The organism is Pseudomonas sp. GW823-FHT06B06 (assembly GCF_058795195.1).
In genome coordinates, this window is the sequence record NZ_JBXAHO010000009.1 from 112,815 (window position 1) to 203,614 (window position 90,800).

The 90,800-nt window shown below is 57.8% G+C and carries 78 protein-coding genes, 2 tRNA genes and 1 pseudogene (1 of these 81 only partly in view); 34 read left to right on the top strand and 47 right to left on the bottom strand.

Going from position 1 to position 90,800, the window contains the following annotated elements; genetic code table 11:
- Positions 1 to 269, bottom strand: the beginning of a protein-coding gene (locus AC1Q8Q_RS10635; RefSeq protein ID WP_492615045.1) for a hypothetical protein. The gene continues 946 nt to the left of window position 1, outside the view; the window shows 269 of its 1,215 coding nt (coding positions 1-269); its start codon is at positions 267 to 269; its stop codon lies beyond the left edge, outside the window.
- A gap of 223 nt (positions 270 to 492) precedes the next feature.
- Between AC1Q8Q_RS10635 and AC1Q8Q_RS10640 the strand changes: the two genes are divergently transcribed.
- The 3 genes from AC1Q8Q_RS10640 (at position 493) to AC1Q8Q_RS10650 (ending at position 4,288) form a co-directional block, all read left to right on the top strand.
- Positions 493 to 2,580: an AAA family ATPase gene (locus AC1Q8Q_RS10640; RefSeq protein WP_492615046.1), complete on the top strand. Its 2,088-nt coding sequence runs from the start codon at positions 493 to 495 to the stop codon at positions 2,578 to 2,580.
- 93 nt (positions 2,581 to 2,673) lie between these two features.
- Entirely contained in the window at positions 2,674 to 3,687 is a 1,014-nt protein-coding gene (locus AC1Q8Q_RS10645) for a helix-turn-helix transcriptional regulator (RefSeq protein WP_032896237.1), read from the top strand.
- Between the two features lie 64 nt (positions 3,688 to 3,751).
- Positions 3,752 to 4,288 carry a GIY-YIG nuclease family protein gene (locus tag AC1Q8Q_RS10650; RefSeq protein ID WP_108526303.1) on the top strand — a complete coding sequence of 179 codons (537 nt, stop codon included), beginning with the start codon at positions 3,752 to 3,754 and terminating at the stop codon, positions 4,286 to 4,288.
- Between the two features lie 28 nt (positions 4,289 to 4,316).
- On the opposite strand, the gene AC1Q8Q_RS10655 is transcribed toward AC1Q8Q_RS10650, so the two are convergent.
- From AC1Q8Q_RS10655 to AC1Q8Q_RS10665, 3 genes are all read right to left on the bottom strand, one after another.
- Positions 4,317 to 5,069, bottom strand: a complete 753-nt coding sequence (locus AC1Q8Q_RS10655) for an SIR2 family NAD-dependent protein deacylase (protein ID WP_492615047.1) — start codon at positions 5,067 to 5,069, stop codon at positions 4,317 to 4,319.
- Positions 5,070 to 5,304: 235 nt separating this feature from the next.
- The gene (locus tag AC1Q8Q_RS10660) at positions 5,305 to 5,562 is read right to left on the bottom strand and encodes a hypothetical protein (RefSeq protein WP_492615048.1); all 258 of its coding nucleotides are present in this window, start codon (positions 5,560 to 5,562) and stop codon (positions 5,305 to 5,307) included.
- Entirely contained in the window at positions 5,552 to 6,169 is a 618-nt protein-coding gene (locus AC1Q8Q_RS10665; RefSeq protein ID WP_146094581.1) for a tetratricopeptide repeat protein, read from the bottom strand. Before AC1Q8Q_RS10665 ends, AC1Q8Q_RS10660 begins: the two co-directional genes overlap by 11 nt.
- A gap of 144 nt (positions 6,170 to 6,313) precedes the next feature.
- On the opposite strand from AC1Q8Q_RS10665, the gene AC1Q8Q_RS10670 reads away from it, so the two are divergent.
- From AC1Q8Q_RS10670 to AC1Q8Q_RS10695, 6 genes are all read left to right on the top strand, one after another.
- Complete coding sequence (locus tag AC1Q8Q_RS10670) at positions 6,314 to 6,478, top strand: hypothetical protein (RefSeq protein ID WP_167399531.1); 165 nt, start codon at positions 6,314 to 6,316, stop codon at positions 6,476 to 6,478.
- A gap of 466 nt (positions 6,479 to 6,944) precedes the next feature.
- Positions 6,945 to 9,560, top strand: coding sequence for a PD-(D/E)XK nuclease family protein (locus AC1Q8Q_RS10675; protein ID WP_492615066.1), 2,616 nt, complete (start codon positions 6,945 to 6,947; stop codon positions 9,558 to 9,560).
- 2 nt (positions 9,561 to 9,562) lie between these two features.
- Positions 9,563 to 12,748, top strand: a complete 3,186-nt coding sequence (locus tag AC1Q8Q_RS10680) for a UvrD-helicase domain-containing protein (protein ID WP_150761541.1) — start codon at positions 9,563 to 9,565, stop codon at positions 12,746 to 12,748.
- Between the two features lie 84 nt (positions 12,749 to 12,832).
- Positions 12,833 to 13,132: a hypothetical protein gene (locus tag AC1Q8Q_RS10685; RefSeq protein WP_150761540.1), complete on the top strand. Its 300-nt coding sequence runs from the start codon at positions 12,833 to 12,835 to the stop codon at positions 13,130 to 13,132.
- An 86-nt stretch (positions 13,133 to 13,218) separates the two neighbouring features.
- Positions 13,219 to 13,839, top strand: coding sequence for a hypothetical protein (locus AC1Q8Q_RS10690; RefSeq protein WP_492615049.1), 621 nt, complete (start codon positions 13,219 to 13,221; stop codon positions 13,837 to 13,839).
- 235 nt (positions 13,840 to 14,074) lie between these two features.
- Positions 14,075 to 14,377: a hypothetical protein gene (locus AC1Q8Q_RS10695; protein ID WP_492615050.1), complete on the top strand. Its 303-nt coding sequence runs from the start codon at positions 14,075 to 14,077 to the stop codon at positions 14,375 to 14,377.
- 44 nt (positions 14,378 to 14,421) lie between these two features.
- On the opposite strand, the gene AC1Q8Q_RS10700 is transcribed toward AC1Q8Q_RS10695, so the two are convergent.
- From AC1Q8Q_RS10700 to thrS, 15 genes and pseudogenes are all read right to left on the bottom strand, one after another.
- Positions 14,422 to 16,527 carry a DEAD/DEAH box helicase gene (locus AC1Q8Q_RS10700; RefSeq protein ID WP_492615051.1) on the bottom strand — a complete coding sequence of 702 codons (2,106 nt, stop codon included), beginning with the start codon at positions 16,525 to 16,527 and terminating at the stop codon, positions 14,422 to 14,424.
- A gap of 24 nt (positions 16,528 to 16,551) precedes the next feature.
- The gene (gene brxD / locus AC1Q8Q_RS10705) at positions 16,552 to 17,871 is read right to left on the bottom strand and encodes a BREX system ATP-binding protein BrxD (RefSeq protein WP_492615052.1); all 1,320 of its coding nucleotides are present in this window, start codon (positions 17,869 to 17,871) and stop codon (positions 16,552 to 16,554) included.
- Between the two features lie 15 nt (positions 17,872 to 17,886).
- Positions 17,887 to 20,679 carry a BREX-2 system phosphatase PglZ gene (gene pglZ, locus AC1Q8Q_RS10710; RefSeq protein WP_492615053.1) on the bottom strand — a complete coding sequence of 931 codons (2,793 nt, stop codon included), beginning with the start codon at positions 20,677 to 20,679 and terminating at the stop codon, positions 17,887 to 17,889.
- A 4-nt stretch (positions 20,680 to 20,683) separates the two neighbouring features.
- Positions 20,684 to 24,358, bottom strand: coding sequence for a DUF6079 family protein (locus tag AC1Q8Q_RS10715; protein ID WP_492615054.1), 3,675 nt, complete (start codon positions 24,356 to 24,358; stop codon positions 20,684 to 20,686).
- A 3-nt stretch (positions 24,359 to 24,361) separates the two neighbouring features.
- Positions 24,362 to 28,059: pseudogene (gene pglX, locus AC1Q8Q_RS10720) on the bottom strand (BREX-2 system adenine-specific DNA-methyltransferase PglX).
- A 62-nt stretch (positions 28,060 to 28,121) separates the two neighbouring features.
- The gene (gene pglW, locus AC1Q8Q_RS10725; RefSeq protein WP_492615055.1) at positions 28,122 to 32,303 is read right to left on the bottom strand and encodes a BREX system serine/threonine kinase PglW; all 4,182 of its coding nucleotides are present in this window, start codon (positions 32,301 to 32,303) and stop codon (positions 28,122 to 28,124) included.
- Positions 32,304 to 32,596: 293 nt separating this feature from the next.
- A tRNA-Pro gene (locus AC1Q8Q_RS10730) sits at positions 32,597 to 32,673 on the bottom strand.
- Between the two features lie 89 nt (positions 32,674 to 32,762).
- Complete coding sequence (locus AC1Q8Q_RS10735; protein ID WP_003179985.1) at positions 32,763 to 33,119, bottom strand: MerR family transcriptional regulator; 357 nt, start codon at positions 33,117 to 33,119, stop codon at positions 32,763 to 32,765.
- Positions 33,100 to 33,402 (bottom strand): integration host factor subunit alpha, encoded by a 303-nt coding sequence (gene ihfA / locus AC1Q8Q_RS10740; RefSeq protein ID WP_002553164.1) that lies wholly within the window; start codon positions 33,400 to 33,402, stop codon positions 33,100 to 33,102. Before ihfA ends, AC1Q8Q_RS10735 begins: the two co-directional genes overlap by 20 nt.
- Before the next feature lie 3 nt (positions 33,403 to 33,405).
- Positions 33,406 to 35,787, bottom strand: coding sequence for a phenylalanine--tRNA ligase subunit beta (gene pheT / locus AC1Q8Q_RS10745; protein ID WP_033042613.1), 2,382 nt, complete (start codon positions 35,785 to 35,787; stop codon positions 33,406 to 33,408).
- Positions 35,788 to 35,813: 26 nt separating this feature from the next.
- Positions 35,814 to 36,830, bottom strand: a complete 1,017-nt coding sequence (gene pheS, locus AC1Q8Q_RS10750; protein ID WP_020799067.1) for a phenylalanine--tRNA ligase subunit alpha — start codon at positions 36,828 to 36,830, stop codon at positions 35,814 to 35,816.
- A gap of 109 nt (positions 36,831 to 36,939) precedes the next feature.
- Entirely contained in the window at positions 36,940 to 37,296 is a 357-nt protein-coding gene (gene rplT, locus AC1Q8Q_RS10755) for a 50S ribosomal protein L20 (RefSeq protein WP_007905879.1), read from the bottom strand.
- Between the two features lie 28 nt (positions 37,297 to 37,324).
- On the bottom strand, positions 37,325 to 37,519 hold the full coding sequence (gene rpmI, locus AC1Q8Q_RS10760; RefSeq protein ID WP_002553160.1) for a 50S ribosomal protein L35: 195 nt from the start codon (positions 37,517 to 37,519) through the stop codon (positions 37,325 to 37,327).
- A 60-nt stretch (positions 37,520 to 37,579) separates the two neighbouring features.
- Positions 37,580 to 38,131, bottom strand: a complete 552-nt coding sequence (gene infC, locus AC1Q8Q_RS10765) for a translation initiation factor IF-3 (RefSeq protein WP_172435703.1) — start codon at positions 38,129 to 38,131, stop codon at positions 37,580 to 37,582.
- Positions 38,131 to 40,053 (bottom strand): threonine--tRNA ligase, encoded by a 1,923-nt coding sequence (gene thrS / locus AC1Q8Q_RS10770; protein WP_008066670.1) that lies wholly within the window; start codon positions 40,051 to 40,053, stop codon positions 38,131 to 38,133. Before thrS ends, infC begins: the two co-directional genes overlap by 1 nt.
- Before the next feature lie 374 nt (positions 40,054 to 40,427).
- On the opposite strand from thrS, the gene AC1Q8Q_RS10775 reads away from it, so the two are divergent.
- Together AC1Q8Q_RS10775 and AC1Q8Q_RS10780 are read left to right on the top strand one after the other, a co-directional pair.
- Positions 40,428 to 40,730 carry a hypothetical protein gene (locus AC1Q8Q_RS10775; RefSeq protein WP_020799069.1) on the top strand — a complete coding sequence of 101 codons (303 nt, stop codon included), beginning with the start codon at positions 40,428 to 40,430 and terminating at the stop codon, positions 40,728 to 40,730.
- 292 nt (positions 40,731 to 41,022) lie between these two features.
- Positions 41,023 to 41,235, top strand: coding sequence for a cold-shock protein (locus AC1Q8Q_RS10780; RefSeq protein WP_003179963.1), 213 nt, complete (start codon positions 41,023 to 41,025; stop codon positions 41,233 to 41,235).
- 70 nt (positions 41,236 to 41,305) lie between these two features.
- Here AC1Q8Q_RS10780 and AC1Q8Q_RS10785 read toward each other — a convergent pair whose 3' ends face one another.
- Both AC1Q8Q_RS10785 and AC1Q8Q_RS10790 read right to left on the bottom strand, forming a co-directional pair.
- Positions 41,306 to 41,623 (bottom strand): I78 family peptidase inhibitor, encoded by a 318-nt coding sequence (locus AC1Q8Q_RS10785; RefSeq protein ID WP_020799070.1) that lies wholly within the window; start codon positions 41,621 to 41,623, stop codon positions 41,306 to 41,308.
- 165 nt (positions 41,624 to 41,788) lie between these two features.
- On the bottom strand, positions 41,789 to 42,094 hold the full coding sequence (locus AC1Q8Q_RS10790) for a hypothetical protein (RefSeq protein ID WP_020799071.1): 306 nt from the start codon (positions 42,092 to 42,094) through the stop codon (positions 41,789 to 41,791).
- A 133-nt stretch (positions 42,095 to 42,227) separates the two neighbouring features.
- Here AC1Q8Q_RS10790 and AC1Q8Q_RS10795 point away from each other — a divergent pair, with 133 nt between their 5' ends.
- On the top strand, positions 42,228 to 42,422 hold the full coding sequence (locus tag AC1Q8Q_RS10795) for a hypothetical protein (protein ID WP_020799072.1): 195 nt from the start codon (positions 42,228 to 42,230) through the stop codon (positions 42,420 to 42,422).
- A 136-nt stretch (positions 42,423 to 42,558) separates the two neighbouring features.
- Here the strand turns inward: AC1Q8Q_RS10795 and AC1Q8Q_RS10800 are convergent, their stop codons facing one another.
- The 8 genes from AC1Q8Q_RS10800 to AC1Q8Q_RS10835 all read right to left on the bottom strand — a co-directional run bounded on the left by AC1Q8Q_RS10800 (position 42,559) and on the right by AC1Q8Q_RS10835 (position 50,056).
- Positions 42,559 to 43,527: a nucleoside hydrolase gene (locus AC1Q8Q_RS10800; protein WP_225441898.1), complete on the bottom strand. Its 969-nt coding sequence runs from the start codon at positions 43,525 to 43,527 to the stop codon at positions 42,559 to 42,561.
- Positions 43,527 to 43,931, bottom strand: coding sequence for a D-ribose pyranase (rbsD, locus tag AC1Q8Q_RS10805; RefSeq protein WP_492615056.1), 405 nt, complete (start codon positions 43,929 to 43,931; stop codon positions 43,527 to 43,529). The genes AC1Q8Q_RS10800 and rbsD overlap by 1 nt, the downstream gene beginning before the upstream one ends.
- Entirely contained in the window at positions 43,928 to 44,845 is a 918-nt protein-coding gene (gene rbsK, locus AC1Q8Q_RS10810) for a ribokinase (protein WP_492615057.1), read from the bottom strand. Before rbsK ends, rbsD begins: the two co-directional genes overlap by 4 nt.
- A 58-nt stretch (positions 44,846 to 44,903) precedes the next feature.
- The gene (locus AC1Q8Q_RS10815; RefSeq protein WP_033040065.1) at positions 44,904 to 45,923 is read right to left on the bottom strand and encodes a LacI family DNA-binding transcriptional regulator; all 1,020 of its coding nucleotides are present in this window, start codon (positions 45,921 to 45,923) and stop codon (positions 44,904 to 44,906) included.
- A 3-nt stretch (positions 45,924 to 45,926) separates the two neighbouring features.
- Positions 45,927 to 46,904, bottom strand: coding sequence for an ABC transporter permease (locus tag AC1Q8Q_RS10820; RefSeq protein WP_020799077.1), 978 nt, complete (start codon positions 46,902 to 46,904; stop codon positions 45,927 to 45,929).
- Positions 46,901 to 48,454, bottom strand: coding sequence for a sugar ABC transporter ATP-binding protein (locus AC1Q8Q_RS10825; protein ID WP_020799078.1), 1,554 nt, complete (start codon positions 48,452 to 48,454; stop codon positions 46,901 to 46,903). Before AC1Q8Q_RS10825 ends, AC1Q8Q_RS10820 begins: the two co-directional genes overlap by 4 nt.
- Positions 48,455 to 48,507: 53 nt before the next feature.
- Positions 48,508 to 49,464, bottom strand: coding sequence for a sugar ABC transporter substrate-binding protein (locus AC1Q8Q_RS10830; RefSeq protein WP_020799079.1), 957 nt, complete (start codon positions 49,462 to 49,464; stop codon positions 48,508 to 48,510).
- A gap of 160 nt (positions 49,465 to 49,624) precedes the next feature.
- Complete coding sequence (locus AC1Q8Q_RS10835; RefSeq protein ID WP_492615067.1) at positions 49,625 to 50,056, bottom strand: hypothetical protein; 432 nt, start codon at positions 50,054 to 50,056, stop codon at positions 49,625 to 49,627.
- A gap of 326 nt (positions 50,057 to 50,382) precedes the next feature.
- Here AC1Q8Q_RS10835 and AC1Q8Q_RS10840 point away from each other — a divergent pair, with 326 nt between their 5' ends.
- The 3 genes from AC1Q8Q_RS10840 (at position 50,383) to AC1Q8Q_RS10850 (ending at position 52,591) form a co-directional block, all read left to right on the top strand.
- A complete protein-coding gene (locus AC1Q8Q_RS10840; protein WP_492615058.1) occupies positions 50,383 to 51,471 on the top strand; it encodes an asparaginase in 1,089 nt (362 codons plus the stop codon).
- Positions 51,472 to 51,606: 135 nt separating this feature from the next.
- The gene (locus AC1Q8Q_RS10845) at positions 51,607 to 51,897 is read left to right on the top strand and encodes a DUF1654 domain-containing protein (protein WP_033041211.1); all 291 of its coding nucleotides are present in this window, start codon (positions 51,607 to 51,609) and stop codon (positions 51,895 to 51,897) included.
- A gap of 4 nt (positions 51,898 to 51,901) precedes the next feature.
- A complete protein-coding gene (locus tag AC1Q8Q_RS10850) occupies positions 51,902 to 52,591 on the top strand; it encodes an endonuclease (protein WP_492615059.1) in 690 nt (229 codons plus the stop codon).
- A gap of 71 nt (positions 52,592 to 52,662) precedes the next feature.
- On the opposite strand, the gene AC1Q8Q_RS10855 is transcribed toward AC1Q8Q_RS10850, so the two are convergent.
- Complete coding sequence (locus tag AC1Q8Q_RS10855; protein ID WP_492615068.1) at positions 52,663 to 53,028, bottom strand: SPOR domain-containing protein; 366 nt, start codon at positions 53,026 to 53,028, stop codon at positions 52,663 to 52,665.
- Between the two features lie 251 nt (positions 53,029 to 53,279).
- Between AC1Q8Q_RS10855 and csrA the strand changes: the two genes are divergently transcribed.
- Entirely contained in the window at positions 53,280 to 53,471 is a 192-nt protein-coding gene (gene csrA, locus AC1Q8Q_RS10860) for a carbon storage regulator CsrA (RefSeq protein WP_008057174.1), read from the top strand.
- Positions 53,472 to 53,566: 95 nt separating this feature from the next.
- On the opposite strand, the gene AC1Q8Q_RS10865 is transcribed toward csrA, so the two are convergent.
- Complete coding sequence (locus AC1Q8Q_RS10865; protein ID WP_168757682.1) at positions 53,567 to 54,022, bottom strand: DUF2214 family protein; 456 nt, start codon at positions 54,020 to 54,022, stop codon at positions 53,567 to 53,569.
- 181 nt (positions 54,023 to 54,203) lie between these two features.
- On the opposite strand from AC1Q8Q_RS10865, the gene AC1Q8Q_RS10870 reads away from it, so the two are divergent.
- Positions 54,204 to 54,956, top strand: coding sequence for a carbonic anhydrase (locus AC1Q8Q_RS10870; protein WP_168757681.1), 753 nt, complete (start codon positions 54,204 to 54,206; stop codon positions 54,954 to 54,956).
- A gap of 63 nt (positions 54,957 to 55,019) precedes the next feature.
- On the opposite strand, the gene AC1Q8Q_RS10875 is transcribed toward AC1Q8Q_RS10870, so the two are convergent.
- Positions 55,020 to 55,214: a hypothetical protein gene (locus AC1Q8Q_RS10875; RefSeq protein ID WP_020799087.1), complete on the bottom strand. Its 195-nt coding sequence runs from the start codon at positions 55,212 to 55,214 to the stop codon at positions 55,020 to 55,022.
- 597 nt (positions 55,215 to 55,811) lie between these two features.
- Here AC1Q8Q_RS10875 and AC1Q8Q_RS10880 point away from each other — a divergent pair.
- Positions 55,812 to 56,768, top strand: a complete 957-nt coding sequence (locus tag AC1Q8Q_RS10880) for a tyrosine-type recombinase/integrase (protein WP_492615060.1) — start codon at positions 55,812 to 55,814, stop codon at positions 56,766 to 56,768.
- A gap of 419 nt (positions 56,769 to 57,187) precedes the next feature.
- A complete protein-coding gene (locus AC1Q8Q_RS10885; protein WP_492615061.1) occupies positions 57,188 to 58,039 on the top strand; it encodes a hypothetical protein in 852 nt (283 codons plus the stop codon).
- A gap of 668 nt (positions 58,040 to 58,707) precedes the next feature.
- On the opposite strand, the gene AC1Q8Q_RS10890 is transcribed toward AC1Q8Q_RS10885, so the two are convergent.
- Complete coding sequence (locus AC1Q8Q_RS10890; RefSeq protein ID WP_492615062.1) at positions 58,708 to 59,010, bottom strand: hypothetical protein; 303 nt, start codon at positions 59,008 to 59,010, stop codon at positions 58,708 to 58,710.
- A 521-nt stretch (positions 59,011 to 59,531) separates the two neighbouring features.
- On the opposite strand from AC1Q8Q_RS10890, the gene AC1Q8Q_RS10895 reads away from it, so the two are divergent.
- Positions 59,532 to 60,143, top strand: a complete 612-nt coding sequence (locus AC1Q8Q_RS10895) for a recombinase family protein (protein WP_492615063.1) — start codon at positions 59,532 to 59,534, stop codon at positions 60,141 to 60,143.
- Between the two features lie 54 nt (positions 60,144 to 60,197).
- On the top strand, positions 60,198 to 61,016 hold the full coding sequence (locus tag AC1Q8Q_RS10900) for an HNH endonuclease (RefSeq protein WP_492615064.1): 819 nt from the start codon (positions 60,198 to 60,200) through the stop codon (positions 61,014 to 61,016).
- A gap of 403 nt (positions 61,017 to 61,419) precedes the next feature.
- Here the strand turns inward: AC1Q8Q_RS10900 and AC1Q8Q_RS10905 are convergent, their stop codons facing one another.
- Positions 61,420 to 62,307, bottom strand: a complete 888-nt coding sequence (locus AC1Q8Q_RS10905) for a TIR domain-containing protein (protein ID WP_492615065.1) — start codon at positions 62,305 to 62,307, stop codon at positions 61,420 to 61,422.
- A gap of 282 nt (positions 62,308 to 62,589) precedes the next feature.
- Positions 62,590 to 62,666, bottom strand: a tRNA-Val gene (locus AC1Q8Q_RS10910).
- 183 nt (positions 62,667 to 62,849) lie between these two features.
- Between AC1Q8Q_RS10910 and AC1Q8Q_RS10915 the strand changes: the two genes are divergently transcribed.
- Positions 62,850 to 64,133 carry an NAD(P)/FAD-dependent oxidoreductase gene (locus AC1Q8Q_RS10915; RefSeq protein WP_020800380.1) on the top strand — a complete coding sequence of 428 codons (1,284 nt, stop codon included), beginning with the start codon at positions 62,850 to 62,852 and terminating at the stop codon, positions 64,131 to 64,133.
- Between the two features lie 60 nt (positions 64,134 to 64,193).
- On the opposite strand, the gene AC1Q8Q_RS10920 is transcribed toward AC1Q8Q_RS10915, so the two are convergent.
- On the bottom strand, positions 64,194 to 64,628 hold the full coding sequence (locus tag AC1Q8Q_RS10920; RefSeq protein ID WP_020800379.1) for a DoxX family protein: 435 nt from the start codon (positions 64,626 to 64,628) through the stop codon (positions 64,194 to 64,196).
- 104 nt (positions 64,629 to 64,732) lie between these two features.
- Positions 64,733 to 66,154 (bottom strand): MltF family protein, encoded by a 1,422-nt coding sequence (locus AC1Q8Q_RS10925; protein ID WP_020800378.1) that lies wholly within the window; start codon positions 66,152 to 66,154, stop codon positions 64,733 to 64,735.
- A gap of 236 nt (positions 66,155 to 66,390) precedes the next feature.
- On the opposite strand from AC1Q8Q_RS10925, the gene AC1Q8Q_RS10930 reads away from it, so the two are divergent.
- Positions 66,391 to 67,197, top strand: a complete 807-nt coding sequence (locus AC1Q8Q_RS10930; RefSeq protein WP_020800377.1) for a TatD family hydrolase — start codon at positions 66,391 to 66,393, stop codon at positions 67,195 to 67,197.
- A 38-nt stretch (positions 67,198 to 67,235) separates the two neighbouring features.
- Here the strand turns inward: AC1Q8Q_RS10930 and AC1Q8Q_RS10935 are convergent, their stop codons facing one another.
- On the bottom strand, positions 67,236 to 68,465 hold the full coding sequence (locus AC1Q8Q_RS10935; RefSeq protein WP_033041303.1) for an acyl-CoA dehydrogenase: 1,230 nt from the start codon (positions 68,463 to 68,465) through the stop codon (positions 67,236 to 67,238).
- Positions 68,466 to 68,628: 163 nt separating this feature from the next.
- Here AC1Q8Q_RS10935 and AC1Q8Q_RS10940 point away from each other — a divergent pair, with 163 nt between their 5' ends.
- The 3 genes from AC1Q8Q_RS10940 (at position 68,629) to AC1Q8Q_RS10950 (ending at position 71,208) form a co-directional block, all read left to right on the top strand.
- Positions 68,629 to 69,558 (top strand): LysR family transcriptional regulator, encoded by a 930-nt coding sequence (locus tag AC1Q8Q_RS10940; RefSeq protein WP_020800375.1) that lies wholly within the window; start codon positions 68,629 to 68,631, stop codon positions 69,556 to 69,558.
- 205 nt (positions 69,559 to 69,763) lie between these two features.
- Positions 69,764 to 70,165 (top strand): MerR family transcriptional regulator, encoded by a 402-nt coding sequence (locus AC1Q8Q_RS10945; protein ID WP_020800374.1) that lies wholly within the window; start codon positions 69,764 to 69,766, stop codon positions 70,163 to 70,165.
- Between the two features lie 143 nt (positions 70,166 to 70,308).
- The gene (locus tag AC1Q8Q_RS10950) at positions 70,309 to 71,208 is read left to right on the top strand and encodes a hydroxymethylglutaryl-CoA lyase (RefSeq protein ID WP_033041305.1); all 900 of its coding nucleotides are present in this window, start codon (positions 70,309 to 70,311) and stop codon (positions 71,206 to 71,208) included.
- Between the two features lie 679 nt (positions 71,209 to 71,887).
- On the opposite strand, the gene AC1Q8Q_RS10955 is transcribed toward AC1Q8Q_RS10950, so the two are convergent.
- Positions 71,888 to 73,585 carry an AMP-binding protein gene (locus AC1Q8Q_RS10955; protein ID WP_168757680.1) on the bottom strand — a complete coding sequence of 566 codons (1,698 nt, stop codon included), beginning with the start codon at positions 73,583 to 73,585 and terminating at the stop codon, positions 71,888 to 71,890.
- 309 nt (positions 73,586 to 73,894) lie between these two features.
- Here AC1Q8Q_RS10955 and AC1Q8Q_RS10960 point away from each other — a divergent pair, with 309 nt between their 5' ends.
- The 4 genes from AC1Q8Q_RS10960 (at position 73,895) to AC1Q8Q_RS10975 (ending at position 79,565) form a co-directional block, all read left to right on the top strand.
- The gene (locus AC1Q8Q_RS10960; protein WP_020800371.1) at positions 73,895 to 75,058 is read left to right on the top strand and encodes an isovaleryl-CoA dehydrogenase; all 1,164 of its coding nucleotides are present in this window, start codon (positions 73,895 to 73,897) and stop codon (positions 75,056 to 75,058) included.
- Between the two features lie 12 nt (positions 75,059 to 75,070).
- Positions 75,071 to 76,678 carry a carboxyl transferase domain-containing protein gene (locus AC1Q8Q_RS10965; protein WP_020800370.1) on the top strand — a complete coding sequence of 536 codons (1,608 nt, stop codon included), beginning with the start codon at positions 75,071 to 75,073 and terminating at the stop codon, positions 76,676 to 76,678.
- 116 nt (positions 76,679 to 76,794) lie between these two features.
- The gene (locus tag AC1Q8Q_RS10970) at positions 76,795 to 77,610 is read left to right on the top strand and encodes a gamma-carboxygeranoyl-CoA hydratase (protein ID WP_151141511.1); all 816 of its coding nucleotides are present in this window, start codon (positions 76,795 to 76,797) and stop codon (positions 77,608 to 77,610) included.
- Positions 77,610 to 79,565, top strand: a complete 1,956-nt coding sequence (locus AC1Q8Q_RS10975; RefSeq protein ID WP_033039781.1) for an acetyl/propionyl/methylcrotonyl-CoA carboxylase subunit alpha — start codon at positions 77,610 to 77,612, stop codon at positions 79,563 to 79,565. The genes AC1Q8Q_RS10970 and AC1Q8Q_RS10975 overlap by 1 nt, the downstream gene beginning before the upstream one ends.
- Before the next feature lie 39 nt (positions 79,566 to 79,604).
- On the opposite strand, the gene AC1Q8Q_RS10980 is transcribed toward AC1Q8Q_RS10975, so the two are convergent.
- On the bottom strand, positions 79,605 to 80,243 hold the full coding sequence (locus AC1Q8Q_RS10980) for a LexA family protein (RefSeq protein ID WP_033039783.1): 639 nt from the start codon (positions 80,241 to 80,243) through the stop codon (positions 79,605 to 79,607).
- 129 nt (positions 80,244 to 80,372) lie between these two features.
- Here AC1Q8Q_RS10980 and AC1Q8Q_RS10985 point away from each other — a divergent pair, with 129 nt between their 5' ends.
- On the top strand, positions 80,373 to 80,714 hold the full coding sequence (locus tag AC1Q8Q_RS10985; RefSeq protein ID WP_042955801.1) for a DUF6124 family protein: 342 nt from the start codon (positions 80,373 to 80,375) through the stop codon (positions 80,712 to 80,714).
- A 408-nt stretch (positions 80,715 to 81,122) separates the two neighbouring features.
- Here the strand turns inward: AC1Q8Q_RS10985 and AC1Q8Q_RS10990 are convergent, their stop codons facing one another.
- The 5 genes from AC1Q8Q_RS10990 to AC1Q8Q_RS11010 form a co-directional block, all read right to left on the bottom strand.
- Entirely contained in the window at positions 81,123 to 82,733 is a 1,611-nt protein-coding gene (locus AC1Q8Q_RS10990; protein WP_020800366.1) for a gamma-glutamyltransferase family protein, read from the bottom strand.
- A 31-nt stretch (positions 82,734 to 82,764) separates the two neighbouring features.
- Entirely contained in the window at positions 82,765 to 83,544 is a 780-nt protein-coding gene (locus AC1Q8Q_RS10995; protein ID WP_042955799.1) for an amino acid ABC transporter ATP-binding protein, read from the bottom strand.
- A 1-nt stretch (position 83,545) separates the two neighbouring features.
- Positions 83,546 to 84,313 carry an amino acid ABC transporter permease gene (locus tag AC1Q8Q_RS11000; protein WP_020800364.1) on the bottom strand — a complete coding sequence of 256 codons (768 nt, stop codon included), beginning with the start codon at positions 84,311 to 84,313 and terminating at the stop codon, positions 83,546 to 83,548.
- Positions 84,314 to 84,324: 11 nt separating this feature from the next.
- Entirely contained in the window at positions 84,325 to 85,131 is an 807-nt protein-coding gene (locus tag AC1Q8Q_RS11005; RefSeq protein WP_008057220.1) for an ABC transporter substrate-binding protein, read from the bottom strand.
- Positions 85,132 to 85,262: 131 nt separating this feature from the next.
- Positions 85,263 to 85,931, bottom strand: a complete 669-nt coding sequence (locus AC1Q8Q_RS11010) for a GntR family transcriptional regulator (protein WP_168757678.1) — start codon at positions 85,929 to 85,931, stop codon at positions 85,263 to 85,265.
- A gap of 294 nt (positions 85,932 to 86,225) precedes the next feature.
- Between AC1Q8Q_RS11010 and AC1Q8Q_RS11015 the strand changes: the two genes are divergently transcribed.
- Positions 86,226 to 87,374: a M14 family metallopeptidase gene (locus AC1Q8Q_RS11015; protein ID WP_492615069.1), complete on the top strand. Its 1,149-nt coding sequence runs from the start codon at positions 86,226 to 86,228 to the stop codon at positions 87,372 to 87,374.
- A gap of 143 nt (positions 87,375 to 87,517) precedes the next feature.
- On the opposite strand, the gene AC1Q8Q_RS11020 is transcribed toward AC1Q8Q_RS11015, so the two are convergent.
- Together AC1Q8Q_RS11020 and AC1Q8Q_RS11025 are read right to left on the bottom strand one after the other, a co-directional pair.
- Positions 87,518 to 88,063 (bottom strand): cytochrome b, encoded by a 546-nt coding sequence (locus AC1Q8Q_RS11020; protein ID WP_168757677.1) that lies wholly within the window; start codon positions 88,061 to 88,063, stop codon positions 87,518 to 87,520.
- A complete protein-coding gene (locus tag AC1Q8Q_RS11025) occupies positions 88,060 to 89,136 on the bottom strand; it encodes a catalase family peroxidase (protein ID WP_033045740.1) in 1,077 nt (358 codons plus the stop codon). Before AC1Q8Q_RS11025 ends, AC1Q8Q_RS11020 begins: the two co-directional genes overlap by 4 nt.
- A 158-nt stretch (positions 89,137 to 89,294) precedes the next feature.
- Between AC1Q8Q_RS11025 and AC1Q8Q_RS11030 the strand changes: the two genes are divergently transcribed.
- Both AC1Q8Q_RS11030 and AC1Q8Q_RS11035 read left to right on the top strand, forming a co-directional pair.
- The gene (locus AC1Q8Q_RS11030; protein ID WP_168757676.1) at positions 89,295 to 89,801 is read left to right on the top strand and encodes a sigma-70 family RNA polymerase sigma factor; all 507 of its coding nucleotides are present in this window, start codon (positions 89,295 to 89,297) and stop codon (positions 89,799 to 89,801) included.
- On the top strand, positions 89,798 to 90,550 hold the full coding sequence (locus tag AC1Q8Q_RS11035) for an anti-sigma factor family protein (RefSeq protein WP_020800358.1): 753 nt from the start codon (positions 89,798 to 89,800) through the stop codon (positions 90,548 to 90,550). Before AC1Q8Q_RS11030 ends, AC1Q8Q_RS11035 begins: the two co-directional genes overlap by 4 nt.
- The last annotated feature ends 250 nt before the right edge of the window (positions 90,551 to 90,800 follow it).

A 90,800-nucleotide genomic window follows, 5' to 3' on the forward strand; every position in this document is an offset into this window, starting at 1 on the left:
ACAGAGTCATGAAGTCGCAGGTAAGCCGACAGTTGCTCGGCGCGTGCGTACCGCTGCTGGACATCTTCAAGGGGACGAGATTTCGTGCCTGTATGGGCATATCGGCAGGCCAGCAACGCGACCATGAAATGGCTCATGCGGCTGGTGACCGTTGTCAGGTTACCCACCGCCTTTCGCCCCACCGAGCTCCAGATGGACTCGATGGCCAAGGGATCTCGTGATCCTTTAGGACGTAGCCTGTTATCCAGCAGAGATAGAACGGTAAGCATGAAAACTCGATCCTTGAGAAGGCTGACGCCGGACTGAACAAGGTGTTCAAACCAGCAATATCACCAGGCACCGACAAGATGTGTCGTCTGCAGTGATCTGGCATCCAGTGGGTCGCCGAGAGCGGCAGGCAATATGACATCACTCAATACGCACGACAACCACGACACATCCTGACCACTGCTCGTCCTACCCTGCCGCCTCCACAGCATCAGGAGATCTAGCATGGGAACCCGATTAAACCCTTTCGCACACGGCAGCCGCCGCGCCGTTGACACCTGTGCGCTATCGCTGAAGTGGAGTTTCCAACTGCTGCTGGATCTGGGGGGACATCGCACCTTTATCAGCCGACACGGCCTCAATGATGAGGATCTGGCGCATGAACTGGGTCTGGCCAAATGGATAGACGGCGACAATTACAGTCCCGCACTTGCCTTGGCGACACTGCGCAAAGGCGCTCGTAGCTTCAACACCGATCCCCTGTATGCGCCCTACCCGGACAGCCTGGCGACCAATCTTGAGGCATTGGGAGAATTGTTGGGTTTGGCCGACGCAGAGCTCCAGGTGCTCGGTTTTTGCGTGCTGATGCACACCGATCCGACACTCAGTGATGCTACAGATCAGCTGGGGATGCTGGGACTCAACCGTGCAATAAAAGTGCTGTCAGTACTATTGGGCCTGCCGCTGCCGGAGGTCGAGGCCTGCCTAGCGCATAACAGCCCACTGATGCGCACCGGACTGCTGGAAATAAGCAACAACCACCGTTCCGTCATGGCGTTGAGTTCGATGTTGTCAGTTAGCAACCCGGATCTGCCTGGCCTCCTGCGCTTCAGCAAAGGCACGCCACTGGAGCTGTTCGCCTATGCGTTCCGTTTGAGTCCACCGGGCAGCTTGAGCTGGGAGCATTACAGTCATGTCAGACAGCCGCTGATGATCGCCGAACGCTACCTGAGCAAATCCTTGGCCCAAGGGCGTCAAGGTGTGAACATTCTGCTGTATGGCCCGCCTGGTACTGGAAAGACTCAACTCAGTCGTCTGATCGCTCACAGCCTGGGCAGCGCTCTTTATGAAGTCGCCTGCACTGACAGCCAAGGTGACCCGGTGTCCGCCAAGCAACGTCTGTGCTCCCTGCGCGCGGCCAACAGTGTGCTGCATTCTCAACGCGCCTTGCTCGTACTTGACGAGATCGAAGACATCTTCCAGACCGCCAGCGCAGACGCCAATAGTCGCTCGCAGAAAGGCTGGATCAATCGCATGCTGGAAGAAAATACGCTGCCGTGTTTCTGGCTGAGCAACAGCATAGAGGCTATCGACGCCGCCCATATACGACGCTTCGATATGGTGATCGAGGTGCCCAACCCGCCACTGGCACAACGCAAGCGGATGCTGCGCGAGTGTGGCGGTGGCAAATTGAGCGATCAGTTGATCGAACACCTCAGTGCACACGAGCGAATGACGCCTGCCGTGCTGGAGCGGGCAGTGCGCGTAGGACGCAGCGTGTCGCAGCGCGCCAGCAAGGCGCTGGATAACACTATTCGCTGCATTGTCGACGGCACGCTGAAAGCTCAAGGCTTCGAAAAACTTCAGCACACCGACGGTGCTTTGCCAGCGCTTTATTCTCCGGAGTGGATCAACGCCGACCTCCCACTGGACGGACTGGTTGACGGTTTGCGCTCTCATCCACAGGCACGGTTGTGTTTCTACGGGCCACCCGGCACTGGCAAAACCGCATTTGGCCACTGGCTGGCGCAGGAGCTGGGCAAGCCGCTGATGGTCAAGCGAGTCTCCGACCTCGTATCCCCTTACGTGGGAATGACTGAGCAGAACCTGGCGGGCGCCTTCGAGCTCGCGCAACGAGAAGACGCCGTACTCCTGCTAGATGAGGTCGACAGTTTTTTGCAGGACCGGCGCAAGGCGCGGCAAAGCTGGGAGGTCACTGCAGTCAATGAAATGCTCACGCAAATGGAAAGCTACCGAGGGCTGTTCATTGCCTCCACAAACCTGATCCTCGATCTGGATCAAGCCTCTCTGCGGCGCTTCGACCTTAAGGTGCATTTCGGCTACCTGGCAACCGCTCAGGCTCAGACATTGTTTGCCGCACATCTGAAGGCTCTGGCGCTCAAGGACCCACAAAACAGTGCTGCGACTCGCTTGCGCGGCGAGACATACCTGACTCCCGGTGACTTCGCGGCGGTCGCGCGCCGGGGGCGCTTCAAGCCATTCGCCAGCGCGGATGAATTGGCAGGCGCACTGCTTGCCGAGTGTCGATTGAAGTCCACTGGGCAGCAGCGCCCTATCGGTTTCATACATTAAACGGACTAAAGGTTGCCGGATTGTCGCCGATAGGCAGACAACCGGCTTATTCGCCAGCCAAAGGCCAGCTTCAACACTACAAGGATGATTCTCTTGCCTTCAGCCAAGACCCATAGCGCTTTGAGTCGTCAATGGGAGCTGTTGCAACAGCTGCCCAAACGCTCACCCGGTATCACAGTGAGTGAATTGCTGACTCGCCTGACGGCAACTGGCTACTCCATCAGCCGCCGTAGCATCGAGCGCGACCTGCGTGACCTGTCCCTGGTGTTTCCATTGCAGTGCAACGATGGTGGTACGCCCTTCGGTTGGTACTGGAAACCGGGCGTGAGCGTCGAGTTGCAGGGCATTACTCTGACTGAAGCCGTAAGTCTTGCGTTGGTCGAAGATGCAATCCGTCCACTGCTCCCGGGCAGCATGTTGAGCGTGCTGGAACCGCGCTTCGAGCATGCCCGGCAAAAACTCAAAGGCCTCGAAGACGGCAACCCCGCCGCGCGCTGGCCCGACAAAGTTGCGAGCGTTCGGCCGGATTTCAATCTCCGAGCTCCGGAAATCCAGGCAGAAACGTTGGAGGCACTGCAGCATGCCCTGATTAGCGAACAGCAAGTTCATTGTCAGTACTACTCGGCACATACCGACAAACTCAGTGTACTGACTCTCAACCCCCTGGCGATTGTCCAGCGGGGACTGATCACCTATCTGATCGCCACTGCCGCGCCGTATACCGATGTCCGTCAGTTCGCGGTGCATCGCTTTCGTGCGGTAACGGTGCTCGACACGCCATGCCAGGGGCTGGAGTCATTCGAGCTGCAAACCTACCTTGCCACCGACGCCCTGCAGTTCGGCAAACCCGAGAAAATCCGCTTCAAGGCTTGGGTGAGTGAACACCAGGCGCGTTTGATTCGAGAGACGCCACTGAGTAAAGACATGGCGCTCGAAGCATTGTCGGACGGTTATCAGGTGCAGGCCACCGTCAACAATACGTGGCAATTGCACTGGTGGATTCTGTCGTTGGGCGATTCTTTGGTCGTGCAGGAACCGGCAGCACTGCGCCAACAGGTAGGCGATACATTGCGCCGCGCCGCTGCGGCGTATGAGCCAGAAATTTAGCTTGTTTTAAGCAACCGACGCGACCGGCCTATTTTTGGTCGAATGCTCAACAAGGTAGAAACACATGCTTACACCTTCCATCCTGACTGACATCGCCAGCAATCTGCGTGATCTGGCCCGCTACGTCGAACGCACAACTATCGATAGCCTCCATGACGTATGCATTCCTTTCAGTGAGATCCGCAGCGGCTATCCCGCTCAAACGCTGGGAGCTCTGAAGACCTGGTCCTCTTCCAAAGCGCGCTACATCTATCAGTTTTCAGTTGAAGACGATGCATACAAAGAGCTCCACGGCGCATTTAAGGAAGCCAAGGAGACTCGGAAAAACGATCGGGCGTATTGCCGTCTCAATCCCGCGTCAGCACTGTTGTATGTTGGGAGCTCCTCCGACCTGGATTCGCGGATCAAACAACACCTGGGCTTCGGCAATAAAGGTACCTACGCCATGCAGCTCTGCCACTGGCTGCCAGAACACGAGGGAATGTTGCGCATTCAAGCCTGGCGATTCAGCAAAGAGATCGACGGTGCCGTCGTCCAGGCGATAGAAGATGGCTTGTGGGCCTCGAACAGACCCATGTTCGGCAGACAGGGCGCTCGTTAAGCAATTCGCTGACCGTCGAAGGCGTCCGCTATTTGTTTGCCTGAGCAAGCAACCGCGGCAGTATTTCTGCCGCTTTGCCGACGAGACTGAACTCCCTTTCTCCATGGACCGATTCTCGCTGCAGGTTGACATGCACAACTACAGCGCCATGTTCCCTGGCGATCCGGGGAATTTCCGCCGCTGGCTGCACCAGCCCCGAAGTCCCCACCGAAATCAGCAGATCGCAATCTTTGACGGCCGCCAGCGCATCACGCCATACCTGCTCCGGTAGCGACTCACCGAACCAGACCACGCCCGGCCGGACCTTGCCGTTGCAATGTCGGCAGCGTGGCGGATCGATTCTGCGTCCGTCTTCAGGTTCATTCAGCTGATCTGTGGTGCCCTCATACGGCCGGGCACACGCAAAGCAGCGCGGTGAGTGGAGGCTGCCGTGCAAATGAACCACTCCATGACAACCCGCACGCTCGTGTAAATCGTCGACATTCTGAGTTATGACCGTAAGCCTGGCGACTAGCCGAGCGAGTTCGGCAATAGCCAAATGGGCGGGGTTCGGTTTGGCGGTACGTACCTTTGAGCGTCGCCATTCATACCATCCCCACACCAGCGCCGAGTCGTTGCGAAATGCATCGGCAGTGGCCAACGCAGCTGGATCGAAACGCTCCCACAAACCGGTCAAGGCGTCGCGAAATGTCGGAATGCCGCTCTCGGCAGAAACGCCTGCGCCAGTAAATACGACCACATGAAAAGCATCACGTAAACGTTGCCCATGGAACTCGATCATGACTCCCCCTATCTACGTAACTGGGCAAACCATTCAGCCAACGTACGATCAATCAAATTGGCCGGTTGCCGGGTCAACGCTTCGTTTCCACATTTCTCACATCGATCGCACCAATCCCCCGGTCCAAGGGCATCGCTAAGTGGCACGACCGTTTTCTTCCAGCCACATTTGCCACAGACAGATGTGAAGGGTCTTGGTCTTATGGGCATGTCATTACTCCTCTGTCATGCTCGCTTTACGCCACAGGCAGCAAGGCTTGCAGAATTTCCACCTTGCGCTGTAGCTGTTCCACATGAGCCTTTTCCGCTCTCAGCGCCGATCTGAGCTCGCGATTTTCCTCGGCATGCCAATTCGAGCGCGTTTGACGCTCCTGCGTAGTGACATGCCAATAGCTGAGTAAACGCCAGGTTTTGCCGCATCGCGTGTACAGCGCAAGCAGCACTGAAAGGATCAGCCCCAGCATCGCCATCGATACCCAACTCTCAAAACCCATAGCATTTTTCTCCTGACGCAAACGCAGCTCCGGCAGCCAACCGGTACCAGTGCGTAGCCTTGGCAAAGTCTGGCGCCTGCCCATCCATTCCTTTTTCATGCAAACGCCCTAACGCCTGCGCCGCACACGTGACGCCGCGTTCATAGGCCTGCTCGTAGTAACTGGCCGCAAGGTCCTGGTTAACGCACATGCCTCGGCCGTACCAGGCTTGCTCGCCAAGATTGAATGCCGCCTCACCCGATCCCAACACATACGCGAGTTTGAACAACCGCCGAGCGAGGACGCTATCGAAAGGGACGCGACGACCGTTGATCCATAGCCAGCCAAGATCATTGAGCGCATCCGGGTCTGAGGCGAGCGCGTCATCGCGTAGCGAACGATAAAGAATGCGCAGCAACGCGGGATCGACCATGGTGACCAGGGGGCTCGCGGCCTTGATCGTGAGGTAGGCAAGATTGCCGTCGACAGGCGCTTTCAACACTCTCAAGGACGGCATGCCAATGTCTGCATCCGCAACGCATGGCGACCGCGACTCGACAAACCGCATGCTCTCGGCATCGGGTAACAGGGCATCCAGAAACTGGAATACTTTTTCATCAGGGCTCATTCGGACAGCCTTCCGGTTGATCATTCGATAGGGCTCATTATCGAAATGACAACGACATTTTGTGTCGTACACGCATCTCGACACATCCTGTCGCGGCTGATCACAACAATGAAGGCTCATCAATACAACCCAGAGCCAGCACTTATGAAAACCTACAGCGTCTTCATGCAACGCTCCATCGCCACTGCCGGCCCGCAAGCCAATTTCACCATCACCGTACAAGCAGTGAGCTCGGCCATGGCCAAGGTCACTGCCGAAGCCCAGTATCCCGGTTACAAGTGTTTCAACGCTCCCACTCAGGTTCGCTGACGTTTCTCCACCTGTGGATCCCTCCCCTCAACAAGTGATAGCTTATCGCCACACTGCGCGAGAATGCACTGAACTGAGTATCCCCGAATGCTCAAGCCTGAGCCTAATCCGTCGATACAGCCTCGATAACCAAGGCCAAGCGGACATCCTCTGCCCCAAGGAAACTCCTGGAATGGATTACCAGTCGCTCAAGACTCGCCACCACAACGAACGCAACGCCCACCACCCCAACCTCGCCTTACGTGTTCATCGAGCCCTGAGTTGGCTCAATCCTGGATAAGTCGCAAATATGGCGAGAACAGCGCCGTCGCTGACAAACGTGTCGACCACGACGCAATCCGTCGCACCTCGTTCGTACGGTAGCCGCCAGCCGCTAAATGTGTTTCGTCTTTAGGACGTTACAACAACTCACCGATAGCGGTGTGTTGAACCCTCAACGTTCACAAGGAGCGTCAACGTGTCTGAAATGCTCATCACGTTCGGTATGCAACTCGATGGTCAACGGGCAACCCGGGCGAGCAATCAGCTGGGCGCTTTGACGGTCGGGCCACAGGGATTTCTGGATATTCTGGAAACCCAACTGGGCCTGACAGCACGCCAGCCTTGCACGGCGCAGCGTACAGCGGAGTATCGGGATTGCCTGGCACACTGCAACAACGCACAGCGTTTCTACAACGCCAGTTTTTCCGCTGATGAGCTGGGTGTGTCCGCTGCATTGCTGGCTTGGCGAGATGACTTGTATCTGTACGGTTGGGATTGGCGCGTGGAGGCAGATGCCAGCCAACGCCTGAAGGACCTTACCGAGGTAGAGATGAAAGCCCGCGAGGTAGTCGCGCCATCGATTGGGCAACGCCTGCACAATGTTGCCGCGGCTCTGGCTGTGCGGCGACCACCGATCAAGAATGTGCTGCTGGCTGACGATTGGGAGGTGTACCCACTTGGTTGGCAAGCGGTGCTGCATCAACTCCCACACGAGCGCCTTGAGGTGCCCGAGGGCACGGCGCAAGGCTTCCTAGGCCAGTTGCAGACGCAACTGCGCAAGAGCATTGCCGGTGAGCGCGTGACACCGATGCCGTGGCAAGAGGACGGCACGGTAAAGGTAGTTCAGGCACAGACTCGAGTGTTGGCGGCGAGCTGGTTGAGCCGCTCGCTGGATGAAAGCGTGCAGACCTTGCTGGTGGCCGGTGCCGAAGGCGGCTGCCTTGATGGTCATTTAGTCGGTGCAAACCAAGCTCGCCATGGCCTGAATGGCAGCAGCGATTTGCGGCCGGCCCTGCAGGTATTGCCTTTGGCAATGGAGTTGCTTTGGGCGCCACTGAATTACCCAGCGCTATTACAGTTTCTGACCCATCCGATATGCCCGATTCGGCTGTTTGCCCGTCGACAGTTGGCGACCAAGGTATCGAGTATGCCGGGTATTGTCGGAGCCGAATGGGAAGCAGTCCTGGAGCGCATCGCAGAACACTACGGTGCCGAAGCGCCTCGTGTTCGGACATCCATTGGCGACTGGCTCGAAGCTCCCACGTTCAGTGTTGATGAAGGCGCGCCGCTGAGCGAAGTGCTGGTGCGTGTCCAACGCTTGCTGGCGTTCTTTCAACCGCGCCTGGGCCACGAAGAACCCGCACACAGCCTAGCTGCTCGGGCGGGTTATGCGCAGTGCGAAGCTGCTTTGGAAACACTAGAGACGCTTCAACTTCAAGGCGTCGAGCGGTTGCGTCCGCGGCAGTTGCAGCAGGTGATCGAACAGGCCACTGCGAGTGGCACGGATAATCCGTTACTGGCCGCCCAGGTCGGCGCTCATTCGACCGTTTCCCGCCCGGGGGCCGCCATTGAGAGCTCGGACACGGTGGTGTGGTGGAATCTGGCCATGCCGGCACTGCCTGCCATTTCGCCGTGGTCCAAGGCGGAACTGCTGCAACTCGCAAATGCAGGAGTGGCGCTGCCCGACGGTGGAACGCTGCTGGCTCAAGCGGCCCAAGACTGGCTACGGCCTTTGCTGGTCGCGAACCGCAATCTAACGCTGGTGCTGGCGCCGCCACACGAGGAAAGTCACCCACTTTGGCAGATGATCGAAACGGTTGCTCAGCACCCAAAAGTACATGCGCTGGAGGACCTTTTGTTTGCGCCCGGCCTCCTATTTCAGCCACAACCGTCGACCCCCCTACCAGTGCGCAAACGCTGGTGGAAGCTGCCGGCAGAAATGCCACTGGCTCTGCCAGAAAAAGCCTCTTTCTCGAGCCTCAACCTGCTGCTGTTCAACCCTTACCAATGGCTGCTGCAATACGGAGCCAAGATTCAGGCATCCAAGAGTCTCAGTCTGAACGACAGTTTTCTTCTGAACGGTTCGCTTGCTCACCGTTTAGCTGAACACTTTTTCAGCCGAGCCGACGCGCTGACCATGGACGCGGCAGCCTTCGCCGCGTGGTTCTCGACTCATTTCCCGCGCGTGGTGCGTGAAGAAGGGGCAGTGCTGTTGATGGAGGGGCGCGGTGCTGATCTGTCGACCCTGCGCCACCGAGTGTTGCGTGCAATGACCCAGCTGCGAGCACACTTTGCCAATGCCAATGTCCGCGTTGTAACCGCAGAGCAGGCGTTGGACGGGCAATTCGCTGGAGGCGCTCTGGCGGGTTCTGCCGACCTGGTACTGACTACAGAAGACGGGCATCGAGCCATCGTCGATATGAAGTGGGCCGGCGGCAAAAAATATCCCGAACAACTCAAAGCGAACCGCCATTTGCAACTGGCGATTTATGCCGAGTTGCTGCGTCAGGAGACCAATTCGTTGCCGTCCGTGGCGTATTTCATTCTGGAGTCCGCCCGCCTGCTGACACCGGATGACCGCGTATTTGCCGATTCGGAACGGGTGCCTGCCAATCCGCCAAGCACCACGCCCGAACTCTGGCAGAGCTTTACCGAGGCCTGGAAATGGCGTCAGGCGCAAATCACTGCGGGCGTCTTTGAAGTGGCACTGGAAAGCATTGAAGAGGACGAGGCTTCAACACCGCCCGAGAAAGCGATGCCAATGGAATACCTCAAGGAAGCCTACAACGACTACCTGGCCCTGGCCGGATGGGAGCAATGACAATGCCTAAGAACGCGCACATCACTTTTATCAGCGCAGGCGCCGGCAGCGGAAAAACTCACCGGCTCACAGAGATTCTGCACCAGGAATTGCTCAGTCAGCAGGTCCAACCTGCAGGCGTTATTGCCACCACCTTCACACGAAAAGCGGCGGCCGAACTTCGCGAGCGAGTACGCAGCCATTTGCTCAAAAAAGGTGAGATTGGCTTGGCGACCTCTATGGGGCAAGCCCGGATAGGCACTGTCAACAGCGTTTGCGGCCAATTGCTTGAGCGCTTCGCATTTGAAGCAGGCATGCCACCACAACAACGAGTCCTGGAAGAGAATCAGGCAAAAGTGCTGCTCAATCAGGCAGTAGATCGGGTCCTGCATGGTGAAAGCATGGACACCTTCCTTGCCATCGCACGCCGTCTGGGCTTAGAAGTCACTCATCAACAGGGCGACTATGCGAGCAATAACTGGCTCGATGAACTGCGCCGACTGTTAGATCAGCTACGCACCAACGACATCGACCTCGATCTGGCGCGTGGCTTTGCTGTCCGCAATGCCGAGGACATGCTTGAGCATTTTCCCACTGCGACCAAAACCGACTTGAGTGGTGAGCTCCTACGCATCATTCCTGATGTGCTTGGACAACTGATCGCTGCTAACAGCAAGATAAAGCTTACGGCGGACTATGTATCCCTGCTCATGGATTTCCACCGTGAGTTGCTGCAAGGCAACGCGCGCTGGAGTGCCTGGGCAAAGTTGGCCAAATCGGCCCCGGAAGCCAAGCTCAAGCCATTGGTTGCAAGCCTGACCGAAACGGTAGAGCGCTACGCAGAACACACGGACTTGCATCGCGATATCACGGTGTATCTGGAACAGGTGTTCACCTTGGCCATCGACGCATTGCACGTGTACGGCCAGAGCAAACTTGAGCTCGGCGTGCTGGACTTTGCCGACCAGGAACACGCATTGCTGAAACTGCTAGACAACCCCGCCGTGATTCAGGTGCTGGAGCAAGAACTTGATCTGGTCATGGTTGACGAGTTCCAGGACACCAGCCCGATGCAGTTGGCAGTCTTCCTGAAGCTTTCGCGCTTTGCCAAACGGGTTTACTGGGTAGGCGATATCAAGCAGGCCATTTATGGCTTCCGTGGCAGCGACTGTGCATTGATGCAGGCCATCCTCAACGCGTTACCCGAAATGGGCGGTGAGAAACAGGTGTTGCGCAACTCGTGGCGCTCACGACCGGAGCTGGTCGAGCTGGCGAACGAAGTGTTTGGCCCGGCGTTCTCCAGCAGCTTGCCGCCCGACGAAGTTCAGCTGATACCTACTCGAGCGGACCAACTGCCCGGGCCCGCCTTCGCCAATTGGTTACTCGATGGCAGCAATGCCGAGCAGCAGGTGAGTGCGTTGGCCGAAGGCATTGGCCAACTGGTGAAAAACCGGCATCAGGTATTCGATAAAACCAGCAAGGAAATCCGTGACGTCCAGCTGGGCGATATCACCGTACTTTGCTACTCCCACAGCAACGTCGCCAAAGTGGCCGCCGCCCTCGCTGCAGCGGGAATGCCCTGCTCCACTGCGCAGCCCGGCTTGCTGGCTACCGCAGAAGCAACCCTGGCGCTGGCGTGCTTGCGTCGCTTGAATGATCCCTTCGATACCCTGGCTACCGCGCAGATTGTTTCGCTGGCTGAGGCAGAAGAGCCGGAGAGCTGGGTTGCGGAGCGCCTGCGTTATTTGCATGCGGGTCATCCAAAAGCGCTGTGGCGCGAGCAAGACGTCGACGATTATCGGGCACACCCCTTGGTTGCGGCAGTGGCGCGGCTGCGCGCGGACCTTCCATTGCTGACGCCTGTGGAAGCGTTGCAGCGCTTAATCGCTGAGTGTGACTTACCCTCGCGCGTCACGAGTTGGTCGACCTCGCCAGCACAGGCTCAAAAGCGCATGGCCAACCTCGACGCAATAATCGACTTGGCGCAGCAATATGAGGACCTATGCCGAAATGGGCTGGGGGCTGCATCTATCTCCGGGCTGGTGCTCTGGTTGGGCGAAACAGCCAGCGCCAATAATGATGCATTGGCCACACCGGCGTTGGACGCCGTTCAGGTGATGACCCACCACGCCAGCAAAGGCCTGGAATGGCCAGTGGTCATCCTGATGGATTTGGCGCGCGATATTGGCGACCGTCTATGGTCCGTTTCTTCGCACTCCAATAGCGCGTTCGATCCGCACAAACCATTGCACGACCGCTTCATCCGCTACTGGCCTTGGCCTCTGGGCAAACAGCAGAAGGTCCCGCTGGCCGAGAAGTTCGAGCAGACCAGCCTGGCCCAAACGTGCCGAGAGGAAGCTGTTGAAGAAGCAAAACGCCTGCTCTACGTGAGCATGACCCGCGCCCGCGATCTGCTGGTGATTGCACGTTCCGGCAGAAAAACAACCGGGCAGTGGCTCGACTGCGTCCAGGCTCCGTGGCTGATGACAACCCCAGGCGAGCAGGTTCTACGTTTACCTAACGGAAAAACGCTGCCGGCCGACTGTCAAACACTTACCGCCGGCCATACGCCAGAACCTATCCCAGTTGCCGTGCAAAATCTGCATTGGTTTGCCCCACTGGTAGTTGCCGAGCCCCGTATGCAACTGAGCTTTCAACCGTCCAGTAGCGTCATCCGATCGGTGACAGGCGCCGGCGAAAAATGCCAAATCGGCACCCGCATTGCCTTGCAGGGCAGCCCGGAAATGAGTGCATTGGGGACCGCGATTCACGCCAGTCTGTGCCTCTCGTTCACCGATCCAAGCCGTCCCGTCGTCCTGGACGAAGTGCAGCGCCTGCTGCTGAGCCATGAAGTACATGAGCATGTGAGCGCCAGCCAGGTCATCAATCAGCTATTTGCCTTGCATGCCTGGATCGAGTCCCGGTGGCCGCAGGCTAGAACCATGGCCGAGTACCCGGTGCAACAGTTACTCACCTCGGGGCAGGTACTGAATGGACGGATTGACCTGTTGTTGGATACGAAAGATGGCTGGGTACTGATTGACCACAAATCCAATCCATCTCCCGAGGTGCATTGGGAGCGGCTGGCTCAAGAACATGCAGGCCAACTTGACGCGTATGCCCAAGCGATTGAGGCGGCATCTGGCAGGCCAGTGATAGAGGCCTGGATCTTCCTGCCTACGGCGGCCGGTGCGGTTCGCGTTTTTTAACAATGGGCGTGTTTCACCCGCGCATTGACGATCAATTCCGGCGGTCAGGATTCCTTCTGACCGCCTGACTCTAAGGAAAAAATCATGACGTTGTATGAATCAATTCTGCTGGAAACACGTAATGGTGCACTGAACGACCCTTTCGAGGTTCAGGAGCTGACCTCGGAGCGACGCCGGGTAATGTGCCCCGAGGGTAAGGAGCTGGTGGAAAAATATCGGATTGGTTTCGAGTTCTTCAAGAGGTCGGCGATTGGAACCAACATCGCCAATAATGCCCATGATGCACAGACTGGCGCGAACGGATTCCATGTTGGCCAAGGGGCCAAGGTCCAGTACGTGCGGGTAAAGCCCGGCGTATACACCGTAATGGGGATCGACGCGTAACGACTTAGCAGGCTTTTGGTTATCGGAATCACCGCCACTTTCCACGCCCCCGCCATACTCCCGGACAGCCCAAACGAGCCCGACCCATGACGATCAAACAAGCAAACGAAATAGACTCTGCTTACGAAAAAAAATACGACGAGTTCATCCAGCAGCACGATTTCCTGAAAACGGTATTCGGCCGTACTCCACTGGGAGACGACCTGGACACGCTGAAGGATAAAGTCAGTGATGCGCGATGGCTGAACGTCAAAGCCGGATGGTTATCGGACACCACCGATAAATTCGATCGCCTCGATTACTTCGTTGCCCGACTCAAGCAGGATTACCGCGGGAAGTTCATAAAAAGCCTGGCCGATGTACCCGATGACTTGAGAGAGGAATTCCCCGACGACGAAGCCGAGTTCCAAGCGTTCATGGCCGAGGAGCGCGAAACCTGTTACGCCGCCTACGATGAAATGACTCGCCTGCGATCGGATGCAGAGGAAGAGCTGGTGGCTAACGATTACTTCGACACGATCGGCTCGCAACCGAGCGACTACGAGCTCAGCCCCTACGAAGAAAAGTGCTTGCCGCCGCTGGTAGAAAATCTTGAAAGACTTTGGAGCAAGCATAAGGTAGCGGGGTTTGGCTTGATGTGTATGGCTAGCCATTTGGGTGATACGGATTATGATCTTAGTTTGACGCGGGCATTGATGTTCGATTGAAGCGGTGCCTCTGGAGGCATGAGCCAAAGCACTCGAGCTCGCAAACTGGTCAGGAGGAACGATTGTCGATCTAATACACCTTTACTTCGCCTGAATTGCAGCAGAATGACATTCGATGACTCAGATCATGCTGACCTAATTTCGTATCTCCCAAATTTTGCCGTTGGCGCGACGAAACCGGCTATAGCTTGGCTTAAGGTACAATTCTCCGCCAAATTCATACCTAAGACACCTCATGAAACTCCTCAACACCTACGACGACCGTGACGAAGCCAATGAGGCTGCTGAAAAGCTGACCGGCGATAAGCGCCTTGCCAGTGAGCGTGATGCTACCGTGGTCATTTACAACCTGTTCGGTGACCCAAGCTGGGGCAATTTCCATCGACTGGGCATGTACAACCTGGGCGAACTGAAAACACTTCTAGATCGTCGCGCCAGTTGGCAGCCGATCGATCAGACACGGCACGCCGAGATCATTGCCACACTGCAGAGCGTTGCCAAGAACTACGGCTTAGTAGTGCCTCAGCACTGGCTATAAGGTCAGTGCCCATAGTAAGTCTGCTTTCGACGCTAAGGATAGCTTCAGTCCTTCACGACTAACACCGTCATTGGCATGACACGAAACAGTTCAACGTCTCTATCAACAGAGTATCTCTGGCTGAGTTCACGATCAATTTCCTTCTGAGATAGGCACTCAGAAAACTTCAGCTCCCGCACAAAATCCTCATCCAACAACACAGCTAAGTGCTCGACGTTGCCAGCAAGAATCATTCGAATCTCATTGATCAGGGTCTCGGTTGAATACACATGCCTGAAATTCAAGCTTTCATTGTCTACAATAATTTTGTCGGCCTGATCATCAAGCACATCCTTTATCGCTGAGTTCAACAGCTTGCCCGCGAAGTTCCACCAGGTCGCATTGCCATCGGCATCAAAGATCAGGGTCGTTTTGCCTGACTCAATCCATCCGTACTGATCCCTGAGATCGACAAGCAGCCCCTGTGCCCTGGACGACAGCCCATCTGGGATTACCTCGGAGACCAAAACCTCGGCAATCGCACGACAAAGCTCATACTTCAATGGCTGCGCATCACTGACCCATTGCGATTTTCCACGCGCGTCTGAAGGCTCGACGAAAGCCTTTTTGCGCGGCCAGTCGATATAGATCGTTTGCCAACTACGTCCACCCAACGTCAATAGGGCTGGTCCGTTGTCGCGGACTGCAAAGGTAAGCTGATGCACCTCGCCAAGTTCCTGCTTACCCCAGAAAACTTTGACCATGGGCGGAGTAGTAAATACCGAGAAAATCTCCATGAAGTTCTTCTCGCCAAACGCTCTCTCCCCAGCCTTACCGATGCCGATCAGGCCCTCATCAGAGTGTAATATCGCGGCTCCAAGCATGTAGCTGATCACGCCGGCACGATCCTCTGGCGCTACGTCAGCAAAGCCTGGCATGCGCCCTAACCACTGATCTACATCGGCAGCGATGATGCCTTTTTCCTGAAGCGCCAAAGCCATCGTTTGCTGCGCATAAATGTGCATTGGCCTTGCAGGTGGTTCGATAGGTTCGACATACCCGTTGCGCCAAAGCTGCAACAACGCCAACGCCCGCAGAAATGCATCTTGCTTGGTAGCCAGAAACAGGCAATTTCGAGAACTTCCCCCGCGACGGCCGGTTCGGCCAATTCGCTGCAGGAACGAAGCGACGGTGTACGGCGCATCAATCTGGATAACCCGATCAAGGTCTCCCACATCAATGCCCAACTCCAGCGTAGACGTAGAAACAATCACACAGTCGTTGCCTTGGGAAAACGCCTCTTCGGCCGCCCTCCTTTCTTCCAGACTCAATGAGCTATGGGATATGTAGGTCGCCACCCCGAGGCCACGCAGCTCTACCGCGAGTTCCTCGACCTTTGAGCGACTGTCTACGAAAACGAGACGCTTCTCTCCTTTATGCAATCTCGAAATCACAACGGCCGCATTCTTCAGCGCCCCCACCCAGTCAACCTGCACATCGGGAATCACGTTGTTTTCAGCAGGAGGGTTGATCACGCTACGCCGCGCACTACAGCCACCAGCGAGCCAGTCACAGAGCTCTTCGGGATTGCCAACAGTAGCGGAGAGCCCCAATCGCTGAAGCTCCCGCCCCGCCAGCACACTGATTCGCTCAAGGACGGACAGCAAGTGCCAACCGCGATCATCCCCAGCGAAAGCATGCACTTCATCAATGATCACCGTTCGCACATTGGCAAACAACTGCTGATGATCAACCTTGCTGGAAACCAGCATGACTTCTAGCGACTCTGGGGTTGTCAGCAGAATGTCAGGGGGCGATGCAACAATCTTGGCTTTTCGCGCAGCGCTAATATCGCCATGCCACAGGGCGACGCTGCGACCAAGGAGATGCCCGTAGTAACTCAGCCGTTGCTCTAGGTTATTGAGCAGCGCCTTGATCGGGCAGACATAGAGCACCGATAGCCCTTCCCAGCTTTCACTGAGCATGCGTGAAAAGACTGGGAAGCTTGCCGCTTCGGTTTTGCCGCCTGCCGTCGGAGCCAGCAAGATCGCATGCTCGCCATCCAGAACGGGCTGGATGGTTGACTCCTGCAGCGGCCGCAAACCGTTCCAGCCGAGAGAGTTGACGATATGGTGTTGCAAAGCAGGATGGAGCTTGTCGAACTCACTCATGCGGCAAAGCTCCGCTCAAACAGCTCAAAGATCGAGCTCTATATCATCAACTGAGGTTGCCGCACTGTTAGCCCGCTCGACCGCTGTCAGCTCGGTATCCGAGATGGTCAGTGCGTAATGCTGCCTCGGATTAAAGTCCTCGAACTGATCAATGCGATCTAGGACCTCACCCACCAGCTTCTTCAGGAAAATCCGCGGCGCGATTCCGACCTTGCCTCCCAGCTTGCCAGTCACTGCTCTTGCCAGTTCAGCAATGTAGTCATCATCAGCAAGCCGGAGAATGCGCTCTGCCATAGCGCTGTTCTCGGCATACAGGTTGCGCACCTTACCGCCGACCTCTTCCAAGGATTCACGGCTGAAGCCACGAAGGCGAATTTGTACTGCCCGAGGATTATCGAAGCGAGCATCAGTGGTGAAGTCCACAGCCAGACGCTGAGCCAGGGGCGACAAGCGCTGGACCCCCATAGGTCCTTCGAAAAAAGCAGGCGTTCCAGTGATCACCAAATACAAACCAGGGAAGCGGCCCGAATCTACCTCGTCCATCAACTGGCGTAAGGCGTTCAGACTTTTGTCACGCACGTCTCCACGCATACGCTGCAGCGTTTCAACTTCATCAAGCACCAACAACAGCCCTGGGTGCCCGGAGTCATTCAGGATGGTCAGCACACCCTGCAAGAAACTCAATGCACCGAAATGGTCGATATCGCCCTTGATCATCGCGTAGCGTTTGACTGCAGCGGCAATGTTCGGCTGCCCCGCCATCCAGGCCAATAGGCCGTTGGCGATCTCCTCCTCACCCTCAAGAAGAGCCCGGCGATAGGCCCGCAGGGTCAGGGCAAAAGCCGGAGCAGAACGTACTACTTCGCCTAGGCGCTTCTCCATCAGCACATCAGTCGCATTGATCAGGGCTTCGGAATCATTCGGATCAATGTCGTGCTGGGCCAATACATCCTCTTCCAAGGTATAAAACCAAGACTCGACGATATTCTGGAAAGCACCGGAGGGCATGTCGGGTGTAGTCAGGCGCTCCATAAGCCGGCGATAGACGGTCTCAAGCCGGTGCAATGGCGTCTCCGTTTCGGAGATTTGTACTTCGGCACAGGCAAAGCCTAATCGGTGCGCCTTTTCACGCAGCCACCGTGAGGCAAAGGTTTTACCGCTACCGTACTCCCCACGTATGGCCTTGAAAATGGCCCCACCCCGGCTGACCTTTTCCAACTCCTCGTCAAAAGCGCGCTCAAAGGACTGCAAGCCAACAGCCAAAGCATCCAGTCCGTACTGCGGCACAGTCCCCCGGCGCAGTGCGTCTAGAATATCCTGACGTCGTTGCTTGCTGATCGACATGTCTACACCCTGTAGTTATTGAATTTCAAATTGCTTCTTAAGGTCCGCTACATTCAGCCGGATCGTCTGCGAATCACGCTCAACTGAAAGAATCGGATAGCCATCCACATTGAGCAGCTTCTGTGCTCCTGCAAGGAAACCACGAATCCTCAGTTTTGGAATCAGCAACTCAGAACACATCACAGCTTCCATGACCTGCCAGTGATGTTTTTCCAGCAACTTAAGCAGCCCCTGCATATGTTCGTCACTAATCGCCGTTCGACCTGCCCGCTCTCGCACATGACGGTAGACAGACGAACTGAGTAACAGACCAATCCAATCGCCACTAGCAGCCTGCGAGGCGCTCTTGCTCGCTGATAGCATCGGAGCTCCAAAGCCGAACATATCGTCGATCACTTCATCAGCCGCCTGCTTCTTTCCAGCAGCTTTCTTGACAGGCACATTGACAGAAACGAGCGATAATTCCACAGATGCACTCAGAGTCTCGGCGTTAGACGCCATAGGTGAGTACCACCAATCAGGAAGTCGACGAGGGACCTCGCGCCAACCGTCAGGGACCTGACGGGTAGCAGCATTGATGTACACCCCCAGCGGTATCACCACTTCCTGCAGAGAACCGCCACCGTGATAACCATGATTCTTGGCTCGGGTATAGCGCAAGCGCTCAGACCAAGGCAGGATCACCTGCTTGCCAGCAGTAACCACTCGCTCGCCTGATACCAGAATTTCCAGCTCGGATGGAGCAATGCCAGGAACTACCGGGTGGTAGCGCTCACCGTTATCGTCTGCAGACTGCTGGTAAACCGAGTCATGGTCCAACACATGCCCATGATCGCTGGTAACAATCACTACGCGGCCAGCCTCCCGAGCAGCCTCCATCACATGGCGAAACAAGGCCACTGTTTCAAACGACCAGTCCACCTTGACTTGCGAGCTGCTGGACAGCTGATCATCAATTGCGTTGATCACCACCGCCAAGATCCGGTGCTCTGTACCCGCTATCACCCCCCTGACGCTGCTGTGCAAGCTGCCGGATCCAGACTGCGACAAATCCTGTTTGTGATAGACCTGCGGCGGAAATTTGGTAGATGCCAGTTTTTTCAGCTGCGAATGACCACTGAAAGCCTTCTTCTCATCATTGGCGTTACCTTCGCAAAGCGCACCGGACAACAGCGAAGAACGGCTGACCTGGGTAACTGTTGGAAGTGCTGCTACCAGACAGGCATCGCCCTGGGTCTCAATCGGTTGCAACTCCAGCCAGTTATTACGGACCAAGTCTTCACTCAGTTGGCGGTAAACCGCCTCACTCATCCCGTCCAGCACTAGAAGCAACACTTGCCCTTTTTCTGCCAGCGGCGCGACCAGGTTATCCAAGGCGCGCTCAACAGGGATAAGTCGAGCCGGCAAATGATCACCACGAGCAATGGTTCCCAACTGCTGACCAAAGGCCTGATTTTGCCGCTCCCGATACCGCCCAACTTGCCCGGAAAGTTTCTGGTACACGGAGTTCAAAGCATCATGAGCGTCACCCGCCCAGATCTCGGCTCGCGCCCAGTCGCAAAAACCTCCTTGATCAATGTAATCGGTGATCAAGCTGACGGCAGTTCCCTCAGCAGCTGGCGTACGTTTTAGCCAGCGGAGCAACCGCATGGCCATGTTCGCCCGCGCAACAGTCTCGCTATATCGGTCCAATCCCGAGAGGCAATGCATCTCCATCTGCTGCAAAGCAGACTCTGCATCCATGCAGTCACCCCCATCGAGGGCTTGATCCAGAGCGACAGCAAAAGCGTTAAAGCGTGTCTGCAGCCCACAAGGCAGCAACGCCGAATGCTCAGCAGCTGCCTGCATATCCAAGCTCGCAAGGATCTGCTCCGTTTTTGACAAGTAGCGTGCATAGCTGGGGAAACCAAGCGCACCGATCCAATGCTTCACCAGAGCAACAGCCACTTCACCCAGTGGCTGCAACATGCGGAACTCGATCTTCTTCCCGCCCAAATAACGCTCACGGAATATTCCGCGACTGATGTGCAGTTGGCTCACATCCAATACATGCAACCGTTCAATATCCGAAGAAAACAATACGGAACAGGCCAGGGCCACAGGAAGGAGATCACTGCCCTGATCATTCAACAGCAGCGTAGACACCACCTCATGGGTTTCCGGTAAACCACGGGCCAACCAATCGCCAAGGTTGTCCCGAATATCGCCTGGCAATGCCGTAAGCAACGCGCTCGCATCTACCTTGGTGCTCCAGCTCAGCACCGACTGCAGATCTAGCGTCGCTTCTTGATAGTTCAGATGGGCCATAGCGATAGCGCGCCACGCTGTCTCCTCATCAAGAACTTCACCAAAGCTGATTTTCCCTTGGTAACGCTCGACACCATTAAGCATTGCTTCAGCTACCCACCGGCCATGCTTGCGCGTCAGACGTGGATCTATATCCCTGACACGAATTAATTGCTGCAAGGTCTTCCAAGGACTTATCCGCTGGGGCTCGTTCCTCCAGAGCCTGGCCAGTACATCCATTGCAAGCTTTGTCTCAGCAAAGCCAGACAGAAGCACTAGACGCTCAGAAGGATCTTTTCGATCCTGGTGGTGCTTGACCAGCGCCTCGCGCATCGCCAGTTCAGACACGCAGTACACAGCCCGGACCCTACGCCCTTCAACGACTTGCTCAACAACCTGCGTCGTCAACGGATTGGTCCACACCAATGCAATGCAGTCGGCCTCCGCATCACGCTGAAAAACCGCCTGCAGCTGAGTCAGCACTGGCATTGGCAATGCCGCGTTCGCCTGCATGATCGACATCACCTCAGTCCTCAGCCCCGTCCATGCGCACAATGCTGTAACTCACATCAAGCACATAGCCGTCCTTCAATTTGCTATCAATCTCGGCGAACAAACTGCGCGCTTGCTTGCTGTTTAAACCGCTCTGCTGAACCTGTTCCAGAACCTTTCTACCGCCAACAGTCTTGCTAGTGTCCACAGGCGGGGTTCCCGGTTCTGGATTAGCCGGCGGAACGTTGCGTGTCAGCTGTGCGGTAGCATCAGCCTGTGCCTGACGTAGCGCCTGCGCCAACGCTGTAACCAGCTCATCAGCGGCCAACGTAGCACTGACACGCTGCTTAATCTGTAGCGCCTCGGTACCGCCTGACTTCCACACGGTCTCCAGCAGTTGCCAGTTATTGTCCTGGATCGCCTGGGTCACGCTGGCCGCACTGACGATACTTTTCGCCAGCGCCATAGCGTTAGTCGGCGGCTGGATACTGGCCAGCGCAGCAATCAACTGTGCACCTTGCTTAGCTTGTAGTGCCTTCAGCAGGCTGACGGCATACTCAGCGTTACGCAGACGATTGCATTGCGAACTCTGGTTAACCCGGTTCAGTGCACCTCTGACCTCAGTAACCAGCTCCTCACAATGTCCAAGCTCGCGTTTGACCTCGTCCAGCACATCCTTTTCCAGTGCATTCTGATGGTTGGCTGTGCGCAGCTTGTTGGGCGTCAGGCCAAAGATGGCCGACGCGTTATCCACGCCCTGCTTCCAGATGCTCGGCTCCGCCAGGTCCTGCTTGATCAGCACTAGATTATCCGGCATATCCTTGAGCGTCGGCTCATAGTCCTGGCCGTGCATCGTGAAGGCATATTGGCCGTGCTCGGCAAACACCATGATGAGCAGGTTCTGCACGATATCCGGCAGGCCTTTCGGCGTCGGCTGATCAATGGCGTAGCGCAGACGCTTCGCCGTCACTGGATCACCCGCATACTCATCCTTGGCCAGCTCACGTGTCATTTGCTTCGGCCAGTCATCCTTGAAGATGAAGTGCCGCTCGTGCATTTCACCAAGCTTCAGCGGCTGGGCAATCGAGCGCATAATTGAGCGTAGCGGCGTGTCTATATCAATCCGGCCATTGCTAGCGTGTACAGCCCGGCGCAGCTGCTCCATCACCTTGCCCAGATCAACCAGCCTGACTTCACCATCAAACTCGGGATGATCCGGATACTGGAAGGTTAAAGCCTGGGTAAGCAAATGCTCAAAGGCCGCTCGCAAGTTGCTGCCGACCGGTAGCTGCGGAGTAAATCCCGGCTCCAGTGAATAAACCTGGCTCTCCAATGTTACCGAGTCATCCAGCGTGCCTGGGATGGGCTGCGCAGCTCCAAAAGCGCCCATCAGATAATCGCGAATGCGCTGGCGCAGCTGGCTGCGCTGGTTATCGAGAAGAGTACGGGCCTGTGCCCGCTCCAAAGGGCTCAGGTGCTTACTAAAGGAGACAAAACGGTCCTCGCTTTTGAGTACGTGTTCAAGCGTCACCAAAGTGCCCAAATCGCGCTGCGCCGACTGGCTGAGAAAGTACGGCAACCAACACAAGGTCTGTGTGGCATTGCCGGTTGCCTCGTACTCCTGGATACGTGCCCTGTCACTCGCAGGTGAATGGTTACCCTGGTCGAACGGAAAATCGACCAGCACCTTCCAGTCATCACCACGAGCTTCGAAGGTGGTGAAGTCGGAAATCTCCCGAATGTTCTGGAACATCACCTCGACTGTACGACGAGTGCCGCGCCACGAGAACGGATGCTCGATAAACAGTTGGTTGTCGTCCTGTACGCCAAAGGCCTCAAACAGCAGATCCTTGATCAGTTTGCGCCGTGCACCATCGTTGTCGTGGATCTTAGCCTGCTCAAGAATGCTCTCGGTATCTACGCCAGAAAGCTGAATAGCAATGACTGGATTCGAGTCATCGCTGATCTTGATTTCACCGACCCGTCCCGCCCATTTACGGCACTTCTGCAATACAGCCTGCGCTTCACGGCCAGGAATCGGTGACTTGATGGTGCCATGGTTTAACGCCGCCAACTTGTTGGCCGTGAGCTGCTTGAAGCACTCAACTTCCGGTACCAGCGCCGACAGCAGCAGGGTCTTGATCAGGCGCATGTCGTTGGTAAAGGCTCGACGACCTGAGTCATTGACTGACAGCTCCTGCAACTGATCGAGCTTCAGGTTGTGCTCTTCCTCCAACAACGGCACCAGCTTGCGCTCCAGCAGATGGCGAGCATTGTCGAAATGCATGCGCATTACTTCCGAAAATGGCTCAGCCTCAGACGCAATCACGTCGTACAAATCACCGACGGGGATGCAGCCCCCCAGCTCCAGACTTTCGCGCTGATCAACTAACAGCATTAGCATGACCTTGAGCGCCGTGCGCTCGCGCTGCAACGCTGACGACAGCGCAACCAGAGCCTGCACCAAGGCCGGGCTGAACGGATAGAGCGAGCGGAACATATCGCGGTCGCCCTGGTTGGTCAGCAGAATTTCCTGCACTTCACTGCGCAGCCCCGCATCCATAGCTGCAAAGGCACTGTCGATCTCCGCCTTGGCTGCGGCGTTGATTGGCTTGAGCAAGCGACGCTCAGCGATGACCGGCAGGTTGCGATCTTCCAGGGTGATGGTGTGGAAGCGGCCATCCCAGTATTTGAGCGAGTCACTCAGCGCCTGCTGCTCGGCACCGTTGTACTGATCCCCCACAAACTCGCGCAGATCACGTTGACGGGCAATAAAGCTGGCCACGGGCAACGCACGCTGCTCACTGGCTTCGACCAGCTTCACTACCTTCTGAATGTTGTTGGCGATAAAGCGCTGGTCAGACAGGTGACTGGCCAACCAGAGAATTAGCTCATCGAGGAACAGGATGATCGCATCATAACCCAGTGCCTTGGCATGCTCGGTCATGATGCGCAGGCCCTCATCGAAGTCGACATAACCGCCGTATTCGCTGTTGGCCATATCCGCCATGGAGCTATAAAAGGTGCCGATCAAGTCGCCTACCAGCCGGGACTTGTCGTCCGCGCCTGCCTGATCATTGAGCACCGCATCAAAGCTGGCCGCATCCCAACCAGTCGACAGATCGCCCCAGCCATCATTCTCGGCCGCGGCCGCCCCCTTGTTCAACGTGGCAAAGAAGGCCTCATGCCCCATATTACCGCGCAGTTGCCGGGCATCACGGAACAAGCGATCACTCATGTAGAAACCGGGCACCGGCGCCTCCGGGTGCAGGTGTTTGATATGGCGAGCATAGCCCCCCAGCACACCGGCCTCGATGCTGGCAGCGCCGATCATGTGATACGGCACCAGCAGGATATTGGTTTGCTGCAGCCACTCATCGTGCTTGGCTACGGCAGGCGCCAGCTCGTTGATCGCCCGGGCTTGGGGATGCCCCTGTAGAAGCAGGTGCAGCACGGCCATAAAGTGCGACTTACCGCTACCAAAGCTGCCATGTAGGTAGGCACCCTTCTGCCGGTTCTGGTTACCTACCACAGTGCTTTTAATAAAGCTCAGGGCATCGTCGAACGACCGCTGCAGCTGCGGCGTAACCACATACTGCTCTAGCGTTTGACTGATAGCAGCCTCAGCCAAACCGCTAGACAGGTTAAGGACGAAATCACCCCGCTGAACCTTTTCTGGGATTTCAATCAGCTCTTTAATCAATGTCATGCTTTAAACCCCAGAATCAATTCTGCTCGCCACTGTTTTCGTGCGAACACCGCGTTTGCTTGCAACAGCAGCCGGCCGCCAGCTCAATAGGTCAGCCCGAACAATCTCCAGATTACGCAGTTCCTCAAGGAGGAAGCCTTCGTAGTAATCGCCCATGCGCTCGCCAAACTCCGGATCTACCTCGTTGTGCCACTGCTTCAACCAGGGAATCAGCTCATCAAACGCTACCAGCATCGGCATCAGGCGTTCAGTTTCCCACCCCTCGCCGTCTTTGCGATCCAGATACCAGGCAGCAATGGCCTGAGCCCGCTGCAGATGGTTCAAACCAGCCCAGCCGATAACTAGCGTGCTATCGCCGCCTTTTTCACAGCCAGGCAACGAGAAGAAGCGCTCTTTAGGCACATCCAGCTTGCCGCGCAGACTCCAGTAGGACGGTTTGCGGAAGTCCACCGGTTTGTATAGCGGCGGCACTGGAATATCGCCCACCTGCGCCTCCTTCTCCAGCTCGGCCCGGGCTTTGGCCAGTTTCCACGCAGCCTTCCTCTCAGGATCCTGGGCGTCTTCAGTCGACAGCGACCGCACCACGCCATGACGGGCGTCGATGGCATCTTCCTGCCGCTGCTTGTCCCAGGTTTCCTGCCAGGCGCGTAACTTGGGCACGACGTCGGCCTTCAGGCGGGCGGCGGCCATCTGCGGCACGTTATCGGCATTTACCAGTTCGCACACGAGCGCCTGCAGATCGACCAATTCGCTGCCGCAATATATCTCGGCCACCCGTAGCGCATCGATATCACGGCGTAAGCGGTCGGCCAGTTGAGCGCAAGTCTGCAGCTCGGGGGACTGGCAAGCTTGTTCGCAGCGAGTCAGTAACCACTCGCGGGAGGCGACGTGCAGGCGGGCTTCCCAGTTGTCGCGGTTCCAGCGGCGCTTGTATTCCGACTGCTCCACCAGCGCAACCCACCGGTTCTGCTCGATGACCTGCAAGCGACGTTCGAGCAGCGCACGGTACTCCGCCGGCCAGTGGGCAGGAATCTCGGTGATCGGCGTGCTACCGTGGCGATCAAACCAAGTCGATTCCACCTCGCCAGCAGCAATACGGCGGGCCAAATGGATCTCGAAGGCGCGCTCACCCGGCCTGACTGCAGGGACTTTGCCTGGGTAGCAGATGGTTGCATCAGTCAGGCCGTACAAGGAATAGACGTACCAATCCAGCTCTTCCTGCAACGCGACCATAGTTGCAGAAATATGATTCTCTTTAGACCGAGTCGCATCCAGCAGGCTTTTTAGATCTTCGGAGGCATGATTTAAGCAAGCAGCGGGAGAGATATCAGACAGTTGCGCTCCCAATCTATCCAGCGAGCCTGCAAACAACGCGAGAGTGTCATCCGGGCTATCGACAACAGGAAACCCTTTCAGTCCGGTTCCGGTGTATTCATAGAACTGCTCCCACTCTTCACTAGCCAGCCCCCCACCGATACCGCCCCCCCTTTATTATGGAAGACCTGCTTCATCCAGAAGCAGGCCGCAGAACTGTTCAACAACCCCAATAGTGAAAAATGATCGGCCTCTGTTACCCCTAGAGGGAGCTTAATAACTGGAGCTGACTGCTTGAAAACCTTTGCACCACGATCCAGAACGAAGTGGTTGTGGGTTGATACAAAAGCAAACCCTATTGATAACGGCTGTTTGTTTCTTTCTACTGGTATCTGATGATATTCAGCATAGTGGCGCCCTGCATCTTTGTAGTTCAGCTTACCGAAGGTGTTTCTTGCCCATAATTGGCCCCTAAGTGGCCAAAGATACTTTTCCTGTTCCGGGTCAACCTCCAGAGCAACTTCAGCGCTGTAGGGATAAAGCACTGTTGTCGCTGATCGCAAAGCCCAATCCCTGACCAAATCACCCTCTACTAGTGGGCGCATACGCTGTGGAAATCGGCAAGCGTTCAACTTGCAAGTAGGTACGCCGAAAGCCTCATCCTCTCCAAGAATCGCGCCAAAACCGATGGCCGTCACCTTCGTAGACAAAGGGACATGTTCCCCTTCAATCAGAGCTTTCAAGTCAGTAGCGCCACCACCGCCAACACTCCAGGGGTGGCTGGAAAAGGATTGACGTAGCTGGTCAACGACACTGATGTAGTCGTTCTCGCTTCCGACCTTTGGGAGTAAGTCAACAACTGAAGACCACACCTTGCCAAACGCAGCATTCTCGGGAATTCCGGGCTCACCGCGAATGCCCAAGACTGCACGGACAATATCGGTTTTAGGAACCTGATTGCGGGCGAATAGGATTACGGTAGGCGTACCATGTCCCGGAATATAGGCTCCAGAGGTGTCGATGACGTGAGTCAGGTCCTTGCGGGGCAGATAATCTTCAATCAGTTTTTTTCCGAACTCTCGTTTCATGAAGCTGTTTGCGGTAATCATCCCCATAAAGCCAGCAGGCTGATTACCCTCAGGCGACAGGGTTAGATCAAAGAAACGCTCGGTAAAAGGAGCCCCAAGTGAGTATTTACGGTGGCACGTGGGATATTTGTCCCGGTATGCCTGATTAAGCGCCTTATCTTTGACTGTTATGTAAGGCGGGTTGCCCACCACTACGTGATAGCGCTGCCCAAGAATCCTTTCGAGCTTTTCAGGATCCTCAACTTCGTATACGTGCTTTTTTTCTTCATCCAGCAAGCCACCCTGGATACCCTGACCTTGCCACTCAAAACGCCGACCGTGCAACAGCGAGTCACCACATGCCAGATTGAACTGAAACTTAGGGGCATCCTTGATCTTGGTGCTGCCTGCTGCCTTCATAGCGGCGATCAGCAGGCGGAATCGGCAGATGGCAATGGCATAAGGGTTGATATCGGTGCCATGCACTACATCCAGCGCACGCTGCGACAGCTCACGGGCGTTGGTGCCTGGCTCACGCTTCAGCCACTGGTTGAACACCCGCTCGAAGGTCGTCAGCAGAAAGTGGCCCGAACCACAAGTCGGGTCGATCAGTCGGAGCTTCGGCAGACCGAAGGTTTGAATTGCCGGCTCCAGGGTGTAATCGAGAATAAAGCTCTCAACGAACTCAGGGGTTTGCAGCAGCGCGTAACGCTTGCGCACTGACTCGGACAGGTCCTGGTACAGATCTCCAAGAAAACGGGTATCCCATTCCGAGTCGGTAAAGTCGTGCAGGATCTCGCCGCTGTCTGCATCGATTTTCTGGAAGAAGTCGATCAGTCGCTTGGCACCATCGGCGGAAACCGGGATATGCGACAGAGGGTTGTGGCGATGATCCAAAAGCTCAGCGATAACCGGGTACTTTTCCAGCTCTGCAAACAGATCGAGCAGATAGTGGCGCTCCTCAAAGGTGGGGCGCTCGTTGAAGTAAGCCACCATGCGCTCTTTGGCCTGCTGACGAGCATTTCTACCCTGAGCATCACTCACTGGCCCAGCCAGCACCGGCTCACTCAGTAGGCCGTTATCCTCCAGGAAACGCACAAATACACAGGTCAACACCCAGGCCACAGCGGCCTGGGTTATTTGCGCTTCCCGCCAAGATACGAAGTGTTCGGCGGTGCGCTCAGCCTCAACAGCAGCGCGATACTCGCGCTGCAGATGCTCACGCAGGTCTGCGTTGGCATCGCTGTAGACAAGAATGTCTTTCTCGATATGCGGCAGTAGGGCCTGGAGGCTTTTCAGTAGATCGGCACGATTAATCACAGGTGAATCCTTGTGCAGGAGGACCAACTTCGCAGCGACGCGGCCCCTCCTGTAAATTTAACTTAGGCAGTGCTTTTAACTGCCTCTGGTAGCTGCTGGTCGTTTTCCAACCAGCTACTGGGAATATGGGCAAACTCTTTGCTACCTGCTCCGGTAGGCACCAACGCGCCATCGATCATGGCCGCTGAACGCTGAGCATCAATCGCTATCAGCAGGACCAATCCAGGTGCGGCAACACCGGTGCGGCCACTCACGCTCATCAGTTGTCGGCGTAGATCGTTTAGCCAAGTAGTAATCAACTCATAACGTGCCAACAGCCCAGGCTCTGTCAGGAGCACTGGCTGGCTGGCTTGCAGAATTTCCTCAGCCATACCGGGCAACGCTCGCTGCACAAGCCGCTGCAGGTTTTGCCAGTCGCGTGAGCTTTGCTCGGCATCGTCCGCTTTGAGCACCACCTGCCAGTCCGGTGATTTGGGCATACTGGCGCAAACCGCCTGCACATGACGCAGCAACAGTTCATCAAAGCTGATGCGCTTGAAGGGATAGTCTCGACAGAGCTTTTCCTGTGCTTGCCACCATTGGCGAGGCCTCACGGTCAGGGCCAGAAAGTGGGAGGCCGTCACCACCTTTTCCAGCATCAGGCCCAGCTCTTTAACCGACTTGAGGGTCGTGGTGTCGTCTTCACCTTGGTGAGTCTGGCTGTAGTGGGTGGAACCGGCCGTTGCAAAGCTAGTCATGCCAGCGCTCGGCAGGCAGTAGCCACCCTTGGCGCCGTTGGCGAACTCAAAACTGCCATTCCACTGAAAGCCGATATCGAGCGAGTGCACCAGTTCATCAAGCTCCGGCCGGCCAGGTAACTCCTGCGCGGCTGGGTAGCGCCCAGCCACGCGAGTCTGAATATCCTTGACCGTAAGCGCCTTGCTACCCAACAGCGCACCCTGGGCAAGCTCCAGCGCAAACCTCGCCGACATGCCCCGAGGATAGAACTCAACACGACTAGACAAGGCTGCGCTTTCAGAAGCAGCAGCAGCCAAGCGCATAAGCCGGTGGTTACTTAGCCCAGCGAATGACTCTGGCGCAGGCATAGCACGAATCTTTTCCAATGTGCGCACGGGGGCCAACAACGGCTGCTGACGAGCACACTCATCCGCCAAACTCCCTAGATCACAGGCGTAATCGCCCAGTTCTTCACCACGGCCCTGACGATTGTCAGCAATTAGGCAACGGTTACCAGAGCGGCGCAATAGCCAGCGAGCCCCCTGTTTGCCCAGCTCAGTTTCTACAGCGGCACGCACAACGGCATAGGCCCAACGCTCGCGCAGTGGGCTGTCCTGCACCGAGCCACGCCGCAACAAGATCGCATCGGAGACTTCAACAGCCGTCATCACACCACCGTTTTCCTCCAGCAGTCCGGCGATATCCTCTCGCAGATCAGTAATGGCCTTGGTCTTGCCCCACTGGGTCACTACCTTGTCGATCAGTTCACGCACCACTAGAGTTTCGATGCGAAGGTGACCGCTAATGGCCGTCGGTGTCGGCCAATGAACGTTATGCACACCTTTAGGAGCGTCTTCAGCCAACCGACCTAGGAATTCGTTAAGGAAGCTCATTCGGATCGGGTCTGTCGACTTTGGCAGGACTTGCTGGAACAAACGGTCGACGCTGACCACACCGGTGTCGTCGCTATCGAACAGTTGATTTTGTTGGCCCTCCAAAAGACGAGCTTGAAGCTGGCCAATGACATCAGACAGCTCATTGCGAGTCTTCACCCCAACCCCCGTCCAAACCCGAACGCGAGAGCGATTCAGCTTGATCAGATCCGCAACGGTATTGATATTGCGGCGGCTGAGGGTGTCGAGTGCTTGTGGGGTCAATGCCAGCAAGCCGATCTGCGTATCCAGCTGAGCCTCACTGATGGGGCAAGTCCGCTCCAACGGCTGATGAGTCGTGTGCAGCGATTCACTGCGTGCAGCATGGAAGGTTTTGCGCCACTCACGCAGCATCTCGCCTGCACTGGCAAAACGCTTACGCACATCACGTACCAAGGCGCGCTTAAAGAACTCAACCATGCGATCACGGATGCTCGGGTCGAATACCGTACGATCGACCTCAAGCTCACCTTCCAACTGATGCGGCAGCCCCTCCGAAGAAGCCCACCCAGGCAAAGCGCCCGCCGCCATTTCATAAAGTGTCAGTGCTACGGAGAATCGCTCGGCATGATCGTCCCATCGACGGCGACCGGGATCCCGGATAAACGGATCCATATAGGCCAGGGTACCGGCGCTGATATTGTCGGCACCTACACTGGAAAGAGAGAAATCAAAGAGAATCAGGTGGAGGACGCTGCCTTGTTTCACCAAGCCGATGTTCTCCGGCTTGATATCGCGGTGCACCAAGGCTTGGTCTTCAAGGTGCACCACTGCACTTAGCAAGTCGTCACCGAAGCGCTCAAGCAACTCCAACTGCACAGCACCTACATGGCGCAAGCGCTGAGCCAGAGTGCCCTCAGTCGCATAATCGAGTAACAGGGCTGTATGCCCTACGACATCCAGGGTCTTATAGTAGGGAACAATGGCCTGGTGGCGTAGCTTGGCCAATATCTCGCCTTCTTTCATAAGACGATTGTTGTGGTCTGGCGTGGAGGCAATCTTCAGCACCCGAGACTGGCCCTGATAGTCGACTAGGAATACGACTGAAGAAGCTCCTTTGCCGAGATGCTGAATAACCTGAATTCCTCCTGGAAGAAGGTCACCTTTGCGCGCCTCGGTTGGATTGCTACGCAGCGTATTCGGCTGGCTAACTTCGTCTTCCAGATCATCCAGTCGATTGATAAATTCGCTGACCGATTCCAATCGGCTTCCCACGTCCGGATGTGTGGCGTACTGCACCAAGTGCTGCATGGTCTCGCTGGCACCGTTAATCTCATCGGTAACTTGTAGCCCGTTGCCGCGGCGTAGCTTGTCCAAAAGCTCAATGTCGGTTTGTGCCGGCTTCTTACCGGTAAATAGGTGGTAAGCGATCGCTCCGAGCGAGAAGACATCCATGTGGACGCCATCTGCTGCCCCTGTGTGCGCCTCCAAAGCCACATAGGGCCCAGCGTCTTCATGCACAAGGTTACTCAAACGTGTAAGAGCACTGATATCTCGCGACTCGCTCTCAAATAGGCGCTGTGCAGTTACCCAGTTACTGATCTTAACGCTGTATTTCTCGTCACCCTGCGACCTAACCCAGATGCACTGGGGGCTCAGGCCTCGGTGAAAAAGCTTCTGACCGTGCGCGTACTGCACCGCTTCTGCGATGAGTCGAAGCAGATAGACGGCCTGGCCTGTATCCAGCCGGCGATCTTTACCCAGATCCATTAGGAGATGATCAAGGCGAAATGCTTTGGGATCGTGCTCGTAGACCAGCGCAGGGCCGCTGTCGTGTTGCTGAAACTCGTGAGCGCGCAGAATCCCTGGATGTTCGATACCTTCAAGTAGACGAAACTCCAGCTTCGCCGCTTTCTCGAGCCGCAACACTTCTTCCTGTGGCTTACCCTGTGTCAGGTAGATGCGCACTTTGCGCTGCACCCCAAGTTCAGGATGCAGAGCCAACCACTCCTGAAAAGTGTCGGACTCGTCGAGCAGGCTTTGTAGCTCGTAGCTACCCACCCGGCGCATACGCACGGACTCTTTGATGCCGGCCTCTTCAACGGCACGCGAGACTATTTTAGCGGTGTAGGCCGTGATTTGCCGGTGCCTCCAGTTTTCGTCGACAAATGTGATTTCGCGAAGCAACTCAGCACGGTTAACAACACCCTGACGGGCATTACCTTCCAGCTTGATGACGAGATTCTCAGCTGACAGGAATACCAGCGCATCAATAAAAGGCACGGTCTCTTTGCTGCGATGAAATGACGGCTGAAGTTTCAGCAGTGAAGCCAGCTTTTGTGCCTTCCGCCGTGCCAGCAGACGGGGGTTATCAAAGATCTTTTGTCCGCCCTTGGGCAGAGGCTTTTCCCAAACCCAGTTAGCGGCATCCCCCCCGATGACACCTGGATGGGATTTGATTTCGATGAGATACATACCCTTTGGTGTTAGCACCATCAGATCGACTTCGTTGATGGAGCCATCCTGCGCAATAAACTCAAAGTTGGCCCACGCACGATACGGATCGTGGTCAGGGAGCAATTGCTTGGCAAACTCCAGCGCATCCCTCTCCCATGAGTAACCCGAGGGTGAGAGCTGCTTCCAGAGCATGTCCATCAGTGGTCACCCTTGTGAACTGACTGACGAGGAAAAAATAACGTCGTCATTTATTGTGGTACCTATCCTATTCCGACTGAGCTGAAGCAGACGCTCGACAAAAGCAACAGCTAGCAGGGAGTGCTTTGAAATGCAGCGCGTACGTAATAGCAAAATGCTCATAGCTGAGACTTAAGTCAATCTCAATTGGCAACCAATTGGCAACCATAAGCCCCTAAAATGAGAAAACGCGAAAAACAAGGATGCATAAAAAATCCAACCACCGCTAAGTGGTTGGATTTTCTGGAGTTATATGGTCGGGACGGAGTGATTCGAACACTCGACCCCTAGCACCCCATGCTAGTGCGCTACCGGACTGCGCTACGCCCCGACTAGGCGTGTAACCTGTTCCTCACCTCGAGGAACGCTCAAGAATATATCGCAAGCTTTTGAAAACTGGAAGTATTTAAAAGCAGAAATTTATTTCTTGAGGACAACCAGCACATCTTCGAGCTCTGCAATCATCTGCCGGATCATCTGTTTGTACTGGGTGGTGTCGTCTTTGGCTTCATCGCCGGACAGGCGCAGGCGTGCGCCGCCGATGGTGAAACCCTGATCGTACAGCAGCGCACGGATCTGCCGGATCATCAGCACGTCCTGGCGCTGATAATACCGGCGGTTTCCGCGACGTTTGACGGGGTTGAGCTGAGGAAACTCCTGCTCCCAGTAGCGCAGCACGTGTGGTTTTACCGCACACAGCTCGCTGACTTCACCAATGGTGAAGTAGCGTTTGCCTGGGATGACGGGAAGTTCGTCGTTATGACTTGGTTCCAGCATAAGCCTCAACTCGGGCCTTCAACTTCTGCCCTGGACGAAAGGTGACCACACGGCGAGCCGTGATCGGGATTTCTTCCCCCGTTTTCGGGTTGCGGCCAGGCCGCTGGCGTTTGTCCCGAAGGTCGAAATTGCCGAAACCGGACAATTTGACCTGCTCGTTGTCTTCAAGAGCGTGCCTGATTTCTTCGAAAAACAGCTCTACCAATTCCTTGGCTTCCCGCTTGTTCAGGCCCAGCTCTTCATACAGACGTTCCGCCATCTCAGCTTTCGTCAAAGCCCCCATACGTCACTTCCTTAACGTGGCGTCCAACCTTTGTTCGAGCGAGGTGAGGATGTTTTGCGTCGTAGAATTCACCTCATCGTCATTAAGAGTGCGCGATGGATGCTGCCAGGTCAAGCCAACTGCGAGGCTTTTTCTATCAGGATCAATGCCTTTACCCTGATACACGTCAAATAGCCTGAGGTCTGTCAGCCATTCGCCTGCATTTTCACGGATTACGTCGAGTACTGCCGCGGCAGCGACGTCTTTGTGCGCAATCAGTGCAAGGTCACGACGCACTTCAGGAAAGCGCGACAACTCTTGGAATTTAGGCATTTTGCCCGAGGCCACTTCCGCCAGGACCAGCTCGAAAACGAAGACTGGACGATCCAGGCCCAAGGTTTTCGACAACTCTGGGTGGATGGCGCCAACGAAACCGACCAGACGACCTTCGCGCTCGATGCGCGCGGTTTGACCCGGGTGCAACGCAGGGTGTTTACCCGGCACGAAACTGAAGGCATCCAGAGCACCGGCAAAGCCCAACACCGCTTCCACGTCAGCCTTGACGTCGAAGAAGTCGACCGTATCGCGACCCTGCGCCCAGCCTTCCGGCAGACGGCTGCCGCACACGACACCGGCGAGCATCGGCTCTTGCTTGAGCCCTTCGAGCTGGCCGACGAAACGCAGGCCGCTCTCGAACAGACGAACGCGATCCTGCTGGCGGTTCAGGTTGTGCGACAGCGCCTTGACCAGGCCTGGCCACAAGGACGAGCGCATGGCGGCCATGTCGTTCGAGATCGGGTTGGCCAGTAGCAGCGGCTCGACACCTGGATTGAACAGCTCGAACTGTTTCGGATCGATGAAGCTGTAGGTGATCGCTTCCTGGTAACCACGGGCGACCAGCAGACGGCGCAGCTCAGGCAGGTCACTACGGGCTTCGGCCTTGGCTTGCGGTGCCAGGCGCGCCTGCGGGTAACGAACCGGCAGGCGGTTGTAGCCGTACAGGCGAGCCAGTTCCTCGATCAGGTCGACTTCCAGGCTGATATCGAAACGATGGCTTGGCACTTCTACGCGCCACTGCCCTGCCCCATCGGCAGTAACGGTCAGGCCCAAGGCGTTGAGCAGACGCTCGACTTCGGCCGAATCCATTTCCATGCCCAGCATCTGGGTGATGCGCTGGGCACGCAGGGTGACCGGGGCAATCTTCGGCAGGTGCTGCTCGCTGACGGTCTCGATGATCGGGCCGGCTTCGCCACCGGTGATTTCCAGCAGCAGGCCAGTGGCGCGCTCCATGGCTTCACGGGCAAGCTGCCAGTCCACACCGCGTTCGTAACGGTGCGATGCGTCGGTGTGCAGGCCATAGGAACGGGCCTTGCCAGCGACAGCGATCTGATCGAAGAACGCGCTTTCCAGGAAGATATCGCGAGTGGTCGCGGTGTTCACGCCACTGTGCTCGCCACCCATGACGCCGGCGATTGCCAGGGCACGGGTATGGTCGGCGATCACCAGCGTATCGCTACGCAGGCTGACTTCCTGGCCGTCGAGCAGAACCAGTTTCTCGCCTTCCTCGGCCATGCGCACGCGGATGCCGCCATTGATTTCGGCGAGATCGAAGGCGTGCAGCGGTTGACCCAGCTCCAGCATCACGTAGTTGGTGATATCGACGGCGGCGTCGATGCTGCGCACGTCGGCACGGCGCAGGCGCTCGACCATCCATAGCGGAGTTGCCTTGGACAGGTCGACGTTACGGATCACGCGACCCAGGTAACGCGGGCAGGCGGCAGGGGCCAGCACTTCCACCGAACGCACTTCATCGTGCACAGCCGCGACAGTGGCGACTACCGGACGAGTGACCGGCGCGGCATACAGCGCGCCGACTTCGCGGGCCAGGCCGGCCAGGGACAGGCAGTCACCACGGTTCGGCGTCAGGTCGACTTCGATGCTGGCATCGTCCAGGCCCAGGTATTCACGAATGTCCTGGCCTACCGGCGCATCCGCCGGCAGTTCCATCAGGCCGTCGTTGCCCTCGCCCACTTGCAGCTCGGCTTGCGAGCACAGCATGCCATTGGATTCGACGCCACGCAGCTTGGCTTTCTTGATCTTGAAGTCGCCCGGCAGTTCGGCACCGAGGGTGGCGAACGGGATCTTCAGGCCCGGGCGCACGTTTGGCGCGCCGCAAACCACCTGGAAGGTCTGCGAGCCATTGCTGACCTGGCAAACGCGCAGCTTGTCGGCGTCCGGGTGCTGCTCGGTGCTCAGCACCTCGCCAACGATCACACCGGTGAATTCGCCGGCGGCCGGCGTCACGCTATCGACCTCAAGACCGGCCATCGACAGACGGGCAACCAGCTCGTCGCGACTTACCTGCGGGCTTACCCAGCCACGCAGCCATTGTTCACTGAATTTCATCCTGCTCTCCTAAGAATTCGTTACGACTAGCGAAATTGCGCGAGGAACCGCAAGTCGTTGTCGAAGAACAGACGCAAGTCGTTCACGCCGTAACGCAGCATGGCCAGACGCTCGACGCCCATGCCGAAGGCGAAGCCCGAAAACTCTTCCGGGTCGATCCCGGACATGCGCAGCACGTTCGGGTGAACCATGCCGCAGCCCATCACTTCCAGCCAGCCGGTCTGCTTGCAGACGCGGCAGCCTTTACCGCTGCACATCACGCATTCCATGTCGACTTCGGCCGACGGCTCGGTGAACGGGAAGTAGGAAGGACGGAAACGTACGGCCAGTTCTTTCTCGAAGAACACCCGCAGGAATTCTTCGATGGTGCCTTTGAGGTCGGCGAAATTGATGTCGCGATCGACCAGCAGGCCTTCGACCTGGTGGAACATCGGCGAGTGGGTGATATCCGAGTCGCTACGGTACACACGGCCTGGGCAGACGATGCGGATCGGTGGCTGTTTCGACTCCATGGTGCGGACCTGTACCGGGGAGGTATGGGTGCGCAGCAACATGTTGGCATTGAAATAGAAGGTGTCATGCATCGACCGGGCCGGGTGATGGCCAGGGATGTTGAGCGCTTCGAAGTTGTGGTAGTCGTCTTCGACCTCAGGGCCCTCGGCAATGCCGTAGCCGATATGGGTGAAGAACTGTTCGATACGTTCCAGAGTGCGAGTAACCGGATGCAGACCACCCGAGGCCTGGCCACGGCCAGGCAGGGTCACGTCAATGGACTCGGCAGACAGTTTGGCGGCCATGTCGGCCTCTTCAAACAGTGCCTTGCGGGCATTGAGGACCTCTGTGACACGCTCCTTGGCAACGTTGATCAGGGCGCCGACTTGCGGACGCTCTTCTGCCGGCAAATTCCCCAGGGTCTTCATCACCTGAGTCAACTCGCCCTTCTTGCCAAGGTAGTGAACCCGGATTTGCTCCAGGGCATTGATATCTTCAGCGCTTTGCACAGCCTCTAGTGCTTGAGAGACGAGCGCATCCAGGTTTTCCATGTACAGACTCCAGATACAAAATAGGGGAAGAGCTTGAAGGCTCTTCCCCTATTTATGACGTTTAACACCTGGCACCACAGAGGTGAGGCCCGGTGACTGTCGGGGGTACTTAAGCCAAGGTGGCTTTAGCTTTCTCGACAATCGCAGCAAACGCCGCTTTTTCGTTCACTGCCAGATCAGCCAGAACCTTACGGTCGATCTCGATGGACGCTTTTTTCAGGCCGGCGATGAAACGGCTGTAGGACAGACCGTTGATACGAGCACCAGCGTTGATACGAGCGATCCACAGAGCGCGGAACTGACGTTTTTTCTGACGACGGTCACGGTAGGCGTATTGGCCTGCCTTGATTACCGCTTGCTTGGCAACACGGAATACGCGGGAGCGTGCGCCGTAGTAGCCTTTAGCAAGTTTCAGAATTTTTTTGTGACGCTTACGGGCAATGACGCCACGCTTTACACGAGCCATGAGTTACTTCCTCTATTCTTGACTAAAATTAACGAAGGCGCAGCATGCGCTCGACTTTTGCCACGTCAGACGGATGCAGCAAGCTGCTACCGCGCAGTTGACGCTTACGCTTGGTCGACATTTTGGTCAGGATGTGGCTCTTGAAAGCGTGCTTGTGCTTGATACCGTTAGCAGTTTTCAGAAACCGCTTAGCAGCACCACTTTTGGTCTTCATTTTTGGCATGTTCGGATACTCCGCATTCAGTTGATAAACATAATCAGAAGGCCTGCCGTGCCCTGTTGATTACTTCTTCTTTTTCGGGGCGATGACCATGATCAGCTGGCGTCCTTCCATCTTAGGATGCTGTTCGACCGAACCGTACTCCAGCAAGTCACCTTCAACTCGCTTGAGCAGTTCCATCCCCAGCTCCTGGTGGGCCATCTCACGGCCGCGGAATCGCAAGGATACCTTGGCCCTGTCCCCATCACTCAGGAAACGTACCAGGTTGCGCAGTTTTACCTGGTAATCCCCTTCCTCCGTCCCTGGACGAAACTTGATTTCTTTAACCTGAATCTGCTTCTGGTTTTTCTTGGCCGCAGCAATCTGCTTCTTCTTCTCGAAGATCGATTTGCCGTAGTCCATCAGTTTGCAAACAGGTGGTACTGCATCGGCGGAAATCTCCACCAGATCCAGCTTGGCCTCTTCAGCCTTAAGAAGCGCGTCTTCAATTGACACAATCCCGAGCTGTTCACCTTCAGCCCCAATTAACCGAACCTCGCGTGCCGAGATATTCTCGTTGATCGGGGCTTTCGGTGCAGTTCGTTTATCTTGTCTCATTTCACGCTTAATAATAATTACTCCGAATCTTGGCGACCACGCCGGGAAACCGCTTGCGCGAGGAACTCAGCGAACTGGGCGACGGGCATAGAGCCCAGGTCAGCACCTTCACGAGTACGCACAGCGACAGTCTGCATCTCGACTTCCCGATCTCCGATAACCAAGAGATAAGGAACCTTGAGCAAGGTATGCTCGCGGATTTTAAAGCCGATCTTTTCATTTCTCAAGTCAGACTTGGCACGAAACCCGCTTTCGTTGAGAGTTTTTTCCACTTCAGCGGCAAAATCTGCCTGCTTATCAGTGATATTCATGATCACTGCCTGGGTCGGAGCTAGCCACGCAGGGAATGCACCCTCGTAGTGCTCGATCAGGATTCCAACGAAACGTTCGAAGGAGCCCAGGATCGCCCGATGCAACATCACCGGATGCTTGCGGCTGTTGTCTTCGGAGACGAATTCGGCACCCAGACGCACAGGCAGGTTAAAATCGAGCTGCAGAGTACCACACTGCCAGACACGGCCAAGGCAATCTTTTAGCGAGAATTCGATCTTCGGACCGTAGAACGCGCCCTCACCCGGCTGTAGATCATACGGCAGGCCAGCACTATCAAGGGCTGCAGCCAAGGCCGCTTCGGCGCGATCCCACAGTTCGTCGGAACCCACGCGTTTTTCCGGACGAGTGGACAACTTCATCTCGACATCTTTAAAGCCGAAATCGGCGTAGACGTCCATGGTCAGCTTGATGAACGCAGCGGATTCAGCCTGCATCTGCTCTTCGGTGCAGAAGATGTGGGCGTCGTCCTGGGTGAATGCGCGCACGCGCATGATGCCGTGCAGCGCACCCGATGGCTCGTTACGGTGGCAGGCACCGAATTCGGCCAGGCGCATCGGCAGCTCGCGGTAGCTTTTCAGGCCCTGGTTGAACACTTGCACGTGGCAAGGGCAGTTCATCGGCTTGATGGCGTAGTCGCGGTTTTCCGACTGGGTGGTGAACATGTTGTCGGCGTAGTTGGCCCAGTGCCCGGATTTCTCCCACAGGCTGCGGTCAACGACCTGGGGCGTCTTGATCTCCAGGTAGCCGTTGTCGCGCTGTACCTTGCGCATGTACTGCTCGAGCACCTGATACAAGGTCCAGCCGTTCGGGTGCCAGAACACCATGCCCGGCGACTCTTCCTGGGTGTGGAACAGGCCCAGGCGCTTGCCGATCTTGCGGTGATCGCGCTTTTCAGCTTCTTCGATGCGCTGGATGTAGGCGGCCAGCTGCTTCTTGTCGGCCCACGCGGTGCCGTAGACGCGCTGCAATTGCTCGTTCTTGGCATCGCCACGCCAGTAGGCGCCGGACAACTTGGTCAGTTTGAAGGATTTCAGGAAACGCGTGTTCGGCACGTGCGGACCGCGGCACATGTCGACGTATTCTTCGTGATAGTACAGGCCCATGGCCTGCTCGTTCGGCATGTCCTCGACCAGGCGCAGCTTGTAGTCTTCGCCGCGAGCCTTGAACACTTCGATCACTTCGGCGCGCGGAGTGACTTTCTTGATCACGTCGTAATCTTTTTCGATCAACTGCTGCATGCGCTGTTCGATGGCGGCCAGGTCGTCCGGGGTGAAAGGACGCTCGAAGGCGATGTCGTAATAGAAGCCTTCGTCGATAACCGGACCAATGACCATCTTGGCCGTCGGGTACAGTTGCTTGACCGCATGACCGACCAGGTGGGCGCAAGAGTGGCGAATGATCTCCAGCCCCTCTTCATCCTTTGGCGTGATGATTTGCAGCGTGGCGTCGCTGCTGATGATGTCGCTGGCGTCGACCAGCTTGCCATCGACCTTGCCCGCTACCGTGGCCTTGGCCAGGCCGGCACCAATGGATGCGGCGACCTCGGCTACGGAAACCGGGTGATCGAATGAACGTTGACTGCCGTCGGGAAGAGTAATAGTTGGCATGGCGCCTCCTCTCCTAGTGGTGACCCCTACCAAAGGTCACGTGGGTTGGGATGAGCCAGTACAAGATCCGATCCAGGCCATTCAATGACGAACGCCTGCCTTACAGCGGCAGGAGCCTTGCGGCCAACCGGAAAATCGAACCAGAGTGACTGGGATTCAAATCAGGGTTATTCGGGCATCTGCCGCGGCCGGGACTGAAGGTCGACCGGCGCCTGCGAACGCCCGAGCGAGGCATGCTAGCACAGATGAACGGTCATGGCGGCGTCGAGGCCTTGCGTCGAGGCGAAACTGCGGTTTTTGTGCCAGAGTGCTGAACTTGAACCGCGTTTTACCCCTCAGATAACAAGACATTCCCCCATAAGGAGCATCCCGGCATGCGTCTGAATCGTTTATTCGCTGTAGTCGCACCCATCGTCCTGCTGCTTCCGCTGGCCGCCCACGCCGACTGGCCGAAGGGTGAGCGCGAGAAGTACATGGCCCAGTGCACCCAGGCCGCCACGCCACAGATCGGCGCCGCAGCGGCAAAATCCCACTGCGCCTGCGGCGCCGACGCTATCAAGTCGTACCCGGCCAAGGACCTGCAGGCACTGATGGACAACCAGGCCAGCGACACACTGAAACAAGAGGCCTTGGGCAAGATAGCCAAGTGCAAGGCCGCCCCTGCGGCGAAAAAATAAGCCTGAAAACGTGCTGTAAAAGCGTTTTCAGCCGGTGAAAACCCTCGGGGAAACGCTTTTTCCTACAAATTGTGCAGGTTTTACAGGTTTTTTTCTCACCTTTACTTTGGGCTAAAAGCCTTTAAATACGGGGCTTTCAGCCCAATCAGCGAACAAAGAATGTGCGACTGTAGGGCAAACAACAGCTGTGGGGGGCTCCCAAAGCGAACATTTCGACTATGATACTCGGGTGTGCCCAGTTGGCCTGAGCAGCACAGTACTACTGAAAATATATGTTTCTTGGAGATACACCATGTCTAATCGCCAAACCGGCACCGTTAAATGGTTCAACGATGAAAAAGGCTTCGGCTTCATCACTCCTCAAGGTGGCGGTGACGACCTGTTCGTACACTTCAAAGCTATCGAAAGCGACGGTTTCAAAAGCCTGAAAGAAGGCCAGACTGTTTCCTTCGTGGCTGAGAAAGGCCAAAAGGGTATGCAAGCTGCTCAAGTTCGCCCAGAGTAATTTCCAGGCGCACTAAAAAAACCCCGTCCATGTGACGGGGTTTTTTGTGGGCGCTATAAAGCGTGTTCGATCAGCCGCAGTTGACGCGGGTGACGACACGATTGGCATCGGTGTTGAGGTTCAGGCGGTCCGAGCGGTACTCCAGCGTCACCATGTCGTTTGGCTGCAGGAATCGCGCATTCTGCGCGCCTGCACGGGTGCGCGCCTGCTCCAGCAACTGGGGCGACGCCTGCTTACCGATGGCGAATTCGGCCGCCTTGGCCTCGCAGCGGCTATGACCAGACTCAGTGGTAGTGGCCGGGTCAGTCGGCTCGGTGGTTCCCGTGCTGCAACCGACCAGCATGGCAGCAGCCAGCACAGTACCCAATGACGCGAGCTTCCAAGGCATGACGCCTCCTTATTCGATGATTTAGCTGAATTCTTGCGACCGCCATTTCGGCGTTTGGTTTCACGGGGAGCCAGGCACCCCGCCCTTCACAACGGACAAACGGCAAGTTTGCCTGAGCAACGCCCTGCCCTTCATCATTCAATCGTGACTGAATATGAACGGCACTCAATAAACGTCAATGTAGTCAAAGGCCGGTTTTGGCCAGTTATCCTTCAACGCATTGTAGATTTGCATGACCCAGACTTCGTCACTGGCCGCCACCCGCCCGACATAGCCAGACCCTTTCGCCCAGGTTTCCAGGCGAAACAGCAAGCCGTCGATATCGCTGCCACCCACGACACCCGAAGAAATATAGGCGATGCCGCCCTTGGTCACGCGCAATTGCGTGTGCTCATCGTCGCTGGCTGCGGCTAACATCTGGCGCACCGCTTCGAGGGTCAAGCCATCGGGAGTGTTCAAATCGATCTGCACAGCACAATCCTGGATTAGCCATCAAAGACCAAGTGTCGCATAGCCCTGCGCCCATGCCTAAGTCGCAGTGCCAAAAGCATCGCAAAGTGATTAACTCGACACTCACCATTCCCCCTGACTCCCGAGCCCTGTCATGACCACCGTGAGCATCGAAGCCGACATCAAGATCAAATGGCCAGACGGCCATATTTCCTACAGCCCGGGTAGCCCGGAAGAGCTGGCCATTATCGGTATCGACCTGCTGGTCAAGGATCTGGGCACCGAAGCGGCACGCTCTTTCATCGACCAGATCTTCGAAAAACACTCGCGCACCGGGCATTCGCAGTGAGAGAAAGCCTTTGGGCGTTTTCGCGGATGCACTCGCTACCCTGTAGGAGCGAGCATGCTCGCGATGGTCGTCAACGATAACGTTGGCTGCCTGGATGAGCGCGTTGTCTGGACGTTCATCGCGAGCATGCTCGCTCCTACAGGCGCGCCAGGCGCTCGGTCAACAGATCGAAGAAGCCTTGGGCGTCACCGCTGTCAACCCAGAAGGCGTTCTTCGGCGCGTTGAGACTGTCATACCAGTCGACGATGGTCTGGCCAAACGTCGGACCTTCGCGGCTGTCGGCCACCACGTTGACCGAACGGCCACTGAACAGCGCCGGCTTAAGCAGGTAGGCGATGACCGTGGCGTCATGCACCGGGCCACCGGGAATGCCATAGCGCGCCATATCACCGCCAATACACGCTTGCAGGATATCGCCCACCAGCTTGCCGGCCTTGTTGTTCAACGCCGCTATCTGCTCGAGGCGCGCTTCACTGGTAAGAATCTTGTGGGTCACGTCCAGCGGCAGGTAGACCAGGTCTGCGCCACTCTTGAGCACCACCTCGGCCGCGTGCGGATCGGCAAACAGGTTGAATTCGGCCACCGGCGAGATGTTACCGCCGTTGAAGTGCGCACCGCCCATGACCACCACCTGCTTGATGCCCTGGACAATCTGCGGCTCGCGCAGCAGCGCCAGGGCAAGGTTGGTCTGCGGCCCCAGCATGGCGATGGTCATGCTATGGGGCCTGGCGGCCAGTAACGTGTCGATCAGGAAGTCGATCGCATTGCCCTCGGCCAGCCCCCTCTTCGGCTCATGGACCGCAACACCCGGCAAACCTTCCTCGCCGTGGACGTGCTCGGCATAGACAGGCTTGCGCACCAGCGGCTTGGATGCCCCGGCATACACCGGCACGTGCTCACACCCGGCCCACTCGAGGGCAAGCCGTGCATTGCGCGAGGTTTTGTCCAGGCGTACGTTGCCGGCGACGGTGGTCAATGCGCGCACGTTCAGCTCTTGCGGCGACGCCAGGGCAAACAGCAAGGCAATCACGTCGTCGGCACCGGGATCGGTATCGATAATCAAGTCGATCGGTTGTGCCGACTGGGAGCCGGTGGTGTTACTCATCAGAACGTTACCCCGGCCACCAGCACGATATTGCAGTAAGGCTGGCATTCTCCGGTGCGCACAATCGCCCGCGCCTGTTGAGTGAGAGCCTTGAATCGCTCATGGCTGAGCAGTTCGCGCCGTCCCAGCGCACCCTCGACCTCCAGTGCGTCCAGGGTCGCCAGTGCCGACGGCCGTTTCTCGAGGATTTCTTGCGCCAGCACATGGCTTTCGACCTGCATTTCGCTGAGCACGACTTTCAGGGTAGTGACGAAATCCGGAATGCCCTGGGTCAAGGCCAGGTCGATCAGTTCGACGCCTGGCGGTACGGGCAGACCCGCATCGCCGATCACCACCTTGTCGCCATGGCCCAGGGAAGCCATAAGCCGCGACAGCGCGACATTGAGTAGAGGGGTCTTTTTCATGGTTTTTTAAACGCCTGCACATCGGCCAGGGTGGGAATCGAGGGTTGCGCGCCAGCCCGGGTGACCGACAATGCGGCGGCGACCTGGCCGAAACGTATCGCTTGCGCTTCGCTCATCCCGGCCACCAACGCCGCGGCGAAGCCACCAACGAAGGTATCGCCGGCCGCCGTGGTGTCGAGCGCCTTCACGCTCGGCGCCGGGAAATGTTCGAAGCCTTTGCCATCGGCAAACAACGACCCCTGGGCGCCGAGGGTGATGATGACCTTGCCGGCGCCCATGTCGATCAGTCGAGTAGCCGCGATCTGCGCCGTTTGCAGAGAGTCCACCGGCAAGCCGCTGAGCGCTGCTGCTTCACTCTCGTTGGGAATCAGGTAGTCGATGGACGCATACCACTCCTGCGGCAGCGGTCGACTGGCCGGCGCAGGGTTGAGGATAACGGTCTTGCCCAGCTCACGACCGCGCTTGAGCGCATGGCCAACCGTTGCGTCCGGTATTTCCAGCTGACAGATGATCACATCCGCCTCCTGTAGCGCCGCATCGAAACAGCCGAGCACCGCTGGCGTCAGCGCGCCGTTGGCCCCGGCGACAATCACGATGGCGTTCTGGCTGTTGTCGTCGACCACGATCAAGGCCACGCCACTGGTACCTTCCACGGCGCTGACCGCCCGACAATCGATGCCCTCGTCCAGCAACGCCTGGCGCAATACCTGGCCGTAGGCATCGGTGCCCACGCAGCCCACCATCGACACCTGCGCACCGAGGCGCGCAGCCGCCACGGCCTGGTTCGCCCCCTTGCCGCCACAGACCGTCGCAAACGACTGGCCGATCAGTGTTTCTCCACCACGGGGCAAGCGCGACGCCCGAGTCACCAGGTCCATGTTCAAGCTGCCGACTACCACTACTTTTGCTGACATACATTACTACTCATCAAGACTGTTCCAGCGCTGCTCGGGATTTAGCGATGCTTTTCATTTAACGATACTGTGCGAACACCCCGGCCAACGGCGCGGTCGATTCGCGCAAGACGATGCTGGGGGTCACGATGCGTTGTTCGGTTGCCAGGTCCGGCTTGGCAATCCGGCGCAGCAGCACCCCGGCCGCCATTTCGCCCAGTTGCAGGATCGACTGGCCCACGGTGGTCAGTGCCGGATAGACATAGCGGCTCATCTGGATGTCGTCGAAGCCGATGACGGAAAGGTCCGTCGGCACGCGGATATTGCGCTCGGCGGCGGCACGCAGCACACCGATACCGATCATGTCGTTGGCGGCAAAGATCGCGCTGGGCGGATTGTTTTCCAGAAGCACAGCGGCGGCGCTGTAGCCACCGGTGCTGGTGAAATCGCTTTCGAGCATGCGCCCGCGCGCAACACGGATACCCGCCTCTTCAAGGGCCCGGCAAAAGCCGGCCAAGCGCATCTGCGCCACGCTGGTGGTTGCAGGGCCGCTGATGGTGGCGATATCCCGATGCCCCAACTCCAGCAGATGCCGCGTGGCCAGGTAGGCGCCGTACTCGTGATCGATGCGCACAAGGTCCGCGTCGACGCCTTCGAGCCCTCGGTCGACGATCACCATCGGCGTGCGCACGGCCGCCAGGCCCTGGGCCAACCCGCCGTCACCACCGGCCGAGGCGACGATCAGGCCGTCGATGCGTTTCTCCAGCAATACTCGCAGGTAACTACGCTGCTTGTCCGGATTGTCGTCCGAATTGCACAGGATCACACAGTAGCCATTACGCTCACAGTAGTCCTCGATACCCCGCGCCAGCTCGGCGAAATACGGGTTGAGGCTGTTGGGCACCAGCAGGCCGATGGTTGCCGTGGTCTTGGCCTTGAGGGACCGGGCGACGGCGCTGGGCACATAATCGAGGGTCTTGATTGCGGCCTCGACCTTGACCCGTACTTCTTCACTCACCGGCCGGGTCTTGTTCACCACATGGGAAACCGTGGTGTAGGAAATCCCCGCCAGTGCTGCTACATCCTTGATCGTTGCCATGACTCAGGTCCGCCGGCTTGCGCGCTGACTGCGATAAGTATCCAGCACTACCGCCACCACGATCACGGCGCCAGTGATGATGCGTTTGGTCGGCTCGGTGGCGCCGATCTGCGCCAGGCCGGCCGCCAATACCGAAATGATCAGCACGCCGAAGAAGGTGCTGATGACCGAGCCGCGCCCACCCATCAGACTGGTGCCGCCAATCACCACGGCAGCGATCACTTGCAACTCCAACCCGGAGCCGGCATTGGGGTCCGCCGCTTCCAGGCGAGAAATCTGGAACAGCGCGGCAATACCGGCCAGCAACCCCATCAGGCTGAACACCAGGATCTTGTAGGGCTTGGGGTTGATCCCCGCCAGGCGCACCGCCTCTTCGTTGGTGCCGATGCCGATCAGGTAGCGCCCGAATACGGTACGGGTCAACACGGCCTGGGCGATGAAAATGATCAGCAAGGCGATGATGAACGAGGGCGAAATTCCGAAGGCGATCGGATTGGACAGCCAGGCAAAGGCGTCGCCGATGTAGGCCGTGCGCGAACCGGTCATCTGGTACGCCACGCCGCGGGCCATTTCCAGCACACCCAGGGACACGATGAACGAGGGAATGCGCCAGGCCACGGTGATCGAACCGGTGACGGTCCCCGCCAGCGCGGCAGCCGCCATGCCGAGCAAAGCCGCTGGCAGCACGCTCCAGCCCCAACCGAGAATCGCCACGCTGACCGTCGACGCGGCCAGCGCCAGCACCGAACCCACCGACAGGTCGATACCGCCGATGATCAGCACGAAGGTCATACCGACCGCCAGGACCATCAAGTCCGGAATCTGGTTGGCCAGGGTGCTGAAAGTGTTGTAGGAGAGGAAATGGCTGCTCAGGACCGAGAACAGCACGACCATGGCCAGCAAGGCGCCGGCCAGCCCCAGGTAAGTGCCCAGCCCATAGAAATTGCCGCTGCGTGGGCCGGCCGAAGATACGGTTTTCATTGAAGATCCCTAGGCGCCGCTTCGTTGAGCAGCGCATCACGTTTTTGGTAGCCGGCGAACGCGGCGGCAAGCAAATCATCCTGGGTCCAGCTGTCGCGCTCGAAGGTGTCGATCAGACGCCCCGCCGAGAGCACGCCGATGCGGTCGCAGATCAACATCAATTCGCGCAGGTCGCTGGACACCACCACCAACGCCTTGCCTTGACGGGTCAACTCACCGAGCAGCGCATAAATGTCGAACTTGGCGCCGACATCGATGCCCCGGGTCGGCTCGTCAAACAGCAGCACCGAGCAATCACGCTCCAGCCAGCGACCGATGACTACCTTCTGCTGGTTGCCACCGGACAACTCGGACACCAACTGCGCCGGTCCGGAACTGCGAATGCGCATGGCGTCGATCTGCCGTTGGGCCAGCCCCGCTTCAGCGCCAGGATTGACCAGGCCACCGCTGGAAATAACCGGCATGTTACCCAGCGCAATGTTCGCGCCGATCGATTGCGTCAGCAGCAGGCCCTCGCCCTTGCGGTCTTCGGTGATCAGGGCAATGCCATGCCCGACCGCGTCCACCGGCGAGCGGATACTCACGACTCGGGCGGGTGAGCCTAGCGCCACCGTGCCGCTGTCCGCGGTATCAGCCCCGAAAATCAAGCGCAGCAACTCGGTGCGCCCTGCTCCGATCAATCCGGAAATGCCGAAGATCTCGCCAGCCCGCACCTCGAAGGACACGTCACGCACCTTGTCGGCACGACTCAGGCCCTTGACCGTCAAAGCCGCAGCGCCGATGTCACGCGGCCCCATGTCGATGTGTTCACCCAATTCGCGCCCGACCATCAGCGTGACCAGTTGCTCACTGTTATAGTTGGCCATCGGCTCGACACACACCAGGTGACCATCACGCAGGACCGCAATGCGCTGGGCCACCCGCGCAAGCTCTTCGAGGCGATGGGAGATATAGATGATCGACACGCCACGGGCCTGCAGGCGCGTGATCTGCTCGAAGAGCATTTCGACTTCACGGGCGGTGAGCATCGCGGTCGGCTCATCGAGGATCAGCACGTGGCAATCACCGATCAGGTTGCGCGCGATCTCGACCATCTGCTGATGACCAATGCCCAGCTCGCCCACCGGGGTGTCCGGGTCGATAGCGTCGAGCCCGACCTGAGCCATGGCCTCGATCGCAGCCAGGCGCAGTTGCTTGCGATTGATCCAGCCAGCAGTGCTGGGCAGCTTGTGCAGAAACAGGTTTTCCGCCACCGACAGGGTCGGCAACAGATTGAGCTCCTGCATGACCATGCGGATCCCCAGCTCTTCGGCCTGGGTGCGGCTGCCCGGGCGGTAATCGCGCCCCTGAAACTGCATCTGGCCAGTAGTCGGCGTGACCAGCCCGCCGATAATCTTCGACAGCGTACTTTTGCCGGCGCCATTCTCGCCGGTCAGTGCCAGCACCTCGCCGCGCATGAGCGTGAGGTTGATGCCGGCCAGGACCGGCTGCGCGTAAGTCTTGCCAATGTCGCTGACCGAGAGGACAGCGTGCGGGGCGCTAACAGACATAAGACTCTCCATGCGCTCGCAGGGATGGCGAGCGCCATTGCGTCGCCGGAAATTTACTGTGTAACCAGCTCTACCGGAGTTTCGATCACGCCGTTGGCGCCGCTGTCGACTTTCTCGCCCTTGATGATCTTCAACGCGGTCTCGATGCCGAACACCGCCTGCTTGGCGGCAAACTGATCGGCGGTGGCTAGGACGCGGCCATCCTTGAGCATCGGCTTGATGGCATTGATGTTGTCGTAACCGACCACCTGGACCTGGCCAGCCTTGCCCGCGGCACGCACGGCAGACACCACGCCCACCGCCATGCTGTCGTTGCCGGCGAGCAGGGCCTTGATGTTCGGGTATTCGCTGAGCATCGAGGACGCCACCTGGTTGCCCTTGTTGATTTCCCAGTCGCCCGATTGCACGGACACGACCTTGATCTGCGCCGCCTCCATCGCATCCTTGAAGCCTGCGGTGCGGGCCTGGGCATTGGTGGTGGTGGACACCCCCTCGATGATGCCTACTTCGTCACCGGCCTTGAGCTTCTTGGCCAGGTACTCACCCACCAGGCGCGCGCCCTTTCGGTTATCCGGGCCTACGAACGGCACACTGATGTTCTTGCTCTTGACCACGGCCGGGTCGAGCTGGTTGTCGATGTTGATCACGGTAATGCCGGCGTCGACGGCTTTTTTGATCACCGGCACCATGGCCTTGGAATCAGCGGGCGCGATCACCAGCGCATTGACCCTCGACACGATCATTTGCTCGACGATGCGGATCTGGTTGGCCGTATCCGTTTCGTCCTTGATGCCGTTGGAGATGAGCTCGAACTCGTCGGAGTGATCTTTCTGATACGCCTTGGCGCCGTCTTCCATGGTCAGGAAGAATTCGTTGGCCAGGGACTTCATCACCAGCGCGACTTTTGGCTTTTCAGGCGTTTGGGCGAACGCCGAAGAAACAGGCAGCGTGGCGGTTGCGCCAGCCAGTATTGCGACAGCAAGAAGACGTCCAGCGAATGGCAGCTTCATGGGTTCACTCCGATCTTATGATTATTGTGAGCAACGTCGGGGCGGCATATAGAGATGTCGCAAACGTTTGCGAACCCTGACTATGCGAATCTTGCCGGAATTTGTCAACGGCCGTCATACCCCGTCCGCAGGTTGCGCGTATAGCCACCAGCACACAAGGTCACGCCGTAGTGCTGACAATACTGCCGGAACCAGTCAACTCTTTTGCCAGGCTGGCGGCCACCTGCATCAATGCCGACAACGTATCAGCAATCTGTGACTGGAGCGCCATCACGGCCACGGCCTTGGCCTCTTCAGACTGAAAAGACGCGGCCTGGGCAGCCGCCAGTTGTTGCTGTTGCTCACGCAGTTGCTCTTGCAGTTCCTGCATGCGCTTGAGCAGCAATTGCGCCGCAACGCTTTGCTGGCTGCCAGCGCCTTCGGCGTCTTCACTCGCCTGCGCGCCCTGCTCCATTCGGACAGGCTTTTCATCCTGCACGGGCTCACCGGACTGCTGCACCGATGCCGTGTCACTCAAGGTGTCGACGGCAGCCGCTGATTTCCCGCCGATATTAACAACCGCTGAATGTGGCAAACCGACCGTCAACGACATGTGAACTCCCTGTAGATGATTCTTCACTGAAGCATCGACCTGCCGACCGGTTTCTTTAACGCCGATATTTAAAGGGGAATCGAAATCCTTTTCGGAAAGCCGAATGAAAAATCCACGCACAGTCGGAAAGCCGGACAACACAGGAAGATCGCCGCTCAACCACTTGTTTAAATTTATAAACAAATCAACGTGTTACGAATTTTTTCTGATTCCGGTTGTAACTGGTACGGGTCGTGCTTTTTCTCCTGCACCCCACGTATTCAGATCCATTTGGGGCGCATCTAGATGAACCTGCATCAGCACCGTCACTACAAGAGAGAAAAATAATGACATCTGCTTTGAAAAACCTTATTCCGGGCACATTGGCCCTCTTGCTGCTCGTGCCCGCCGCCCTTCAGGCAAAAGAAGTCGAAACCCAACAGAAACTGGCGAATGTCGTGGTCCTGGCGACCGGCGGCACCATCGCCGGTGCAGGCGCCAGCGCCGCCAACAGCGCCACCTATCAAGCAGCGAAAGTCGGCATCGAGCAATTGATTGCCGCGGTACCGCAGCTCAGCGAACTGGCCAATGTCCGCGGCGAACAGGTCATGCAGATCGCCTCCGAAAGCATCACCAACGACAACCTGTTGCAACTGGGCCGTCGTGTTGCCGAATTGGCGGACAGCAAGGACGTCGATGGCATCGTGATCACCCACGGCACCGACACCCTGGAAGAAACCGCCTATTTCCTCAACCTGGTGGAAAAAACCGACAAGCCCATCATTGTCGTGGGCTCCATGCGCCCGGGTACCGCAATGTCCGCCGACGGCATGCTGAACCTGTACAACGCCGTCGCCGTGGCCAGCAGCAAGGACGCGCGTGGCAAGGGCGTGCTGGTGACCATGAACGACGAAATCCAGTCGGGTCGCGATGCCAGCAAAATGATCAACATCAAGACCGAAGCGTTTAAAAGCGCCTGGGGCCCCCTCGGGATGGTGGTCGAAGGCAAATCCTACTGGTTCCGCCTCCCGTCCAAGCGCCACACCATGGACTCGGAATTCGACATCAAGAACATCCAGAGCTTGCCTGACGTCGAAATTGCCTACTCCTACGGTAACGTCGGCGACACCGCCTACAAGGCACTGGCCCAGTCGGGTGCCAAGGCCATCATCCATGCCGGCACCGGCAATGGCTCGGTCTCTTCCCGGGTCGTGCCTGCCTTGCAGGCCCTGCGCAAGGACGGCGTGCAGATCATCCGCTCTTCCCACGTCAATGCCGGTGGGTTTGTCCTGCGTAACGCCGAACAGCCTGACGACAAATATGACTGGGTGGTGGCGCATGACCTGAACCCGCAGAAAGCCCGAATCCTGGCGATGGTCGCGCTGACCAAGACCAATGACAGCAAAGAGCTGCAACGGATGTTCTGGGAATATTGATTCGCCCCTCGCCCGACCGACTCCGGTCGGGCATCTCTCATCACTCCCGCCTGACAAAAAAAACTCTTTTGCTCCTACACCAATCGGCAAAAAACACTGTCAGAGGATTCTCTTGAATTTTAAGCAGTTGCGAAAATGCCTACAGTTAAATACTGTATGCACGTACAGCTTAATAAGGATAATCCTGTGGACACCACCTCCGCCTCACCAGACACCTATGTACGCATGGGCCTGCGCGTTCAGAAAATCATCAACGGCCCAACCGCTCAAAAAGCCAGGGCAGCCCTGATCTTCCGCCTTCCAGACGAGCCCGTGGATGAATGGGAACGCCTGCTCGAAGAAATCGACGAGAACGACAACGTCACCCTCGCCCACCGCGACGATGGTGGTGTGCAGATTTTCTGGGTAGTGCCGAAGGAAGACTGAGTCGATGAGTGTCCGTTGTTTTGTCCTGCTGCTCCTGTTGTTCGCGATGGGGGCCCAGGCTGATGCGCCACGCACGTTCAGCGAGGCCAAGAAAGTCGCCTGGAAGCTGTATGCACCGCAGTCCACCGAGTTTTATTGCGGCTGCAAATACACCGGTAACAAAGTGAACCTCGCGGCGTGCGGGTATGTGCCACGCAAAAACGCCAAGCGTGCCTCCCGCATCGAGTGGGAACACATTGTCCCGGCGTGGCAAATCGGACATCAGCGCCAGTGCTGGCAGGAGGGCGGGCGTAAAAACTGTACGCGATACGACCCGACCTACCAAAAGGCCGAAGCCGACCTGCACAACCTGGTGCCCAGCATTGGCGAGGTTAATGGTGACCGCAGCAACTTCAGTTTCGGCTGGCTACCGGAGCAATCGGGCCAATACGGTTCGTGCCTGACCCAGATCGACTTCAAGGCGAAGAAAGTCATGCCCCGCCCGTCCATTCGCGGCATGATCGCCCGAACCTATTTCTACATGAGCAAGCAATATGGTTTGCGCCTGTCGAAACAGGACCAGCAGTTGTACCAGGCGTGGGACAAGACCTACCCGGTGCAAGCCTGGGAACGCCAGCGCAACCAGAGCGTGGCGTGTGTCATGGGGCGCGGCAACGAGTTCGTCGGCCCGGTCGACATGAAAGCCTGCGGCTGAGCGCCAGCGGTAAAAAAAGGCCTGGGGGTTGAACACCCCAAGCCTTTTTTTTTAGCCGCCCGGCTGGGCCCTTACTGAGCCGTCGGGCGCTCCAGCACCAGCACTTCGATGTTCTGTTTCTTCGCCTTGATGAGCGCGGCATTTACCTGCGCCTGTTTGGCATCGGCTTCTGCCCTGGAGTTGTAAGGCCCCATCAGGATGCGAGTCTTGCCATTTTCCCTGACCACGTTGGACATGAAGCTGTGCTCGATCAGCCAGCCGCTGAGATCGCTGACGGCCTGGGGCGTTTCGCCCCGTACTTCGAGATCCCACTGTGGCCCCGCCACCTGCGCCGACGTCGCCGCCGCTGCAGGTTGCGGCTTTGGTGCCTCCTCGCGCTTGCCCTCACCGCATCCCGCCAGAGCCAATACCGCGATTGCCAAGACCATTTTGCGCACAGCGTTTCCCTCTGAATGCTTAAAGCGGGGGATTTTAGCATTCATGAATACTTCGCGAGTGCCGTAAAATGGGCGCAAAACAACGAGAATGATAGTGACGGCCTCTGTATAGTTACACCTTGGGAATTAATGCTGTATCTGCGCGTCAGAAAGAGGCACCCAAACCGTGAGACTTCGCACTAATCTATACATAACACCGACCTCTGCACTGTCCGAATCAGGTGCCCCACGAAGCAATCAAGGAGAAGACCATGCTGATACTCACCCGCAAAGTCGGTGAAAGCATAAACATTGGTGATGACATTACGATCACCATCCTGGGCGTAAGCGGCCAGCAAGTCCGGATTGGCATCAATGCCCCCAAAGACGTCGCAGTGCATCGCGAAGAAATTTACCAGCGCATTCAGGCCGGCCTGACCGCTCCGGAAAAGCCACAAACCTGAATCCTGTCGTAGTCAGTAGCCAGCCCGTTCGCCCCGCAACGACGGCTGGCTAAAGATTCCAGCGCAACACGCCTGCGCTTTCCCTTCACTTTCTGTCAGCCGAATGTGAAACCCCGCGCCATCCCGCTCGCCGCCACCATCATCAGCAACACCAGCACCGCCTCGATATGACTGACTCGTGCAAATAGCGTTGCACGCCAGGTATCGATAGCCGCGCCACGCGACCGTGCAACCCGCCATTTGATCAACGTCACCATGGGCGCAATTTCCAGTAGCAGGATAACCACCAACAACGTCATCTTGAGATGGAACAACGGCTGGCTCAGGTAGTAATCCGTGCCTTTCTCGAAACCGCCAAAGGCCCGCATGCCGCCGGTAACCAGCAAGACAAGGGCAGAAATGCCCCATATGTTGTCTGCGATCAATACATCACGAGCCTCGCCTGCGCCGACAGCCAGGCGCCGAAAAGCCGTGCCACGCACCAGGACAGCCCAGAATCCAAGCGCAAACGCCAAAAGATGAATCGCTGCGAGCAACCAGTGAGTCAGCATCGGGAAACTCCTGTAAGGACGAAGTTGAATCAGCCTGTCAGTAGTAGTTCATGAACCCGGGGTTTGCCGCAAAAACATAATGTTACAGGTCTACTAGACTCCAACACTCCAGTGCCGAGGCTCTTCGAGGCACTCCCCAACCGCTGTCATTCCCACCGAAGTGACCTGAGTAAACAACATCATGTGTGAATCATGTGATTCAAACTCAACAGCAACTACCCACGAGCGTCGTCGTTTCCTTCGCCTTGCCGGATTGGGAGCAGGCGCCCTGCTATTGGCCGGTGCGCTGCCGAGCTCAATAATCCAGGCAGCCGAGAAAACCGCCGCCCCTCCAAAACCCAAAAACGTCATCAGCCCGGATGAGGCCCTGAAAAGGTTGATGGCGGGCAACGAACGCTATGTCAGCGGTAATTCCGAAACGCACGACTTCAAGGATGAACGAGAAGCATTGGTTTCCGGTCAGAACCCTTTCGTGGCGGTGCTGAGTTGCTCTGACTCGCGCATCGCCCCGGAATACGCATTCGATACCGCTCGGGGCGATCTTTTCGCTGTACGCCTGGCCGGCAACTTCGTCACCGACGAAGGCCTTGCAAGCCTCGAATACGGCGTGGCCGTGCTCGGCGCACCGCTGATCCTGGTATTGGGCCATGAGCGCTGCGGCGCCATCGAGGCTGGCGTTAAAGCCGTCAAGGAGCACACGGTGTTCCCCGGGAAGATCCCTGCACTGACGGATGCACTCAAATCCTCTGTCGAGCAGGTCAAAGGTCGTCCAGGTGACCTGGTGGAAAACGCGACCGTGCAAAACATCAAGAACTCGATCGAACGCCTCAAGCAAGCCACGCCCCTGCTGACTGATGCGCTCAGCAAGGGCCAGCTGAAAATAGTGGGGGGCATTTATCGCCTGGCGACAGGTAAAGTCGAACTGGTTGCCTGAATCGTCCAGCCATCATTGCCATGTAGCCGATGTGAAGAGCCCAGCGCGAAGGCTGGGCTCAGGTTATTTCCTGCATTCAATCATCTTGTCCGCGAGCGCCTTGGCCCTTTCAATCAACAGATTCTGCCGGTCTTCATGCGTGACCGCGCCGACAACGGGCGCCGTTAGATGGCTTTCGGCAATCAACGCGGCGCAGAAATATTGATCCCACACAGCCTTGTGATCGGACGCCTGCCTGTTCATTTGGTCGGAGATCATATGCGACTCCTTCAGATGAGATAACACTGCCTATATTACGCCTGAATTGCAGTAGCAAGGGACGGCCGTCACTTGCAGATGGGCCACTACAAAATCCACCGCAGCAGCACGTGGCTGGCTATCCAGGAGGACGCTTCGACCATCGTCCATTGCAGCAAGAGGCAAATGGACAGGTAAGCCGCAAAGAACTTGATCATTGCCCGCCTCCCCATCATTACCCTCCCGCCTCAGTGAACCCACGAATAGTCCGGTTGCCTGTCCTGCTTTGATGCAATTGGTTGCAGGCAGTTCAATGCGAGACGAATTGGTTTTCATTGCGGCTTGGCGGGGCTGAAGCAGTTCAGTAATGCCTGGGGCTTTGGCGCTTTGGCGCTTTGGGTGCGAGTTTTGAAACCACAGCTCAAATCCCGGACAACAAAAAAGGGCCCACCTTTCGGTGAGCCCTTCTAGACCGCCCAGCAGAGCGGATTTTGTTTGGTAGGCGCGATTGGACTCGAACCAACGACCCCCACCATGTCAATGTCTGCTTGAGCAAGCTGCAAGCGTTGGTGCTCTTGGCTTCTACAGAACGCCCATTCACATCATGAGGCGTCAATAATGGCCAACATTCGCTCACTCCCGTCTGGTAACTGGAATGCTCAGGTACGGATTAAAGGGAAACCTCCACAGTCCAAAACCTTCAACACCAAAGCTGAAGCCGAGTCATGGACAAAGCAGCTCGAAGCCGTGACGGTGGATCACAAGTATCACACCATCTATACACTGGGCATGACCTACTGCGAAATGATGCTCAAAGGGAAAGGCAGCTATGAGCACGCACTGAAGATCGTGGAGCATCTGGGCAGACACTTCACGCAGCCCATTCACGACATCACGCCGCAGATGATCAATGACTTCAAGATCATGCGATTGAAGAAGGTAAAGCCCTCCACGTGCAGGACGCAGCTTGCCTTTATGTCCCGATTCTACCGATTCGCGAAACGCGGCTTACTGATCGACATCCACAACCCAGTCAGCGACATTGCACTCCCCAAGCCTGACCGCTCTTCTGACAAGGTGATCCGTGCGAGCGAGCTTGAGCGGTTGCTGGCGAAATTGTCTCCAACCATGAAGCTGATTGTTGAGCTGGCATACGAGACTGCCATGCGGCGATCAGAAATCCTGAAGCTGACGAAAGACTGCCTACATCTCAAAGATCGTATTGCCGATGTGATCGACGGGAAAAACGGTACACGATCAGTTCCCCTCACCCTCCGAGCCGTCGAGATTCTCGAACTCGCCCAACTATGGGCCACTGTGGAGCGTCACCCCAACGATCTGCTCTTCATTGTCACTCCACACGCGGTGTCACAGGCTGTGCGTCTGGCACGTGTAAAGGCGGGATTGGACAGCAGTGTCAGACTGCACCAACTCAGGCACACGCGCATCACCAATGTGGCCAAGAAGGGATTCAATAACGCCCAGATAATGATTGTATCGGGGCACAGAGATACTCGATCCGTAGCGCGTTACTCCCACTTGAACGTCAGAGATGTACTGCACCTTATTGATTGACCAATCGGATTGGGCTGCCAGCCTCGATTAACTGAAGGTTGGCGACCCCGAAAACTCGTCAGAAACCATCGATAACCCGAGCATAACCTGCACTGGATTCGCCTTGCTCCAAACATTCACATCCGTTTCGTCTAGTGTTTACGGGCTTACATGGCTGTCTGGACTAAGCAAAAGGCGTTCCTCACCATGAAACTGGTTTTTGGCGAAATCTAGCTTGTCAAGTCCGGTCTTGACCGATCATCGAAATCGTGTATAATTCTCCGCCTACCCAGTAGGTAGACAGACAACTTGGAAGCCTCCACTACAACCACCGAATTGGTGCCCTTGTAAGGAGGCTTCGTTGTGTCTGGGACTCACAAAACTAAACCGGCACAACCCGAGAGGAATGCCTATCGAGAATGAACTAGAGGAGATTATGAATGCAGCATCCATCCGTTTTGAATTTGCCTGCCAGCTCGGCCAATGACGAGCACGCTCAAGCGCCAGCCCCCACCCCACAAGCACCGACCACCACTGCGTCCACGCCAGAGGAATTGGCGGTACAGCTGCGTCGTGAGGGAAAGTCTTACGCTGCAATCATGGCAGCCACTGGGCTTCCTGAGCGTAAGGTAAAACTGCTTGTGAAAGATGTACCAAAGGAAATCGCCACCCCACTGAACAAGTCGGTGAGTCGCGTATACGAGCTCGCAATTCGCGCACGAGGAGTCAAAGACTATGAGCTCCGGAGCATTCTGCACGAAGAATACGGCTGCAAGTGGAACACTGTGGAAGGACGCTATGAGAGCTCCTTTGATTCCAGCGTAATCAGACGTGTCAAAGAGAAGGTGCGTGAACGCTCCACCTGCAACAGCACCCGACCAGTTTTCGTTATGGATTGGGTCGATGACCAAGCACCTACTGCAAGTCGCCTGCTCCTTGAACAGTCAGCATTGAGCCTGATGGCTCGTGTCGATGAAGCCGTCAACGAATTCATGGAGCTCCACGCTGTTTGTGCCTCAGATGACAGTGAAGGTGCTGACTTGGCTCAACGAAAGCAAGCGTATGCTGCTCGGCAGCACATCCTGAAGCTTGTCAGCGGACTCGGAACAGAGCCGACTGCTACGCTCCTTGAACGCACAACCAAGGCCACAAATGCACTTCAGGGCACTCCAGACCATGAAGCACCATCGGTACGGAGCACGGAGGATAGGCGCCAGATGCCAGAGCCTACTGGTGCTGATCACTTCCTCGATTTCGTTGAGTCTCAGGGATGGCTGGCAGCAACCAACTGACTCCTGCCACATGCGTGTCCGACCAGCGCCCACCATATGTATAGGGTCGGACATTGGACGGCACGCACCATGACCGACAGGTCAGCGAGAACAACCTTTGAGGTGCTAGGAGGGGATATGTATTGATGATAATCAATACCCTCCAAATGAAATGGATCACACGGTGTCGGTGCGACACGGGGCTATCCTATCAACTCCGTTGAATCTCTCTGCACCGTACCAACAAGAGCGGCAAGCTCATCTGGATTGGTTTTATTAGTTTTTGTTGAGCTAGGTATCAATCTGTACTGCCGTACAGCATGCGCAACTAGCAGCTTTTGACCTTGATGCGGAGCATGGCGGGTACTCCGTGTAAGCGTTGCTTACAGATTGATTCCACAGATATGGAAGGGGATGAATGATATACAATATCATCCCCAAAGCCTGAAGGCTGACCGCCTTGTGGTGCAACCAGTCAAGCGAAGCTTGTCCAGATACCATCGTTAGCTGTCGCTAACCATCCTGCACCCATAGTCAAGATCAAAGGCAAGAGCTGGATTTGTGATTAATTGTTATTGGTAAGCAATTCGACCGTCAGGTCAGCGGTGACCCGCCCTTACAGCATGAACTACTGAACGCTTGCCGCTTTCGGTGCGAACAACCCAGTGGAGCTGGGATGGTATTGGTCTTTATGGCTTACCCCCTGAAATTACATCCAACCACCCCGGTGTCTTTTCTTCTGGTGCGAGATTTGGTGCTTTTCTAATAGAAGAATGATGACCACTGGCTGCGTCTGCAATGATCGAGAGCTTGTCGTGCATCGACACCAGTAGGAACCAAATGCCCGAACCGAAGCAGCCAACCAGAAAACCCAGTATTGCACCGATGACTTCGTGGCCTGCTCCAGAGCCTATGATGGCACCGCCAATGACACTGAAGACAATACCTACCCATGCGAAAAAGCTCACAACCTTAATGACCAGATGCTTCATGCCTACTTCCTTGCCTGTCGGCGTTCCGATATCAGATTGCCGCATTGTACAGAAGTGCAAAGGGTCAAGGTGAGTTAGCATCCCCCTGAAGATACATACTCACCACCACAGGACGGAGCTGCTTCCTCACCAATTCAGCTCCAGAGAACGCAAGGAATACTGCTATGCGTATGTTTGTGACGGAGGAAAGGCTTTTGATCGCAATTCACGAAGGCAGGAAAACGAGGATTACCAAGGAAGATGCCTCGACGTTTAGGATGTTGCTCGGCAGGGGCTTGGTAACGGGTACGAGTAGTGACGAAGCCGAGTTTATCAACGCCTCACTTACTCCGGCTGGTAACCAAGTGCTTTGGGAGATTTTCCGACGCGACTGATTCTGTATCACTAGTGTACCTAATTGCGTATAGGTCAACGAGCACGGCAAAATTGCGTCCTATGGGTGTACCGAATACGCATATAGACAACTCTAACGAGCACAGATAAAATCGGTACATCCAAAACGGTACAAGGCATTTATCATTATGTTCATCCGTGCTTACCTACGAGCCTCTACCGACTCCCAAGACGCTAGTCGTGGCAAAGGCGCTCTGATTCAGTTCGCTGCTGACAATGGTCATAAGATCGCTGCCTTCTATACCGAGAACGAATCAGGGACCAAGCTCGACCGTGCCGAACTGTTTCGCTTGCTGAACGATAGCCATGATGGTGATGTACTGCTGATTGAACAGGTGGACAGGCTGTCCCGATTGTCTCCCGATGACTGGACGAGTCTGAAGGCCATCATCGCAGCCAAGAAAGTCACAGTGGTATCTCTCGACTTGGCTACCAGCCACGCCGCATTGAAGCCACCCCAAGGACAAGATGACTTCACCAAGGGAATGATAAGTGCAGTTAATGGAATGTTGCTCGATATGCTCGCTGTGGTTGCACGCAAGGACTATGAAGACCGTCGCCGCCGTCAGGCTGAGGGTATCGAGAAGGCAAAGGCCAGAGAGGTGTACAAAGGCCGACAGGTCGATCTGGCCCTTCATAACCGTATCAAAGAATGCCTAGATGCAGGTAAGAGCATCCGCAAGACCGCCGAGATTGTGGGGTGTGCAGTGTCCACGGTCCAGCGTGTGAAGGCAGCCTAACATCCTGCTGCTCCGGTCCTACTGATTGTTCAACTCGGCTCCTGGAGACTATTCATGATCCTCGCTGACCTCATAGCTAGCGAAGCTAATGTCGCTACTGAAAATGTGATGTTACTCCGGCACTCAAACCAAATAGTCGATGCGCTTATGAGGAGAGGCAGCAGTATCGAGGAATACACGCATATGCAGCCTGTGGGCTCTAAGTACGACTATACCGACCCCTCGAAGCCATTGATTAAAGCAGTGGTGGTTATTGTCCATGACGTCGTCTGGGGAGTGTATCGAGTACTGGGCGTAGAACGCGAGGGCACTACCTATGATCTGTCAAGCGAAGCACATCGCAGCTTTGACATAGAACGGGGGGCTTATGAGCGTCCCGCTAAACTCTTTAGGATGGAACTGATTTCAAGCAGCTCGCTCGGGCATGTAGTCATTGGTTGGGAAGGCAAGAGCAGAACGCCTGTTCAGAGACACGATGGCGGATTCTTCAGGCAAATCACTGTCAATTTGCCTATGAGTCCAATTCCCGAACCCACACTTAGAGAGGCTCAAGACGAGGCAGTTGCCAAAGCCATTAAGAGCAGCCCGAAAGATCGAAAGCATCGCCTTGCGGCTGCACCAAAACTCCCTACTCGGATTGAAGTGATCACAACTGCTTTTCTAAGGAATGCTGATGTTATTGCGGAAGTGCTATTGCGAGCAGCAGGAACGTGTGAGCAGTGCAAATCGCCAGCACCTTTCGTCCGCCAATCCGATGGTAGTCCATACTTGGAGGTGCATCATCGGATACGACTTGCTGATGGTGGCGAGGATACTGTCGATAACGCCATAGCAATCTGCCCGAATTGCCATCGTCGAGCGCACTACGGCTAACCGAGCTAAATCTGGGATCCAGCACTCATCAGAACGTCTGCATGAGGTCGCTTTCAGTCTGTCGGTATGATCAGCAGCTACAGGGCAAGCTGGAACTTATTTATCGATTTTGGCGGCGCTCTTTTGGCCCCATCCCACATGGCTTAGCAGGTCAGGCAAAAACACCAGAATTACTTTTTCCAGACAACGAACCAAACCGATATCGAAGTGCAACGGAAATTTTGGCGGCGGGGTATGCGCTCTGCGGAGAAATGCTCTTGATCACTCATATGGATAAGCTCGCTGCAACGCCATAAGCGCAAGACCACCGTCGCCTATATTAAGTTCAGCCAGCGTCGACTGGCCGATTGCAAGCAGTCGAAGTAACACATCCTTGCTTTGGTAGGGCGCTGATTGCTGGGTTTCAGTCTCCCCAAATGTCTACGACGTGCTCTGGAAGAAATATCACGATATCTCCCGCGCTAAGGTTGTCTTGTTCATCGGAGCAAGCCGGGGTGTTTTGCAGCTCGCCCATAAGGTAAGGGCCAGAGCAGCCTTTGACTTCGACCCACATTCTTTCGCCAAAGAGTTCGTCACCACCATTCTCATCGAATAGCGCGAACTCGAACTGAAGCTTAACGCTATCGCCTATCACGAGGCTGTACCGCTCTGACTCTTCTGGGATGTGGAATGATTTAGGCCACCGTTCGTTGCTAGCTACCCCGCTAAGGAGATGCCAACCGTCAATCTCTAATACGGCTAACCGCTGATTGGGCTTTGCAACGTTTTCGGGGGGGAGCACTGTTGCAAATGTTGGTCGCGGTCCTATTGGAGGTTGCGTCAGGGCGGGCTGCTTGAATATTGCCCGTAGCAAGTCTTCAACCCGCTGCTCCAGCTTGTCCTCGTACCGCATATCAATGGCATAGATTCCTAAAAATTGGCCGGGTATTGAGCAGTCGGGGCCGGGAGTAAATTCACCATCTCGGATTATGGGGATGAAACACCCCCTGTCCAAGCCGGCAGAAATCCGCCCGGTGATTATTTGTTGTTCGTAACCAACACCACCGGCTCGTGCCAAAGATTTTCGGTTGTAGTCCTTCGTACATATGATCAAGGCGAAATCACAATTTTGTGCTTCCACCTCCATGAACTGAGTGAGGCTTTGCCCGGGAGCGATATGCCATTGGTCAAGCCGAACGTTTACGCCGTTTTTGGTTAGTCTCTCAGCCAGAGCGTTTACCCAAGTTTTATGAGCGTCACTTTCCCACGAGTATGAAATGAATACCTTTGGGGGGACTTCCGTTTCCGCCATTCGCACTTCCTCTGCTTCTTATCGGGTAGTTATGGGCCACTCAGTAGGTGTTGCCGTCCTTCATATTGCTTGAAACACTGGAAAGCACCAAGCCTTTCAAAGCCCGCTCATCTTCGATAAGTAGAAGAATCAAGCCCCGGAACAAGCTATCGCCAACGTTCACATTGCCCAGTGTGAACGAACCCGATATTTTGTGAACGTTCTGCATGAAATCAAAGACAACAAAGAAGGGCCCACCTTTCGGTGAGCCCTTCTAGACCGCCCAGCAGAGCGGATTTTTTTTGGTAGGCGCGATTGGACTCGAACCAACGACCCCCACCATGTCAAGGTGGTGCTCTAACCAACTGAGCTACGTGCCTGCTGTGAGGCGGCATTCTACGGAATTCCGGGAGGGTGTCAACACCTTTTTTCGAGCTAACCCTATGAATATGCAAAATATTTAATTTTGCTGCGGCGAAGAAGATTTTCCGGTGGCTGGCGGCGGTTTTTCAACTCGGGTAGGATCGACGCAATCGTTAAATTTATTAAACAGAGGCTGCAGGATGGCGAACACCCCTTACCCAGAGTCCTATTACGCCGCATCGGCCAATGCGGTGCCGCCGCGCCCGTCTTTGCAAGGCGAGGTCGAGACTGATGTCTGCGTGATCGGCGCCGGTTATACCGGACTGTCCTCGGCGTTGTTCCTGCTGGAGCACGGCTTTCGGGTGACGGTGCTGGAAGCGGCCAGGGTGGGTTTCGGTGCGTCGGGGCGCAACGGTGGGCAAATCGTTAACAGCTACAGCCGCGATATCGATGTGATCGAGCGCAGTGTCGGCCCCCGGCAGGCCCAGATGCTGGGGCAGATGGCGTTCGAAGGTGGGCGGATCATTCGTGATCGGGTGGCCAGGTACAACATCCAATGCGATTTGAAGGACGGCGGCGTGTTTGCCGCCATCACCCCCAAACAGATGGGCCACCTGGAATCCCAGAAGCGCTTGTGGGAGCGATTCGGGCACACGCAGCTGGAGTTGCTCGACCAGCGCCGCATCCGCGAGGTCGTGGCGTGCGATCAATACATCGGTGGCATGCTCGACATGAGTGGCGGGCACATCCATCCGCTCAACCTGGCGCTGGGCGAAGCGGCGGCCGTGGAGTCGTTGGGCGGCACCATTCATGAACAGTCGCCGGCAGTACGCATCGAACGCGGCGCCAGCCCGGTTGTCCACACGCCACAGGGCAAAGTCAGGGCCAAGTTCATTATCGTGGCGGGCAACGCCTACCTGGGCAACCTGGTTCCGGAGTTGGCGGCCAAATCGATGCCTTGCGGCACGCAGGTGATTACCACCGAACCCTTGGGCGATGAGTTGGCGAAAAGCCTGCTGCCCCAGGACTATTGCGTGGAAGACTGCAACTACCTGCTCGACTATTACCGCCTGAGCGGCGACAAGCGCCTGATTTTCGGCGGCGGCGTGGTATATGGCGCACGAGACCCGGCGAACATCGAAGCGATCATACGTCCGAAGATGCTCAAGGCGTTCCCGCAGCTCAAGGATGTGAAAATCGACTACGCCTGGACCGGTAATTTCCTGCTGACCCTGTCACGTCTTCCTCAGGTCGGAAGACTGGGCGACAACATTTATTACTCCCAGGGCTGCAGCGGCCATGGCGTTACCTACACGCACCTGGCGGGCAAGGTCCTGGCCGAGGCATTGCGCGGTCAGGCAGAACGTTTCGACGCCTTTGCCGACCTGCCCCACTACCCGTTCCCGGGTGGGCAACTGTTGCGCACCCCGTTTGCTGCGCTGGGTGCGTGGTACTACGGATTGCGCGACAAACTCGGGTTCTAATGCGCTAAAAAAATGCCCGTATCTGCTGATACGGGCATTTTTTATTTGCTCACAAAGCCTTTACCCAGCGATGGCGCGGTCCGCCGACAGTTTGCCAGCCCCTTCGATCAGCACCGCAATGCTGCCACCGAGCAACGCCAGGGCGAATTCATAGCCGTTGTTGGCCATGAACAGGCCGTTGCTGATATGAACCGTAAAGATCGCCACCAGTGAAAGGAAGGTCAGGCCCAATGCTGCCGGACGTACCAGCAAGCCGATGATCAATGCCAGGCCGCCGAAGAACTCGGTACCGCCCGCCAGCGTCGCCATCAGGTAGCCCGGTGTCAGGCCGATGCTTTCCATGTACTGCGCGGTGCCCGCCAGGCCATAGCCACCCAATGCCCCGAAGAGTTTTTGCGAACCGTGGGCGGCGAAGATGATGCCGACAACAATCCGCAAAACGGTCAGGCCGTAGCCAGCGCGGGTAAACAGTACCTTGTTGATCAGTGTGCTCATGCTGTGTCATCCCTAAAAGAGTGTGTGTTGGTTGGCCGCTATATTAATCAGTAAATCTCATGTTAAAAGCGTAAAAAATCCGCCATAACAATCAGTTTATTCGATCATTTACGAAGGGCAACTTTTTGCCCCTGGGGCTCCAACGACTCCCGCTCCCGATCGAACGCCAGGTAATACTTGTTCACGCTATTAACATAGCTGACAGGTCCCATTCCCACCTGCTCCATGGCGATGCGCTCCACCTGGAAAAACCACTGGTTGGGGTTCAACCCGCGACGCCTGGCTTCCGCGCGCATCCCTTGCACCCGCTCCGGGCCGATGTTGTAGGCCGCCAGCACAAAGGCCATGCGCTCGCGCTCATTGAGCTTGGGGCTGGCAAAGAACTTGCGGCGGATCATCGCCAGGTACTTGGCCCCGGCCTGCACATTGGCATCGAGCTCATGAATGTTGCTGACGCCCACCCGCTGCGCCGCTGACGGTGTGATCTGCATCAGGCCGGTTGGCGCACCGCCACTGCGTGCCGAGGGCTGCAGGCCGGACTCCTTGAACGCCAGCGCCGCCAGGTTCAGCCAGTCCATGTCCTGGGCACTTGCATGTTTCTGCAGCACCGGCCGCAGCTTTTCCAGGCGCTGGCGGTCAGCCTTGGCCAGGGGATAGTGGACCTGATACTGGCGTCGATAGATCCGCAGGAACGCAGCATCCTGGTCCGACGGCTTTTTATAGCCTGCCAGGAAACGATCGATGCTGGCGCGCAGCATTGACGCATCGCGGCGCACGAACCAGAACTCTTCGCCTGGCTCGCTGATGAGCACCTGGCGATCGACTCGTAATTTCGGCAGGATCTTGCCCCAGCGCTCGGCGATCGGTTGCTCGACGATGGTCAGGTGAAATATCCCGCCCTGGACCATCTCCAGCACATCCTCGACCGCCAGGCTCGGGTCGACCCACTCGATCTTGACCGGCGGCAATTTGTGCAGCGCCAGCTTCTGATTGATCTGGCTGATGGCGTCACCGGCGGCGCTGCCGTTGGGCAACGCCAGGGTTTTACCCGACAGTTGTTCAAGACGGGTATAGCGACGTTCGCCCTTGATCCCCACCAGCACCAACGGGATGTTACTGGCAACGGGCTCACTGCTGCTGACGGCGAAGCCTGGCTGCAAATCCAGCAACTCGCCGGGAGCCACAAGGTCGCCCTCCCCACGCTGCAATGCGCCGAGCAGTTGATCCTTGGCTCTGGGAATGATCTTGAGGGTAATTTCCTGGCCGTCGCGGGCATGGCCGTTGAGGTATTGCTCGAAAGCACGCAAGCGATGGTATTCGACGCCGATGGCCTGGCCCTGGACTTCGCCGGAGCTGTTACGGCTTTGATTGACCAGCACGCGCAGCACGCGGCTGCTGCGGATGTCCGTCAGGTCACGCACCTTGGTCGCCGGTACGGCTTGCAGCGGCCCGGGCAGACGCGCAACCGCCGACATCGGCAGCAGCAGCGAGCAACACAGCAGTAGCAAAATCGAGGGACGAATCATCCACTCTCCGCAAAGAATTCAGGTCGACTGCATGAATGGCTTCACGCAATCAAGCGACAGAAACAGAGCGCCCTGAAGCGCTGGCAACGCGCGAAAGACTGGCACAATGATGGCAGCGTCACCACCCAGACTTCTTCGCGGCATTAAGAGACAGCGATAACCTGTTGTAGTTCTTGGCTTTTCTTATAAATCCTGGGCTCTGGTATGCTTTGCGGTCCTGGGCCCGAGGTAGCACCATGCAACTCATCGATATCGGCGTCAACCTGACCAACCCCAGTTTTGCCGACAAGCACCAGGCTGTACTGGACCGCGCCTATGCCGCCGGAGTCTGCCAATTGGTGCTCACTGGCACCAGTGTCGAGGGCAGTGAGCAGGCACTGGAGTTGTGCCAGCAACTGGACGAAACAGCGCAACGGCTGTTTGCCACCGCCGGCGTTCATCCCCACGCGGCCAGCGACTGGAATGCCGACAGTGCGCGTCGCCTGCGCAGCCTGCTGAAGGAAGCGAACATCGTGGCGATTGGTGAATGCGGCCTGGATTTCAACCGCGATTTTTCACCGCGCGCACAACAGGAGAAAGTCCTCGAAGAACACCTGGCGCTGGCGGTAGAACTGCAAATGCCAGTGTTCCTGCACGAACGCGATGCGAGCCAGCGCCTGCTGGAAATCCTGCGCGACTACCGCGATCAATTGCCGGCCGCCGTGGTGCATTGCTTCACCGGCGAAAAGAAAGCCCTGTTCAGTTACCTGGACATGGATTTGCACATCGGCATCACCGGCTGGATTTGCGATGAGCGCCGAGGCACGCATTTGCACCCGCTGGTCAAGGAGATCAAGCGTGGGCGGTTGATGCTGGAGAGCGATGCGCCATACCTGTTACCGCGCAGCCTTCGGCCCAAACCGAAAAACGGTCGCAACGAGCCGGCGTATCTGACGGAAGTCTTACGTGAGGTGGCCTTGCACCGCGGGGAAAGCCAGGAAGACCTGGCCGCCCACAGTACGGCGTGCGCGCGGGCGTTCTACGGGCTGCCCAGCGTGGATTGAACGCGGGCCCGGATCGGGCCCACGCTACGACTGCGGTCTTAGTGACTGCTGCGCAACATTTCCTTGGGCACGTATTTGCCGATCTCGAACTTGCCGATCGCCGCGCGGTGCACTTCATCCGGGCCGTCAGCCAGGCGCAGGGTGCGTTGCATGGCATACATATAGGCCAGCGGGAAATCGTTGGACACCCCTGCCCCGCCATGGATCTGGATCGCCCGGTCGATTACGCGCAAGGCCACGTTTGGCGCCACCACTTTGATCTGCGCAATTTCACTCTTCGCCACTTTGTTTCCGACGGTGTCCATCATGTACGCCGCCTTGAGCGTCAGCAGGCGAGCCATGTCGATCTCCATCCGCGAATCGGCGATCTTGTCGATGTTGCCGCCCAGACGCGCCAGGGGTTTGCCGAACGCGGTACGGTTCACCGAGCGTTTACACATCAGTTCCAGCGCACGTTCCGCCATGCCGATCGAACGCATGCAGTGGTGAATCCGGCCCGGGCCAAGACGACCCTGGGCAATTTCGAAGCCGCGCCCTTCACCCAACAGGACGTTTTCGTACGGCACCCGGACATTTTCAAACAGCACTTCAGCATGGCCGTGAGGTGCATCGTCATAGCCGAACACGGGCAACGGACGCACGATCTTCACGCCGGGGGTGTCCACCGGAACCAGAATCATCGAGTGCTGCGCATGGCGCGGCGCGTCGGGATTGCTCAGGCCCATGAAGATCAGGATCTTGCAACGCGGATCGCACGCGCCGGAGGTCCACCATTTCTTGCCGTTGATCACCCACTCGTCACCCTGGCGCTCGGCACGGGCGGCCATGTTGGTGGCGTCGGAGGACGCAACGTCTGGTTCGGTCATGGCGAACGCTGAGCGAATCTCGCCGCGCAACAAGGGTTCGAGCCAGCGTTGTTTCTGTTCTTCGTTGGCGTAGCGCACCAGTACTTCCATGTTGCCAGTGTCTGGCGCCGAACAGTTGAACGGCTCAGGCCCCAGCAGCGAACGCCCCATGATCTCCGCCAGCGGAGCGTATTCAAGGTTGGTCAGGCCAGCGCCGAGCTCGGACTCAGGCAGAAACAAATTCCACAGGCCTTGAGCCTTGGCCTTGAGTTTGAGTTCTTCCATGATCGCGGTCGGCTGCCAGCGGTCGCCCTCGGCGACCTGGCGCTCGAATACCGCTTCGGCGGGATAGACATAGGTGTCCATGAACGCGGTCACGCGCTCACGCAGTTCTTGCACCTTGGGCGAATAAGCGAAATCCATGGGCAGCTACCTTCTTGCGGGAGGTTGTTTAGGTCATGCAATCGATGCTAGAACAGCCATGAAAATTTACCTAGCCTATTCTCGGCGTGTATAAACATTCATCACCGATATATGATCGACTGATAGCCAAGGCTACCGTCCACACAATAAGAGAGCCGCGTAAATGAATCTGAGCAAGGTCGACCTCAACCTTTTCATCGTCTTCGACGCGATCTACACCGAAGCCAACCTGACCCGTGCTGGCCAGATCGTCGGGATTACCCAACCTGCGGTGTCCAACGCGCTGGCCCGCCTGCGCGAGACCTTCAACGATCCATTGTTCGTGCGCACCGCCCAAGGCATGGTGCCAACACCCATGGCGCAAAACATTATCGGCCCGGTGCGCAACGCGCTGTCACTGCTGCGCGTTTCGGTACAGGAAAGCCGCATCTTCAATCCATTGCAGGCGGTCAAGACCTACCGCATCAGCATGACCGACCTCACTGAAGCCGTGATCCTGCCACCGCTGTTCCAGCGCCTGCGCCGCCTTGCGCCGACGGTCATCATCGAAAGCTTTTTGTCCAAGCGCCGCGAGACCACCAAGGAACTGGCCGCGGGCCGACTCGACTTCGCCGTGGATGCACCACTCAACACCGACCCGCAGGTGCGTCACGTCAAGTTGATGGAGGATCGCTACGTGTGCGCCATGCGCAAAGGGCACCCGCTGGCGGGCAAGGAAAAATTCACCCTCGATGATTACCTGGGACTGACCCACATCCACATTTCCAGCCGTCGCAGCGGCCTGGGTTATGTCGACCTGGCCCTCGGCAAAATGGGCATCCAGCGCAAGATCGCCCTGCGCTCCCAGCATTACCTGATGGCCTCGCAGGTGCTGCAGCAGACCGATATGGTCATGACCGTGCCGGAACGCTTCGCGCGCCGCAACGATTTGCACGCCTTTTATCTGCCAGTCAACGATGTGCCCCCGGTGGAAACCCACCTTTACTGGCACGAAAGCACTGACCAGGACCCGGCGAACCGCTGGATGCGCGAGCAGATGATCGAGTTGTGCCAGCAGGTGACGGCGCAGGAGAAGAAGCTGGAGAAGGTGTAGGACGCTGGACCGCAGCGCCTTCTTCGCGAGCAGGCTCGCTCCCACATGGGTCTCCAGTGAACACAATATTTGTGTCAGACAGAGATCCCCTGTGGGAGCGAGCCTGCTCGCGATGGGGCCAGCGAGGTTACTGAAAAACCCTGCCCCTTGACGTAAACGTCAACCTGCCATTAGCTTAGCGCCATGACCTTTTGCGAGCGCGCCCATGAGCAGCCAGACCTACAGCATTTCCGACCTCGCCCGTGAGCTCGACATCACCACCCGGGCCATTCGCTTCTATGAAGAACAAGGTTTGCTCAGCCCCGAGCGACGTGGCCAGGAACGCATCTACTCACCCCGCGACAAGGTCAGCCTGAAGTTGATCCTGCGGGGCAAGCGTATCGGTTTTTCCCTGGCCGAGTGCCGCGAGCTGATCGAGCTCTACGATCCTTCCAGCGGTAACACCAAGCAACTGCACAGCATGCTGGCGAAAATCAGCGAGCGTCGGGAACAACTGGAACAGCAGATGCTGGATATCGAGCAGATGAAACTGGAGCTTGATACGGCTGAAGAGCGCTGTGTGCAGGCGCTGGAACAAACCCTCAAGAACCAGGAATCGGTTCAATAGATCCACACAAATCGAATGTGGGAGCGGGCTTGCTCGCGAATGCGATTTGTCATTCAACATTGATGTGGGCTGAACTGGCGTATTCGCGAGCAAGCCCGCTCCCACATTAGATCACCGCTCACCCAATACTTCAGGTGATTCTTATGTCCCTACCAACCCACGTACGCATTGTCGAAGTCGGCCCTCGCGACGGTTTGCAAAACGAAGCCCAACCCATCAGCGTTGCCGACAAGGTGCAGTTGGTCGACGCACTGACGGCGGCGGGCCTTGGCTATATAGAAGTCGGCAGTTTCGTCTCGCCCAAGTGGGTACCGCAGATGGCGGGTTCCGCCGAGGTGTTTGCGCAGATCCAGCGTAAACCCGGCGTGACCTATGGCGCTCTCGCCCCCAACCTGCGCGGCTTTGAAGATGCCCTTGCCTGCGGGGTCAAGGAAGTCGCGGTGTTCGCCGCGGCGTCCGAAGCGTTTTCCCAGCGCAACATCAACTGCTCGATCAGTGAAAGCCTGGAGCGATTCGCCCCCATCATGGAGGCCGCCAAGCAGCATGGCGTCAGCGTGCGCGGTTACGTGTCCTGCGTGCTGGGCTGCCCCTATGAGGGTGACGTCGCACCCGAGCAAGTTGCACGGGTCGCACGGGAACTCTATGCCATGGGCTGCTACGAGGTGTCGCTGGGCGACACCATCGGCACCGGCACCGCGGGCGCCACACGCAAGATGTTCGACGTGGTGTCGGCCGATGTGCCCCGGGAAAAACTCGCCGGGCACTTCCACGACACCTACGGCCAGGCCATGGCCAATATCTACGCCAGCCTGCTGGAAGGTATCTCGGTGTTCGACAGCTCCATCGCCGGCCTTGGTGGCTGCCCCTATGCCAAGGGCGCCAGCGGCAACGTCGCCACCGAGGACGTGGTTTACCTGCTCAACGGCCTCGGGATCGAAACCGGAATCAACCTGGATGCACTGATCCTGGCCGGCCAGCAAATTTGTACCGTGCTGGGGCGCCCCACCGGTTCCCGTGTAGCGAAGGCGCGCAGCGCACACTGAGTGTGCGGTTGTGTCGGGGTGTTACCGCAGACACAAAAGCGTGGCCACAAACGAGTAACACGGAAACAAAACGTAGGGTTTTCCCTGATGCCGAAAACCCTACAAAAAACCAAGTGCTTGTTTTTAAAGGCTTTTTAAAAGTTGGCACGGCTTCTGCTATATCTATCGCATAACAAGAATAAAAAAATTGCGGCAAACCCAATAAAAACAAGACGTAACGACTCTGACATAACAAAAACAACACGGCAGAGACGCAGCTAACAGATTTTTTTGGAGAAGATGTGCTTTTCAGGGTGCTTTTCGGAGTTACCCGCAACCGGGCAGAGAACAATAAAACTACCTTCAGGTAGCTCCCGAACTGGTTGGATCGCTAAGCGAAAAAGTAGATCAGCGCTCAAAAAAATACGTTTGCTCTTGATCCCGGATGGGGATCGACAAAAACAGCGGTAAAGGGCCACGGTTACCAAAAACAAAAACAAACCGCCCCTCAATAATAAAAAAAGAGCACGCGCAACGAAAATTAAAGGGGAGCTTCGGCTCCCCTTTGTGCTGTCTGGCATTCACGATTTCACCGCCCCCTGTAGGAGCGAGCATGCTCGCGATGGCGGTGGTTCAGCCGACAAATACATCGGATGTGCTGCCGTCATCGCGGGCAAGCCCGCTCCCAAAGGGTTAATCATCAGCCCTGCTTGCTACGCAGCTCCTCGATGCTGATCTCGCGCATCCGAAACTTCTGGATCTTGCCCGTCACGGTCATTGGAAACTCATCCACGAACTTGAAGTAGCGCGGCGTCTTGAAGTGCGCGATGCGCTCCTTGCACCAGGCTTGCAGCTCCTGCTCGGTGGCGCTATGGCCGGGGTGGAACTTGATCCAGGCAACGATCTCTTCACCATAACGCGAGCACGGAATGCCGATCACCTGCACATCGGCCACCGCCGGGTGGGTGAAGAAGAACTCTTCCAGCTCGCGCGGATAAATATTCTCGCCACCACGAATGATCATGTCCTTGTTGCGCCCGGCAATGCACACGTAGCCCTCTTCATTCATGCTGGCCAGGTCGCCGGTGTGCATCCAGCCGGCCTGGTCGATGGCTTCCGCCGTACCTTGCGGGTTGTTCCAGTAGCCGAGCATCACACTGTAGCCGCGAGTACAGAGCTCACCGATGGTGCCACGGGGCACCAGATTGCCCGCTTCGTCGATGATTTTGCTTTCCAGCTGTGGCTGGGTACGGCCGACAGTGGTCACGCGCAACTCGAGATCGTCCGAGGGACCTGTCTGCAACGACACCGGGCTGGTTTCCGTCATGCCATAGGCAATCTGCACTTCGTTCATGTGCATTTCATTGATGACCCGGCGCATGACCTCGATCGGGCAAGTCGCCCCGGCCATGATCCCGGTGCGCAGGCTCGACAGGTCGAACTCGGCGCGTTGTGGCTGATCGAGCATGGCGATGAACATGGTCGGCACACCGTAGAGCGCGGTGGCTTTTTCTTCGGCGACAGTGCGCAGGGTCAGCAGCGGATCGAACGCGTCGCTGGGGTAGATCATGGTGCTGCCGTGGGTGATGCAACCGAGGTTACCCATGACCATGCCGAAGCAGTGGTACAACGGCACCGGGATCACCAGACGGTCGACGGCGCTCAGGCCCAGGCTCTCGCCGACCATGTAGCCATTATTGAGAATGTTGTAGTGGCTGAGGGTCGCGCCCTTTGGGAAGCCGGTCGTGCCGGAGGTGTACTGGATGTTCACCGCCTGATCGAAGTGCAGGCTGTCCTGGCGTTCATGCAATTGCTCGACCGATACGCTGCCCGCCAGCCCGGTCAATTGCGACCAGGGCAGGAAACCCTGCGGCGGCTGCGCGTCGAGGCTGATCACGCCGCGCAGTTCCGGCAGGCGCTCGCTGTGCAATTTGCCGATGGCTTGCCCTGCCAGCTCCGGCACCAGGCCCTGCAGCATGGCGTGATAATCGGAGGTCTTGAAAGACCCGGCGCTGACCAGCCATTGGCAGCCGGACTGCTTCAACACGTATTCGAGTTCGGAACTGCGATAGGCCGGGTTGATGTTGACCAGGATCACGCCAATCTTCGCGGTGGCGACCTGTGTAATGCACCACTGGGCACAGTTAGGCGCCCAGATGCCAAGGCGGTCGCCGGCCTGCAGGCCCAGCCCCAATAACGCCCGGGCATGCAGGTCTACCGCATCGGCCAATTGTCGCCAGGTGTAGCGCAGCTGTTGATGGCGCACGACCAGCGCTTCCCCGTTCGGGTACTTTGCCACGGTATTGTCGAACGCCTGGCCGATGGTCATCGCCAGCAAGGCTTTGTCCTGGGAACCACGGGTGTAACTGCGTTGCGGGCTTGCACTGGGTTGATCCATGACGACCCCTATTGTCTTTATTGATGGGCTACCGACGGATACCTGTAGGAGCAGCCGGTCGACGCTCGAATGCTCGCGAAAGTCGTCAACAATAACGCGTGTTTTCTGAATAAACGCTTCAGCCTTGCGTTCATCGCGAGCATTCGAGCGTCGACCGGCTGCTCCTACAGGAACCTGCCTCTACTCTCGCTCAAGTTGACGTTAACGTAAAGGGCGATTGACAGCCATTCGTCACAGGTTTACGTTAACGTAAAGGTGAGAGCCAAAACACTGCCCTCCCCGCCCAACAAAAAAGCCAAAAGGTGACCCATGAGCTACCCATCCCTGAACTTTGCCCTCGGTGAAACCATCGACATGCTGCGCGATCAGGTCCAGTCCTTCGTCGCCAAGGAGATCGCCCCGCGCGCCGCTCAGATCGACATCGACAACCTGTTCCCCGCTGACCTGTGGCGTAAATTCGGCGACATGGGCCTGCTGGGCATCACCGTGCCGGAAGAGTACGGCGGCGCCGGCCTGGGCTACCTGGCGCACGTGGTTGCGATGGAAGAAATCAGCCGTGGCTCGGCTTCTGTAGCCCTGTCCTACGGCGCGCACTCCAATCTCTGCGTCAACCAGATCAACCGCAATGGCAACCACGAACAGAAATCCAAATACCTGCCCAAGCTGATCAGCGGCGAGCACATCGGCGCCCTGGCCATGAGTGAGCCGAACGCCGGTTCCGACGTGGTCTCGATGAAGCTGCGTGCCGACAAGCGCGGCGATCACTACGTGCTCAATGGCAGCAAGACCTGGATCACCAACGGTCCGGACGCCAACACCTACGTGATCTACGCCAAGACCGACCTGGAAAAAGGCCCCCACGGCATCACCGCCTTTATCGTCGAGCGCGACTGGAAAGGCTTCAGCCGCAGCAACAAGTTCGACAAGCTCGGCATGCGCGGCTCCAACACCTGCGAGCTGTTCTTCGATGACGTCGAAGTGCCGGAAGAAAACATCCTCGGCGCGCTTAACGGCGGCGTGAAGGTGCTGATGAGCGGACTCGACTACGAACGCGTCGTGCTTTCAGGCGGCCCGACCGGGATCATGCAGGCCTGCATGGACCTGATCGTGCCCTACATCCACGACCGCAAGCAGTTCGGCCAGAGCATCGGCGAGTTCCAGCTGATCCAGGGCAAGGTTGCCGACATGTACACCCAGCTCAACGCCAGCCGCGCCTACCTGTACGCCGTGGCCCAGGCCTGCGAGCGCGGCGAAACCACGCGCAAGGACGCTGCCGGCGTGATCCTCTACAGCGCCGAACGCGCCACGCAAATGGCCCTCGACGCGATCCAGATTCTCGGTGGCAACGGCTACATCAACGAATTCCCGGCCGGGCGCCTGCTGCGTGACGCCAAGCTGTACGAAATCGGCGCGGGTACCAGTGAGATCCGTCGCATGCTGATCGGTCGCGAACTGTTCAACGAAACCCGCTAAACGGAGCTGTCCATGGCTATCCTGCATACCCAGCTCAACCCCCGTTCCGCGGAGTTCGCGACCAACAGCGCGGCGATGCTCAAACAGGTCGATGCCTTGCACACCCTGCTTGCCCAGGTGGCACAAGGTGGCGGCCCGAAAGCGCAAGAACGCCACACCTCCCGGGGCAAGCTGCTGCCGCGCGAGCGCATCAACCGCCTGCTCGACCCGGGTTCGCCATTTCTGGAGATCAGCCAGTTGGCCGCCTACGAGGTGTACGGCGAAGACGTTCCCGCCGCTGGCGTGATTGCCGGGATCGGCCGCGTGGAAGGCGTCGAATGCATGATCGTCGCCAACGATGCCACGGTAAAAGGTGGCTCGTACTACCCGCTGACAGTGAAAAAGCACCTGCGCGCCCAGACGATCGCCCAGCAGAATCGCCTGCCGTGCATCTACCTGGTGGATTCCGGCGGCGCCAACCTGCCGCGCCAGGATGAAGTGTTTCCGGACCGTGAGCACTTCGGGCGGATCTTCTTCAACCAGGCCAACATGAGCGCCCAGGGCATCCCGCAGATTGCCGTGGTCATGGGCTCCTGCACCGCGGGCGGTGCCTATGTACCGGCCATGGCCGACGAGGCAATCATGGTGCGCGAGCAAGCGACCATCTTCCTCGCCGGCCCACCGCTGGTGAAAGCCGCGACGGGCGAAGTGGTCAGCGCCGAAGACCTGGGCGGGGCCGATGTGCACTGCAAGATCTCCGGTGTGGCCGACCATTACGCCGAAAGCGACGAACATGCCCTGGCCATCGCCCGCCGCAGCGTTGCCAACCTCAACTGGCGCAAGCTGGGTGAAGTGCAGCAACGCGCACCGATCGCCCCGCTCTACGCCAGCGACGAGCTGTACGGCATCGTGCCGGCCGATGCCAAGCAACCGTTCGACGTGCGTGAAGTGATTGCACGGCTGGTGGACGGCTCGGTGTTCGACGAATTCAAAGCGCTGTTCGGAACCACGCTGGTGTGCGGTTTTGCCTACCTGCACGGTTACCCGATCGCGATCCTGGCCAACAACGGCATTCTCTTTGCCGAAGCTGCACAGAAAGGTGCGCACTTCATCGAGCTGGCTTGCCAGCGCGGCATCCCGCTGCTGTTCCTGCAGAACATCACCGGGTTCATGGTCGGGCAAAAATACGAAGCCGGCGGCATCGCCAAGCACGGGGCGAAACTGGTGACCGCCGTGGCCTGCGCCAAGGTGCCGAAGTTCACCGTGATCATCGGCGGCAGCTTCGGCGCCGGTAACTACGGCATGTGTGGTCGGGCCTACGATCCACGTTTCCTGTGGATGTGGCCGAACGCGCGCATCGGCGTGATGGGTGCCGAACAGGCAGCCGGCGTGTTGGTGCAGGTCAAGCGCGAGCAGGCCGAGCGTGGTGGTCATGGTTTCAGTGCCGAGCAGGAAGCCGAGATCAAGCAACCGATCCTCGACCAGTACGAAGAACAGGGCCACCCCTACTATTCCAGCGCTCGCCTGTGGGATGACGGCGTCATCGACCCGGCCCAGACCCGCGATGTCCTGGCACTGGCCTTGTCCGCGTCGTTGAACGCACCCATCGAACCGAGCCGCTTCGGCGTGTTCCGGATGTGATTTTTTTGTAGGAACGGGCTTTTGTGGCGAGGGGATTTATCCCCGTTCGATTGCGCAGCAATCGCCACCAATCGTGAGCGAGCCAGTTCCCACAAAGACCGTGGAGAAGGATGAATATGAGCGACTTCAACACCCTCGAACTGCTGACCGACCCGCGTGGCTTTGCCACGCTGTGGCTCAGTCGTGAAGAAAAGAACAACGCCTTCAACGCCCAGATGATCCGCGAACTGATCCTCGCCCTGGACAAGGTGGCCAGCGATGCCAACGTGCGTTTCCTGCTGGTGCGTGGTCGCGGCAAACACTTCAGCGCCGGCGCCGACCTGGCCTGGATGCAGCAATCGGCTGAACTCGATTACGCCACCAACCTCGACGACGCCCGAGAACTGGCAGAGTTGATGTACAACCTCGCCAAGCTGAAAATCCCGACCCTGGCCGTGGTGCAAGGCGCGGCGTTCGGCGGCGCCCTGGGCCTGATCAGTTGCTGTGACATGGCCATCGGCGCCGATGACGCGCAGTTCTGCCTGTCGGAAGTGCGTATCGGCCTGGCACCGGCCGTGATCAGCCCGTTCGTGGTACAAGCCATGGGCGAGCGCGCCACCCGACGCTATGCCTTGACCGCTGAGCGCTTCGGCGGGCAACGGGCACGGGAGCTCGGCCTGTTGTCGGAGAGTTACCCGACGGCCGAGCTGGAACAGAAAATCGAACAGTGGATCGACAACCTGCTGCTCAACAGCCCGGCGGCCATGCGCGCCAGCAAGGACCTGCTGCGTGAAGTCGGCGACGGCACGCTGACCCCGTCCCTGCGTCGCTACACCGAGAACGCCATTGCCCGCATCCGCGTCAGCCCGGAAGGCCAGGAAGGCCTGCGCGCCTTCCTGCAAAAACGTCCGCCGAGCTGGCAAGCCGCAACCACCACCAAGGAGCCGCGTTGATGAGCGCACCTGTCCTCACTACCCTGTTGGTGGCCAACCGCGGCGAAATCGCCTGTCGGGTAATGCGCACCGCCAAAGCCCTGGGCCTGACCACCGTGGCTGTACACAGCGCCACCGACCGCGATGCCCGACACAGCCGTGAAGCCGATATCCGTGTCGACCTCGGCGGCAGCAAGGCCGCCGACAGTTACCTGCAAATCGACAAGTTGATTGCCGCCGCCAAGGCCAGCGGTGCCCAGGCGATCCATCCCGGCTACGGTTTCCTCTCCGAGAATGCCGGGTTCGCCCGCGCCATCGAAGCCGCTGGCCTGATCTTCCTCGGCCCGCCCGCCTCGGCCATCGACGCCATGGGCAGTAAATCCGCGGCCAAGGCCTTGATGGAAACCGCTGGCGTGCCGTTGGTACCGGGCTATCACGGTGAAGCCCAGGACCTCGAGACCTTCCGCGACGCCTGCGAACGCATCGGCTACCCGGTGCTGCTCAAGGCCACGGCCGGTGGCGGCGGCAAGGGCATGAAAGTGGTCGAGGACGTCAGCCAATTGGCCGAAGCCCTGGCCTCGGCGCAACGTGAAGCTCAATCGTCGTTCGGCGATTCGCGGATGCTGGTGGAGAAGTACCTGCTCAAACCCCGCCACGTGGAGATCCAGGTGTTCGCCGATCAACACGGCAACTGCCTGTACCTCAACGAACGCGACTGCTCGATTCAGCGTCGGCACCAGAAAGTCGTCGAAGAAGCGCCGGCGCCCGGCCTGAGCCCTGAACTGCGCCGCGCCATGGGCGAAGCGGCCGTGCGTTCGGCACAGGCCATCGGTTACGTCGGTGCTGGCACCGTGGAATTCCTGCTGGATGCCCGCGGCGAATTTTTCTTCATGGAGATGAACACCCGCCTGCAGGTCGAACACCCGGTAACCGAAGCCATTACCGGCCTCGACCTGGTGGCCTGGCAGATTCGTGTGGCCCGCGGCGAAGCCTTGCCGATGACCCAGGACCAGGTGCCGCTGAACGGTCACGCGATTGAAGTGCGCTTATACGCCGAAGATCCGGGCAATGACTTCCTGCCCGCTACCGGTCGCCTGGAACTGTATCGCGAATCCGCGCCGGGTGCGGGTCGCCGGGTGGACAGCGGCGTTGAAGAAGGCGATGAGATTTCGCCGTTCTACGACCCGATGCTCGGCAAGCTGATTGCCTGGGGTGAGGACCGTGAGCAGGCGCGCTTGCGACTGCTGGCCATGCTCGACGAATTCGCGATTGGCGGGCTCAAGACCAACATCAACTTCCTGCGGCGAATCATCGGTCATCCGGCGTTTGCCCAGGCCGAACTCGATACCGGGTTCATTCCCCGTTACCAGGAACAGCTTTTGCCACAACCTGCGGCACTCAGCGACGCGTTCTGGCAAGCCGCCGCCCAGGCATTCGTCCAGAGCCTGCACAGCCCATCGCGCAGCGATGACCCAAGCTCGCCGTGGGCTATCGGCAACGGTATGCGCGCCGGTTTGCCCGCGCAAATCACCCTGCACCTGAGTTGCGAGGGCCAGGACCGCGCGTTGACGCTGGGTAACCCCCAATCCCAAAGCGCCCGACTCAAGGGCGAGCAGTTGCTGACCGAGCACGAAGGCGTGCGTCGCCAGCACCGGGCGATCCGCCGTGGCGACTGTGTCTACCTGCAATGGGAAGGCGAACTGCGCCGCATCGAGACCTACGACCCGATCACCGCCGTAGAAGCCAGTCACGCCCATCACGGCGGGCTCACCGCCCCCATGAATGGCAGCATCGTGCGCGTGCTGGTGGAGGCCGGGCAAACGGTCGAGGCCGGGGCGCAACTGGTGGTGCTGGAGGCCATGAAGATGGAGCACAGCATCCGCGCACCCCACGCCGGTGTGATCAAGGCGCTGTATTGCCAGGAAGGCGAGATGGTCAGCGAAGGCAGTGCCCTGGTCGAACTGGAAGAAGCCTGACAGGCAGGCCGGCCCCGCGCATGACGCGGGCCGGCCTGGCTAGAATTTCACGGTTGCCTGGACCACCACGCCGATAATTCGGCACTCGTCGGTGAACAGGCTTTTCGGGTAGGTCGGATTGAGCGGGACCAGGTAACGCTGCCCGCCCTCCTCACTCAACTTGCGAAAAATCGCCTCGCTGCTGTCCGGCCATTGCGCGATCACCAGCTTGCCCGGCACCGCGTCCACATCCGGGTCCACCAGGATCAACATGCCCTCGGCAACGCTGGGACCGCTGGGAGCGGTCATGGCATCGCCAACCACCGTCAGCCAGAACGCCGCGCCTCGAGCGTGGTAGTCAGACAGTTCGAAACGGTACGGCGCCCGCTCGCCATCGCGCACCTGCACGGTGTCCCGCCAGTCACTGACCGGGTAGCGAAAGTACGGGTTGTACTTTTGCGTCAGGCAGACCTCATCGTCCTGTTCCTGCCCATGTTCGCGAATCACCAGCGCCACTTCGAGAAAATCCAGGCCCAGGGCCTGCAGCACGCGATTCATGTCGTCGATGCCAGGCTGACGGCGTTTTGTCAGCCAATGCCCGATGCCACCCTGGGACATCCCGAGGCGGTCGGCGAGTATTTCCTGAGTGATCTTGAGTTCACTCATCTTGGCCTTGACCAATGCTATCCATTTATCCATGTGCGGCACGATACGTGGGGGACCTCGGTCGACAAAACACAAAATGTAGTATTAATAGAATTGTCATAAATACGTAACGTATTAGGATGGGTAAACGGATCTGAATTTATCACGGAGTTCGCCTTGACCATGAATCCACCCAGCAACGACTTGCCCGACATGCAAATCGACACGTCCCTCAACTCACCCCAGGGCTCCGCCGCCGCACAGCGAGCATTGGATTATTACTTGAAACCAGCTATTGCAGAGGAAGCAGCGCCGGAGCGCCTCTTTGACGTAAACCGAAATATCAGCATCGAAGAAGCCCTGGTGCATGCTTCAGGGCTGCTACGTTGTGCGGCCGCCACTGCCTACGAGTCAGCCAGTCATTTGCACGGGGCACATCGGGACCTGGCGCTCTCGACCGTGCATATGATCGACATGGCAAAGGCAATGGTGAACCGCTCCCTGGAGGGCGGCCAGAAAGGCTAGTTGGAGGAGTACCGGGACAGAAGGACAGGAAAGAATTTTCCCGACGCGCAGCCAAAATCGTTTGACTTGCAAACGAGAATGATTATTATTGCATCAGCTGATCGCGAGATCAGTCGATGGACCAGGGACCTTAGGTCGGTCGCCTGGACTATCTCCTCATCAGGCTAATCACGGTTTTTGACCCGGCTTTTTGCCGGGTCTTTTTTTTGCCAGTTTTCTGGCTTATGGCTTCAGGCTAATGAAGTCTTGATGTGTCGCAAATTCGATGGCGCGGATCATATCAAAACAACATTAGTCGGCAAGAGAAGCCTTCTGTCGAGGGGGCAAACTAATGGCAAATAGCACTTGAGAATCAATCGCATACTCTCTAAGCTGCGACGGCGTCAAGGAAGACGCCCCCTCAGCCTATCAATACACGGCTATATGCGAGTCCGCTCGCGGCTCGGTCCCGCCACACAGTACACCGGTGTCAGGATCGCGCAGGATGATCTGGCCCCGCCCGTAACTCGTGCGATCGCACACCACCTCGACTTCGTGCCCGCGCCGTGCCAGTGCCGCCGCCATGTCTCGCGAGGCGTCCTGCTCGATGCCAACCTTCAGTTCGCCCAACCATTGCCAGCGCGGTGCGTCCAGGGCCGCTTGTGGATTGAGCCCGAAATCCACCAGGTTCATGACCATCTGCACATGCCCCTGGGGCTGCATGTAGCCGCCCATCACGCCGAAAGGTCCCAGCGCTTCACCGTCCTTGCTGAGAAACCCGGGAATGATGGTATGGAAGGTCTTTTTCCCAGGTGCCAGGCAATTCGCATGGCTGGGATCAAGGCTGAATTCTTCGCCACGGTTTTGCAGGGCGATACCGCTGTCGGGCAGCACCACGCCGGAACCGAATCCGTGATAATTGCTCTGGATGAATGACACCATGTTGCCGTCGGCATCGGCGGTGGCCAGGTAGACGGTGCCACTGGCATGGGGATCGCCCGGCTTCGGTGCCGCCGCGCGTTCGCCGATCTGTGCCCGCCGGTGGGTGGCATAGGCGTCGCTGAGCAAATCGTCCACGGCAACCCGCATGTGCTGCGGGTCTGTGATGTAGTGCAGCCCATCGCTGTAGGCGAGCTTCATGGCTTCAAGTTGACGGTGCCAGGTCTGTTGGCTGTCACGGTGGTCGAATGCGAATCCTTCGAGAATCTTCAGCGTCATCAAGGCCACCAGTCCCTGGCCGCTCGGCGGAATCTCCCAGACGTCGACACCGCGGTAGTTAACCTTGATCGGCTCGACCCACTGGGCGCGGTAGTCTTGCAGATCACTGGCACGCAGGTAGCCGCCGGTGGCGCGCGAATGAGCGTCCAGGCGTTGCGCCAATGCGCCGCGATAGAAGCTTTCGCAACCGCTGGCCGCCAGCTCGCTCAAAGTGCGTGCCTGGGCCGGGTTGCGAAACAGTTCGCCTGCGCGCGGTGCACGGCCGTCAATCAGAAAGGTTTCGAACCAGCTGTCGAGCACGTCGCTACGATCAGGAGTGAAATCTTCCAGTGCGGTTTGCCACTGCAAGGCAACCACCGGCGATACCGGAAATCCATCCCGCGCCAGGCTGATCGCCGGCTGCAACAGATCGGCAAAGGGCAGGCGACCAAACCGCGTGGACAGCTCAGCCCAGGCGGATGGACAGCCCGGCACCGTTACAGGCGTCCAGCCATGCAGCGGCATTTTTTCATGACCGGCCGCCCTCACCGCCTCGATGCTCAAGGCTTGCGGGGCTGCACCGTTGCCATTCAGGCCGTGCAGTTTGTCCTGGGTCCAGACCAACGCAAAGGCGTCGCCGCCAATGCCGCAACCGGTGGGTTCGACCACCGTCAGGGCCGCAGCCGTGGCAATCGCCGCATCGATGGCATTGCCTCCGCGCCGCATCATTTCAATTCCGGCTTCGGCGGCCAGTGGCTGGGAGGCGGCGACCATGCCGCGCTTGGCGAAGACACTTTGACGTTGCGACGCGTAGGGATACTCATGGGCAGAAAACTTGAACATGGCAGGACTCACACAAATGGGTTGGACAGACTCAAAGCACGCGACTGAGAAACGCTCGGGTACGGGCATGCTTCGGCTGGCTGAAGATCTGTTCGGGCGGCCCCTGCTCGATCAGTTCACCTTGATCGAGCACCACCACGCGGTCGGCCACCTCGCGGGCAAAACCCATCTCGTGGGTGACCACGACCATGGTCATGCCCTCCTCGGCCAGCTCCTTCATCACTTGCAGTACTTCGCCAACCGTCTCCGGATCCAGGGCGCTGGTAGGCTCGTCGAATAGCATTGCCTGGGGTTTCATCGCGAGCGCCCGGGCAATAGCCACTCGCTGCTGCTGACCACCTGACAACATCGAAGGATAGTGATCGGCTTTCTCCGCCAACCCCACGCGCTTGAGCAGCGCCCTCGCCTGATCCACCGCCGCAGCACGAGGCACGCCCAGCACCTGGATGGGCGCTTCGATGATGTTTTCCAGGGCGGTCATGTGCGGGAACAAATTGAAGCGCTGGAACACCATGCCGATGTCCCGGCGCTGACGCGCAATGTTGCGTTCCGAGTCGCGGGCCAGGCTGCCATCGGCGCGGGTGCGGTAGCCCATTGGCCGACCACCGACACGGATCTGCCCGGACTGAATGTCTTCGAGCAGGTTGATGCAGCGGATAAAGGTGGTTTTGCCGGAACCGGAAGCGCCGATCAGCACCACCACTTCACCGCGTTTCACTTGCAGTGAAATGCCCTTGAGAATTTCCAGGTCACCGAAAGACTTGTGGACATCCAGGGCTTCGATCACCAGTTCTTCACTCATGTGCGCCATCTCAACGCCCCCTCAGCAGTTTCATGGTGTTGCGGCCAAACATCCGGCTGGCAGCCGGTGCCGGGCGATCGGATTGACCGAAGCGTTTTTCCAGCCAGCGCTGGAAGAAGCCCCACAGCGTGGTCAAGGCCAGGAAGTAGATGGCCACGACCAGGTACAGCTCGAACACACGGAAAGTCGCCGAGGTCACCATTTGCGTGCTAAGCAGCAACTCCTGCACCCCGATGACGCTGACCAGCGTGGTGTTTTTCAACATCACGTTGAACTCGTTACCCAGCGGCGGCACGATCACCCGGAACGCCTGGGGCAGGACGATGCGCCGCATCAATTTGGCAAAGGTCATGCCCAGGGAGCGCCCGGCCTCGTATTGGCCCTTGTCCACCGCACCGATACCGGCGCGGATGATTTCCGCCATATACGCGCCTTCATTCAGGCCCAGGGCAATGATCGCCGCCTGGATGTTGCCCGGCACGATGAACCAGCCGAGATCCAGGTCCTCAAAACGGAAAATGCCCCCCGCCGCCAGTGCCGTGTACAGGAAGACGATCTGCACCAGCAGCGGCGTGCCGCGCATCAGCCAGACATAAAAACGCACCGGGTACTGCAACAGCGGGTTGCTCGACAGCTTCATCAACGCCGCGATCAACCCCAGGACGCAACCTAGCAACATCGCCGACACGCTGATCAGGCAGGTCAGCCACAGCCCCGTCAGGTAGACATCGCTGGGCTGCAACAGGTACTGCCAGAACACATCCCAATTGAAATTCATCCGCTTTGCCCTCAGTCCAGTTTGTCGCTGTCGACATGCCATTTACTGAGGAGCGCGGCGTAACTGCCGTCGGCGCGCATGCCTTGCAGCACCTCGGTCAAGGCCACAGTCAGCTGCGGATCGCTTTTGCGCACGCCGAAGCCGGTAAGGATGCGGTTGAACGCCGGCACCGCCGACTGGAACAGGTCAGGCGCGAGTTGCTGATAATGGCCGGCGGATTCGACCGTGGTGCCGAACGCGTCCACTTGATTGATGCGCAAGGCCTGGAAGGCGTCGGCGTCGACGTTGTACACCACCAGTTTCATCGGCGCCTTGCCGGCCGCTTCGAGCTTTTCGTTTTCCTTGCCCAACAGCACCCGGATGGTCGAACCGTTGCTGACCGCGACCTTGAGCCCGGACAGGTCCTCCAGGGTGTTCACCGCTTTCGGGTTGCCCTTGGGCACTACGATGGATTGGCTGGAATACATGAAATTGACGATGTCGATCACCTCGCGGCGTTCGGGCTTGTCGAACAACTGATCGACGATCATGTCGCACTGCTGCGCCAGCAGCGCCGGGATCAGCCCGGCGAAAGGCGAGATGCGCCACTCGACTTTCTTGTCACCGAGGCGCTGGGCAATCGCCTCCCCCATGTCGACCTGCAGCCCAACCGGTTTCTGTTTCACGTCAAAGGACACCAACGGCGGTGAATCCATGCCGGAGCAATAGACGATTTTCTCGCTCTTGCTCAATCGCTCGGGTAACTCGGGGGCGGCGAGCGCCCATTGCGAACATAGACTCAAGGTGAACACGGCAACTAACGCGCAAGGCTTGTGCATGGCAAAACTCCAAGTGGCTGCAACGTAAGTCCCCTGTAGGAGCTGCCGCAGGCTGCGATCTTTTGATGTTGTTTCTAAAGATCAAAAGATCGCAGCCTGCGGCAGCTCCTACAGTGGAATGTGGGGTTCTTCTATTGATGGGCTTCGAGGAACTGAATCAGTCTCGGAATGGTGCCTTCGATGTGTTCGCACACCACCGCGGCTGCCTTGTCCGGGTCGCCGGAACGCAGTGCGGCAATAATCGAGGCGTGCTCGTCGCGGGCGCTGCGGGGTTTGTCGGCGTGTTGCAGCCACAGGCGCATGTGCGGCTCGATCACCGAATACAGCGCCGAAATCTGCCGCATCAGGCGCGGACGTTCACTCAGGCTGCACAGGTATTCATGGAAGGCGCGATGGCGGCTGACCCACTCGGCGCCGTCCTCACGGTAGTCGTCCATCTCATCGAGCAGGCGCTCCAGATGGCTGAAATGGCGCTCGGTGAGTTTCGTCACGGCAACACGGATGGCGAGACCTTCCAGAGCGCTGCGCATCTCGAACACCTCACGCATTTCCTCGATGTTCAGGCCGCGCACGATCGCGCCGCGATTGGGCCGCAACGTCACCAGGCCATCGGCATCCAGGCGCCGAAAGGCTTCGCGCACCGGCATGCGGCTCATGCCGATTTCACCGGCGATGTCCTCGGCAATCAGGCGCTCGCCAGTGCGGTAGCGACCTTTGCAAATGGCCTCCAGGAGAAAGTTGTAAGCCTCTTCCTCAGCGGTGACAGGTTGGCGCTCTGTATAGGCAGGGGCGAATTTCATCAAATGCACCTTTTGTATTTTTGTATCCAATTATCCATAAAGCCAAAAAAGCACGTTGCGTGCCAGCTTCGCCATACGCTGCTCAGGTGCATGATTCGATTGATATAACTGAAATCGGCAAGGCTGTTAGCGCCCATCGACGTCGGGGGATAACGAGTTGAAATGAATCAGGGTGTAACCAAAAAGCCCCAACAGGGGGCGGGTGGTAACACCGTCAGTGAAACGTTTTATCTGCCCTGCCAGCCCGCTACGCTTGCGTGTAAAGTACCGCCATAAAAATCTCAATCAGGAACCCTGACCGTGGCTAAAACTCTCGACATCAGTGCCAACTTCGACAGCGGCAACATCCAGGTCATCGATGTCAGCGACCCACTCAAACCCCTGCTGGCCATCCGTCCCGATAGCAAAAGCAACCATTTCCAATGGTTCCACTTCAAGGCCAGCGGCCTGCATGTCGGCCAGGACCATTGGTTTCGCCTGAACAATGCCAGCCAGTCCTCCTACAACAAGGCCTGGACCGGCTATCAAGCGGTGGCGTCCTACGACCACGTCAACTGGTTCCGTGTGCCGACCATTTTCGAGGGCGACTGCCTGCGTTTCAGCCTCGAAGCTGAACAGACCCACGCCTGGTTCGCCTACTTCGAACCCTACAGCCGTGGCCGCCACGACTGGTTGATCGAGCAAGCACTGACCAAGGCCGGCACCGAATTGCTGGCCACCGGCAAGAGTGTCGAAGGTCGCGACATCCAGTTGCTGCGCAAAGGCACTGGCGCCGAAGGCCAGCGCAAGGTGTGGATCATTGCCCAGCAACATCCCGGCGAACACATGGCCGAGTGGTTCATGGAAGGTGTGATCGAGCGCCTGGAGAAACACGACGACCCGGTGCTGAACAAGCTGCTGGCCAGTGCCGACCTGTACCTGGTGCCGAACATGAACCCGGACGGAGCCTTCCACGGCCACCTGCGCACCAACGCCATGGGCCAGGACCTGAATCGCGCCTGGCAAAGCGCCAGCGAGGAACTCAGCCCGGAAGTCTTTTTCGTCCAGCAGCAGATGGAAAAATACGGCGTCGACCTGTTCCTCGACATCCATGGCGACGAGGAAATTCCCCACGTGTTCACCGCTGGCTGCGAGGGCAATCCAGGCTACACGCCGCGGATCGAAAAACTCGAGGAACACTTCCGCAACCACCTCAAGCACACTACCAAGGACTTCCAGACCAAGCACGGCTACACCCGTGACGAACCGGGCAAAGCCAACATGACCCTGGCGTGCAACAGTGTCGGGCAGAAATACGATTGCCTGTCGCTGACCCTGGAAATGCCTTTCAAGGACCACGACGACCACCCGAATCCATTGACGGGGTGGTCGGGCAAACGGTCGAAGCAATTGGGCAAGGATGTGTTGACGACGGTGGCGGATATCGTTGGCGTTTTGCGCTGATCTATCGCGCGATACCTGTAGGAGCGAGCATGCTCGCGATGGTCGTCAACGATGACGCGGGAAACCTGACGCCCCACGGCGTCCTCCGGTTTTTCGCGAGCAGGCTCGCTCCTACAGGTTTTAAGTGTCAATGATGCCGGCGATCACCCGCGGTCTTTGCCCCTCAACATACTGTCCAGCACCTCATCGCGCCGCACCCAGCCATGAAACAACGCCGCAGCCAGGTGCAACAGCACGGTCAGGAACAGCAGATACGCCAGATACCCGTGTGCCTTGCGCAGGAACGCGAACACCTGCGCATTGGCCGGCACAATCGACGGCAACTGCAATGAGCTGCTGAGCATCACCGGTTCGCCGGACGCTGAAATCATTGCCCAGCCCAACAACGGCAAGACCAGCATCAGGGAATATAGCAAGACATGCGATGCCTTGGCCGCCAGTACTTGCCAACCCGGCAGGTCTGCGGGCAATGGTGGTTGGGTGGTCGAAAAGCGCACCAGCAGGCGCACGATTACCAACAACAGGATGGCAATGCCCAAGGGCTTGTGCAGGTGGATCAGCCATTCATGGCGCTCGGACACCGAGGCAACCATGCCCGCGCCAATGAACAGCATGGCGATGATCATCAGCGCCATCAGCCAGTGCAGCAGGCGCGCCAGTGGAGCGAAGTGGTTGGGTTGGTTGCTCATTGCTGGGCCTCCTGTTTGGCGGCGGGCAACTGGCTGACTTCGCTGGTGCGACGCAGGTAGGAATTGGCGTAACCGGCTGAACGAGCGGCGAGCAGCGGGTCGTCGGAACCTTCGATGCCTGCAGGGAGCACCAGCGGGTCATAGTTGATGTCGCGGCACTCACCGCTGAGTTGCGGCTGGGTGCTTTCAAGAACCAGGGTGCCTGCGTTCAACACCTTGCGCCCCTCGGGCCAGGCCTTGCTCGCATCGTTAACCGGGTCACCGGGGTTGGCCAAAGTGATGTTCAACTGAAAGCGCAGTGGACCGGCGGCGATGCGCTGAACCAGGTCTTTCTCGAGGAAATCGCTGCCTTGCGGGGCGGTGGCACCCGGCGCGTCCTGAACCGCTGGCACCATGCTCCAGCGCACGGCTTGACGTTGCCCGGCGGCATTGACCAGATAGAACGCGTTAACGCTGTTGTAGGTTTCCGTCACGTAACTGGCCGAGGGTTTCGCGGTCTTGATCCAGGCCAGGAACGGTGCGGCTTCCGGGTGCGAGCCGAAGAACGCCGGCACCGCCGCCGGGTCCGGTTTGCCCGTCGCGGGAACCGGCGACTGGGCCTGTTGCAATTGATAGAACGCCTCGGGCGTGCCCACCGGGAACACCGGCATGCTGTTCATTCCGGTGCGCCATTGCTGGCCGTTGGCCTGGGTGAAACGTAACGCCAGGCTGCGTATCGGCACGGCGCTATCTGGCGCGTAGGGATTACCCGCCGGCAAGGCGAAACGACCGACTACCGGGGTCCGCGCCTGATTGAACACCTGTGCGGTGGAATAGCTGCGCGCCTCGCCACTGCTCTCGAAATGGCCGATCACGCACACGCCTTTGGCGTGGTTACGACGAAATCCCGGGTGCACGCCGTTGTTGGTTTCCAGCACATTGACCAGCTTTTTCGGGGTCAGGCGCTGTGGGTCAAAGGTGCCATTGACGTAGGCAAACGCCCCAGCCACTGCAGCCACGACCACGGCAATGCCGGCCAGACGCAACATCAGGCTCGCGGCACTCAAGGGTGGCGGTGATGATCGATCTACCATGAAAGACTCCAGGGCCATCGGCCACAAGTGAAAAGAATCAGGCAGACGAACCTCGCGGCGGTTTATTCCATCGACCGGTGTTTATTTTTCCGGGTGTGGAATAACCTCCCATGCCAAGCGTCTTCCTGGTTCAAAGCGTAGTGAGAAACCAGAAATTCATGAACGATATCGACGAACAACTGCGAGAAATCATTCCCAGGTTGCGCCGCTTCGCCGTATCGCTGACGCGCAATTCCAGCAGCGCCGATGATCTGGTGCAGTCGTGTCTTGAGCGTGCGCTATCAAGCTGGGGCGACAAGCGCGTCGAGGGCGACTTGCGCGCCTGGTTGTTCTCGATTCTTTATCGACAGTTTCTCGATGCTCACCGTCGCTCCCGACGCTACGCGCGAATGCTTGAATTCTTTACCGGACGCGATGATGCGCAGCCTTCGGTGGAGCGGACCGTGATCGCTCAATCGACCCTCAACGCCTTCGATCAACTGCCAACCGAACAGCGCGCGCTGCTGCTGTGGGTGTCGGTTGAGGGGCTGAGTTACAAAGAGGTCGCCGAGATTCTCGACGTACCCACCGGGACCGTGATGTCCCGCCTGTCTCGGGCTCGCCAAGCCCTGCGCCAACTCAGCGATGGCGAAATCAACCGCCCTGCCCTGCGGAGACTCAAATGATCAGCATGCCCCCCAGCGAGCGCGACCTGCACGCTTACGTCGACCATCAGCTGGACGAGGAAGACCGGCGTCTGGTGGAGACCTTCCTGGCCAGTAACCCACAGGCGGCCGCGCAGGTTCGCGGCTGGCAGCAGGACGCCCAGCACCTGCGCGCAGCCCTCGGCGGCGCCTTGCAGCAGCCCACCAACCCCGATCTGGAACCGGCAGTCATTCGCCAACGCCTCCAACGCCAGTCCCGTCGTCACCTGGCCAGCGCCGCGATGTTGCTGATTGCTGTCAGCGTCGGCGGCTTCAGCGGCTGGCAAGCCCGGGAAATGACCTTGGCCGGCGCGTCAGCCCCGATGACCGATGCCCTGCAGGCCTATCGCCTGATTGCCCAGCAAGGCATCCTGCCAGCCGACTACAAGGCTGGCGACGACGCAGACATGCAGGGCTGGCTCGACCGTTATTTCACCCAGGCCAATCGCCTGCCTGATTTATCCGGCGCAGGCTTCAAACCGGCCAGCGGGCGTTTGCTCAGCACCGAGCAAGGACCAGCGGCGATGGTGGTCTACGAAGATCAGAACGGGCAGAAAATCAGTTTTTATGTGCGCCCGCCGGGACCGAAGAACTTTCTGCTGCCCCGGGGTAGCCGCAGTGATGGCGGCTTACAGGCCGAGTACTGGTCGGGTGGTGGCTACAACTATGCGATGGTCAGCCCGGCGGATACGCCGGCGGCGCGGATGCTCAGGCAAACCACGCAGTTCTGACAACACTATCCCTTGTAGGAGCGAGCCTGCTCGCGAAAGTGTGGGGTCAGTCGACATCAATGCTGAATGTGCTGCCGCCTTCGCGAGCAGGCTCGCTCCCACAGGGGATCCAGGTGCACCTGCAAAAGTCAGGTCGGCTTTAAGGCCGCCTCGCTTTGCTGTTGATCGCGAGCGCCCCGTTAACCACGCTGGCCGAACGCAGGCATTGCGCAGTGGGGAAACCGGCAGGACGCCGGTTTAGCCGCGCTGG

Bases quoted from the DNA above. Each gene is read 5' to 3' on its own strand.
- AC1Q8Q_RS11035 (WP_020800358.1), top strand. From the start codon at position 89,798: ATGATCAGCATGCCCCCCAGCGAGCGCGACCTGCACGCTTACGTCGAC.
- AC1Q8Q_RS10845 (WP_033041211.1), top strand. From the start codon at position 51,607: ATGCCTACAGTTAAATACTGTATGCACGTACAGCTTAATAAGGATAAT.
- AC1Q8Q_RS10940 (WP_020800375.1), top strand. From the start codon at position 68,629: ATGAATCTGAGCAAGGTCGACCTCAACCTTTTCATCGTCTTCGACGCG.
- rbsK (WP_492615057.1), bottom strand. From the start codon at position 44,845: ATGTCAGCAAAAGTAGTGGTAGTCGGCAGCTTGAACATGGACCTGGTG.
- AC1Q8Q_RS10895 (WP_492615063.1), top strand. From the start codon at position 59,532: ATGTTCATCCGTGCTTACCTACGAGCCTCTACCGACTCCCAAGACGCT.
- pglZ (WP_492615053.1), bottom strand. From the start codon at position 20,679: ATGTCGATCATGCAGGCGAACGCGGCATTGCCAATGCCAGTGCTGACT.
- AC1Q8Q_RS10660 (WP_492615048.1), bottom strand. From the start codon at position 5,562: ATGGGTTTTGAGAGTTGGGTATCGATGGCGATGCTGGGGCTGATCCTT.
- AC1Q8Q_RS10650 (WP_108526303.1), top strand. From the start codon at position 3,752: ATGCTTACACCTTCCATCCTGACTGACATCGCCAGCAATCTGCGTGAT.
- AC1Q8Q_RS10840 (WP_492615058.1), top strand. From the start codon at position 50,383: ATGACATCTGCTTTGAAAAACCTTATTCCGGGCACATTGGCCCTCTTG.
- AC1Q8Q_RS10965 (WP_020800370.1), top strand. From the start codon at position 75,071: ATGGCTATCCTGCATACCCAGCTCAACCCCCGTTCCGCGGAGTTCGCG.
- AC1Q8Q_RS10665 (WP_146094581.1), bottom strand. From the start codon at position 6,169: ATGAGCCCTGATGAAAAAGTATTCCAGTTTCTGGATGCCCTGTTACCC.
- AC1Q8Q_RS11030 (WP_168757676.1), top strand. From the start codon at position 89,295: ATGAACGATATCGACGAACAACTGCGAGAAATCATTCCCAGGTTGCGC.
- AC1Q8Q_RS10785 (WP_020799070.1), bottom strand. From the start codon at position 41,623: ATGCCTTGGAAGCTCGCGTCATTGGGTACTGTGCTGGCTGCTGCCATG.
- pheS (WP_020799067.1), bottom strand. From the start codon at position 36,830: ATGGAAAACCTGGATGCGCTCGTCTCTCAAGCACTAGAGGCTGTGCAA.
- AC1Q8Q_RS10920 (WP_020800379.1), bottom strand. From the start codon at position 64,628: ATGAGCACACTGATCAACAAGGTACTGTTTACCCGCGCTGGCTACGGC.
- AC1Q8Q_RS10830 (WP_020799079.1), bottom strand. From the start codon at position 49,464: ATGAAGCTGCCATTCGCTGGACGTCTTCTTGCTGTCGCAATACTGGCT.
- AC1Q8Q_RS10700 (WP_492615051.1), bottom strand. From the start codon at position 16,527: ATGAGTGAGTTCGACAAGCTCCATCCTGCTTTGCAACACCATATCGTC.
- AC1Q8Q_RS10690 (WP_492615049.1), top strand. From the start codon at position 13,219: ATGACGATCAAACAAGCAAACGAAATAGACTCTGCTTACGAAAAAAAA.
- AC1Q8Q_RS10915 (WP_020800380.1), top strand. From the start codon at position 62,850: ATGGCGAACACCCCTTACCCAGAGTCCTATTACGCCGCATCGGCCAAT.
- AC1Q8Q_RS10685 (WP_150761540.1), top strand. From the start codon at position 12,833: ATGACGTTGTATGAATCAATTCTGCTGGAAACACGTAATGGTGCACTG.
- AC1Q8Q_RS10975 (WP_033039781.1), top strand. From the start codon at position 77,610: ATGAGCGCACCTGTCCTCACTACCCTGTTGGTGGCCAACCGCGGCGAA.
- AC1Q8Q_RS10945 (WP_020800374.1), top strand. From the start codon at position 69,764: ATGAGCAGCCAGACCTACAGCATTTCCGACCTCGCCCGTGAGCTCGAC.
- rplT (WP_007905879.1), bottom strand. From the start codon at position 37,296: ATGGCTCGTGTAAAGCGTGGCGTCATTGCCCGTAAGCGTCACAAAAAA.
- AC1Q8Q_RS10775 (WP_020799069.1), top strand. From the start codon at position 40,428: ATGCGTCTGAATCGTTTATTCGCTGTAGTCGCACCCATCGTCCTGCTG.
- AC1Q8Q_RS10825 (WP_020799078.1), bottom strand. From the start codon at position 48,454: ATGTCTGTTAGCGCCCCGCACGCTGTCCTCTCGGTCAGCGACATTGGC.
- AC1Q8Q_RS10815 (WP_033040065.1), bottom strand. From the start codon at position 45,923: ATGGCAACGATCAAGGATGTAGCAGCACTGGCGGGGATTTCCTACACC.
- AC1Q8Q_RS10800 (WP_225441898.1), bottom strand. From the start codon at position 43,527: ATGAGTAACACCACCGGCTCCCAGTCGGCACAACCGATCGACTTGATT.
- AC1Q8Q_RS10935 (WP_033041303.1), bottom strand. From the start codon at position 68,465: ATGGATTTCGCTTATTCGCCCAAGGTGCAAGAACTGCGTGAGCGCGTG.
- AC1Q8Q_RS10795 (WP_020799072.1), top strand. From the start codon at position 42,228: ATGACCACCGTGAGCATCGAAGCCGACATCAAGATCAAATGGCCAGAC.
- AC1Q8Q_RS10820 (WP_020799077.1), bottom strand. From the start codon at position 46,904: ATGAAAACCGTATCTTCGGCCGGCCCACGCAGCGGCAATTTCTATGGG.
- AC1Q8Q_RS10990 (WP_020800366.1), bottom strand. From the start codon at position 82,733: ATGTTCAAGTTTTCTGCCCATGAGTATCCCTACGCGTCGCAACGTCAA.
- AC1Q8Q_RS11025 (WP_033045740.1), bottom strand. From the start codon at position 89,136: ATGGTAGATCGATCATCACCGCCACCCTTGAGTGCCGCGAGCCTGATG.
- AC1Q8Q_RS11010 (WP_168757678.1), bottom strand. From the start codon at position 85,931: ATGAAATTCGCCCCTGCCTATACAGAGCGCCAACCTGTCACCGCTGAG.
- thrS (WP_008066670.1), bottom strand. From the start codon at position 40,053: ATGCCAACTATTACTCTTCCCGACGGCAGTCAACGTTCATTCGATCAC.
- pglW (WP_492615055.1), bottom strand. From the start codon at position 32,303: ATGGACATGCTCTGGAAGCAGCTCTCACCCTCGGGTTACTCATGGGAG.
- AC1Q8Q_RS10980 (WP_033039783.1), bottom strand. From the start codon at position 80,243: ATGGATAAATGGATAGCATTGGTCAAGGCCAAGATGAGTGAACTCAAG.
- rbsD (WP_492615056.1), bottom strand. From the start codon at position 43,931: ATGAAAAAGACCCCTCTACTCAATGTCGCGCTGTCGCGGCTTATGGCT.
- ihfA (WP_002553164.1), bottom strand. From the start codon at position 33,402: ATGGGGGCTTTGACGAAAGCTGAGATGGCGGAACGTCTGTATGAAGAG.
- AC1Q8Q_RS10640 (WP_492615046.1), top strand. From the start codon at position 493: ATGGGAACCCGATTAAACCCTTTCGCACACGGCAGCCGCCGCGCCGTT.
- AC1Q8Q_RS10995 (WP_042955799.1), bottom strand. From the start codon at position 83,544: ATGGCGCACATGAGTGAAGAACTGGTGATCGAAGCCCTGGATGTCCAC.
- AC1Q8Q_RS10675 (WP_492615066.1), top strand. From the start codon at position 6,945: ATGCTCATCACGTTCGGTATGCAACTCGATGGTCAACGGGCAACCCGG.
- AC1Q8Q_RS10970 (WP_151141511.1), top strand. From the start codon at position 76,795: ATGAGCGACTTCAACACCCTCGAACTGCTGACCGACCCGCGTGGCTTT.
- AC1Q8Q_RS10715 (WP_492615054.1), bottom strand. From the start codon at position 24,358: ATGACATTGATTAAAGAGCTGATTGAAATCCCAGAAAAGGTTCAGCGG.
- AC1Q8Q_RS10885 (WP_492615061.1), top strand. From the start codon at position 57,188: ATGCAGCATCCATCCGTTTTGAATTTGCCTGCCAGCTCGGCCAATGAC.
- AC1Q8Q_RS10880 (WP_492615060.1), top strand. From the start codon at position 55,812: ATGGCCAACATTCGCTCACTCCCGTCTGGTAACTGGAATGCTCAGGTA.
- rpmI (WP_002553160.1), bottom strand. From the start codon at position 37,519: ATGCCAAAAATGAAGACCAAAAGTGGTGCTGCTAAGCGGTTTCTGAAA.
- AC1Q8Q_RS10695 (WP_492615050.1), top strand. From the start codon at position 14,075: ATGAAACTCCTCAACACCTACGACGACCGTGACGAAGCCAATGAGGCT.
- pheT (WP_033042613.1), bottom strand. From the start codon at position 35,787: ATGAAATTCAGTGAACAATGGCTGCGTGGCTGGGTAAGCCCGCAGGTA.
- AC1Q8Q_RS10670 (WP_167399531.1), top strand. From the start codon at position 6,314: ATGAAAACCTACAGCGTCTTCATGCAACGCTCCATCGCCACTGCCGGC.
- AC1Q8Q_RS10930 (WP_020800377.1), top strand. From the start codon at position 66,391: ATGCAACTCATCGATATCGGCGTCAACCTGACCAACCCCAGTTTTGCC.
- AC1Q8Q_RS11020 (WP_168757677.1), bottom strand. From the start codon at position 88,063: ATGAGCAACCAACCCAACCACTTCGCTCCACTGGCGCGCCTGCTGCAC.
- AC1Q8Q_RS10780 (WP_003179963.1), top strand. From the start codon at position 41,023: ATGTCTAATCGCCAAACCGGCACCGTTAAATGGTTCAACGATGAAAAA.
- AC1Q8Q_RS10835 (WP_492615067.1), bottom strand. From the start codon at position 50,056: ATGTCGTTGACGGTCGGTTTGCCACATTCAGCGGTTGTTAATATCGGC.
- AC1Q8Q_RS10850 (WP_492615059.1), top strand. From the start codon at position 51,902: ATGAGTGTCCGTTGTTTTGTCCTGCTGCTCCTGTTGTTCGCGATGGGG.
- AC1Q8Q_RS10875 (WP_020799087.1), bottom strand. From the start codon at position 55,214: ATGATCTCCGACCAAATGAACAGGCAGGCGTCCGATCACAAGGCTGTG.
- AC1Q8Q_RS10955 (WP_168757680.1), bottom strand. From the start codon at position 73,585: ATGGATCAACCCAGTGCAAGCCCGCAACGCAGTTACACCCGTGGTTCC.
- AC1Q8Q_RS11005 (WP_008057220.1), bottom strand. From the start codon at position 85,131: ATGCACAAGCCTTGCGCGTTAGTTGCCGTGTTCACCTTGAGTCTATGT.
- csrA (WP_008057174.1), top strand. From the start codon at position 53,280: ATGCTGATACTCACCCGCAAAGTCGGTGAAAGCATAAACATTGGTGAT.
- AC1Q8Q_RS11000 (WP_020800364.1), bottom strand. From the start codon at position 84,313: ATGAATTTCAATTGGGATGTGTTCTGGCAGTACCTGTTGCAGCCCAGC.
- AC1Q8Q_RS10680 (WP_150761541.1), top strand. From the start codon at position 9,563: ATGCCTAAGAACGCGCACATCACTTTTATCAGCGCAGGCGCCGGCAGC.
- AC1Q8Q_RS10900 (WP_492615064.1), top strand. From the start codon at position 60,198: ATGATCCTCGCTGACCTCATAGCTAGCGAAGCTAATGTCGCTACTGAA.
- brxD (WP_492615052.1), bottom strand. From the start codon at position 17,871: ATGTCGATCAGCAAGCAACGACGTCAGGATATTCTAGACGCACTGCGC.
- AC1Q8Q_RS10960 (WP_020800371.1), top strand. From the start codon at position 73,895: ATGAGCTACCCATCCCTGAACTTTGCCCTCGGTGAAACCATCGACATG.
- AC1Q8Q_RS10925 (WP_020800378.1), bottom strand. From the start codon at position 66,154: ATGATTCGTCCCTCGATTTTGCTACTGCTGTGTTGCTCGCTGCTGCTG.
- AC1Q8Q_RS10950 (WP_033041305.1), top strand. From the start codon at position 70,309: ATGTCCCTACCAACCCACGTACGCATTGTCGAAGTCGGCCCTCGCGAC.
- AC1Q8Q_RS10985 (WP_042955801.1), top strand. From the start codon at position 80,373: ATGAATCCACCCAGCAACGACTTGCCCGACATGCAAATCGACACGTCC.
- AC1Q8Q_RS10655 (WP_492615047.1), bottom strand. From the start codon at position 5,069: ATGATCGAGTTCCATGGGCAACGTTTACGTGATGCTTTTCATGTGGTC.
- AC1Q8Q_RS10905 (WP_492615065.1), bottom strand. From the start codon at position 62,307: ATGGCGGAAACGGAAGTCCCCCCAAAGGTATTCATTTCATACTCGTGG.
- AC1Q8Q_RS10870 (WP_168757681.1), top strand. From the start codon at position 54,204: ATGTGTGAATCATGTGATTCAAACTCAACAGCAACTACCCACGAGCGT.
- AC1Q8Q_RS10890 (WP_492615062.1), bottom strand. From the start codon at position 59,010: ATGAAGCATCTGGTCATTAAGGTTGTGAGCTTTTTCGCATGGGTAGGT.
- AC1Q8Q_RS10735 (WP_003179985.1), bottom strand. From the start codon at position 33,119: ATGCTGGAACCAAGTCATAACGACGAACTTCCCGTCATCCCAGGCAAA.
- AC1Q8Q_RS10865 (WP_168757682.1), bottom strand. From the start codon at position 54,022: ATGCTGACTCACTGGTTGCTCGCAGCGATTCATCTTTTGGCGTTTGCG.